Annotated in this window: 91 protein-coding genes and 1 pseudogene (2 of these 92 running past the window's edge); 57 read left to right on the forward strand and 35 right to left on the reverse strand. The window is 38.6% G+C overall.

Annotated features, from left to right (window positions below; translation table 11 throughout):
- On the reverse strand, positions 1–582 hold the beginning of the coding sequence (locus tag GJ691_RS07325) for a dipeptidase (RefSeq protein ID WP_154365356.1). Its footprint begins 714 nt before the window's first position; 582 of the gene's 1296 nt are visible here — the first part of the coding sequence; it begins with the start codon at positions 580–582; its stop codon lies beyond the left edge, outside the window.
- Positions 583–765: 183 nt separating this feature from the next.
- Here GJ691_RS07325 and GJ691_RS07330 point away from each other — a divergent pair, with 183 nt between their 5' ends.
- From GJ691_RS07330 to GJ691_RS07355, 6 genes are all read left to right on the forward strand, one after another.
- Positions 766–2553, forward strand: coding sequence for an ATP-binding protein (locus GJ691_RS07330; RefSeq protein WP_154365358.1), 1788 nt, complete (start codon positions 766–768; stop codon positions 2551–2553).
- Positions 2554–2559: 6 nt separating this feature from the next.
- Positions 2560–2931, forward strand: a complete 372-nt coding sequence (locus tag GJ691_RS07335) for a response regulator (protein WP_154365360.1) — start codon at positions 2560–2562, stop codon at positions 2929–2931.
- 195 nt (positions 2932–3126) lie between these two features.
- On the forward strand, positions 3127–5448 hold the full coding sequence (locus tag GJ691_RS07340; protein ID WP_154365362.1) for a HEAT repeat domain-containing protein: 2322 nt from the start codon (positions 3127–3129) through the stop codon (positions 5446–5448).
- Complete coding sequence (locus tag GJ691_RS07345; protein ID WP_154365364.1) at positions 5441–6871, forward strand: glycosyltransferase family 2 protein; 1431 nt, start codon at positions 5441–5443, stop codon at positions 6869–6871. The genes GJ691_RS07340 and GJ691_RS07345 overlap by 8 nt, the downstream gene beginning before the upstream one ends.
- A gap of 1 nt (position 6872) precedes the next feature.
- The gene (locus GJ691_RS07350; RefSeq protein WP_154365366.1) at positions 6873–9257 is read left to right on the forward strand and encodes an LTA synthase family protein; all 2385 of its coding nucleotides are present in this window, start codon (positions 6873–6875) and stop codon (positions 9255–9257) included.
- Complete coding sequence (locus GJ691_RS07355; protein WP_154365368.1) at positions 9254–10492, forward strand: YaiO family outer membrane beta-barrel protein; 1239 nt, start codon at positions 9254–9256, stop codon at positions 10490–10492. The genes GJ691_RS07350 and GJ691_RS07355 overlap by 4 nt, the downstream gene beginning before the upstream one ends.
- Positions 10493–10997: 505 nt before the next feature.
- Here GJ691_RS07355 and GJ691_RS07360 read toward each other — a convergent pair.
- Positions 10998–11861, reverse strand: a complete 864-nt coding sequence (locus GJ691_RS07360) for a sigma-70 family RNA polymerase sigma factor (protein WP_154365370.1) — start codon at positions 11859–11861, stop codon at positions 10998–11000.
- A 179-nt stretch (positions 11862–12040) separates the two neighbouring features.
- Here GJ691_RS07360 and GJ691_RS07365 point away from each other — a divergent pair, with 179 nt between their 5' ends.
- The 6 genes from GJ691_RS07365 to GJ691_RS07390 all read left to right on the forward strand — a co-directional run bounded on the left by GJ691_RS07365 (position 12041) and on the right by GJ691_RS07390 (position 17673).
- Positions 12041–12550 (forward strand): DUF6155 family protein, encoded by a 510-nt coding sequence (locus tag GJ691_RS07365; RefSeq protein WP_154365372.1) that lies wholly within the window; start codon positions 12041–12043, stop codon positions 12548–12550.
- A 1-nt stretch (position 12551) separates the two neighbouring features.
- Entirely contained in the window at positions 12552–13481 is a 930-nt protein-coding gene (locus tag GJ691_RS07370; RefSeq protein WP_154365374.1) for a 2-hydroxyacid dehydrogenase, read from the forward strand.
- Between the two features lie 285 nt (positions 13482–13766).
- Positions 13767–15278 carry a DEAD/DEAH box helicase gene (locus GJ691_RS07375; protein WP_154365376.1) on the forward strand — a complete coding sequence of 504 codons (1512 nt, stop codon included), beginning with the start codon at positions 13767–13769 and terminating at the stop codon, positions 15276–15278.
- A gap of 174 nt (positions 15279–15452) precedes the next feature.
- Positions 15453–16691, forward strand: a complete 1239-nt coding sequence (locus GJ691_RS07380) for a glycosyltransferase (protein ID WP_154365378.1) — start codon at positions 15453–15455, stop codon at positions 16689–16691.
- 195 nt (positions 16692–16886) lie between these two features.
- Complete coding sequence (locus tag GJ691_RS07385; RefSeq protein ID WP_154365380.1) at positions 16887–17129, forward strand: hypothetical protein; 243 nt, start codon at positions 16887–16889, stop codon at positions 17127–17129.
- 301 nt (positions 17130–17430) lie between these two features.
- Positions 17431–17673, forward strand: coding sequence for a hypothetical protein (locus GJ691_RS07390; protein WP_154365380.1), 243 nt, complete (start codon positions 17431–17433; stop codon positions 17671–17673).
- 183 nt (positions 17674–17856) lie between these two features.
- On the opposite strand, the gene GJ691_RS07395 is transcribed toward GJ691_RS07390, so the two are convergent.
- The 9 genes from GJ691_RS07395 to GJ691_RS07435 form a co-directional block, all read right to left on the reverse strand.
- Positions 17857–18483 carry a Pycsar system effector family protein gene (locus GJ691_RS07395; protein WP_246200139.1) on the reverse strand — a complete coding sequence of 209 codons (627 nt, stop codon included), beginning with the start codon at positions 18481–18483 and terminating at the stop codon, positions 17857–17859.
- 148 nt (positions 18484–18631) lie between these two features.
- Positions 18632–20476: a DUF885 domain-containing protein gene (locus GJ691_RS07400; RefSeq protein ID WP_154365383.1), complete on the reverse strand. Its 1845-nt coding sequence runs from the start codon at positions 20474–20476 to the stop codon at positions 18632–18634.
- Between the two features lie 54 nt (positions 20477–20530).
- A complete protein-coding gene (locus tag GJ691_RS07405; RefSeq protein ID WP_154365385.1) occupies positions 20531–22309 on the reverse strand; it encodes a DUF885 domain-containing protein in 1779 nt (592 codons plus the stop codon).
- Between the two features lie 156 nt (positions 22310–22465).
- Entirely contained in the window at positions 22466–23506 is a 1041-nt protein-coding gene (locus GJ691_RS07410; RefSeq protein WP_154365387.1) for an adenylate/guanylate cyclase domain-containing protein, read from the reverse strand.
- A 4-nt stretch (positions 23507–23510) separates the two neighbouring features.
- On the reverse strand, positions 23511–23885 hold the full coding sequence (locus GJ691_RS07415; RefSeq protein ID WP_154365389.1) for a response regulator: 375 nt from the start codon (positions 23883–23885) through the stop codon (positions 23511–23513).
- An 18-nt stretch (positions 23886–23903) separates the two neighbouring features.
- Positions 23904–27557 carry a sensor histidine kinase gene (locus GJ691_RS07420; RefSeq protein WP_154365391.1) on the reverse strand — a complete coding sequence of 1218 codons (3654 nt, stop codon included), beginning with the start codon at positions 27555–27557 and terminating at the stop codon, positions 23904–23906.
- 18 nt (positions 27558–27575) lie between these two features.
- Positions 27576–29714, reverse strand: a complete 2139-nt coding sequence (locus GJ691_RS19695) for an ATP-binding protein (protein WP_246200140.1) — start codon at positions 29712–29714, stop codon at positions 27576–27578.
- Positions 29707–32724, reverse strand: coding sequence for an ATP-binding protein (locus tag GJ691_RS07430; RefSeq protein ID WP_154365393.1), 3018 nt, complete (start codon positions 32722–32724; stop codon positions 29707–29709). Before GJ691_RS07430 ends, GJ691_RS19695 begins: the two co-directional genes overlap by 8 nt.
- Before the next feature lie 145 nt (positions 32725–32869).
- On the reverse strand, positions 32870–34807 hold the full coding sequence (locus tag GJ691_RS07435) for a S9 family peptidase (protein ID WP_154365395.1): 1938 nt from the start codon (positions 34805–34807) through the stop codon (positions 32870–32872).
- A gap of 296 nt (positions 34808–35103) precedes the next feature.
- Here GJ691_RS07435 and GJ691_RS07440 point away from each other — a divergent pair, with 296 nt between their 5' ends.
- The gene (locus GJ691_RS07440; RefSeq protein WP_154365397.1) at positions 35104–35946 is read left to right on the forward strand and encodes a 1,4-dihydroxy-2-naphthoyl-CoA synthase; all 843 of its coding nucleotides are present in this window, start codon (positions 35104–35106) and stop codon (positions 35944–35946) included.
- A gap of 262 nt (positions 35947–36208) precedes the next feature.
- Here the strand turns inward: GJ691_RS07440 and GJ691_RS07445 are convergent, their stop codons facing one another.
- On the reverse strand, positions 36209–37537 hold the full coding sequence (locus tag GJ691_RS07445; RefSeq protein ID WP_154365399.1) for a serine hydrolase domain-containing protein: 1329 nt from the start codon (positions 37535–37537) through the stop codon (positions 36209–36211).
- Positions 37538–37718: 181 nt separating this feature from the next.
- Here GJ691_RS07445 and GJ691_RS07450 point away from each other — a divergent pair, with 181 nt between their 5' ends.
- The 4 genes from GJ691_RS07450 to GJ691_RS07465 are packed head-to-tail and all read left to right on the forward strand — an operon-like array spanning position 37719 to position 41856.
- A complete protein-coding gene (locus GJ691_RS07450; RefSeq protein WP_154365401.1) occupies positions 37719–39278 on the forward strand; it encodes an FG-GAP repeat domain-containing protein in 1560 nt (519 codons plus the stop codon).
- A 1-nt stretch (position 39279) separates the two neighbouring features.
- Complete coding sequence (locus GJ691_RS07455) at positions 39280–39711, forward strand: 3D domain-containing protein (protein ID WP_154365403.1); 432 nt, start codon at positions 39280–39282, stop codon at positions 39709–39711.
- A gap of 11 nt (positions 39712–39722) precedes the next feature.
- Positions 39723–40385 carry a peptidoglycan recognition protein family protein gene (locus tag GJ691_RS07460; protein WP_154365405.1) on the forward strand — a complete coding sequence of 221 codons (663 nt, stop codon included), beginning with the start codon at positions 39723–39725 and terminating at the stop codon, positions 40383–40385.
- A gap of 1 nt (position 40386) precedes the next feature.
- Positions 40387–41856 carry a M14 family metallopeptidase gene (locus GJ691_RS07465; protein WP_246200141.1) on the forward strand — a complete coding sequence of 490 codons (1470 nt, stop codon included), beginning with the start codon at positions 40387–40389 and terminating at the stop codon, positions 41854–41856.
- Positions 41857–41922: 66 nt separating this feature from the next.
- On the opposite strand, the gene GJ691_RS07470 is transcribed toward GJ691_RS07465, so the two are convergent.
- On the reverse strand, positions 41923–42090 hold the full coding sequence (locus GJ691_RS07470) for a hypothetical protein (RefSeq protein WP_154365407.1): 168 nt from the start codon (positions 42088–42090) through the stop codon (positions 41923–41925).
- 186 nt (positions 42091–42276) lie between these two features.
- Positions 42277–43368 carry a vWA domain-containing protein gene (locus GJ691_RS07475; RefSeq protein ID WP_154365410.1) on the reverse strand — a complete coding sequence of 364 codons (1092 nt, stop codon included), beginning with the start codon at positions 43366–43368 and terminating at the stop codon, positions 42277–42279.
- A gap of 236 nt (positions 43369–43604) precedes the next feature.
- Between GJ691_RS07475 and GJ691_RS07480 the strand changes: the two genes are divergently transcribed.
- From GJ691_RS07480 to GJ691_RS07490, 3 genes are read left to right on the forward strand one after another with little or no spacing between them, the layout of a single operon-like run.
- Positions 43605–44615, forward strand: a complete 1011-nt coding sequence (locus tag GJ691_RS07480) for an XdhC family protein (RefSeq protein WP_154365412.1) — start codon at positions 43605–43607, stop codon at positions 44613–44615.
- Entirely contained in the window at positions 44615–45229 is a 615-nt protein-coding gene (locus GJ691_RS07485; RefSeq protein ID WP_154365414.1) for an NTP transferase domain-containing protein, read from the forward strand. The genes GJ691_RS07480 and GJ691_RS07485 overlap by 1 nt, the downstream gene beginning before the upstream one ends.
- 3 nt (positions 45230–45232) lie before the next feature.
- Positions 45233–46324, forward strand: coding sequence for an amidohydrolase family protein (locus GJ691_RS07490; RefSeq protein ID WP_154365416.1), 1092 nt, complete (start codon positions 45233–45235; stop codon positions 46322–46324).
- Positions 46325–46342: 18 nt separating this feature from the next.
- On the opposite strand, the gene GJ691_RS19480 is transcribed toward GJ691_RS07490, so the two are convergent.
- Together GJ691_RS19480 and GJ691_RS07495 are read right to left on the reverse strand one after the other, a co-directional pair.
- Positions 46343–46489 (reverse strand): hypothetical protein, encoded by a 147-nt coding sequence (locus GJ691_RS19480; protein ID WP_179955059.1) that lies wholly within the window; start codon positions 46487–46489, stop codon positions 46343–46345.
- 217 nt (positions 46490–46706) lie between these two features.
- On the reverse strand, positions 46707–47339 hold the full coding sequence (locus tag GJ691_RS07495; protein WP_154365418.1) for a GntR family transcriptional regulator: 633 nt from the start codon (positions 47337–47339) through the stop codon (positions 46707–46709).
- Between the two features lie 169 nt (positions 47340–47508).
- Between GJ691_RS07495 and GJ691_RS07500 the strand changes: the two genes are divergently transcribed.
- From GJ691_RS07500 to GJ691_RS07530, 7 genes are all read left to right on the forward strand, one after another.
- On the forward strand, positions 47509–49677 hold the full coding sequence (locus GJ691_RS07500; RefSeq protein ID WP_154365420.1) for a DUF5916 domain-containing protein: 2169 nt from the start codon (positions 47509–47511) through the stop codon (positions 49675–49677).
- Positions 49678–49890: 213 nt separating this feature from the next.
- A complete protein-coding gene (locus GJ691_RS07505; protein ID WP_154365422.1) occupies positions 49891–51999 on the forward strand; it encodes an elongation factor G in 2109 nt (702 codons plus the stop codon).
- Positions 52000–53185: 1186 nt separating this feature from the next.
- A complete protein-coding gene (locus GJ691_RS07510) occupies positions 53186–53623 on the forward strand; it encodes a hypothetical protein (protein ID WP_154365424.1) in 438 nt (145 codons plus the stop codon).
- Between the two features lie 11 nt (positions 53624–53634).
- Complete coding sequence (locus GJ691_RS07515; protein ID WP_154365426.1) at positions 53635–54003, forward strand: GerW family sporulation protein; 369 nt, start codon at positions 53635–53637, stop codon at positions 54001–54003.
- Positions 54004–54247: 244 nt separating this feature from the next.
- Positions 54248–54703 (forward strand): cold-shock protein, encoded by a 456-nt coding sequence (locus GJ691_RS07520; RefSeq protein ID WP_154365428.1) that lies wholly within the window; start codon positions 54248–54250, stop codon positions 54701–54703.
- A gap of 225 nt (positions 54704–54928) precedes the next feature.
- Positions 54929–55858, forward strand: a complete 930-nt coding sequence (locus GJ691_RS07525) for a nuclear transport factor 2 family protein (protein ID WP_154365429.1) — start codon at positions 54929–54931, stop codon at positions 55856–55858.
- Between the two features lie 218 nt (positions 55859–56076).
- Positions 56077–56997 (forward strand): EamA family transporter, encoded by a 921-nt coding sequence (locus tag GJ691_RS07530; protein ID WP_154365576.1) that lies wholly within the window; start codon positions 56077–56079, stop codon positions 56995–56997.
- Between the two features lie 26 nt (positions 56998–57023).
- On the opposite strand, the gene GJ691_RS07535 is transcribed toward GJ691_RS07530, so the two are convergent.
- Genes GJ691_RS07535 through GJ691_RS07565 form a run of 7 tightly spaced genes read right to left on the reverse strand, consistent with a single transcriptional unit; the run spans position 57024 to position 63236 of the window.
- Entirely contained in the window at positions 57024–57635 is a 612-nt protein-coding gene (locus GJ691_RS07535; protein WP_179955060.1) for a rhodanese-like domain-containing protein, read from the reverse strand.
- A 12-nt stretch (positions 57636–57647) separates the two neighbouring features.
- A complete protein-coding gene (locus tag GJ691_RS07540) occupies positions 57648–58304 on the reverse strand; it encodes a rhodanese-like domain-containing protein (RefSeq protein WP_154365435.1) in 657 nt (218 codons plus the stop codon).
- Positions 58305–58315: 11 nt separating this feature from the next.
- Positions 58316–58906 (reverse strand): YeeE/YedE thiosulfate transporter family protein, encoded by a 591-nt coding sequence (locus GJ691_RS07545; protein WP_154365437.1) that lies wholly within the window; start codon positions 58904–58906, stop codon positions 58316–58318.
- A 23-nt stretch (positions 58907–58929) separates the two neighbouring features.
- Positions 58930–59460, reverse strand: a complete 531-nt coding sequence (locus tag GJ691_RS07550; protein ID WP_154365439.1) for a YeeE/YedE thiosulfate transporter family protein — start codon at positions 59458–59460, stop codon at positions 58930–58932.
- Positions 59461–59475: 15 nt separating this feature from the next.
- Entirely contained in the window at positions 59476–60417 is a 942-nt protein-coding gene (gene nrfD / locus GJ691_RS07555; protein WP_154365441.1) for an NrfD/PsrC family molybdoenzyme membrane anchor subunit, read from the reverse strand.
- Positions 60418–60426: 9 nt separating this feature from the next.
- A complete protein-coding gene (locus tag GJ691_RS07560; protein WP_154365443.1) occupies positions 60427–60960 on the reverse strand; it encodes a 4Fe-4S dicluster domain-containing protein in 534 nt (177 codons plus the stop codon).
- A complete protein-coding gene (locus tag GJ691_RS07565; RefSeq protein WP_218944426.1) occupies positions 60957–63236 on the reverse strand; it encodes a molybdopterin-containing oxidoreductase family protein in 2280 nt (759 codons plus the stop codon). The genes GJ691_RS07560 and GJ691_RS07565 overlap by 4 nt, the downstream gene beginning before the upstream one ends.
- A 146-nt stretch (positions 63237–63382) precedes the next feature.
- On the opposite strand from GJ691_RS07565, the gene GJ691_RS07570 reads away from it, so the two are divergent.
- The 4 genes and pseudogenes from GJ691_RS07570 (at position 63383) to feoB (ending at position 69321) form a co-directional block, all read left to right on the forward strand.
- Positions 63383–65281: a hypothetical protein gene (locus tag GJ691_RS07570; protein WP_154365445.1), complete on the forward strand. Its 1899-nt coding sequence runs from the start codon at positions 63383–63385 to the stop codon at positions 65279–65281.
- 154 nt (positions 65282–65435) lie between these two features.
- On the forward strand, positions 65436–66110 hold the full coding sequence (locus GJ691_RS07575; protein ID WP_343033469.1) for a metal-dependent transcriptional regulator: 675 nt from the start codon (positions 65436–65438) through the stop codon (positions 66108–66110).
- Positions 66107–67126: a metal-dependent transcriptional regulator gene (locus GJ691_RS07580; protein ID WP_154365447.1), complete on the forward strand. Its 1020-nt coding sequence runs from the start codon at positions 66107–66109 to the stop codon at positions 67124–67126. Before GJ691_RS07575 ends, GJ691_RS07580 begins: the two co-directional genes overlap by 4 nt.
- A 3-nt stretch (positions 67127–67129) precedes the next feature.
- A pseudogene (gene feoB, locus GJ691_RS07585) lies at positions 67130–69321 on the forward strand (ferrous iron transport protein B).
- A gap of 60 nt (positions 69322–69381) precedes the next feature.
- Here feoB and GJ691_RS07590 read toward each other — a convergent pair.
- Entirely contained in the window at positions 69382–71574 is a 2193-nt protein-coding gene (locus GJ691_RS07590; protein ID WP_154365449.1) for an amino acid permease, read from the reverse strand.
- A gap of 86 nt (positions 71575–71660) precedes the next feature.
- Between GJ691_RS07590 and GJ691_RS07595 the strand changes: the two genes are divergently transcribed.
- Complete coding sequence (locus GJ691_RS07595; protein WP_154365451.1) at positions 71661–72899, forward strand: M14 family metallopeptidase; 1239 nt, start codon at positions 71661–71663, stop codon at positions 72897–72899.
- 164 nt (positions 72900–73063) lie between these two features.
- On the opposite strand, the gene GJ691_RS07600 is transcribed toward GJ691_RS07595, so the two are convergent.
- Entirely contained in the window at positions 73064–73654 is a 591-nt protein-coding gene (locus GJ691_RS07600) for a pseudouridine synthase (RefSeq protein ID WP_154365453.1), read from the reverse strand.
- A 237-nt stretch (positions 73655–73891) separates the two neighbouring features.
- Here GJ691_RS07600 and GJ691_RS07605 point away from each other — a divergent pair, with 237 nt between their 5' ends.
- The 5 genes from GJ691_RS07605 (at position 73892) to GJ691_RS07625 (ending at position 78871) form a co-directional block, all read left to right on the forward strand.
- Entirely contained in the window at positions 73892–74935 is a 1044-nt protein-coding gene (locus GJ691_RS07605) for a dipeptide epimerase (RefSeq protein ID WP_154365455.1), read from the forward strand.
- Between the two features lie 3 nt (positions 74936–74938).
- The gene (locus tag GJ691_RS07610) at positions 74939–75976 is read left to right on the forward strand and encodes an N-acetyltransferase DgcN family protein (RefSeq protein ID WP_154365457.1); all 1038 of its coding nucleotides are present in this window, start codon (positions 74939–74941) and stop codon (positions 75974–75976) included.
- Positions 75977–76129: 153 nt separating this feature from the next.
- Positions 76130–77185 carry an adenylate/guanylate cyclase domain-containing protein gene (locus GJ691_RS07615; protein WP_154365459.1) on the forward strand — a complete coding sequence of 352 codons (1056 nt, stop codon included), beginning with the start codon at positions 76130–76132 and terminating at the stop codon, positions 77183–77185.
- A gap of 291 nt (positions 77186–77476) precedes the next feature.
- A complete protein-coding gene (locus GJ691_RS07620; protein WP_154365461.1) occupies positions 77477–78049 on the forward strand; it encodes a DUF4251 domain-containing protein in 573 nt (190 codons plus the stop codon).
- Positions 78050–78181: 132 nt separating this feature from the next.
- Positions 78182–78871: a haloacid dehalogenase type II gene (locus GJ691_RS07625; protein ID WP_154365463.1), complete on the forward strand. Its 690-nt coding sequence runs from the start codon at positions 78182–78184 to the stop codon at positions 78869–78871.
- Between the two features lie 55 nt (positions 78872–78926).
- Here the strand turns inward: GJ691_RS07625 and GJ691_RS07630 are convergent, their stop codons facing one another.
- On the reverse strand, positions 78927–79811 hold the full coding sequence (locus GJ691_RS07630; protein ID WP_154365465.1) for an AraC family transcriptional regulator: 885 nt from the start codon (positions 79809–79811) through the stop codon (positions 78927–78929).
- Positions 79812–79984: 173 nt separating this feature from the next.
- Between GJ691_RS07630 and GJ691_RS07635 the strand changes: the two genes are divergently transcribed.
- Both GJ691_RS07635 and GJ691_RS07640 read left to right on the forward strand, forming a co-directional pair.
- Complete coding sequence (locus GJ691_RS07635) at positions 79985–80659, forward strand: NAD(P)H-dependent oxidoreductase (RefSeq protein WP_154365467.1); 675 nt, start codon at positions 79985–79987, stop codon at positions 80657–80659.
- Positions 80660–80685: 26 nt separating this feature from the next.
- Positions 80686–81693 (forward strand): zinc-binding alcohol dehydrogenase family protein, encoded by a 1008-nt coding sequence (locus GJ691_RS07640; RefSeq protein ID WP_154365469.1) that lies wholly within the window; start codon positions 80686–80688, stop codon positions 81691–81693.
- Positions 81694–81852: 159 nt separating this feature from the next.
- On the opposite strand, the gene GJ691_RS07645 is transcribed toward GJ691_RS07640, so the two are convergent.
- Genes GJ691_RS07645 through GJ691_RS07660 form a run of 4 tightly spaced genes read right to left on the reverse strand, consistent with a single transcriptional unit; the run spans position 81853 to position 85056 of the window.
- Complete coding sequence (locus GJ691_RS07645) at positions 81853–82530, reverse strand: type 1 glutamine amidotransferase domain-containing protein (protein WP_154365471.1); 678 nt, start codon at positions 82528–82530, stop codon at positions 81853–81855.
- A 58-nt stretch (positions 82531–82588) separates the two neighbouring features.
- Positions 82589–83749, reverse strand: a complete 1161-nt coding sequence (locus tag GJ691_RS07650) for an iron-containing alcohol dehydrogenase (RefSeq protein ID WP_154365473.1) — start codon at positions 83747–83749, stop codon at positions 82589–82591.
- Between the two features lie 44 nt (positions 83750–83793).
- Positions 83794–84426: a nitroreductase family protein gene (locus tag GJ691_RS07655; RefSeq protein ID WP_154365475.1), complete on the reverse strand. Its 633-nt coding sequence runs from the start codon at positions 84424–84426 to the stop codon at positions 83794–83796.
- Between the two features lie 48 nt (positions 84427–84474).
- The gene (locus GJ691_RS07660; protein ID WP_154365477.1) at positions 84475–85056 is read right to left on the reverse strand and encodes a TetR/AcrR family transcriptional regulator; all 582 of its coding nucleotides are present in this window, start codon (positions 85054–85056) and stop codon (positions 84475–84477) included.
- Between the two features lie 237 nt (positions 85057–85293).
- Here GJ691_RS07660 and GJ691_RS07665 point away from each other — a divergent pair, with 237 nt between their 5' ends.
- Positions 85294–85644: a pyruvate kinase gene (locus tag GJ691_RS07665; RefSeq protein WP_154365480.1), complete on the forward strand. Its 351-nt coding sequence runs from the start codon at positions 85294–85296 to the stop codon at positions 85642–85644.
- Between the two features lie 220 nt (positions 85645–85864).
- Here the strand turns inward: GJ691_RS07665 and GJ691_RS07670 are convergent, their stop codons facing one another.
- Positions 85865–86086: a heavy metal-binding domain-containing protein gene (locus GJ691_RS07670; protein WP_154365482.1), complete on the reverse strand. Its 222-nt coding sequence runs from the start codon at positions 86084–86086 to the stop codon at positions 85865–85867.
- Between the two features lie 250 nt (positions 86087–86336).
- On the opposite strand from GJ691_RS07670, the gene GJ691_RS07675 reads away from it, so the two are divergent.
- Together GJ691_RS07675 and GJ691_RS07680 are read left to right on the forward strand one after the other, a co-directional pair.
- Complete coding sequence (locus GJ691_RS07675) at positions 86337–91427, forward strand: BspA family leucine-rich repeat surface protein (protein WP_154365483.1); 5091 nt, start codon at positions 86337–86339, stop codon at positions 91425–91427.
- A complete protein-coding gene (locus GJ691_RS07680) occupies positions 91424–92128 on the forward strand; it encodes a hypothetical protein (protein ID WP_154365486.1) in 705 nt (234 codons plus the stop codon). The genes GJ691_RS07675 and GJ691_RS07680 overlap by 4 nt, the downstream gene beginning before the upstream one ends.
- A 53-nt stretch (positions 92129–92181) precedes the next feature.
- On the opposite strand, the gene GJ691_RS07685 is transcribed toward GJ691_RS07680, so the two are convergent.
- Complete coding sequence (locus GJ691_RS07685) at positions 92182–93327, reverse strand: PepSY-associated TM helix domain-containing protein (RefSeq protein ID WP_154365488.1); 1146 nt, start codon at positions 93325–93327, stop codon at positions 92182–92184.
- Between the two features lie 761 nt (positions 93328–94088).
- Between GJ691_RS07685 and GJ691_RS07690 the strand changes: the two genes are divergently transcribed.
- From GJ691_RS07690 to GJ691_RS07730, 9 genes are all read left to right on the forward strand, one after another.
- Positions 94089–95471 carry an MFS transporter gene (locus GJ691_RS07690; RefSeq protein ID WP_154365490.1) on the forward strand — a complete coding sequence of 461 codons (1383 nt, stop codon included), beginning with the start codon at positions 94089–94091 and terminating at the stop codon, positions 95469–95471.
- Positions 95468–97840: a GH36-type glycosyl hydrolase domain-containing protein gene (locus tag GJ691_RS07695; RefSeq protein ID WP_154365492.1), complete on the forward strand. Its 2373-nt coding sequence runs from the start codon at positions 95468–95470 to the stop codon at positions 97838–97840. Before GJ691_RS07690 ends, GJ691_RS07695 begins: the two co-directional genes overlap by 4 nt.
- A 142-nt stretch (positions 97841–97982) precedes the next feature.
- On the forward strand, positions 97983–98579 hold the full coding sequence (locus GJ691_RS07700; protein ID WP_154365494.1) for an NAD(P)H-dependent oxidoreductase: 597 nt from the start codon (positions 97983–97985) through the stop codon (positions 98577–98579).
- Positions 98580–98582: 3 nt separating this feature from the next.
- Positions 98583–100469 (forward strand): monovalent cation:proton antiporter-2 (CPA2) family protein, encoded by a 1887-nt coding sequence (locus tag GJ691_RS07705; protein WP_154365496.1) that lies wholly within the window; start codon positions 98583–98585, stop codon positions 100467–100469.
- A 234-nt stretch (positions 100470–100703) separates the two neighbouring features.
- The gene (locus tag GJ691_RS07710) at positions 100704–101516 is read left to right on the forward strand and encodes a hypothetical protein (protein ID WP_246200142.1); all 813 of its coding nucleotides are present in this window, start codon (positions 100704–100706) and stop codon (positions 101514–101516) included.
- 168 nt (positions 101517–101684) lie between these two features.
- Positions 101685–101984: a hypothetical protein gene (locus GJ691_RS07715; RefSeq protein ID WP_154365499.1), complete on the forward strand. Its 300-nt coding sequence runs from the start codon at positions 101685–101687 to the stop codon at positions 101982–101984.
- 185 nt (positions 101985–102169) lie between these two features.
- Complete coding sequence (locus GJ691_RS07720; RefSeq protein ID WP_154365502.1) at positions 102170–103078, forward strand: helix-turn-helix domain-containing protein; 909 nt, start codon at positions 102170–102172, stop codon at positions 103076–103078.
- Positions 103079–103114: 36 nt separating this feature from the next.
- Positions 103115–104218 carry an MBL fold metallo-hydrolase gene (locus tag GJ691_RS07725; RefSeq protein WP_154365504.1) on the forward strand — a complete coding sequence of 368 codons (1104 nt, stop codon included), beginning with the start codon at positions 103115–103117 and terminating at the stop codon, positions 104216–104218.
- A gap of 238 nt (positions 104219–104456) precedes the next feature.
- Positions 104457–107483, forward strand: coding sequence for a VPS10 domain-containing protein (locus tag GJ691_RS07730; RefSeq protein ID WP_154365506.1), 3027 nt, complete (start codon positions 104457–104459; stop codon positions 107481–107483).
- Between the two features lie 53 nt (positions 107484–107536).
- On the opposite strand, the gene GJ691_RS07735 is transcribed toward GJ691_RS07730, so the two are convergent.
- Positions 107537–108148 carry a DEAD/DEAH box helicase gene (locus tag GJ691_RS07735; protein WP_154365508.1) on the reverse strand — a complete coding sequence of 204 codons (612 nt, stop codon included), beginning with the start codon at positions 108146–108148 and terminating at the stop codon, positions 107537–107539.
- 214 nt (positions 108149–108362) lie between these two features.
- Between GJ691_RS07735 and GJ691_RS07740 the strand changes: the two genes are divergently transcribed.
- The 5 genes from GJ691_RS07740 (at position 108363) to fabD (ending at position 113520) form a co-directional block, all read left to right on the forward strand.
- Positions 108363–108812: a KTSC domain-containing protein gene (locus GJ691_RS07740; RefSeq protein ID WP_154365510.1), complete on the forward strand. Its 450-nt coding sequence runs from the start codon at positions 108363–108365 to the stop codon at positions 108810–108812.
- 116 nt (positions 108813–108928) lie between these two features.
- On the forward strand, positions 108929–110257 hold the full coding sequence (locus GJ691_RS07745; protein WP_154365512.1) for a DEAD/DEAH box helicase: 1329 nt from the start codon (positions 108929–108931) through the stop codon (positions 110255–110257).
- A 5-nt stretch (positions 110258–110262) separates the two neighbouring features.
- Entirely contained in the window at positions 110263–111588 is a 1326-nt protein-coding gene (locus GJ691_RS07750) for a DEAD/DEAH box helicase (protein ID WP_154365514.1), read from the forward strand.
- A gap of 157 nt (positions 111589–111745) precedes the next feature.
- Entirely contained in the window at positions 111746–112366 is a 621-nt protein-coding gene (locus GJ691_RS07755; RefSeq protein WP_154365516.1) for a YqaA family protein, read from the forward strand.
- A 278-nt stretch (positions 112367–112644) separates the two neighbouring features.
- On the forward strand, positions 112645–113520 hold the full coding sequence (gene fabD / locus GJ691_RS07760) for an ACP S-malonyltransferase (RefSeq protein WP_154365518.1): 876 nt from the start codon (positions 112645–112647) through the stop codon (positions 113518–113520).
- A gap of 58 nt (positions 113521–113578) precedes the next feature.
- Here fabD and rlmF read toward each other — a convergent pair whose 3' ends face one another.
- Positions 113579–114466 (reverse strand): 23S rRNA (adenine(1618)-N(6))-methyltransferase RlmF, encoded by an 888-nt coding sequence (gene rlmF / locus GJ691_RS07765; RefSeq protein WP_154365520.1) that lies wholly within the window; start codon positions 114464–114466, stop codon positions 113579–113581.
- A gap of 197 nt (positions 114467–114663) precedes the next feature.
- Between rlmF and GJ691_RS07770 the strand changes: the two genes are divergently transcribed.
- Positions 114664–115092, forward strand: coding sequence for an FKBP-type peptidyl-prolyl cis-trans isomerase (locus GJ691_RS07770; RefSeq protein ID WP_154365522.1), 429 nt, complete (start codon positions 114664–114666; stop codon positions 115090–115092).
- Between the two features lie 116 nt (positions 115093–115208).
- On the opposite strand, the gene GJ691_RS07775 is transcribed toward GJ691_RS07770, so the two are convergent.
- Positions 115209–115343: the end of a right-handed parallel beta-helix repeat-containing protein gene (locus tag GJ691_RS07775; protein ID WP_154365524.1), read on the reverse strand. Its footprint extends 1251 nt past the window's final position; 135 of the gene's 1386 nt are visible here — the last part of the coding sequence; the start codon falls outside the window, past its right edge; its stop codon occupies positions 115209–115211.

Consider the following 115343-nt stretch of genomic DNA (forward strand, 5'->3'; position numbering starts at 1 on the left):
ATTATAAAGCCAAATATCGTCCTCTTCCCCGGTGTTAGAATCACAGAATTGGCTATGCCCATTATGCGACAAGGAGATATATCTGGCCCCTAGGTTATAATATTCTTCAAAACCTGAAAGATCTTCCCCAATGGGATATGCATTTTCTACCCCGATCATGGCCACTTTTTTTCCTGAAGCGACGATTCTGCGCACATCATCCGAAGTAAGGGCCAACTCGATCTCATCCGGGGCAATTTCCTCGCAAAGTCTGTGTATGGCATCGAACTTGGCCATGGCATTTGCTTTGGCCTTGGCATAACCTTCGGCATTCAATGAATCCTGACCTGTATAAACGATAAGCCAAGAAACATCCAAACCACCTTCGACCATCTTGGGAATATTGATCTGGGTCGTTAGCCTTTGTTTATAATTAACCGAATCGGTAAAATTATTGACATTAATATCGTCATGGGTATCAATTGTAATCACCTTTTCATGTATTTCCTTGACCTTGTCAATTCCGCTTATCTCTGCTTTTTTCACTGTCTCAGCGCAATTGAATAATAGAAAAAAAGAAGAGAGGTAAAGTAGTTTTTTCATATGGCAAATTATTTATACCTACAAATAAAGGAATTTGACAACAAAAAAGGGTTATTCGAGAACAAATTATTGCAGATACTTCTGATTATGAAGAGCTTTAAAACGTCTAAGATCTATGTTAAAGACAATAACGTAAGAGTTTATCAACTTAGCACATATCATTAACCCAAATAAACCTACCTTTTGAAGGCAAGAAAATTACTTAACCAACTAGATAATATTGAATCTACACTCAACGAATATTCTTTTGAGGAACTAAATACAAAGAACAGTGCTCTTCTTAAAAAAAGCTTCGATGAATTCAAAGGACGCTTGGAGCAAATGGTTTTCCAAGGGGTCCCTGCTGTTTCACAACAGTGGACGCCCAATTCCAATGAGCAAGATATTTTAGAGGAAAATCCATTGCCTGTTGGTGGTAAAAGCAATGCCACCAAGCTTATTGCCAATGTTAGCCATGAAATTCGTACGCCTTTAAACGGAATTATTGGATTTACGGATTTACTTAAAGAGGAGAAATTGAGCCAAAATCAATTAGAAAAGGTCGAGGCTATTCAAGTTGCTTCAAATTCACTTCTTGAGATAATCAATGAGTTATTGGAATTTACCAAACTTTCAGAAGGACTTGAAACAATAAACCAAGATGATTTTAATTTTGATGGTGTCATCGACAATATATTGTATCTATGCAACACTTTGATTACTAACGACAAAGTAGTACTGAGATCAAAAATTGACCCAAGTATACCCAAAGTGTTGAAAGGAGATGCCGCCAAACTCTCACAAGTTTTATTAAACCTCATTGGGAATGCCATTAAGTTTGTTGAGGAAGGGGAGATTTTACTGGAGATATCCTTGAAAAACCACCGCAATGATACCATTAACCTGGAGTTTGTCGTATCTGATACAGGTATAGGAATATCCGAGGAAAACATTAAACACATATTCGGCTACTTTAGACAGGCAGATAATTATACCGCAGTCAATTATGGGGGTTCTGGCCTAGGTTTGAATATTGTTAAACAAATAATAGAACTCTTGAACGGAAACATTGAAGTTCAAAGTAAGTTAGGCAGAGGAACCGTCTTTAAATTCAATTTACCATTTAAAAAAGGCAATGAATCCTCTATACCTCAAAAGAATCCTGAAATCAATGATCAAATTTCAGTCGATAATCCTATAAAAGGCAAAAAAATCCTGGTTTTTGAGGACAATAGTATGAACCAACGCTTGTTTAAGCAGCGATTAAAGGCATGGGGATGTAAGTCATATGTAACTGATGACGGACCAGCTGGACTAAAATTTCTTGAAGAGCATAGTATTGATCTTATTCTAATGGATCTAAGAATGCCAGGTATGAGTGGTGTTGAGATTACCAAACAGATACGAGAAAGCAAATCTCCCCAAATAAAGAATATTCCAATTATTGTGGTTACAGCTGATATTACTGCCCATGAAAAAGAGGATTGTAGCGCATATGGTATAGATGATTTGATTTTAAAACCATTTAACCCCGAAGAACTCCTTATGAAACTGATTGATAATTGCGGTAGAGGACAGATTTCCGGTAAAGGTACATTAAACGAAGAAGAAATGCATCAAACAGCGTTACCGTCCCCCAAAAGAATAAACCTCAAAACTTTACAGGATGATAGTTTCGGTGAACATGATTTTCTAGAAGAGCTCGTAGGACTTTTTAAACTCAATATAATCGAATTTGTCGGCGCTTATTCAGTTCACTTAAAAAATGAGGATTATGACAGCTTGGCTTTTGCTTCACACAAAATTAAATCTGGATTAAAAATGGTTCAAGCAACCACATTATTGAATATAGTTCTGAGGGTGCAAACGCTAAGCAAGGAAAAAAAGAATCTGGACGAATTGAAAGGCCTATTAGTTTCCTTTACACAGGAATATGATTTAGTTGAAAGGGACATTGACAATGAACTGAAGAAACTTAAGAACGAGAAGTAAGCCCAAATGGATACATATAAACTATTACTGGCAGAGGATGATGAATTATTGGCTTCATTACTTAAATTCCGCCTTCAAAAAGAGGGGTTTCAAGTTAATATAAGTAGCAATGGTAAAGAAGTAAAAGAACATTTGGAAAAGGAGGTCCCAGATTTAATCATTAGTGACATTATGATGCCATATTTTTCTGGACTAGAGCTTGTGGATTATGTTCGTAATGAGCTTAACTCCAAAATTCCCATAATAATAATTTCATCTGCAGGTAATGAAGAGAATGTATTGAAAGCATTTGATTTGGGGGCAAATGATTTTATTTCCAAACCTGTGAGTCCAGCCGAATTGATAATGAGAATAAACAGGGAATTAAGGAAAGTTTAGTAATTGACGTATAGCCTAACATATAGCATATATCCACTGTTAAGTGCCCCAAAGATCCATACGGATCTTTTGTGGGATCTAACAATGCTGTTTGTTGGAATAGGCATTATTTTCTTTGTCTGCATTTTCTTTTACAGAAATAAGATCTCAGCTCGTTCACGAAAAATTTTAGAAAAAAAGAGAGAGCTTTCCCCTATGATAAGCGAGTTTATTTTTTATTCCGAAAATGGTTCCAAGGAAGAAAAAAACACTTATATAGAGCACAAGATCCATATCAGGGAGTTATTGAACGATAATTTTAACCGTGAGGTGCTGGCGAGCACGCTTATGGAACTCAGAAGGGATGTTTCCGGTCAGGCCCTAAAACAGTTAATTGATCTCTATAAAAATTTAGGTTTACATCTAGATGCCTATAAAAAACTCGAAAGTTGGCGTTGGGAGATGGTTTCCAAAGGGATTTTGGAGCTTTCCCATATGCAGGTGACCGAATCATATCAATATATTGTGCGCTTTATCAATGACAAAAGAAGTGTGATACGAAAGCAGGCAGAAATTGCAACAATTACCCTTAAGAATGAAGGGATTTCATACTTCATGGACACCACAAAGTATAAGATATCAGAGTGGCAACAACTTAGTCTTTTAGAGATCTTACGTAACAATAAAGACTTCAAACCACCTCAATTCAAAACATGGCTCACCTCTAAAAACAAACATGTTGTTCTTTTCGCTCTTAGACTTATCAAACACTATAACCAAAATGATGCAAGGGCCTCTCTGATAGAATTATTGAAACATAGAAACGATCAAATCAAATTAGAGGCTATAGAATGTTTAAAGATCTTTAATGTCGTAGAAGCAAAAGACATGTTAAAGAAGGTTTTTTGGCGATGTTCAACTGAAGTCAAAATATCTATTCTTGGTGCCATTAGCTTATTAGGTGATCAGGGAGATATTGTGTTTTTAAGAAAAATTGAAAGAAAAAAACTCGATTTTACCGTAAAAAGCAAAGCGCTGAGCGCAATCAACACTATACTTCCAGAAACTATAATGCCTACTGAAGGCATTGAGAATGTGACCAACAATGAAATGCCGGATGATATAATCGAAAAAAAGGAAATTGAAGAATTCAACGATGAGAACCCAATTGAACATAGGGAAGAAACGTCAAAAGAAATCTTTCAAGAAGAATTGAATATTCCAGATTCAGGTGATGAATCAGAATCTAAAATTCCAAGTAAAAAGGAAGTGCATATAGAAGTGGGTCAAGAAAATCTGGATTTTTTACCGATTGTAGTGTCAGAATCAGAAGAAAATATTTTATACAATGCTATTGGGTCAGATGCAATTAAGGATGAAATAGAACTTAAAAATAAAGAAGAAATCGAGGGATTTGAAAGTTCTATGTTTGACCTATCAGAAACCACCTTGGACTTCTTACCTATAGTGGTGTCCAATGAACCGAAAGAGGAAAAGCAGGAAGACAATACTGACTTTGATATTGTTAATAATGAGATAAACACTACAATAATGGATAGGGAAGAAAAAGAATCTGATAACCCAGAATTTGAATTTACCGTTCAAGACCTAACTTTTTTGCCTATCGTTGTTGAGGAAGAACTTAAGAACATAATTGACAATGATGAAGTCAAATTTCCAAAACCCGAAGAGGAAGTTGAAAATGATTTCAACGAAAAAATAATAGATGAGGGAAAAACCGTTATTGAGGAGATATTGGAAAATAACTTGGCCAATGAACAGTCAATGAATAAGGAGTTAATTGACGAAGAAGACAATGTATTCATTGATTGGCCTATATCACAAGAATTTCAACAAGATAATGTTAACCAGGCTCCAAAGGAAGATATCGAATCAATTTTGTCTTTGATACCTAAACCTTATGAATTCGATAATGAAACGGCAGTATTGATTAGATTGTTGTCCGATATTGAAGAATTGGGTGATCATCGGGAGATTCCCTTCTTACTCGATTTATTATTGGAAGAATCAAGACCACTGATTCAAGAGCGAATCCAAAATGTTGTTTATACCATAGAAAGAAGAATAGACCCTAAAGTCAAATCGGTAAGGCATAGCATTTTTGAAGAGTTGTTCCACTCCTGTGATACAGAATCAAAGTTGATCCTTTTGGATGAAATAGTTGCCGTTGGTGATAATAAGGAAATCTCATTTCTCACTGGATTATTAAAGGACCCCAATATTGAAATAAGTGCAAAAGCAGAATCAACGTTGGCCCAGCTTAAAGAACGGCTTTCTGAAAAGACACTTAAAGAAATGGATGTTGAAACAAATGTTCTTTCGGATTCCCATGAAAATTCTTTGGTCAATGAAGATGATGATCTATTGACTTTTACTGATGAATTCGCTTTAGTTGGCCCTGGAGGTAATGCCATAAAGAATATGTCCCAATCCTTTTTAAATAAGAATCAAGACTTCGGGTTACTATTTCAACTAAGGTCAATACCTAATAGATTACTAGAGAAACTAAATGGATAACGATCTCTTAAATATAATCCTGGATTATATAAACATTGTGTTTTTAACATACACGGTAGTGTTGTTCGCATTGTTTACCGCCATGGGATATTTAGCGTCCAGAAACTCTTTACACTATAAGCATAAAAATAGCTTTGATGATCTTAGCAAAATTGCAGGGTCACCTTTAGAGCCGGCAATTACAATAATTGCTCCTGCATATAATGAGGGATTGACGATTGTTGAAAACGTTAGGTCACTTTTGTCCTTACGCTATTCAAACTATGAGGTCATGGTTGTAAATGATGGCAGTAAGGATGAAACCTTACAAAAAATGATAGATGCTTATAATCTAGAAAAAATAAATCAACCAATCAATCCTGATTGGAAATCAAAACCCGTAAGGGGAATTTATAAATCAAAACAAAGTTCCTTTTCAAAATTAACCGTAGTCGATAAGGAAAATGGCGGTAAATCCGATGCCCTGAACACGGGTATGGCACTGTCAACCAACACTTATGTTGGCTGCATTGATGTGGACTGTCTTTTATTACCAGATGCATTATTACACGTGGCCAAATCATTTTACCAACGGTCAAAAAAGAAGGTGGTTGCGGTGGGTGGTGTAATCAGGGTGGCAAATTCTTGTACGATTACCGGTGGGCAATTAGAAGAGATTAGATTACCGAAAAATTGGCTCGCCAAATTTCAATTATTGGAATACACAAGGTCTTTCATTCTTGGTCGAATGGCATGGGGCCGTATTGATGGACTTTTGATTATTTCCGGGGCATTTGGTTTTTTTGATAGGAAAATCGCAATGGAAGTAGGCGGATACGACACGAATACCGTTGGCGAGGATATGGAGATTGTATTCAAAATGCGTAAATATATGCACGAACGCAAAGTTCCATACACCGTCGAATATATTCCAGATCCGTTATGTTGGACAGAGGTTCCAGAGGATTTAAAAATATTGGTGAATCAAAGGGATAGGTGGAGCCGAGGAAACTTAGAGACCTTGTATAAACATCGCGAAATGTTCTTTAATCCTAGATATGGTAGGTTGGGAATGGTGAGTTTTCCCTATTGGTTTTTTTACGAGTGGTTATCCCCTTTATTGGAATTCTTCGGTTTTTTCTCAATAATTCTATTTATCTATTTAGGAATTTTAAACTTGGATTTTTTCATTGCCATAACAGCGACGGTTTACATGTTTTCGGTCATGTTCTCCTTTTTTGCCATTTTATGGGATGTCTATTCCTATAACGAATACCGAAAAACAAAGGATATTCTGACCCTAATGCTTTGCGCTGTAATAGAACCCTTCTTCTTTCACCCGATAGTCGTTTGGGCCGCAATCAGGGGTAATTACAAAAAACTGTTCAAAATTAAATCAGGTTGGGGATCCCAAGTACGAAAAGGATTTGCCAAAGCTTCATAGAATGCAAGGAAACAACAACATATCATCCAATTTAAAGCGTAAAAAGCTAAAGGATTTCATTCCCTTGGTGATTGCCTTCTTTGGTTGTATGGTATTGCTGTCATTATATCAAAATTTAAGGTTGTATTTTGACGGTGTATTGGATAGTTTCTTGAATAAAAGCTTCTTATTGTTGATAATGCACCATACTGGTTTTGGAGCCCTGATGGCATTTATATTGGCATTTTTGTTCAATTATTTAGAAAATAAAAAAGCCAACTTGGGTTACAATGTCTCCAAAATAGTTTTGGGGATTCTAATTGTTATCGAAGGGGCATTGATCGAGCATTATATTCAGAATTATGAAGTTTTGGACTATAATATGTTCAGATTTGTGGAAATCGTCTGGGAGGGCTATTCTATTTTACCCATAGTGATCGTCTTAGTGGCAACCATATTGTTATTTCTTTGGTTTGGTAAAGTTACCGAGTCATTGTACAATGTGGTGAGCAGAACGTTCCCATTGACGATTATTTTGTTCAGTATGTTCTTGGCCACCCTGAATTCTGAAAAGAAACCGATCAATGAGAATAAAACTCAACATTATCTCGAAAGTGCCGTTAACAATATTTTCGATTTCAACAAATATGAAGGTGACGCTGAATATCCGCTAATTAAGGAAAAGGGAGGCAAAGGAAGATTGGACAACTATTTTAATCTTGCTGAAACAAAACCGAATATAGTGGTATTGATCGTTGACGGACTTGGTTCTGACTTCATTGGAAAAAACGCAAAATACAAAGGTTTCACTCCATTTTTAGAATCTCTTTCGAACCAATCACTCTACTGGAAAAACCATGTCAGTAATACGGGTGAGGGTTTTGCGGCTTTACCTTCAATTATGGGGTCCTTACCCTTTGGTAAAAACGGATTTACAAATCTTGAGAATAAGGTAAACCGCCAAACAATGTTCAGCGTTCTTAAAGAAAATGGATATAGAACCTCATTTAGTTATGGGGGCAACAGCGCATTGAACGGCTTGGATAGATTTTTGGATGAGGAGCGAGTTGATGAAATATTGGACAAAAAAGGATTTGGAGATGGGTATCGATTACAAGACGAGGATGCTGCGGGTATATCATTGGGATATCCGGATACAGAGCTTTTTAGTAAATGGCAATCATTGGATAAATTTACAAGTATGCCAAGGTTGGATGTTTTCATGACCTTAAGTACAAAGAATCCATTTCTTATTCCTGACCAGAAAGAGTATGAGGAAAAAGTTGACCGGATACTCATGGCCTCTAAAATGAATAAAAGAACAAAAAAACTGGTGAATAGGAACAAGGAAGTGTTTGCCAGTTTATTGTATGCCGATCAGGCCATAGAAGATTTTTTAAAAGACTATAGAAGGCAAGCCAATTACAACAACACCGTTTTTATCATTACAGGAAGTCATAATTTGAAAGATTTACCACAGGATGATAATTTGGGAAGATACAAAGTTCCCCTTATGGCTTTTGGGCCATTATTGAAATATCCAAAAAAAATAAATGCCTTAGTGTCCCATGCCGACATAGCCCCATCCCTCATTTCTATGTTAGATGGAAAATATAAAATGAAAGTCCCAAATAAAGTAGCCTGGTTGGGTGATGATCTTATTCATGAAGGGATTTTCAAGAAAACCAAACAAATCCCATTGTTTAGGAATAAGAAAAACGTACATGATTATATTCACGAAAACCTATTTGTTTCAGGTTCAAGAGTGTACCACATCAATAATGATCTAGTATTGGATAAACCAGGAGATAATGCCCCTGTTACCCAAGCAAAGGACAATTTCAGGTATTTTAAGGCGGTAAACAAATATGTAACGGCCAATAATAAAATCCTTCCTCGTTCAGAAGCTTTGTATGCTAAAGGGTCGAAAGAATTTACCAAGGCAGAAATGGTTTGGGTTCAAAGTGTCTTTAATGGCAATGATTTCGACAAGGCCTATAAGACCGCTAGAAATTTGGCAATTGATAATGATTGGGATAGGGCTTTATTGTTGGCAAATTACATTTTAAGTAAAATCCCCAGGCATGCAGATACCGAGGTTTTGATCGGGAGAATACATTCATGGAAGAAAGACTATAAAACTTCAATAGTTCTATTATCAGAAGTAATTAGAAAATACCCTACATATACCGACGCATATTCCGCTTTGCTAGACACCTATTATTGGGCGGATAAAAGTGAACAGGCCGATCAGCTATTCAAAACAATTGAACAAAAAGGTATTTCATCCCGAGAAATTAATGAAAAGATAACTAGGGCCAAAGAACAAATAAGAAAAAATGCTTTGAAAAAAGCAACCGAACATGTTAAAAAGGAAACTAATATCGTAGCCTTAGATATCAAATGAAAATTAAACGAACATATCTAATTTTATTGGGCTGTTTCTTCGGTTTCCTGGGTTTGGCACAAGAAAGGGAATATAAGGGTAACCCCGATGAATCTTTGCTCACAGCTCGGGAATTGGCATTTAATGGTAAACATGCCATTGCCCAAGACACTTTGAACCTTGTTTTAACCAAATATCCGAATTATAATGATGTCAGGAACTTATTGGCAAGTACTTACAGCTGGGATGGTGATTATGATGAAGCAAGAAAACAATTCAACAAAATAACATCTATAGATAAGAAGAACAAAGAAACTTGGATTGCCGCCATCAAGAATGAAATCTATGCCAAAGAGTATTACATAGCATTGGGGTTGGCCAATAAGGCAATACGATATATAAAGGATGATGATCAGTTAACAGCCCTCAGGACTGAAATATTAAAACATACACCTGGATCTATTGAAACCTTTTCAGAAAAACCTGATGAAAATACCGGGAAATCCATTTTAGAAGAAAAAGTATATAAGAACAGTATAGCCATATCAAATAGTTACGATGTTTTTGATAAGGCCTATGATCCAATGATCTATTCTAGTCTAGAATATAAAAGAGCGACAAAAATAGGGAGCATCATACCCCGTATTAATTTCAGTAATCGTTTTCAAACCAATGGAATCCAATATGAATTGGATGCGTATCCAAAATTCTCTAAAAAAATATATGCCTATACCAACTATGCATTCTCAGATGCCCCAACTTTTCCAAATCATAGGGTAGGGGCTGAATTATATGCTAATTTGCCCAAATCCATGGAAATCTCGGCAGGTGTTCGTTATCTAGATTTTAAAACTACGCAAACGAACATTATCACCGGAAGCCTAGGTATGTACCGGGGCAATTATTATATTTCTGCGAGGCCCTACATATCTCTTAATAAAGATAGACCCGTTGGGGTTTCGGGAACGATCCTAGGGCGTAAATATTTAAAAGACGGTGAGAACTACTTCGGTATAATGGCAGGTTATGGATACTCTGCGGATTTAAGACAATTAAGGGATGGTGATGAACTATTGGCAGAGACCATTCTTTATGTAGAATCCCAACAGCTTAATCTAGAATATCAATTTTCAGGTAAAAAACAACCTCATTTATATAAAGCTAATTTAGGATTGACCCGTCAAGAGTTGGCCTATGATTCAGGAAATTTCTATTGGGCTGTTTCTGTCGGTTTTACTTACTACATGAAATTTTAAAGGATTTACCAAAATCATCGATGAACGGCAGGGTATCTTTTTCAGCAAAATTGGTATTCCATCAAAATAGCAATTTTGACAACAGGAATAATTTGTTTCACCACAATTTATTGTAACAAGTGCTCGTTATGAATATGTTTACAGTATAAATTATAAACCAAATCACTCGTATGATGCGAGTTTAACCTTAACCATATGCTATACGATACCTACGGGGAAGAGTATTTGGCCTTCCTACAAGATCTAAACGAAATTTTAAGTTTAAACGAATTAGTTGAATTGGATTATATGTAGTCCCTTTCAAAAACCTTAAAAACCCCACACATTATGGCACATCAAAATGCAGACAACACAGCTTACTTGAATTTTATTGAGAATTTGAACGAAATCTTAATAGACGTGAATATCAATAAGCTAAGCTTTTCGTAAGAAAGCTGATAAAAAACTAAAAAGAGCCATGATTTAATTATCATGGCTCTTTTTTTGTGCTTTGAAAAGTAATTCCCTATCCCAAATACGTCTTTAGCAATTTACTTCTGGAATTGTGTCTTAATTTTCGAATTGCCTTTTCCCTTATCTGGCGTACGCGTTCCCGAGTAAGATCAAAGGTTTGTCCAATTTCTGCCAAGGTCATCGATTGCTGGTCACCTATACCATAATAAAGTTTTACCACATCGGCTTCTCTCGGGGATAAGGTTTCCAGTGCCCTGTTGATTTCCGTATTCAGCGACTGTTGCAACAATATTTTATCGGGCCGTGGCGATTCACCGGAACGCAGTACATCATAAAGGTTAGAATCCTCTCCCTCACGTAGGGGAGCATCCATAGAAACATGCCTACCGGTATTCTTCAATGACTGTTTAACCTCGGTTACGGTCATTTCCAACTCTTTGGCAATTTCCTCTGGGGATGGTGGACGTTCATGCGCTTGTTCCAAATAAGAAAATGTCTTTTTGATTTTATTGATCGAACCGATTTTGTTCAATGGGAGTCTTACCACACGTGACTGCTCGGCCAATGCCTGTAGAATTGATTGTCTGATCCACCAAACCGCGTACGAGATGAACTTGAACCCTCGGGTTTCATCAAAACGCTTAGCGGCCTTAACGAGACCTAAATTGCCCTCATTGATCAAATCGGGCAACTTTAAGCCTTGATTTTGATATTGCTTTGCTACTGAAACTACGAATCGTAAATTGGCCGTCGTCAATTTTTCAAGGGCAACTTGGTCCCCCGTACGTATACGTTGCGCCAATTCTACCTCTTCTTGTGCATTTATCAATTCAATTTTACTGATATCTTGCAAGTATTTATCCAGTGATTTCGATTCTCTATTGGTTACCTGCTTGATAATCTTAAGTTGCCTCATATGTGTAAATCCTGTTTTAAATTGAACATTCCGTAAACATTCATAATACATTAATAATCTGTCTTTTCCAAAGGATATCCAGAATGTTATACATTATTTATGACAAGTTCTTGATTTTACCCTAAAGTCTAGAACATTTTACCGTGGCATAATGTATTTTTGAAACCCAACAGAAAAACATGAGTAAAAGAGCCCTTAAAAAATATTTGGCCGAACTGAAAAAGAAAGAACTCGAAGAGCAGCTAATGGATCTCTATTCCAGGTTCCCGATGGTTAAGGAATACTATGACTTCATCTTTAACCCAAAAGAGGACAAGATGGTACAAGAGGCCAAGGCAAGGATTTCAAACGAGTATTTCCCTTTAAAAAGAAAGAGGCCCAAAGCCAGGCGTTCCGTTGCCCAAAAATATATAAAGCATTTTTTGACCCTTGGCGTTGAACCGCATTTAATAGCGGATCTAATGCTGTATAATTTAGAAGTTGCCCAAACATTCTCAATGGATCGTAACGTTCCCGAGGCATTTTACAAAAGTATGCTCAATTCGTTCAATGAAATGGCCCAATTCATTTCCTTAAATGGATTATTGCCCAATTTTAAGGAACGTATTGTAAAGGTTTATAATTTTACCCAGGAAAACCATTGGAGTTACCAAGAGGGTTTTTCCAGAGGTTTGGATATACTGGATTGATATGGCCATCGTAATCATAAGGAAAGACGACAAGATAAATAGCTGGAAAGAGGCTTTAAACCTTTATGCCCCACAAATTCCGGTTTACGGTTATTTGGAGAAACATCCTAAGGAGGATATAAAAATGGCATTGGTATGGAAGCACCCTATCGGATCCCTCAAGGATTATCCAAACTTGGAATGTATTGCTTCCAGTGGTGCCGGGGTAGATTTTTTGTTCGAAGACGACCAACTTCCACTGCACATCCCCATAACCCGTGTGGTCGATGAATTTCTTGCCAAGGATATGTCCGAACACGTTACTGCCTTAATATTCAGCCAACTAAAAAACCTATACCACTACAAAGTGGATCAATTTAGAAAAATATGGAAACCCATTCCCTACAAACGCATAGCTGATGTAACAATCGGGATTATGGGACTTGGGGCATTGGGAACAGTCCTTGCCAAAGATTTAGTCCGTCTTGGATTTAAAGTACAGGGTTGGTCCGGTTCTGCAAAAGATATAAAGGGTGTTACGACTTTTGCCGGATCATCCATGCAATCCGCATTTCTAAATTCTACCCAGTTTTTGGTTTGTCTATTACCCTTGACCAATGAAACCAGGGGAATCTTAAATGCCGAATTGTTTGAACAATTACCCAAAGGAGCACATATCATCAATGTAGCCCGTGGTGGCCATTTGGTAGACAATGACCTTTTGATAATGTTGGATAAAGGTCATCTTTCCGGGGCTTCCTTAGATGTTTACCACGAAGAGCCTTTACAGTTGGACCATCCTTTTTGGGAGCATCCTAAAATTCATATGACCCCACATTATGCGAGTGTTTCAGATACTGCTTCGGTTGTACCACAGATTGTAGAGAATTATAGAAGGTTGGCCAGTGGGGAAGAACTCCTGAATTTGGTGTCCGAAGATAAAAAGTATTGATTTATCCATACCATGTTTTTTACTTCCGATTAACACCATCGAAATAAAGATTACCTTCCACCGGAAAAAATAATACTGACTAAAGATAGGGCAGTGGAAATAAGCCAGGAAATAAGTTTGACCACAACCCCTTAACTACTACGTATTTACAAGTCATCATTTAGATTTTCAAAGGATTTCTGCTTTTAAATTTCGTACAGGTTTTTATTTCTGCTAATTTTGCAAAATTCGGATTTGCACTAACGTCCAATAGAAAAGAATTGTAAAATACCAGAAAACGACCGTTTGGAAGGACAAAAAAACTTAAAAGAAAAAACACTTTACGATTATCAATTAGATGATCTCAACAAGATATTCACGTATCTCGAAGAATCACCTGATAATGTAAACCTCCTTTATCAATTGCCCACAGGAGGAGGAAAGACCGTGGTTTTTTCCGAAATCGCAAAACGATATATTTCACAGAACAAAAAGAAGGTCGTTGTATTAACGCACCGAATTGAACTTAGTCAGCAAACTTCCCGCATGCTCGGAGGTTTTGGGGTTAAGAACAAAATCATCAACAGCGAGGTCAAAGAATTGCAAGACCAAGATGATTATATGTGCTTCGTTGCAATGGTCGAGACCTTGAACAATCGACTACAGGATGAGAAAATCGAGATCAATAACATTGGTCTTGTAATTATTGATGAGGCACATTACAATTCCTTCAGGAAATTATTCAAATATTTTGAACATGCCGTGATCCTTGGGGTAACGGCAACTCCTTTGAGTTCAAATATTAAACTTCCGATGAAGGATAATTATCAGAAGTTGATCGTAGGGGAATCTATTTCCTCATTGATCAAAAAGAAGTTCTTGGCCAAAGCCAATATGTACAATTACGACGTTAGCCTTCAGGGACTTAAACTCGGAATAAACGGTGATTACACGGTAAAATCTTCTGATGAGCTCTATGGGAACCAAAGTATGTTGGGTAAGTTATTGAATGCATACAATGAGATTTCCAAAGGTAAAAAGACCCTTATTTTCAATAATGGGATCAATACATCAATATATGTATATGAGACCTTTAAAAAAGCCGGACTCCCAATTCGTCATTTGGACAATAAGAATACGGCTTCTGAAAGGCGTGAGATTTTGCAATGGTTTTCAGAAACGCCAGATGCTATTCTAACTTCGGTTAGTATTTTAACCACAGGTTTTGACGAACCTACGGTAGAGACCATAATGCTAAACAGGGCTACGCGATCTTTGACCCTATATTTTCAAATGATCGGGCGTGGCTCACGTGTACTCCCCAATAAAGAAGAATTTACGGTTGTTGACCTTGGGAACAATGTCGCCCGTTTTGGTTTATGGAATGCCCCGATAGATTGGCAAGAAATCTTCCATTTTCCTGATTTTTATTTGGAGAACATTAAGAACGACGAGGAGATCGAAAGGGAATTCGTTTATGAAATGCCTCCTGATCTTCGTGCCCAATTTGCAAATTCGGAAAATATCAGTTTCGATGTAAAGGCCGAATATAAAAGGGTTTTCGCCCAAGGCTTAAAATCCAAGGTTGTTTTGGAAAACAGTATAGAGCAACATGCCCAGATCTGTGTTGAAAATTCAGAGGATGTTTTTGATGCCCGTATATTGGCAAAATCGTTGAAAGAGGAGATTGCCTACCGTGTGCGCCTTTATTCGTACTGCATCATGAACAACACCAAGAATTACAAGGAGTGGTTAGAAGAAGATTATGAACGAAAATTACGTTCAAAAATCTCAAAGATGTTCGCTGAGAAAATGTAGCGCTATTAAACGCTGAATTATATTCTTATTGATTTGTTATTGCAGATCTTTAATGGGATTTTATATGGAATGACCATAGTAGAGCATAATGGCTTCATATTCAATCAGAAATATTTTCAAATAGCGAAAATACTGGGGTAACATTACATAAATACCTTATTTTTGGATTGAACGATGCATAAGAAATCCCTCTTGATCATTGGTTACAATTGGCCGGAGCCTGCAACGACAGCTGCCGGAAACCGGATGATGCAATTAATTCATTTTTTTAAAGAAAGGGATTATACAATCACATTCGCCAGTACGGCCACCAAAGGCGAACACAGTTCACCGTTGCACGAACTTAAAATCCCTGAAGAAAACATTCTTTTAAACGATTCGGGTTTTGATGATTTCGTAAAAAATTTAAATCCGACAATCGTACTTTTTGACCGTTTTCTGACTGAAGAGCAATTCGGATGGCGTGTTGCGGAATTCGCTCCGAATGCCCTTCGAATATTGGACACCGAAGATTTACACTCCCTACGGGTTGTACGACAGGAGCTGTTTAGGAAACAAGTTGTATTTGCGCCGGAAAAATGGTTGGTAAGTGATATTACCAAACGGGAAATAGCCTCGATTTATCGCTGTGATCTTTCCCTGATCATATCTAGCTATGAAATGGAGTTACTATCGACTTTCATAAAGATAGATAAGCAAATGCTGCTGCATCTTCCTTTTCAGTTAGAGAAAACAAATCGTGAACAAACAACTAAATGGCCGTCTTTTTGCGACCGTAAGGATTTCATATGTATAGGCAATGGTAAACATGCTCCCAATGTAGATGCCGTTTTATGGCTGAAAAAGGAAATTTGGCCATTGATAAGAAAACAAATACCATCGGCCAATTTACATATCTATGGGAATTATATGCCCCAACAGGTAAAAGAAATGCATGACCCAAAAACGGGGTTTCTGATTGAAGGTTGGGCCAAATGTGCGCATACGGTAATGAAAACACACCGGGTTAACTTGGCCCCGATACGCTTTGGTGCGGGAATCAAAGGTAAATTAATCGATGCCATGCAATCAGGGACACCCAGTGTTACCACATCTATTGGAGCTGAAGGAATGCATGGTAGTTTACCTTGGAACGGGCATATTGCAGAAAGTGCAAAAGAAATAGCCGATTATGCCATTACATTGTACAGGAATGAGCCTGAATGGTCGTGTGCCCAACAAAATGGATTCACGATTATTGATACGTTCTACAATAAAGCAACCCTCGATAAATCTTTCGAGGAAACTATAGAAGCACTTCAAACCAAATTGGAACAGCATAGAACCTACAATTTTATCGGTGCCATGTTAAGGCATCAATCTATGGCAAGCACCAAGTTTTTATCCAAATGGATCCAAGAAAAGAATAAATAACATCTTTTTGGCGGCTAAAATACCGTTTAAATACCCTTTTTTACGGTAAGCTGTTTTAGAGGTACTTCCCGTTTACCGAGGTAATTTTACACTTCATCCCAATTCGTGTCAAATAACGATAAATAGGGACGTTCAGCGAATTGCAACCCCTCAAAATGCACTTGTTACGGTTATCATTATATAACAAAACAAGTCATGAAAGCAATAGTAACCATCATCTTCATCATCTTCTTCGGAATAACCGCACAAGCCCAAAACAATATAAAAGAGGTACAAGTAGAAACTATTGAAATGACAATCGTTACAACCACGGAAACCAAAAACGAGGTTAAGACCGAAACTACTACTGAAGTTGCCCGTTTATACAAATTCAAAAACTCTAGGGTAAAAAAAGCCCTTTCTTTTACCACAAAAAGGAACAAAGCCAAAATGGCTTAAGGAACTCCCTACCTATTTTGATGGATTTTTAATCTGATATTGTTTCACATAACTTCGATATATTCCATATAAAACATAAAATAAATCAATAATAAGAGAAAACAGGACTTGATTCAAACCTCGAAACACCGTTTAAATACCCTTTTTTTCGGTAAGCTGTTTTAGAGGGGCTTCCCGTTTACCGAGGTAATTTTACACTTCATCCCGATTCTTGTCAAATAACGATAAATAGGGACGTTCAGCGAATTGCAACCCTTTAAAATGCACTTGTTACGGTTATCATTATATAACAAAACAAGTCATGAAAGCAATAGTAACCATCATCTTCATCATCTTCTTCGGAATAACCGCACAAGCCCAAAACAATATAAAAGAGGTACAAGTAGAAACTATTGAAATGACAATCGTTACAACCACGGAAACCAAAAACGAGGTTAAGACCGAAACTACTACTGAAGTTGCCCGTTTATACAAATTCAAAAACTCTAGGGTAAAAAAAGCCCTTTCTTTTACGACAAAAAGGAACAAAGCCAAAATGGCTTAAGAAATTATGTCCCGTTGGTAGTTCATTATCCTGATTTTGTTATACCGAACTTCCCTAAATTTCATATTGTGGGATATTTAGCCAAGTTTTCCAATAAGCCCAGAAACCATTCCCAATTTAAAAAAGGAAGCGAACAATTCTTTACATCCCCTGTTTAAAGGTTAATGGCTGTTAAAATCATGGTTATACAATCCTATGCAATCCAAAATACACTGCTGTTACAAACAATAAGACTAGGCTGATTACCAAAAACCGAATGGATCGTTGTACGTTCCTAAATTTCCAGGCCGCTATTTTGGAATTGATATAAATCTGTTCCCCCAATTGCTCAAAAACCTCTTTTTCATTAATACTGACATCATAAAATTTCTTGGAAAATTCTTTAATGTTTCCAAACTTGTTGATTACATCCCCAAAATAGAATACATTATCATCATAATTACCCTCTAATTTTGGAATAAAACAGCGAACGCTATAAAAAACCGAAATTACGGTTGCTATGAACCATAGGGTTGTAAGGATGTATAATGGGGTAGGGTTGGCATCTGAACGCAATACGGTTTCGGCACTTTGATAAATGAAGTTCAGTATAATACCATAAAAGGATAAAATAAGTCCTGCCTTTAGCTCGGAAGCCTTAATAAGATTGGAAACATAGTTGATGGTACCCCAATAGTGATCCACCAATTCTTCAGCATGTCCTTTAGATTTAAGTTCGTTAAGGAGCCCTTTTTCGAAAGAGGATAACGGATTTTGTCCTTCCTTGGAGTTGGTGTTTTTCTGGTTTCCGGATTTTAAAGGTTTGGTCATAGTTTGTAATTTAAAGACTCCAAAAAAATTATTCTAAAACATTATTTACTGTAAGCGGTTGTGCTATATTCCTCATTTTAATACTCTCAAAGTTTTCACATTTAAAAGCTTCTTTTACCTCTATTCTCATGTATGTTTAGTTTTGATTTTATTGTTTTGTTGTTTGCTTTATAATCCAATTATTCACATTTACTTCCAAAACATCCAAGGGAATGGTCCCACTTCCCAATACCACATCATGAAATGCCCTAATATCAAATTGATCAGTAAGAGCAGTCTCAGCCTTTTTTCTTAATTCTTTTATTTTTAATTCCCCGATTTTATAAGCCAACGCCTGTCCTGGCATTGCAATGTACCTGTCTATTTCTACAGTAATATCACCTATGCTTTTACCCGAATTCATTTTAAAATAGTCTATGGCTTCTTGCCTAGACCAACCGTAAGCGTGGATTCCCGTATCTACGACTAAGCGAATGGCACGCCACATCTCATACGTTAGTTGCCCATATTTGGAATAAGGGTCTTTATAGAAACCCAATTCTGGACCTAAACTTTCCGAATAAAGCCCCCAACCTTCAATAAATGCGGTGAAATTCAGCATAGATCTAAATTCAGGAACGTCTTCAAGCTCTGAAGCTAGCGCTATTTGTAGGTGATGACCGGGAACGGCTTCATGAATACTCAATGCTTCCATTTCCCATTTAGGTCTGGCATTTAAGTTATAGGTGTTTGCATAAAAATAACCAGGTACCCCAGATTGTAAAGAACCTGGGTAGTAATAAGCAGTTGTAGAAGCCTTTTCTGAGTAGGCGGGTACTTGCTTTACACCATAAGGTAATCTAGGTAGCTTGCCAAAGAGTTTAGGTAAAACAGGATCTATGCGCTTACAAATGTCACGGTAGGCTATAAGCAGCTCTTCTGGAGTTTCAAAGAAAAATTGAGGGTCTTCTCTTAAGAAATTATTAAAGGCGGTAAGGTCTCCTTCGAAGCCAATATCCGACTTCAATTTTTCCATTTCTTTTTTAATTCTTGCTACCTCAGATAGTCCCAATGTGTGCACTTCTTTGGCTGTTATATTGGTGGAGGTGTGGTATGTAATAAGTTCATTGTACCAAGCTTCGCCATTGGGTAACTGGTTAAGACCATAACTTTCACGTGCATTGGGCAGGTATTCTTTCTCCATAAAATCAGTAAACTTTATGAAAGCAGGATTTACTTTATTAGCTATAATCTTTAATGCATCATCGGTTATGGACGTTCTTCCTTCTATTGTAATTCCTTCTTTAAGGTTGGCGAAGGGAGCATAGAAAACACTTTCTTCGGGAGTATTCGAGATGATTTGTTTTAATTGTTCGGGTACTTGAATGACCGTATTTCGGGGCATCACGATGCCTTTTTCAATTCCCTCGGTCAAGGTATTTTGAGCCTGTTGCAATAATTTAGGTAGTCCTTCTAATCTGGACAAAATATTTTTCACTCCAGTTGAAGAATTGGTAGGCATCATTTGTATAATTGCAGGAAGATATATGTGAAACCCATCTATTTGATCAATGATTACATACTTTTCAGGAAACTGACTTTCAAGAGAATATTGAATACCTACAGCTCTGTTGAAAATACCTAAGTTTTCGACCTCTTCTTCCGTCAATTCGTTGACATCAAACCACTTTTGAGCTTCATTGAACAATTTTAAATTAGCTAATTTAATTTTAACACCCTCAGTGGAAAGGTCATCCCATACATCATCATATCCTGGCTTGCCTAAGAATGTTGCCATTGCTGGGGATGCCGCTATTTGATTTTTCGCATAAGCTTCAAAAAAAGCTTTTAATCGTTCACCTTCATCTTCAAAATTAGATTTGTTTTTAATAAAGACCAGTTCCTCTTCAACCGACTGAATTGTCCTTTGCTTTACATTCTCTTGCTGATACCCAAAAAAAGGAATCATTAAGGCTATCATAAGTATTATGTTGAAAATTTTTGATTTTTTCATAATTTCTTTCTTTAGTAGTTCAATATCAAACCTGTATATTTTTATTTTCGCTCACTATTTTCTTTCTTTTTCAATCCAAGCTCGAACTTTCTGTTCTAATACGGCTAGCGGCATATTACCAGCATCAAGAATGGTATTGTGAAACGCCTTTATATCAAAGTCATCAGCTAATGCTTTTTCGGCTTCTTTTCTAAGATTCAAAATAGTTAGCTGTCCTAATTTATAGGATAATGCTTGTGCCGGCATCACCATGTATCGCTCAACCTCTGATACAATTTGTGCTTCTGGAAATGCTTCATTTTCCATCGAATACGCAATGGCTTCTTCACGTGTCCACCCTTTATGATGTAGCCCGGTATCTACGACCAAGCGTATAGCTCTGTGCATTTCAGCACTTAACATTCCAAAATATTGATATGGGTCATCGTATAATCCTAATTCTTTTCCTAAGGATTCAGCATACAGACCCCAGCCTTCTATATAAGCACCGGATTCTGTAAATAGCCTAAAAGCAGGAATGCTATCGTTTTCTGCGGCAAGCATTATTTGATAGTGATGACCGGGGATTGCTTCGTGCAAAAACAAGGACTCGTCAGAATATACATTGTAGGAAGTAACATCAGGAATAGGTACATAAAATATGCCAGGTCTTGAACCATCAGGATTACCAGGGTTGTATTGTGCACTTGCCGATTTTTCACGAAAAGCCTCAGTGCGTTTAACCATAAAGGGTGTTTTTGGTTTTTTATCGAACAACTTGGCTAATTGCGGTGCCATACGCTGTTGAATGGAATCAAAACTGCTTAACAATTGTTGTGGGTCTGTATAAGGCATTAAGTCTTTATTGGTACGAACGTGAATAAAAAAATCATCTAGGCTACCTTGGAAGCCCACCTCTTTTTTAACCAATTCCATTTCTGTTCTAATCCGTGCTACTTCAGATTTTCCTAAATCAAATATGGAATCTGCAGAAAGGTTTGTAGAGGTCATGTATTCAATTTGATTTTTATAGAATTCCGAACTTCCGGGTAATGGACCAATACCAGAAGTGGACCGGGCAGCTTTTAAATAATCCGTTTTAAAAAATTCTGCTAATTTTTGATACCTGGGTATAATCTCTTCTATAATCATTTTTTGATACATGGCTTCAATAGCTGATTTTTCAGCTTCTGTAAACCCCTCAGGTATATTTTTTACGGGCCTGTAAAATAAATGTTCTTCAGCCGGTCCTTTTGCCATTGCCTCAAATTGCGGAATTATTTTTTTTACAATGGCTTCTGGCTGCACATATCCTAATGTAATGCCTTCCTTCATGTTCATATGCGCAGTGTCTAACCACACATTGTAATCTTCTAGTCTTTTTATCCAGTTTTCATAATCTGTTACGGTAGCAAAGGGTTGTATACTACTACCCGAAGCCAGTTGCGCTGCATATAGGTTAATAGATTTTAGTTGGTCTATGGGCAAATACTTTGTAAAATTGTGATTGTAACCAAGTTTGTTTGTAGCATACCAAACCAAAATATCATAATTCAATTGGTCCGATTCGTTTAGTTCTGTTCTGTTATACTTCTGAATTTTATCAAGATGTGTTTGATAATGGGCTACTTCTTTAGCTCTATATTCATCTGTTAGGTTATTGGGTAGTGTGTCAAAATACCTATTAATACCATAAAAATTTCCATAGACAGGATTTAACGCCAAACTACCCTCATAATAACTTTCATACACTTCTGAAATAGGGGGTAAGGTTGTTTTCTTTGTTGCTCGTTGTTCATCGGCACAGCTTGTAAATAAAAGTGCTAATATTAGTAGTTGTAAAACATTTTTCATTCTTTTTTATTTTTGGATGGTTTGGTTCTGGTTTACGTTTTCTTGTTGTATTTCATTAGTATGGCTGTTACCTATTTGATGTATCGAACAGCTTACTCTCTCGCTGTTTCTTTTTGTATGTTGGTTTGTTGATGGCTTTTAGTTTAATTTCAATGGCTATTCTATCACATTGTACACCGTAAGGGGTTGTGCTTTGTTCTTCATGTTAATACTACCTAGGTTCTCACATTTAAAAGCCTCTTTAACCTGTTCGTAACAACTTTCACAGATGATAATTTGATTTTCTTTAGCAGCATCTTGTAATCTAGCTGCAGTATTTACGGTATCCCCAATAACGGTGTAATCTAGACGTTTAAGAGTAGCGGAGCCAATATTGCCCGAAATCATTTCCCCACTTTTAATACCGATAGAAACCTTTGGCTGGTATGTTTCTTTGCCTTCCCCTTTAGGTAAGCTGTTCACTTGATTTCTAATGGCCAATGCGGCATCAATGGCACGATCCAAATGATATTCCCCTCTAAAAACGGCCATTACGGCATCGCCTATAAATTTATCTATAAAGCCATTCTGTTCCATAATTTCTTTTACCATGGCATCAAAATAGGTATTGAGCATGGTGACGACTACATCTGGACTTGTGGTTTCACTGATTTTTGTGAATCCACACACATCAACGAACATGACCGTACCTTCAATGCTTTCGTTGGCCATGATCTTGGACTCGTACTCCTGTCCCCCCATAAAATTAAGTACGTTCTCATCCACATACATTTTAAGGATATTATTCTCCTTAATTGCCTGCAACGTTTTTTGAATTTCTTTGGCATGTTTTAAGGTTTTCTCCATAGTCACTGTAAGGTCCTCAAAATTGATGGGCTTGGTGATGAAGTCAAAAGCACCGCGGTTCATGGCCACACGAATATTTTCCATATCACCATAGGCAGATACAATGACCGCTTTGATAAGCGGACTGGATTCATGCAGCTCTGAGAGTAGGGTAAGACCGTCCATCTCTGGCATGTTGATATCGCTCAAAACAATATCCACCCCTGGGTGTTCAGCAAGCTTATCCAACGCATCCTTCCCATTTACGGCAAAGACAAACTCATACTCGTTTTGCCGTATTTGCTTTCTAAATTTTTGTTTGATGAGTATCTCCAAGTCCGTCTCATCATCTACTACCATTATTTTTGCCATAGTCTTATGTTAAGGTTATCAGCTTGTCTTTTAGAAGTGAAAAATCTAAAGGTTTTGTAAGAAAGTCATCTGCACCTAGATTTTTTGCCATTGTTCTATTTTCATCATCTCCATAGGCGGTAATCATCATAACCATTGGAGGCGGTTTCACATAATTTTTTTTGATGGTATCTAACAATTCCAGTCCGCTCATGCCCGGCATATTAATGTCAGATAAAATAAGTACAGCTTCATGTTCCATTGCTTTCATCAATTTTAAGGCTTCTTCCCCCGAGAATGCAAAAACAAACTCTAATTCTTCTTTTCGTATTTCTTTTCTAAAACGCTGTTGAAAAAGTACTTTTACATCTTGTTCGTCATCTACAACTAATATTTTCATAAGGTGGTTTTTTGTGGTTTAATTTATTGGTAATGATATGGTGAAGGTGGTGCCTTCTCCCTGTTTGGTATCAACTGTTAATTCACCGCCATGTACTTTTACAATATCATAGCTTAGTGATAGTCCTAATCCGGTTCCTTCCCCAGAAGGTTTGGTAGTGAAAAAGGGTTGAAATATTTTATCCAATACCTCTTTAGGCACTCCATTGCCATTATCCGATACTTTTATGAGTATCATATTCCCTTTCTTTTCCGTACTTACCGAAACGGTAGGTTCGTAACCTTTAGGGTTTTCTTCTTTTTTCTTTTTTACCACATAAAAGGCATTGGTAATTAGGTTGAGAATAACCCTCCCTATATCTTGCCCAACTATATTTATTTTACCGATAGCATCATCAAAATCGGTATTTAAAGTGGCATTAAAGGATTTATCCTTTGCACGTAAACCATGGTAGGCTAGGCGTAGGTACTCATCTGATAAAGTATTGATATTGGTCAATTCTTTTTGACCGGTACTACTACGGCTATGTTGCAGCATTCCTTTTACGATACCATCGGCGCGCTTGCCATGAAAAATGATTTTATCCTCGTTATCAGAAACATCTTTGGCCAACGCTTTTACTTCGTCATAGTTGCCTTTCTCAATTTCTTCTTCCATTTCTTCTAGAAGTTCTTTATTCACTTCAGAGAAGTTGTTGACGAAGTTTAGCGGATTTTGAATTTCGTGGGCAATACCTGCGGTAAGTTCACCCAAACTGGCCATTTTCTCCGATTGGATCAATTTGGATTGGGTGGACTTTAACTCATCGATTTTTGTTTTAAGCTGAACCGTTCTATGACTAACACGCTCTTCTAAGATTCTATTCTCTTTAGTTAATTTTCTGGCCCTAAAAACAATATATGCCCTTAAAATACTAGCTGCAATTAAACCGAATATTAAGTATGCCCACCAAGTTTGCCACCATGGCGGATTTATTTTGAAAGATAGGCTATCGGGATCGGACCAATCGCCAATGGTATTTCTAACGGCAACTTTAAAGGTGTAATTACCGGGTTTTAAATTATAATAGTTCTTGGTTTTTGTGGCATTTCCAGCATAACTCCAATCTTCATCTTCACCATCTAGAATAAAACGATAGGTTAATTTATCCCTGTTGAATATAGCATCACTACCATAGCTAAAACTAAGGCTGTTCTGGTCATAGGGTAGGGCAAGCCCTGCGGGAATATTATAAGGACGTGTAACAGAATCCCATTTAATACTATTATCAATGGCATAGGATGCCTTTTTGTTATTTGTAGAATCTGAAATATGTTGAGAGCCAAACCCAGGGGTTTCATCTTTTACGAAAATATTATTGATCTTAACCGTACTTATGGTAGTATCAATTTTAAGTTCCGTATTCAACACCATTAGCCTAAATTCACTAGATGAATTAATAACACCTGACCAAAACTGTCCATTTTTTAGAAATCTAGGGGAACCTTGTAAATAGTCGTTATATTTAAAACCGAGTCCACCATTAAAATTATAGAATCCTTTATTTGTTTCTTTTACGGTGGCCTTCTCCATAGCAACCAAACCATTACTACTGCCAGCGTACATCATTCCTCCTTTTTCGGCCAGATCATAAAAATCTGTAGGGTATAGTCCGTTTTCTTTTGTTATTGTGGTAAGTGTATTTTGTTTTAAATCAAGTACGTTAACACCGTTCAAGGTAGCTATCCATAATTCACCTTCATTAGAAAATTTTGCTGTAGATACATTTTCATCGCTAAGACCTTGTTCTTTACTAAGATAACTAACAGTGTTCGTTTTTAAATTTACTTTCGCTAGTCCCTTCGTAGTAGGAATCCAAAGAATTTCTTTGTCATAAGCTATGACGGATCCGCTTCCTGCCTTTAGAATTTCTTCCCCATTTTTAGAGACTGCTTTTTTAACGGTGTTGTTTTCAATATTAAATATGTACAGTCCTGAACTAGAGTAGTTGGCAAAAGTATGTTCGTTTAAAATAGAAACACCTGCACCAAAAATGTTGGAAGAATTGGCATATACGGAAAGTTTATTTTTCTTTTTATCAAGGATGGAAAAGCCGGGCCTTGTACTTAAATAATACATGTCCGGTGATATTTCTTTGATAAAATTGATTGTATTGGGTACACTATGCAGTTGGGAAAAACTGAGGGATTTGACCGTATTTTTATTTAAGTCAATAATATTGATCCCCGCAGCCGTTCCTAGCCATATGTCACCTCTAGAGTCTTCTTCAATTTCCCACACTGCATCGTTGATCAAACCTCGGGAGGTATCAAAGTATTCCATTTTTAAGGTAAACTCATTGGCGATGAGCACCCCTTTATCTGTGGTGGCAATCCAAAGAGACCCATCCTTACGTTTTAAAGGGGTTGGTATCCTAAGAGAGCCTTGCAGAGCAGCGTTTAGGGCAATTGTTTTGGAAGCATCCCTATTTTCACTTAGTAGAAAGGCCTCTGTCGCTCCGAATATCCATAAGTTGCCTTGGGCATCTTCTTCTATTTTATCACCTGTAATGGTATACCCGTTTTCAGAACCTAAAACGCTAACTTTTTGCTTATCTATTGCTAATCTTAGAACACTGGAAGAAGCATTGGAACTACCATTGGGCGTTGGGTAAGGATAACTCAGCCAAATATTGTTATAGGCATCTTCTTTTATATCCCAAACAATAGAGTTAAGTTCAATTTCGGCTATATTGGAAATTGTTCTAAATTCTTTTCTTGAGGGATCCAACACGCTCAAACCATCTTGATAACTGAGCCATAAATTATTTTTGCTGTCCTCAAATATCTTCCAAGGTTTATTGGAGCCTTCATTTATAATCTTTCGTAAACTTTTCATTTCCGCATCCATTACGTAGAATCCTTCAGTAAGGGAGTTCATGTAGATCGTTCCTGTATGATCGCAAAGAATATCGAAAGGTGTAAAAATGTCTGTCTTGGTAATCGTATATGCTATATCGTTCTTAAAATCCAATACCGTTAAAAAATTAGGCCCCGGACTTACCAACCAAAGCTTACCTTGTTGGTCAAAGGTCATTTTATACACTCCTGGGTAATCATATACAAAGGCGTTCTCACCATCATAGTAGGTTAGGGGTGTTGAGTTCATGGATGATCCCATCCAAATGGCCCCATCTTCGGTTTCCAAAAAGGAAGTAATATCATTAGTGGGTAATCCTTCATTGGTAGAAAGTTGTAGTAAGTTTACATGGGTACCGTCCATAATCCCTGGAGGTTTCATTTTAGTGATGGTCGGTTTTTTTATGGGCGCTTTGGTCACTGTAAAGGGTACGGAATCAAACTTTAATTCCCCCGTACGATAACTGTCCCAGTCCAAATCGTATTCCTTCATTGGGGACTTCAGCGGTTTAAACGTGTTTAGTTCAAATGGTTTGCTGGGCAAGGCATCTACGTTTAAATCATATGTGACGGGGGTTGTTAGCGTGTCGTTGGTTATGGTTTCCCATTCAAAAGGTTCTGGTTCCGTAAATTGTAAAGGAATGGTTTCTGGAACCTTAAAATCACCTACAGTAGTTTCCGTTTCAGACTTACTTTGTTTGTGGCAAGAAACCAAAAACAAGCAGCAGAAAAAGCCGATTAAAAGTACAAGTTTACTTAATTCTATATTTTTCATACTGGTTTGGTTGTTGGTTTAGTTCGGTAATTCTATAATAAATGTGGTTCCCTTTTTTTCTGCTGTTTCCACTTTTAGATTTCCATCATGTCCCTTTGTCACAATATCATAACTCATACTTAAGCCTAAGCCGGTACCTTGCCCAGTAGGTTTAGTGGTGAAAAAGGGTTGGAATATTTTCTCTTTAACTTTTTCAGGAATGCCATCACCATTGTCAGAAACACTAATGGTGATATGTTCATCCGTTTTTTTAGTGCTGACAGAAACTATGGGCTTAAAATTAACATCTCTTTGTTTTTTCTCGTTTACGGCATAAAAGGCATTGGTAATTAAATTGAGAATTACCCGCCCCATGTCTTGTGGTACAATATTTACTTTTCCAATGCTCTCGTCAAAATTTGTAATGAGTTCTGCATTAAATGACTTATCCTTTGCCCGCAGACCATGATAAGCCAAGCGCAAATACTCATCTGCAAGGGCATTGATATCAGTTGGTTCTTTTGTGCCGCTGCTGCTTCTAGAATGTTGAAGCATACCTTTTACAATATTGTCCGCACGTTTGCCGTGATGGTTTATTTTTTCTAGATTTTGTTTGATATCCAATGAAATAGCTTTCACTTCTTCAAGATCTCCTTTATCCAATTCCTCATTCATTTCATCAACAAGTTCGTTGCTTACCTCAGAGAAATTATTGACGAAATTTAACGGATTTTGAATTTCATGGGCAATACCAGCAGTTAACTCTCCAAGGCTGGCCATTTTCTCGGATTGGATGAGTTGTGATTGTGTGGCTTTTAATTCTTCTAAAGATTGATTTAACTCTGATGTTCTTTCTTTTACTTTTAATTCTAACTTTTCATTTTGTGAAGTAATTAGCGCACTCTTTTCAGCTTCTACCTTTACAAGTTCCATTGCATTTTGCCGCATATCCTCATTTTTCTCTCTCATGCGATAAGCAACAAATGCCAACATGCCTAAAAAGAGAATGGCTTTACCGATCGTATCACTATAAACCATTATTAACCTTAGACTAAAATCATCGGTTAAATTCGAATACCTATAAATCAAGCCAGTAGCAGTTATGATATAAGATAATGTTAGACTGTATAGCAGTATTCTTACAGATAATTCTCTTTTTTTAGATTTGATTGACAAAAAGACTAAGAAAATAGCAATGAAAAAGTAAAGAGCAAAAGCAGCATAGTATGGAATAAAGATCAATATTATACTAGCCAGAATGAACCACTTTGAATGTTTACCGTAGAAAATTCTGTATCCAAATAAAAAGCAGAACAAGAAAAAATAAATATACAAAATGTCCCGTATGTATAAAAGTATAATCATATACTTAGAGGGCAACGTAAAGAACAAGCTGTCTGCACCGTTGAAAGCGATACAAATATTCAATAGTAACATCAAAGAGGAAAAAATTGCTATCATTAACAGTTCACTGTCCTCCCTGATCAGAAGATATAGAAGCCAAAAAAGTATAAAAAATATGAAAGATCCAATTAAGTCGAACAAAACTTTATATCCCAAAAAGTTCATATAATCAAAATAGTCATTGGTAACTATTCTGGTTGAACCCACTGGAACTACTTTGAATATGTTGCCATAGGTACTATAATCTACATAATGAATGACCAAAGTATGTATGGTATCAGGTTCTAAAAAGATTGGGTTGCGAATGTCAAAATCTTGAATGTGTTCTTTAAATGAGGCTCTATCGTTCCCTTTTTCTCCAAATTGACGGAATAACTTTCCATTTAAATAAATATCCTCTGCAGCATGATCCTCTTTATCTAAATAGAGTGGAAGCTTTGCGAAAGCACTATCAATGGTAAATTGCAATCTGAACCATCCTTCAAATTTGCCAGAACTATCTGCCATATCATTGGTTATCTGAGAGGGGTTTAATCGTTCCCAACCAGCTAAATCAATGTCTATAGATGACGCATCTTGCTTATTTCCTGATTTAAATATCCAACCTTCTTTATTTGTCAACCTTAAACCAAAAATTGAATCTAAATCTGCTTTCGTAAAATGCACGATTGTATCTAGTGCCAATCCATTTTTATCTATAGGGTTTTCGTGCCCACTTGCCGTAAATAGTATACAGAAAAATAGCGTGATGAATAGGAGGGATTGTTTAATCATGTATTCTTAAGTTAATTTTGAAAGTAGTGCCTTCACTTTCTTCAGTTTCCACTTGCAATTCGCCTCCGTGCCCCTTGGTCACAATATCATAGCTCATGCTTAACCCCAGACCAGTACCTTGACCTGTTGGTTTGGTAGTAAAAAAGGGTTGAAATATTTTCTCTTTGACCTTTTCAGGAATACCATCACCATTGTCAGAAACACTAATGCTAATATGGTTTCCTAGGCTTTTGGTACTTACAGAGACTATAGGTTTAAAATCTGTGTCTTTTTGCTTTTTCTCGTTAACGGCATAAAAGGCATTCGTAATTAAATTGAGAATAACCCGCCCCATGTCTTGCGGTATCATGTTTACTTTTCCAATATGCTCGTCAAAATCAGTTATCAGTTCGGCATTAAATGATTTATCCTTTGCCCGCAAACCATGATAGGCCAGACGTAAATACTCATCTGCAAGGGCATTGATATCAGTTGGTTCCTTTTTGCCACTACTACTTCTTGAATGTTGCAGCATACCCTTTACAATATTGTCTGCACGTTTACCGTGATGGTTTATTTTTTCAAGGTTTTGTTTGATGTCCGACGCAATGAACCTTGCTTCCTCCAAATCACCTTTATCCAGTTCCTCGTTCATTTCATCAATAAGTTCATTACTGACTTCACTAAAGTTGTTGACGAAGTTTAACGGATTCTGTATTTCATGGGCAATGCCAGCGGTTAGTTCTCCCAAACTTGCCATCTTTTCTGCTTGGATCAATTGCTTTTGTGTAGTTTGAAGATTGTAAAGTGTATCTTCCAATCTCTTTTTTTCGGTATGTAGGGCAGTGGCCTGTTCTTCTTTTACCTGTAGATCAAGAAATCTAGTATAGGTCTGTTCGAATACCGTGGCAAAACGTTTGAATATGTCATGGGATTTTGGTACTCTTTCATAGGTAATGAACATTACATAACCATATTTGAAATAACATATATGGAATATTTGAAAGGAGGGAAGTAGATGTCCTGCTTTTAGGACACCTTCGATCACTTCCCCAAAAACGGGAAGCGTACGCATAAACGCATAATGTTCTTTAATGAGTTCACCGCCTAGTTCACCAATATGAAAATTTTCCCCGTTTTTTAAAGGTGTATCAAAATCATAACCCACACCAACGTTGGGCAATACGAATGGCTTTTGAATAACGCCCTCACTACTCATAAATGCGGTAGCCCCTTTTTTATCATCTGTCCAAATACAATAGCCCGCACTCCAAGCTGGAATGCCCAGCTCCTGTACTTGTAAAAATAGGTCGTTGGCGGCCTCGGGAAGTTCGTTGCTGTGTTGCATGGCCATTGTACGTGTACGCACTCGCTCTAAAGCGGTTTCTATCTGTGATTCCCGTGCTTGCGCTTCGGCTTTTTGAAGGTCTATGAAACGTGTATAGGTTTGCTCAAAAACCTTTGCAAAACGTTTGAAAATATCATAGGCATCCGGTACCGGTTCCCTGGTGATAAATAACAAATACCCATATTTAAAATAGACGACATGGTCTATTTGATAGGTAGGGAAACCGTTATTGGTTTTCTTTAATTGTTTTAAAACGTCGCCAATTACAGGAAGGGAGCTCATATATTCATAATGGGCCACACATTCATCACCTGAAAATTCTTGAATATATAGTGTTTCCCCGTTTTGACCTCTATCGTAATACTTCTTGAATATCCCGGCCCTTGGAACTGTGTAGGTGTGTAAAATCCCTGCTTCATTACCAAACCATTCGGTAGATTCGTTTTCCCCATAAATATTGAAAGCGCAACCCCAAGTCTTTATACCCAAAGCTCTTACTTGTTGATCCAATAGAAATGATGTTTCCTGCAATTCATCACTATGATGCATGGCCATGGTTCTACTTCGTACTTTTTCCAATGCCAACTCGATCTGGACTTCACGCGCTTGTTTTTCAGATTTTTGAAGATCAAGAAATCTTTGGTGTGCCAAATCAAAGGCTTCCGCAAATTTCACTAAGATTTTTTGGTCCTCCTTTGGAGGGTTTTCAACTACACCGGGTAGGCTATATCCAATTTCCCCATGGGTGGTGCGCGCCATGACAAAAGTGAGTCCCCCTATATGACGAATATCATCATGGGTAGGGGCTTGGGGATCGATCTGTTGAAAATTGCCCAATGTGATCATTTTATCCACATAGTCAATGGCAGCTTCAGCGTCCATGGCATAAATAACTTTGGGATCGGTACTTTTTTCCCATTGGGCCAATAACGGAATATCCCCGTGTAAATGTCTAGGGAGTTCCATTACCATACCAATTCGGGTACCATCACTCGAGGTCATGGCTTTCTCATAGGTTTCTGGCAACCACAACATATGCCAGAAATACTGTGCCTCGTAACCCAATTTGAGAAATTCAGTACGTAAGGTTACCACCACATCCAAAAGGTCCTCAGGGGCGATCATAGCCAAAGCCTTTGCACGAATACGCTCTAAGGCCCCTTCAATTTCAAGCTCCCTGTTTTTTTCTTCGAGTTCAATAGTCCGTCGTTTTATGGCTTCCCTTAACTCTAAGTTCTCCTTGCTTATCTTATCCAAGCCCAGCGTTTCCCCTTTTTGGGCCTTGCTATCGGGTGTGGAGTAGTGTTGGTACACAAAATGCCAACCTTCATTATTCTTCTCTAAAACATTACTGAATCGAAATCGATCATAAAAATTCCAAATTTCCCCATTCGAGAACCATGCATCGAAGATGTGGGTTAAAATTACCAGTTCCCCAAATTGTTCAATAATTTTGGTTTCATTGCGTAACTGGGTCTTTCCTGAAAATTGTTCGGCGGTATTCCTAAAAAAATCAGTGGTGTCCTTTCTGTTCAAAAACTCTTCATTATTGGTAGAACCTATAAAATGAAAGGCATTGTCAAAATAAGAATCATAGGTTTCAATATCCCCATTTAAGTAACTGTAAAGCCATTTGTCATAGACTTCGGTTACCTGTTGTTGGTTATGTTTGGTTGGTTTCATATATGGTTGTTCATTGGTACTAAAATGATGAACGTTGTATGATTTTCATAAAAGTTTCTCTCATAGGGATACAAGGGTGTTTAGGGTTGGATGATCTATAAAATTATGATCGTCGAAACTGCTGTTATCGGTAAAGGGAAAAGCATCACTCTTCCTCTTCAATTTCAATTTTGGGGACTTCCCCCTCAACAGGTAGGTTTTCTTCTTTAAGGTATCGGTCCAAAAACTTCAATATTCGGCTATATGCTTCTATTTGATTTTTCTTTTTTACAAAGCCGTGACCTTCATCCTCGAATAATACATATTCCACAGGAACATTGTTTTTACGTACCCCTGCCACGATCTCATCGGATTCTACTTGTAAAACCCTTGGGTCTTGGGAACCTTGCAATACGATCAATGGTTTTGTTACTTTGTCTGTATGGAACAAAGGTGAAATACGTTTTAAACGAACGGAATCGGCCGAATAGGGATCACCCAATTCCAGATACAGGGCTTCCCTAAACGATTCCCAATACGGAGGGATACTTTTCATGGTTCGCAACCAATTGGTAACACCGAATAAATTAACACCCACATCAAACTCCTCTGGAGTGTATGTTAATGCCGCCATCGTCATGTATCCGCCATATGACCCTCCTAAAATACCAATTTTTTCACCGTCGATTTCAGGCTGTTCCGCTAACCAGTTTTTACCCTCCACACAATCCTGGAGATCTTTTTCCCCATGGTTCCTATCATCCATTTTAAAAAAGGTCTTTCCATAGCCACTACTGCCTCGATTGTTCACGGCCAAAACGGCATAACCATGATTGACCATATACTGCATCAAAGAATTGAAATTTTGACGCGTTTGACCACCTGGACCACCGTGTACCCATACCAAGGCCGGTACTTTATTGGTTTCAGAAGCCTGATGTGGAAGGTAATAAATGGCAGGAATTTCCGTGCCATCAAACGATTTAAATCGAATAACTTCTGCATTTACCAAATCTTCAGCATCAATTTCATCATTCAATACATGGGTCAATTTGTATTGTTCTTTGGTATTTAGGTTGTAGGTATACAAATCTGAAGGTGCATTAGAACCACCTACATACATCCGCATCCATTCTTCGTTATCACTAAAATTGACACTCGTAATACTCTTGTTATCAAAATCCGGCATATCAATAGGCTGCATTGTTTTGGCATCCAATATATCAATGGCATTCTTTCCGTCTTCATTGGTATAAACTACCATGTAATTTCCTTGCGAGGTAAAACCACTTCCCATAATGTCCCAAGACTTCTCAACGACCTTTTTCTTTTCCTTTGACTCCAGATCATAGGACATCAAATACGAAAATTCACCACCATCATCAGTGGTGTAGTAAAAAGTTGAATTATCCACCGAAAAATCCTGGGCGGAATTTGCACTTAGATTTTCATTGATTTTGGTTGTTTCCTTGGTTTTTACATTATAGATAAATAAATCACTGTCATTGGTGTTCATCACCTTTGACAAGGCGATATAATTCTCATCATCTGACATTTCACTATAATCCAACCCGTCATTATTTTGGTAGATCATTTCGGATGTATAGCCATCAATCGATAATTTATATACATCAAAAAACCGAGGGTCTCTTTTATTTGATCCGTAATACAAATGGTTTTTATCCTTTGACCATCCATAAAAACCTGCTTTGGCACCTTCCGCAGGGGTTATGTCCTTGATCGAACCATCTAACTCCCTTACAAAAAGATGATCTATTTCATCTCCATTGCCATCTGCGCTGTAAAGCATCCTATTATCATTTGGAAAGTATGATTCCGCAAAAACGGATGTACTATCCGATGCGGTAATCGCTGTCATTTCGCCCCCTTTAACAGGAATCGTATAGATATTATAAATCCCTGACCGATTACTGGAAACCAATAAATTGTTGTTGTCATAAGAAAAGCTTCCTCCACCTACAGACTCATTGTCCATGAACTGATCAATAGTGTATTGTTTGATTTCCCTTTGGACCATCTGAGGTTCTTCTTTGCAAGAAACCAATAACATTACCATTAATAAACCTAAAATTTTCGTTTTCATAAAAATGCATTTTATTTAAAATTAGAGATAGGAGGTAAGTGAACCAAGTTCGCTTCCTTTTCCAAGCTGTGTTCTACTACTGCAATAGCTAATAAAAAATGGGGGAGTACTCAAATATAAATAATTTAGTCACACTTTTAACATTCATATATCGATTTCCGAAATTTGGTCTCTTTGTCAGAAAGACTGATGGTGAGCATTTTTTGGAAAAAGACGAAGACAACCGTTACCCATAATTTTATCAAATTGTGTTACTTTGCAATTGTTAATTTTGTTGCACATCAAAAACCGATACCATGCAAAAAGCCAGTTGGAAAACCGCTATAGAATTTGAGGACATCACCTATAAAAAAAGTAATGGGGTTGCCCGCATCGCCTTCAACAGGCCTAATGTGCGCAATGCCTTTCGGCCAAAGACAACGAGTGAACTCTACAAGGCATTTTATGACGCTCAGGAAGACACATCTATAGGGGTTGTCCTGCTTTCGGCGGAAGGCCCTTCAACCAAAGACGGGGTTTATTCTTTTTGCAGTGGTGGCGACCAAAAGGCACGTGGCCATAAGGGTTATGTAGGTGAGGACGGTATGCACAGATTGAATATATTGGAAGTACAGCGTTTGATACGTTTTATGCCCAAAGTGGTAATAGCCGTTGTCCCTGGTTGGGCCGTTGGTGGCGGGCATAGTCTACATGTAGTCTGTGACCTGACTTTAGCCAGTAAGGAGCATGCCCTTTTTAAACAGACCGATGCCGATGTTACCAGTTTTGATGGCGGGTATGGTTCTGCTTATTTGGCCAAAATGGTCGGACAGAAAAAAGCTCGTGAGATTTTCTTTTTAGGTCGAAACTATACCGCTCAGGACGCTTATGAAATGGGAATGGTAAATGCTGTGATCCCTCACGAAGAATTGGAAGATACCGCTTATGAATGGGCTCAGGAAATCCTGGAGAAATCACCAACATCCATAAAAATGTTGAAGTTCGCCATGAACTTAACCGATGATGGTATGGTTGGGCAGCAGGTATTTGCCGGGGAAGCAACCCGTTTGGCCTATATGACAGAAGAAGCGAAAGAAGGTCGAAATGCCTTTTTGGAGAAACGGAAGCCAAATTTTGACAAGAATAGCTGGATTCCTTGATTTGAACGGACTGAGGAAGAATGGCTGAGGGATTCAATAAAACTGTTGTAAACTAAAAAGAGTCCCACCGTTTACCGACAAGACCCTTTTACGAGAACACTATATGAAAATGAAAAAAATTATTTACTTGATTATTACAGGGTAAATATAGAACAGCTTTACAGAAAATTCGAATTATTGTTGTGTACCAAGCCAGAAATGTAGTGAACCTTCCCAAAAAGAGTATTTAGCTTTTACAACTTTTCAAAAAACAGTAAGTCATCTAATCTATAGCCTTGATGACTTCACTCAAGAAAGTATTGACATCAAACTCAGGATATTCTGCCAAACCTGTACGCACCACCACCAAATCTTTGGAAGGTATAATGAATACATACTGACCTTGATAACCATTGGCCGAGTAAAGATCTATGGGAACATCGGGGTAATTTCCCTGGGCATTTAGCCAAAAGTGTGCACCATAGGTGCCTTCGGATAGTTTTGTAGGTGTTGTAATATAATCTACCCAAGAAGCATCAAAAAGTTGTTCCCCATTCCAATTTCCCTTGTTCAAGTACAATAGACCGAATTTGGCCCAATCCCTCGTAGTGGCCCATCCATAAGAAGAACCTATATAATTACCTTTCATATCGGTTTCAATGATCATGGAGTGCATTCCTAACTTATCTACCAAGGCCGTATAGGGAAAATCCAAGTACTCCTGTTGGGTTTTGAATCGGTCTCTTAAAATACCTGACAGTAGGTTCGTTGTGCCAGAGGAATAATTCCAGATCTCTGTAGGTTGGGCAATGGCTTCTTTATCTTCTTGTGCAACTGTCATATCTTCATCCAAAAACAGCATTCTTGTCACATCGGATATTTTGGTATAGTCCTCTTCCCAGGCAAGTCCACTTTGCATGCGCAATAGATGGTTCAGGGTAATATTCTTTCTTTCATCATTTTGCCAAGAGGGGATAGGTGCCGGTTGTTGAACATCCAGTTCTCCCTTGTACTCTAAGATTCCATACAAGGTAGCCAAAACACTTTTGGTCATAGACCAACCCAGAATAGGGGTTTCCTTGGTAAAACCTTTTATATATTCCTCTGCAATGATATGGTTTTTATAAGCAACCAGGACGGTTCTGGTTTTTTGTGCTTCAGCATTCCCAAAGGCACCATACACCGCTTTTTTAAGTTGCTTATAATCCACATTTTCAAAAATCGTATCCTTAGGTTCCAAATCCCCATAAGGGAAAGGTAAAAAGGTTTTTTTTATGTCACGATTAGGATGAAAATCAAACGATTCCATTTCGTGATCGTCATCAACAAGTATACAGCCTATTCCGTCATTGCAAATGGCCTTCCGCTCCATAAACCCAAATACCGTAGCTACGGCCCCGTCTTTGATCGTTCCTGTCTTCGCCAATTTTATCATGGGTACATTATGATCGTTCATAGTTACTGATTCCGAACTGCGATGGGCAACAAATTGATTTGAAGCCATGCTCTTAGCGGCAAAACCGGAAATAATATTAAGTTTTGGATAATTTAACCAGGCGACTACGACCAGAATTAAAAGGACTATTGCAAGTAAGCGTTTAACTATTTTCATTGCTTAAATTAGTTATAAAACAAATTTAATATTTCTTTTCTCTTTTGTCCGAACAATATAGCTTTAGCTAAAACATATTTTTTAAATTGCTTGTTATATCCTACAAGAAACATTGGACTTGAATAAAGACCAAGGATAGTCCATACTGACTGAATATTCTTGAAACCATTAAAGAAGCGCTATGATCAACTTGTCCAAAGTCTTTGAGTTTTCGAATTACAAGGGTATTCCATCATATTCAGGACTTATTATTTTTTGTGCTTTATTAATTCAATCATGCGGTCAAACCAAAGAAGAAAAGGGACTTGCCCTTTACGAGACCCGTTGTGCCGTTTGCCATATTGCACCATCAATACAATCCCTACCAAAAACAGTCTGGGAAAAAAGTGTTCTACCCGATATGGGGGCAAGGATGGGTATTCGAAACAGTGGCTATAGCCCGTACAACAGACGGCCGTTCAAAGAACAAGAGGCGATCATGAAATCGGGAATATACACCTTACCCCCAATGATCAGCAATGAAGATTGGCAATTACTGCAAGAATATATTATTCGGCAAGCACCTGATTCTCTCATAATGCCAAAAAAAGAGATTACAAATCAGGCATTAAAGGGTTTTACCCCACGGCCCATAACCTTCGATACGTTGCCTGGGTTAATGTATACCTACCTTAATTACAGAAAAAACATAGGTAAGATTGAGCTTGCTGACATGTCGGGAAGGCTTTTAAATTTTGATTTTAAGGAAGGAAAAGTGTCTTTTATAAATCATTATAAGCGGCCAATTACAAGCTATTTTACATCCGAAGATGTGTCCTATGCCACACTGGTAGGTAAACTGGACCCTTCTGAGATTCCATCGGGCAGTATACTTATCGAAAAAGAAGGGGAATCATTCAAAATACCGGAAATTCTTCATAGACCAGTACATACCGCGGTAAGCGACCTTAACGGAAACGGCAAGGACGAGCTTGTCGTTAGCGAATTCGGATATCTCACCGGTATGCTGAGTTTATTGAAACAGAACGATTCCTTGGCATTCGAAAAACAAGTACTTTCCACACTTCCGGGTGTGATTAAATCCGTTGTTAAGGATATGGATGCAGATGGCAAAAAAGATATTGTGGCGTTATTTTCCCAAGGGGATGAGAATATTACCATTTTCTACCAAGAAGATGATTTAAAATTCAAAATGGACAAAGTGATTCGTTTTAGTCCCATTTACGGGAGTAGTTGGTTTGAATTATTGGATTATGATAATGATGGGGATGATGATATCATTACCGTAAATGGCGATAATGCGGACCTAACTTATATTCCTAAACCTTACCACGGAATGCGGATTTACATTAATGATGGTAACAATAATTTTAAAGAACAATATTTTTATCCAATGAATGGGGCGACCCGCGTGGTGTCCAGGGATTTTGATAAGGACGGGGATATAGACTTTGCGTTATTGTCAACCTTTCCGAACTATGACAATCCAAAAGAATCATCATTTGTATATTTGGAAAACAAGAATTCCACAGCATTCATTTTTGAGGATGCCACTCTTGAAGAAGCCAACTTTGCCCGATGGTTACTAATAGATGCAGGGGATGTTGACGAAGATGGGGATGAGGATATAATACTCAGTTCGTTTTCCTATTCCTTTACTCCCGTTCCTTCTGAAAAATTAAAATTTTGGGAAGAAAAAGGTGTTGATGTATTGATACTTGAAAACAAAACAAATCCGTAGTATGGCCAACAATAGTCTCATTGGTTTGCTTCTAGTTTCTTTTATATGGGGGTGTGAAGAAGAAAAAAAAGAAGACCCTTACATTTGGATGCCTATTGAGGTTACCGCCACCGCCTATAACTCGGTTCAGTCACAAACCAATGAAATGCCCACAGTTACTGCTTGGGGAGATACTTTGGTCCCGGGCTTAAAATCATTGGCCGTTTCGAGGGATTTAATTGCAAAGGGGTTGGATTACGGAACTATGGTACGCATCGATACCTTTCCCGATACTTTTTACATCAACGATAAAATGCATTCGAAATGGAATAACAGAATTGATATTTATATGGGAAACAACATTGATAAAGCCAAAGATTGGGGTAGAAGAAAGGTCATTATCGAATATGCCATTTTAAAAGAAAAACTGGATTCTTTACCCTTGAACGATTAAACCCAAGAATAATGAAAAATATCATCCCTATTTTATTTCTATTAGTTCTTTCAGCATGTTCAACCACTAAGAAAATAGTGGATAAGCCCGTCATTTTCAATGATGAACGTACTGAACTAACTTTAAATTATTTAAAGGAGAGGTATGGATTGGATCAAAAAGAGCCAACGATTGTTCCGAAAATGATCGTTTTGCATTGGACGGCCATTCCTACATTCGAAAAATCATTCGATGCGTTCCATGATTCAAAATTACCGAATTGGCGCCCTGATATAGAAACCGTGAGCGGCCTCAATGTTTCAGCCCATTTTTTGGTTGATCGTGATGGGACTATTTATCGACTTTTAACGGAAACCACTATGGGCAGACACGTAATAGGATTGAACCATTGTGCTATCGGGGTTGAGAATGTAGGTGGAACGTCAGAAACCCCATTGACCAAGGAACAATTGAAATCGAATATTTGGTTGGTAAAATATTTGGCGGAAAAGTATGATATTGCATATGTTATTGGCCATCACGAATATACTTTGTTCGAAGGTCACGAACTATGGTTGGAGAAAGACAAAGGATACCGAACCAAGAAAACCGATCCGGGTGAAGAATTTATGACCAAGGTTAGAAACGCAACAAAAGAGTATAAATTTAAACCGCTACCTAAAAACAGTAATTAAAATGAATATGAAGTTAACCACTTTTTTCCTTTTTCTCTTTTTCATCAATACCGGATTTTCACAAGATTATGATATTACATCAAAACTCTATGGCACCTATGAAAAATACAAGGAAGAGAAACTGGATAAGCGCCGAATAAAACATCATGAGATACAACCTCTGATCGCTAAACATGCCGCCAATCCCTTATTTACCGTAACGAAGGTGGGCGAATCTATTGAAGGTCGCGATTTGAAACTGATCAGTATCGGTACCGGGGATACCAATGTATTTCTTTGGTCCCAAATGCATGGGGATGAACCTACCGCGACACAAGCTATTTTTGATATTTTCATTTTTTTGGCAAGCAATGGGTTTAAGTCTGAAAAACAGGAAATCCTAAGTAATCTCACCCTTCATTTCTTGCCTATGTTGAATCCCGATGGGGCAGAACGGTATCAACGAAGAAACCTTTTGGGGGTAGATATCAATAGGGATGCCTTACGGCTACAATCTCCTGAAAGTAAAACATTAAAAAGAGTGAGGGATAGTTTGGAAGCCGATTTCGGGTTTAACCTGCATGATCAAAGTACATACTACAATGCGGAACGTACTGAAAAGCCCGCGACCATTTCCTATTTGGCACCAGCGTTCAATTATGAAAAAGACATAAACGAAACCCGTGCAAATGCCATGAAAATCATTGTATTCATGAACAATATCATACAAAAATATGCCCCTGGCCAAGTAGGGCGGTATAATGATGATTTTGAACCAAGGGCTTTTGGTGATAACATTCAAAAATGGGGTACCAGTACTATTTTAATTGAGTCGGGCGGATATTCCAATGATGTGGAAAAACAAGAGATAAGGAAGCTTAATTATGTGTCGATCCTTTCCGCTATTTATACGATCGCTGAAGAAAACTACAAAGAAATACCTATTGATGAATACAGTAAAATTCCTGAAAATGATCGTAAACTTTTCGATTTAAAAATAACCAATGCCACATATCACTTATTGGATAAGGCCTATAAATTAGATATCGGGATCAATCGACTTGAGGTCGATAAAAAAGAAAATACAGATTTTTGGTACAGCAGTCGAATCCTTGAACTGGGCGACTTATCAACCTATTATGGCTATAAAACCTTGGATGCGACCGATTATACCATAAAAAAAGGTAAAGTATATCCCAACGAGTTACATAACATGGATGACATCAACCAAATCAATGCAATCGATCTCTTAAAGCAGGGATACACCTATTTGCGCGTGGCCAGGCTTCCTTTGGAAAAACTGGAATCACCTATTCCCATGAACATTATAGGAAGTACCTATAAAGTACCAGAGTTGCAATTGCAGATCGGTATTAACCCTACATTTCTGTTAGAGAAAAACGGAAAACCTGAATATGCCGTTATCAATGGTTTTCTCCTCGACTTGAATACGGGGGAGGGAGTTTTTAATAACGCGATGATCTATAGATAATCCATAAAGCCCCTAATTTGGCATTTAGTGATTTCCGCATCATCTCTAAATAGGGTTTGTGTACCATCAATATCCATAACGTATGGTCATATAAGGGCCATAAGTCAATAAGACCACCAACATTGTGAGTAATGTTGAAACAATTGTGGCGAACAATAGAAGAACAAGGCTTTTATACCCTTTTGATAAATGTCCTGCCGGACTCTCTTGAATAATTTCTTTGATTACATCCATGATTTTCAATCTTAATAGTTAACAGCATCATCATAGTCTTTAGGATGTAGGTATTCAATTAAAATGGGGTTGTTGGTTATAGAACAATCAACTTTGAAAAAACCCTACCTTAATTCGTTTGAAAATTAATGTAAATAAAAAAGCGTCCTGAAAAGGACGCTTTGAATCAAGATTATATAAATGCATTTATTCACAACCTCCAGTGAAACCGTCGGCACTGAATTTGGTTTGTACTGCACCTTGTCGATTGCCATCGGTCAATTGTATTACTAAATTGTTATCTCCACTACCATCTCTTTTTGGGCTGCAATACTCAAAAAGATAAAAGCTATTGGCCCGTTCCGAAATTTTCAAGGAAATATCGTTAAACGTATTTTCCAATTCTTCCGCATTACCTGCAAAAACGCTATACGTCTTGCCGATATCGGATAAAATTTGCGTATCTATCTCGGCACCAAGACCAATGGTAAAGAACGAGATATTAGCACTAACATCGTTTACTTTCTTTAAAGCCGCCTCTTTGGTATATCGGGAAGCTTGATCCGTACCATCAGTGAATACAACCACCGAGGCCGCCCCGATAACCTCATTTTTTATACTCTCTTTCAATAGGTCCTCCGCAATATCGGTCGATTCAATTACCGCTCCATAAAGATCCGTTGATGGATCATTGCTGATATCATCTGTAATGGAATCTATAGCAGCGACCAATTCCTGTTTAGAACTTGTCAAATCATTCAATAGATGTAATCCATCTTCCCCATCAAACCAATAGATGGCCATTTTATAAGATTCCTCAGTTGTTGTAGGCATTACATTATTCACAAAACTTACCGAAGCCGTTTTCAATTCGTCTAAGCTACTGCTCAGGACACTGTTGCTTAAATCCAATACGAGTATCGTATTCGCATTGAATATCTGTGAGTTTGGTGAGATACGTGCGTATGACTCCGAGGATGAAATGGTATTGAAACATTCATCATTACGACCTTGTTCATATATAGTGAATTGATTTGCCGTTAAGCCTGCGACAGGACTCCCATTGGTATCCGAAACTTTGAACAATATAGAAACTTTTCCCGGTAGGGTAGTGTATTGCTCTTGAATGCTTAATATTAAATCGCTTTCTTCAAAATTTAAACAATCATCTACCGGTTCTCCTTTGCCTAGGCCGTCACCGAAATTTATATCCAGATTAACATCATCATCAGCATTACCACATGCAAAGGCCAATAAAAGAAAGGCAAAAATACTAGAATATTTAAAAAGTGATTTCATTTTCGTCATTTTGAGGTTCAACACACAGAACGCTCATTTGGATCATAAATTATGCCACAAAAATAAAACTTTGTTAAATCTTGTTAAAGAAAACCATGTCACGCAAATCCGTTAAATTAGAAGGGATTTAAAATCCTCATCAACATATATAAATCATCTGTTTTTCGATGCCTTTTGTAGAAAATCAGGTACTATCGATTTTTAACCTTAAATTACAGTTGTTTTAAATTTACGGCATGACCCATGAATTCAAAAATATCGTAAAAACCTATATTTCCGCGAAGGAAAAGCAACTTAAAACCGTTTTGGCAACAGTTGTGGACCTTGATGGTTCTTCTTACCGAAGACCCGGCGTTCGAATGCTCATTTTAGAAGATGGGAGGGCCGTTGGTGCAGTAAGTGGCGGATGTGTTGAAAAAGAAGTAATTCGCCAAGCCCAAAGTGTGCTGGAAAACGGTATTCCAAAAATGATGACATATGATGGTCGCTATCGATTGGGTTGTGAAGGCCTCCTATACATTCTCATTGAACCCTTTGAACCAAATGAAGCCTTTTTGTCGGCTTTTGATCGACTCGGCCACAATAGGAATGTATTCACCTTACAATCCTATTACACCAAGACAGAAGGCACTAATATCTCCTATGGATCAATAATGCGTACGGATAATAACGACTTTCCATTTGCTGCCATTTTACGCCCTGTAAAAGGATTGGAGGTATTTTCCCAAAAAATGAAACCATGTTTTAAGCTTTTGATCATTGGTGCCGAACATGACGCGGTACAACTAAGTGGTTATGCCTCATTGACAGGATGGGAAGTGACCATTGTGGCACCTCCTTCAGAACAAAAAAAATTAAAGGATTTTCCTGGGGCACAGGAAATGTTATGTGTAGATGCCGACGATTTGGATATTGACGAAATAGATAACCAAACCGCCGTTCTTGTAATGACCCATAATTATGTAAAGGACCTTAAATTCCTTATACGAATCAAGGAATCCAAACCTGCTTATATCGGTATTTTAGGACCTATGAAACGCCGGGAGAAGTTAATGGGGGAATTGATCGAGAGGTACCCGGAAATCGATGATGCCTTTTTTGACTCTATATACGGTCCGTCAGGTCTTAACATCGGCGCAGAAACCGCACAGGAAATATGTATTGCAATTATGGCTGAAATATTGTCCGTAACCCGCAAGCAAGAACCTATAATGCTCAAAGATAAGTTAAGTGCCATACATTGCTAGTGGGAAAATCAACGAACATAGCCATAGTTATCTTAGCGGCAGGGGAATCTTCCCGTATGCAACAACCCAAGCAATTGTTACCATGGGGAGAGACCTCACTCTTGGGCCATGCAATAGAAACGGCCAAAACCAGCAGTGCACATGAAATATTCGTGGTTTTGGGAGCCAATTCGGAAATGATCTTGCGGCAATCGGATCTAACCCAAATTAATGTTATTTTAAACGTTAACTGGAAAAACGGCATGGGATCTTCGATTTCATGTGCAGTAAAAGAGATAATTCAAAACAAAAAACATTTTGACGGTTTGCTCTTTATGCTTTGCGATCAACCATTTATCGATACAGTCTATCTTAATACGATGATCAGTACTTTCAGTGATGAATGCAATGATATCGTAGCAACGGCCTATGAAAATGGGAACGGGGTGCCTGTGCTATATGATCAAAGGTTTATTCCAGATCTGGAAAAACTTGATGGTATTGTAGGTGCCAAGGAAATATTGTTGAAAAATACCCAAAGTACCACCAACCTAAAGCCAAAAGGAAAAGAAATTGATCTTGACACCTATGAAGATTATCTATATTACTTAAAACAATCTAAAAAATCCGTTTAGTTTATGAGAAAACAGTGCTTTTATATTTTTATGGCTTTAACCTTTACATCATTCCACATCCTTTTTGCCCAAGAAATGCAATTTGAGGAGTATAACCCCAAATCAACCTTGGTAGTACCGAAACATGAGGTAAAAAAAGCCAAATTCCCATTTATCGATGTCCATAGCCACCAGAGGGATATGTCTAAAGAAGCATTGCAATCATTGGTCAAGGATATGGATGCTATGAACGAAGGGGTAATGGTGAATTTAAGTGGTGGTTCAGGGGAACGACTAATGGGCATGTTACAAAGCATCAAGACCAACTATCCCAATCGTTTCGCTGTTTTTGCCAATGTGGATTTTAGTGGGGTGGGGAGCGAGAATTGGTCCGAAAAAGCAGCAAAACAACTTGAAACGGATATAAAAAATGGCGCTAAAGGACTTAAAATATTCAAAAGTCTCGGTTTACGATACAACGATATAAACGGAAAGCGTTTAGCCATAGATGACCCTAGATTAGACCCCATATGGGCCAAATGTGCCGAAATGGGTGTGCCTGTTTTGATCCATGCTGCCGATCCCAAATCATTCTGGGATCCTATGGATGCTGATAATGAACGCTGGCTGGAATTAAAGACCCACCCTCGCAGAAAAAGGTCGAATACCGATCCTGCTCCCTGGGAGCAGATCATTAAAGAACAACATAATGTGTTCAAAAAACACCCAAACACCAATTTTATAAATGCGCATATGGGTTGGCACGCCAATGACTTAACTACACTTGCTAAGCTATTGGATGCCATGCCGAACATGTATGTGGGTATTAGCGCGGTTATTGCCGAATTAGGAAGACAACCCCAAAATGCACACGCATTTTTTCTTGCATATCAAGATCGGATACTATTTGGGAAGGATAGCTGGAAACCAGAGGAATTCCCTACCTATTTCAGGGTTTTGGAAACCAACGATGAATATTTTCCCTACTACAAGAAATATCATGCATTTTGGGCCATGTATGGTTTGAACCTACCAGATGAAGTCTTAAAGAAGTTATATTATAAAAATGCACTGAAACTTATTCCAGGATTGGATACTGAATTGTTCATGGAATAAGAAGACCGTTTAATCTACTTAAGATTCTTTCTGGAGTGTCTCCACTTCGGTCTGTTCTTCATATTCCTGGAAAATACCGCAAGAATAAACTTTTTTGACCAAGGGAGCTTTTTTCTTTATCTTCTTTTTAGATAAAGCTTCAATCTGTGGAGATAAATAGTTCATGGTGTAACTTTTAGTGTTTATACAAAGAACGTAAGAAATGTGATTTTAATATACATTCTTAAGCAGATATAAGATTTATTTAACAAAAATGGATTTTTAAATTAACGAACGTCTGATATTTGAAGCCATATTCCGTTAATACATTTAGTGGATTAAACCATTAATGCTCATCGATAGATAGATATAATGAAGGGATTCTTAATAAAACAATTTCAGTTTAAACTTTGGTGAGCTGTTTTTTAATATAATCCAAAATAAGCATCCAATTCATTTTTAGTACAAGTGCTGCGGTCGGCACATTATCGTCTTCAATGGCCGAAATAATACCATCATGTTGGTTATCGGATTTTGCATAAATGGAATCGTCTGACAAAAATGCCCTTTCATAAAATATGATCCGGGTCTTTAGATCGGTCAAGATCTGTTGGGCCAAGGCATTTTTATAGTGCTGTGTCAGTATTTTATGAAATTCAAGTTTGGCATGGATTCTCGTTAACGTATCCGAAGCATTTTTAAATTTATGCTGTGCTTGTTTCAAGTCCTCGATCGATGCCTCATCGAAGAACGAATTCTCCAAGGCCAACACTTCAAGGTCTGCGACCAATTCATAAAGATCCTTGGCTTCGGCATATTTTAATTCGGCAATAATAAAACCCCGATTGGGAATCGCCTTTATCAGCATAGATTGCTGTAATTGGGTTAGGGCTTCCCGTATGGGAGTTACACTAACATCGAGTTTACGGGCCAATGCCGCCAAATTTATGGTTTTACCCGGCTCTAATTTACCCTGGGTCATTTCACTCAATAAGTGCTCCCGTACCTGATCTCTAAGTATAAGTTTTGAAATCATTGTGCTAAAATAATATTTCGTATACGATTTAACGAAAAAAACGTTCAACTTCGTATTAATTCGCTTGTAAAAGATTAAAAACCAATGGCCTACTTTGACAATATTGAGCCATTATTAGTTTAAAAACAACTATATAATCTTTCAGCAAAAGGTTAAATTAGTACTGATTATGAAATACCTGTACACACTTATTTTTTTCATATTTCTGTGTTCGCATAGTTATGCACAAAAAAAGAATGCATCTTTTCAGTTACATATTAAAAGGGCTACATCACCCATTGTTATAGATGGTATTGCCGATGATCCTACATGGCAAGATACGGATGTTGCAGATGATTTCTTTATGGTATTACCCATGGATGGGCGTAAGGCTACGGAAAAGTCTGAAATTCGAATGGCATATGACGACAAATATATTTATCTGGTGGCCACTTTTTTCAATAGTACCAATGGAGACAATATCGTTGAATCCTTACGGCGCGATTTCAGTTTTGGAAACAATGATAATTTTCTACTCTTTCTAGACCCGTTCAACAACCAGACCACTGGATTCTCCTTTGGTTCAAATGCTGCAGGCGCACAATGGGACGGTACCATGTTCAGTGGTGGCAGTATTGACCTTAATTGGGATACCAAATGGGTATCCAAAGTCGTAAGCGATGAGGACAAATGGGTTTTTGAAATGGCAGTTCCCTTCAAATCCATACGATACAAAGAAGGAGTAAAGGAATGGGGAATAAATTTTAGTCGTTTGGACTTAAAAGCTAGTGAAAAATCTAGCTGGACCCCCATTCCACGGCAGTTCCCAACAGCTTCCTTGGCCTATACCGGGGTTTTGGTATGGGATGTTCCTCCACCTCCACAAAGTACTAACCTATCGTTAATCCCTTATGCGCTTTCAAGTGTAAATAATGATATTGAAGGGGAGACAGCTTTCGATAAAAAAGTAGGGGGTGATGTTAAAATAGGAATAACCTCTTCCTTAAACCTTGACTTAACGGTGAACCCTGATTTTTCACAGGTAGAAGTAGATCGTCAAGTCACGAATCTAGACCGATTTGAACTGTTTTTCCCAGAAAAAAGGCAATTTTTTCTCGAAAACGCGGATCTTTTTGCCAATTTCGGTTATTCCAGTATCCGACCTTTCTTTTCCAGACGAATTGGTTTGGGGGTTCCTATTAGGGCAGGGGCAAGGGTAAGTGGTAACATTAATGAGAAATGGCGTTTGGGCCTAATGGATATGCAAACGGCAGCTGTGGACGAAACGGGGCTACCCAGTCAGAATTTTGGTGTTTTATCCATTCAACGTAAAGTATTTAGCCGGTCGAGTATCGGTATGATGGTGGTGAACAAAGAATCGATCAATTATCCGCAAGAGAACGATTCCCTGACCGCACTATATCCTAAATTCAATCGAAATATAGGTCTTGAGTATAATTTAGCATCTTCCAATAACTTGTGGAACGGTAAAGCCTTCCTTCTAAAGTCTTTTTCGCCCAATAACGAAGGCAACGGTATTACCCAAGCTGCCCATTTAGAGTATACTAGCCGAAAGTGGAACTGGCGCATACAGGAAGAATCAGTAGGCGAAAATTACAGGGCAGAGGTAGGTTATGTACCCAGAAATGGGTATATAAAAATCAACTCCTTCCTCGGGTACCTTTTTTTTCCAAAAAAAGGTAAAATTCTAAGTCATGGACCCATTTTGAATACCAGTTATTACTTCAATGAAAATTTTGAAAGAACGGACAACACCAATTATTTACTTTATTCCTTTGACTTTAGGAATCGGAGTAGTCTCGACTTTTTCATTTCCGATGATTATGTTCAATTATTGTCCCCTTTTGACCCAACGAGATTGGGTATGGATGAATTGCCTATTGGTAGTGAACACCAATGGAATGCCTTCGGATGGATGTATGCCTCTAAACCCCAAAGTCTTTTTACATACACTTTCGATGGGAGGTTAGGTGGGTATTATCAAGATGGGAACAGAACAAGCCTAACATCCTCTTTAGGATACCGATTTCAGCCGTATGTAAGTTTAAGTGCAAATTTAAACTACAATCGAATTAAGATGCCCGCACCTTGGAACACCAATGAATTTTGGCTTATTGGCTCCGAAGTTGATATCACTTTTACCAATAAACTGTTCTTTTCCAATCTTTTTCAATATAATGAACAGTCAAAGAATTTTGATTTGAATTCCCGATTCCAATGGCGCTATAAACCTGCTTCGGATTTATTTATCGTCTATACAAACAATCATTTATTGGCACCATACACGGGCAGAACTTGGTCGCTCACGGTAAAACTCAATTATTGGTTCAACCCTTAAACCATTGACTTATTTAACGTTATCATCTTCTTTTGGGTGTTTTATTTCCTTTTTTTGTAATTTTAGAGAAACCCCCTATAAAATCAACGATTTCGTAAAACTATAACGAAATTTAAAGAATACGATATTTTTTACATATAAAAGCTAACAAAAATCATGTTATTCCAATTACTGGAAGATTAGATTTGTAAGACATCTCAAAATCAATACTCCATGAAGGTATACGACGACAAACACATAAAAAATGTTGTTCTTGTAGGGGCTCATCACTCTGGTAAAACAACACTGGCCGAGACAATGCTTTTTGAAGCGGGATTGATTAACAGAAGAGGTACTATTGAAAACTTGAACACCGTATCCGACTATCACGAAATTGAACATGAAAGGGGAAACTCGGTTTTTGCGACACCCATGCATACCGAATGGCGGCAGTATAAGATAAACATCATGGACACTCCCGGTCTAGATGATTTCATTGGGGAAATCATTTCCTCGATTCGTGTGGCAGATACCATTGTTACGGTCATAAACGGTCAATATGGGGTTGAAGTAGGCACGGAGATCATTTGGAACTATATAGATAAATATCAAAAACCGACTTTATTCGTAATCAACCAAATAGACCATTTAGGTCTTAAATATGAAGAAAGTTACAATAGTCTAAAGAATCTGGTCGGGAATAATCTGGTTAAGATCCAATATCCATTAAAGGTCGATGGTGCCCAATGCATTATCGATGTACTAAAAATGAAAATGTACAAATTTGGCCCTGATGGAGGAAAACCTGAAAAACTTCCCATTCCGGATGACCAAAAAGAAGTGGCTGCCCAACTTCATAATGAACTGGTTGAAAAAGCAGCGGAAAATGATGAGGAATTATTGGAGCTATACTTTGATAAGGGCTCATTGAACGAAGATGAAATGCGCCAAGGGATCAAGGCCGGTATGCTCAACCAAGAAGTTTTCCCTGTATTCTGCACCTCTGGTCTTAATGATATGGGAAGTGGCCGATTAATGGGATTTATTGACAATGTAGCGCCTTCAGCAGCCGATTTAAAACCTGAACAAAGTGTTGAGGGGAATGCGATAGAACCCAAAAAAGAAGCGCCTACCTCCTTGTTCGTTTTCAAGACCATTCACCAACCCAATTTAGGTCAGATTACCTTTTTTAAAGTAAAATCCGGAGAAGTACACCAAAATGACAAGTTGGTAAATTCCAGAAATGGGGAAACGGAAATATTGAACCAGTTGTTCATTATGGATGGTAAAAAACGGGAACCCGTAACTAAATTGACCGTTGGGGATATCGGAGCTACTTTAAAATTAAAATATACTGAAACGAACGACACCCTCCACGTGGCAGGAAACCCTATCACTATAAAACCCATACAATTTCCTGAACCCAGAACACGAAAATCCATTTCTGCGGCAAATAAGAAGGAAGAGGAAAAATTAAGTGAAGCCTTAAAGAAAATACATAGTCAAGATCCAACGGTGGTCGTGTCTTACTCCAAAGAACTGAAGCAGTTGATTTTAGGGTGCCAAGGCGAATTACATTTAGCTACGATAGACTGGGCCTTAAAAAATATTTATGGCATAGAAGCAATTTTTGAACGTCCAAAAATTGCATACCGCGAAACCATACAACGCTCGGCAAATGCCAACTATAGGCATAAAAAACAATCGGGTGGGGCCGGACAGTTTGCCCAAGTACATTTGAAGATCGAACCATGGTACGAGGGAATGCCCGAACCGGAAGGCTTTAACATTAGGGGCAAGGAAGAAGTTGATTTACCCTGGGGAGGAAAACTGGTTTTCTATAATTGTATCGTAGGCGGTGTTATTGACCTTCGATATTTGCCTTCTGTAATGAAAGGCATATTGGAAGTAATGGAGTCGGGACCACTAACAAAATCCTATATCCGTGATGTTAGGGTAATGGTATACGACGGTAAAATGCATTCCGTAGATTCAAATGACATTTCTTTTAAAATAGCAGGGGCCCATGCCTTTAAAGAAGCATTTTTAAATGCCAATCCCAGTCTTTTGGAACCTGTACAAGAGCTAACGGTCAAAGTACCGGAAGAAATGGTAGGTAGTGTAATGACAGACCTACAATCCCGACGTGCCATAATCCAAGGTATAGAAACCAAGGATCAATATCAAATTTTAAAAAGTACCGTGCCGGCAGCAGAGCTGTATGGCTATTCAACGAATTTAAGGTCAATGACCCAAGGTAGGGCAACCTTCAGTGCTGTTTTCTCATCCTTTCAAAACGTACCGACTAACGTACAGAAAGAATTGGTGAAACAGTCAGAATAATAAATTCCTAACCAACCGCAGAGAGGGCGCACTTTTTAAAAGTGTGCCCTCTCGTTTTTTATACCTATGCATAACGCGATGCAAATTATTTGAAATGTCGGTAAGTGGCCCAGCGAACCCTTTTACTGTTCTTGAAATTTGAAAAGTAAGTATGTGTACGGGATTCTGTTGGTGTTTCTAAGGTGATTGTTGTTCTCATGATGTTTTGTTTTTGGGTCCCGAAACAAGTTCAGGACATGATTGATGATGTTTGTTTTTTCGTGGACTACCTATTATAACTTCTGTATTCTGCCCATCGAACTCGCTTACTGTTCTTGAAATTTGAAAAATAAGCGTACTTTCTTGCTTCTGTTGGTGATTTACTCATTGTTGCTTTCATGACTTTGTTTTTTATGACCTGATAATCAGATCCGATTGTTTTTTGATTTGATGATGATTGTACTAGCGGTTATAATTCCTATAACCTGCCCATTGTACCCTTTTTGAATCCTTTAAGGTCGAAAAGAAAGAATTGACCCTGGTTTCCGTTGCTGTTCTTCTGAATGATGCTTTCATGACTTTTGTTTTTTTATGACCTGATGACCAGGTCGGATTGTTTTTTGATTTGATGATGATGATTCTAGCGGTTATAATTCCTATAACCTGCCCATTGAACCCTTTTTGAATCCTTTAAGGTCGAAAAGAATGAATTGACCCTGGTTTCCGTTGCTGTTCTTCTGAATGATGCTCTCATGACTTTTGTTTTTAGTTGTTGTTGTTGTTTTGTATTCTTATATGATATAATCTATCGGTATGCCAACCACTGCCTATATTAAAATATATTCTAGGTCTTACTTGATGTGGATATAATGTTTCCATTTTTATACTTTTTAATTGACTTACACTAAACAGACGAGAAGGTTGTAGTTTTGTTACAGTACTATGTATAAAAAGGTACTATTTTATATAATATTTAACAAAATAGCTTAGGGCAGAGTAAGCCCTAACAGCATCTATTAATTTGTATATCAGTTACTTATATTTGTTTTTTAAAATTATTTGAATAAACTGTTAAAATTAATACCAGTGATTCAAGTCATTGTAGTAGCACATTCATTTTACTTTATTTGCCATAAAACGAATGATGGTATTGCTGATTGTTTGTTTGTTCATATGCACGGTAATAGTATATATACTTTACACAAAAGTGATTATATACGTAAATACGGTCACTCAAGAATTTTATATCCGGGTTGTAGGCCTTTTGAAGGCATCAGTGGAAACCGATGTAGATAAATTGATTCGCGTTCGTATCGAAGCTTGGTTCATGAAGTTCGATGTATTACCATTAGATCATAAAAGAAAATCCAAAATGAAAAAATCAACCCCAAGACCTAAATCAGAAAACAAAAAAAAACTGACCGTGCATAAAATCCTTCAAGTAGTCAGGACTTTCAAGATAAAAGAATTTGTACTCAATATAGATACCGGTAATTGTATTACGAATGCAAAATTGTATCCTTTACTCTCAATCGCTAACCTTTGTAAAGGTCAATTCAATATTAATTTTCAAGGGCAGAACCAACTAATACTCCAAATAGAAAATAGACCAGTACGTATTCTAAAAGCATTTATTAACAATTAAAACCCAATACTATGGAACTACATTTTGAAGAATTATTAGGGCAGATTACAGACTTTATGAAGACCGAAGCCAATACAGAAACGGTTGTAGGGCAACAATTTGAACTTGGCGAATTTAAATGTGTACCTGTTATAAAAGTAGGTATGGGATTTGGATCGGGAGGTGGTGAAGGCACCGAAGCAAAAACTAAAAAAGGCCAAGGAATGGGTGCCGGCGCAGGTGTTGGTATAGAACCGATAGGCTTTTTGGTTACCAAAGATGACCAAATATCATTTTTAGAAGCCGGTAAGACCCATGGTCTGGCAGCCGTTTTTGAAAAAATCCCGGATTTAATCGGAAAAATTGCCGATAATAGGAAAAGGGAAGAGGCCACTGCTTAAAAATTTCAGTTAAGGGAATTCAAGGTTGATATGTTCATAAAGTGCATGTCAACCTTGTTTTGTAAATCTCAACGTCACCCTCATTCCATTTAAAAGCAATATCTTATATTTGCATAAGTTTTTGAATAAGGGATTACTTCTCAATGACGTGATCATAGGTTTTCTTCTAGATTGTTTTTTTCATAGCACGATTTATCTAAGCCCTTTTTCTTAAATTGCAACAAAAAATTTATTGTTTTAAAATATGGCGAAGTCGCAACAGACATTTAACAAAAGTGAAAAAGAAAAGAAGCGTTTAAAAAAACGTGAGGAAAAACAAAAGAAAAAACTAGCTAGAAAAGCTGCTGCCAAAGAAAGTGGTGGTGGTATTCAGTTTGCATATGTTGATTACAATGGTAATCTTACCGATACTCCTCCAGACCCATCACAAAAAATTGAAATAGAGGCAGAGGATATTGTATTGGGAATTCCCAAAAAAGAGGAAAGTGATGAAGAAAAGTTCGACCCTGTAAGAACTGGGAAGGTTTCTTTTTATGATTCGTCCAAAGGGTTCGGTTTTATTATAGACAGTGTTGACCAAGAGAAATACTTTACCCACGTAAGCGGTTTAATCGATGAAATTGCCGAAAATGACAAAGTATCTTTCGAGTTGGAAAAAGGACAACGAGGCATGAATGCCGTAAGGGTAAAGAAGGTTTAGATCTTCTTCCTTAAATATATTGATTTAAAGACCGCAACCTTGTTGCGGTCTTTTTGTTTTTATAAAGGACTACTTTCCTGCGGATAAAAAAACACATAGAGTGGGAAAGGAATACTGTTATCTCGTCCTTTTTAATCAAAATAAACATCATTTAGTTACTTAATTACCACAGAAAATGTGATGCAAAAACTGTAATCACTCCAAACAATCCAATACTGTAGTAAAATGAAAAAAGTAACAATCTTATCCTTTATCCTTTTCATGGCTTACGGATATTCGCAAAAGAAAAAAAACGGGAACATTTATTTAGAACATCCAGCATTGGAAATGGTCGATCAAATGCAACAAGCCTGGATGGCAGGCGATGATGCCAAAGTGGCCAACTTTCTATCCGATGATTTTAAATCTTACTATGGTTCAAATGTAAATAAAGATCGTAAGGGCCAAGATAAAGAAGCCTTTCTTAAGCAAGTAAAATCGCTACCCGAAATGTTGTCCTATGTTTCATTGAAACCAACCGAAGGGGCTTATCCCGATGCCATCGAATATAAAGAAAGTGGTACTTGGGTACAGACATGGGACCATATGAAGGCCATTCATAACAAGACCGGTGTAAAACTGGATATGCCTTTTCATAGACTGTACAAGTTAGATGATGATGGCAAGATCAATACATTGATCAATTATTATGAAAATAGGATGTTCTGGGAGATAGGTGAAAGTCAAACAGACAGGAAAAATGGCACCATATACAACCATCATGATAACATTAACAGCGTTAGAAGGATGATGGGGGCCTTTGAAAATTCCGATTTTGAAACTGCATACAGTTTCTTAGATGAAGATTGTCGTTTTATTTCCTTGGAATTACCTGAAGGGGAAACCATGGATCTTCAACAGATCAAAAAAAGGAATGAAGGTATATGGCAGGCTTATGAGTTCAATAGTATCGATGTTATCGGTTACCCGGATTACCTGGAATACGACCTCGGTGATGCCAAAGTTGTGCAATCTTGGTGGAAGTTCAGATTAACTAGAAAATCTGACGGGAAAAAATTGACATTGCCCGCAATGTACATTCATGACTTTAATGATGAAGGTAAAATAGTGAGCTCAAGTGCTTATTTAAGTACAAAAATTTTAGACTCTAAATAAACGGGGTTTAATTTGGATTAGTGAAAGAAAGAGGGCCAAGGTCCTCTTTTTTAATGATATTATGTTTATGAGCAACATACCTCTTGTTAAAAATGATAGAAGATATAATGTATTCAGCATTTTTTGTTGCAAAAAAAACATCAAAATTAAAATTTCATTATAGATAATTCAAAGTATATGTTTAATATTGGGGCTTAATTGGTTTTTTTAGAATGCTGATGACGAAAGATCAAAATCCATTATTGATTATCCTCGCTTTTTTTTCCATTTACGTCATTTGGGGGTCAACCTATTTATTGAATAAGATTGCCGTAACCGAACTACCGCCCTTTATGTTGGCGGGCATACGTTTTGTCATAGCAGGGGTTCTTATATTCATTATTGCCAAAATAATGGGAAAGAACATAAAAATTAGTTGGCGACAAATAAAAAACACTACCATTGCCGGCTTCTTGTTTTTGACCATTGGGAATGGGGTAGTGGTATGGGCGCTTAAATTCGTGGATAGTGGCTTCGCAGCCTTGGAAATTTCGGCACAACCATTGGTCGTACTTCTACTTATGCGCATTTTTCTAGGAAAGAAAATACAGATGATGTCCATCGTTGGGGTAATTTTCGGATTGATCGGAATTTACTTACTCGTGAGCCAAAAACAAGTTCTCAACCAAGAGAATTCCGTTGTTGGTATGGCCATGATCTTTGCATGTATGCTAAGTTGGGGTTACGGGAGCCTATTTGTAGGTAAAGCCGATTTACCTAGGAATTATTTTGTGAATACCGGATATCAAATGGTTTCCGGGGGTATTATGTTGGTTATTTCCAGTTTCCTTTTTGGAGAAGAATGGTCATCCCCTACAACCTGGAGCAGTCCTGTACAATATTCCGTTATTTTACTAATTGTTTTTGGAAGTATCGTGGCTTTTACTGCATTCAATTATCTACTACAAGTCGTTTCTCCAGAGAAAGTGGCTACCTCAACCTATGTAAACCCCATAATCGCACTTGCCTTGGGTTGGCATTTTTTAGACGAGGATGTAACTTCTCAATCCATTATTGCCGCTGTTATACTGCTTACCGGGGTCTTTTTTATAAACACCAAAAGAAAATTCACGGTCTTTCCTCGTTTTTTTCGTTCTTGATTATACTTTATGAATCGTACAAAGGATCAACAACCTCCTTCTGGTTTACGTTTTTTCTTTTTCTTTATAACGATGACCTTTTTAGTGGTTTCGGGAGCCATATGTTCTAATCCGTTGGAATTTTCTGGATTTCCTTTTTTAAATACATCCATATAATCAGGAATGGGTTGCTTTACATCGTATGGGGTTATTTTAAAATTATTATCTACTAGCTCTGTTTGATTATTAAGGATTTTAATGTTTTCATATCCCAATTGATATAAAATCATCCATGCACTGTTCGCTTCATCCGGATTTTTACCATAAAAAACGATATCCTTTCCGGCATCCTTCAATTCTTCGAATATTGAAATACTGGTTTCTTTCAAGATATCGGCAGTCGGTATATTATAGGCATTGTCTATATGGCTTTTAGAATATTCGAATTTGTCCCTAACATCTATCAACACGGTATTGGTTGGGTCTACTTCCGATATGGGCACCAAATATTCCTGGGTTCCCAATATGGCTAAAGTATCCTTGGCGGACTTTTCATAGACGTTAGTTGGTTTTTTAAAAGTCAGTATACCTATGATTATGACCAAAATGAACAGTACCGTAGAAATTGAGATGCGTTGGGTTTTTTCCAATTCTTTCATATCCATAGATTTTTAACAACCACCTTCTGGTTTTCTTTTTTTCTTTTTCATTACCGGAATTACAACTTTCCTCGCTTCGGGCTCATCGGCTACCGCACTTTCCCCAGTATTGTTCCCCACTCCGAAATACGAGGCAGCGGCCATCCTGAAATTATAGCGTTCAAAAGCCTCATTCGGCATATTCTCAGTAGGCTTCGGTGGATTTAATATAGTGTTGTACCACCCATTGATGCCCCCATTCAAAACATGTAGGTTCTTATAGTTCTTCCTTGTTAATAAAAGCCATGCTTGATCTGCTTTGAAATTGCCATTGGAGAACAATACGATATCATATTGATCCTGGTTTAAATAACCTTCAAAATCCGGTTCCAAAATTTTATCGAAAGGTATGTTCATGGCGCCTTGTAAGGTATAAGCCTCATATTCCTTTGGCGTACGCAGATCAATCAGTAAGATTGAGGGGTCTTTAGTAACGATCTTATCTGCCAAAACATCAGACGTAATATACCGTTCAGGATTCACGACCTTTGCCAAAAGATCTTCTGCCGTTACATGTTCATTCTTTTTGTACTCAGGCAACAAGACCAAGCCCAAAGCGGCAATAAACAATAATGAAGCTAATATGATATACCTTTTAGCAAGGATTTTGGCTAGATTCCTATTGATCATGGTTTTCTTATTTAGTAAAATACTTTCTTAATACGCTTTCTTACGATATCAGAGACGAAAAAGGCAATTAGGGCCATCGCGGTTACCCCCAATATGATCCATTTTGCCGGGATATCAAAATTATCCATTAAGGTAATGTAACCTAAGAAGGAGCCATTATAAAGGTCTTCAAAAACGGTATAAGCCTCTGAGAATATAAAAACACCGATCAATATACCGAATACATAGACCCAAGCATCCAGTTTACCAATGGCAACGGCGCACAAACTGGTTCCGGGGCAAAATCCTCCTGCTACGAAACCAACACCCATAATAGCCCCTCCGACAATCGCGGCCCAAACATAGGTCGGGTGCACGTAAAGCATCCCCATATCTATCCATCCCAGATAATCCATATAATACAATCCGATTACCGAAACCACAGCTGCGGTGAAAAACACTTTTAACACGGCAAAATCATATCCATAAAAAACTCCGGCCAATTTTCGGGATGAGGAAAACCCCGAGGCTTCCAATATGAATCCGAAGGCCAACCCGATCAGTACTGCAATAATAATGTTCCATTCATCTGTTAAAATTCCATTTGGTATCAAGGGTCCCATTTGTTTCCAATTTTATCGTTAATCTAAATCCAATTTTTCCTAAAGAAATAAGCAAAGAGGTAGGCCGTTCCGAAAATCGCCAGCATTGTTATGAATCCTCCTGTTGATAATACTGCCATTCCGCTCAAGGCGGCCCCACTGGTACAACCCCTTGCTATCTGGGCGCCGAGCCCAAAAAGGACTCCACCACCCAAGGCGAAGACCAACCGTCTTCGTGAGGTGATTTTAGGTGAATGTTGTACCCTAAACCCAATTCGTCCGGAAATTGAACCGGAAATAAAGGCTCCTGCCAAAACCCCAAGACTTTCAAAAACCAACCAGGTGTTCATGGGAGACTCCCCATCCTTTACGAATTTGCTGTAATAACCATTATTGATCGTATGCTCATGCGACACCTTATCTACCAGGGTAACGACACTACTTTTCATGGCGCCACTTGCTCCAAGGCCCCTTCCTGTCATATAAAAGGTGAAAATGATCAAAAGGCCCAAAAGGAAACCTCCGAAATAGGGATTCCAATAAACATGTCGATTATCTTTATTTGCTTTATCCATTGTATATTATTTATATTAATATAGATATCTTGTTAATTGTCCTGCCTCGACCATTACAAACCGGAACACAAGTCCTCCGATAAGTATTAAAATAGCCGGCACCACTACAGGAACTTTATATCCTCTCAATTCCATTATCTCTAAAAGGCCAGGTAGCAATAAGCCCAGTATGATCACAAAAACAAAGAACATTACCGTAAACTCACCATTGACCAATAGCTCCATGGCTTCCAACTGTACTTCAGAACCTGCCCAATACCCCATGATCATGTGAACGATGAGGGCCAATTCGATAATAATAAGTCCTACATCGATCTTACTGAAAAGACTTCGTTCACTATGTGATTTGGAAAAGAGTATAATGGTGGCCGCTGCCGTTGATAGTCCGGAAACCAAAAACAAAGGCCCTAATATGGCGTTGTTCCAAAGTGGTCGTGCATTAAACGCCGAAAGTAATATCCCTGTATAGATTCCCAGTATTATCGATAGCGGAATTAAAACATAGGCCATTTTCATTCGGTTCTTGGCCAAGAACAATCGGAATTTTTCCAGAAATGACAACCTTAAATCCATTTTAGGAAAAATATCTTTCCAATAACTAAAAACCCAAAGCATGGATAGGGGAGTAATAAAAAGTAATACCCAAGCACCCCATGACATGGGGGATTCTATTCTTACAGTGGTATATAATTGCCAGAAAAATATTTTATGGGTTAGGTCATAAAACAGGGCCATAAGGCCAAGTACCAAAGCTATTGGGGCCACTATGATAGCATATTTGACCGTAGCCGGTGTTTCGTCCTCCTTTTTCAGAACAGTTGATAGCGCTGCGAAAAACAGGAGTCCGGCCGCCAAGCCCCCTAAAAAAAGATAGACGGAAATGGGCCAGTGCCAAATCTGTAAAGACGGGTCTATATTCGGTATGTTTCTACCACTAGTAAATAGTTCTTCTTCCATTTTTAGAGCTTATATTAAATAATAAACATGGGGTTTTGTACCCGCTTCCGGCGCCAGTGTTTTATGTTTTCTAGCCTTAAGTAATTGAGACACCTCACTATTCGGATTATCCAAATCCCCAAAATACATACATTTTGTAGGGCATACCGATACACACGCCGGTAGTTGTCCTTTTTCCAATCGGTGATGGCAAAATGTACACTTATCCACATAACCATCGGGATGTTGGAACCTTGCATCATAGGGACATGACTCTATACATGCACCACAACCGATACATTCATTTGGGGTTACCAATACGATTCCACCATCGATTATATGGCTTGCACCTGTAGGGCAACAACGTACACAAGGGGCATTTTCACAATGATTACACCTTTCGGATCGTAATTCCAATTCTAAATTGGGATACGTACCTTCTACCCGTTCCGTTATCCAATCCCTACAATAACCGATTGGAACATTGTTTTCTGTTTGACATGCTACTACGCAGTCGCTACAACCTACACACTTTTTAGTGTCTATGACCATGGCATATCTCATACTTCTACGGTTTTAGCAGGGTTCTCGGTTAATATCTTTACAAAATTTCCGCGCATACCTGTACCTCCCATTATGGGATCTATTGCGACTTGACTGATTAATTGGGTATCACTGGCTCCTTTGCCATGTGCGCGTCCTAACTTTTTGTTGTTATGTCCAAAACCATGGACCATGTATACGGAATCCCACCGTATTCTTTCGGTAACACGTACCCTTATGGGAAATGATGACTGAACCCCATCTTGGTTCTCTAGCCAAACATATTGTCCTTTTTTCAGGTTCAATATGCGGGCCACTTTGGGATTGATCCATAAATCATTCTCACTTTTTAAATCGTTCAAATTAGGATTGTTCACCGTTCTACTAAAAGTATGCATGGGAGACCTTCCATAATTTAGGCGATAGTAACCTGGTTCGGGTTCAGGGTGTCTCGTATATTTTGGCATGGGGTCAAATCCTTGGCTTTCCAGAGCTGTTGAGTAAAACTCAATCTTGCCACTATCGGTATAGAATTCATGATCCTGACCTTCATCCAAATACATAGGGCCCGATTCCCGCGGGAATTTTTTAACCCCGATTTTCTCCATTTCCTCTAAAGAGGTACCCATTTGTTTTAATTGCCACGCAATGACCTCCTTAAAATCTTCATATTTAAAAAAGTCTTGCAGCCCTAGTCTTTCCCCTAATTGTTTGGCGATCCACCAAGCGGGTTTGGAGTCGTACTTTGGTTCAACGGCCGGCATACGCAATGCTATGGATGGTTCCCGATTGGTTGCCGATCTTATTCCGTCATAGCGTTCCAAATAGGTACATTCGGGTAATACAACATCGGCATAACCTGTGATTTCCATGGGCATGGTATCTACCACCACCATAAAATCCAATGCTTCGATTGCTTCTTCGAGTAGCTTTTTGTTCGGGATTGAATTGTTCAAATTGGTGCCGGCTACCAACCAAGCCTTAATCGGATATTCATTTTCTTCAGATGGAATGGATGCCTGAATCAATTCATTGGTAATACCCATTTCCGCAAAGGGATATTTTTCCCCGATTTCTTCCCATCCCCATTTTGGAGTAGGATAGGGTGGATGTGGGTATTTAGGTATACTGATTTTTTCTTTAAAATAGAATCCGCCACGACGACCCCAAGAACCCAATAGTCCGTTTAAAATGGCCATCGCCCTCGCCCGTTGGGTATCGTCACCATACCATGTAACATGTCGTCCGGGGTGAATAATCGTTGCTGGGGCCGCTGCCGCCATAATACGGGCTGTTTTTCGTATTTCTTCCGGTTTTATGGTTGTAACGCCATAGGCCCATTCTGGGGTATATTGTTGCACGTGGGCTTTTAATTCATCAAATCCAAATGCATATTTCTCCACATACTCCTTATCATATAAGTTTTCATTGATCAATACGTTCATCCAAGCCAATAACAAAGCAATATCGGTAGAAGGTTTTATCGCCAACCAATGTTGTGATTTACTTGCCGCAGTGGACAAGCGAGGATCAACGGTTATTATCGTGGCACCATTATCAATGGCATCGGACATTTCCTGTACTTGGCTATTGTGCATATTCTCTCCAATATGCGAACCGATCAACACCAAACATTTAGTGTCCCTTATATCTGTAGGTTCGGGAGAACCTACCCATGAACCGAAGGTAAGACCAAAACCTGTTTCCCTAGGTCCACGACATTGCGCATATGCAGGTTCGGCAATACTATCAGAACCATAAGCCTTGAACAAATGTTCAAAATGGGAACCAGGAGATCCATGTTTTAACAACCCAAAACTTTCCGCTCCGTATACTGACTTGATATCCTTCATTTTTGTGGCAATCAAGGTCAAGGCTTCATCCCAACTGGTTTCCACGAATGTTTCTTCCCCATTAACAACCTTACGTACCAATGGCTTCTTCAATCTATCCGTATCCGTATACATACCAACACCACCAGTTCCGCGCGGGCATAACCTACCATTACAGTGGGGGTCTATATCATTACCTATTATTTTATGAATGTTTCCGTCATTATCGGAATGTACCCATCCGGCACATTTCCAAAAGCAAACCTCACAATATGTGGCAGTCTGTTTTAGTTTTTCCAAGGAATTTTCCAAGGCTAAACCTTCTAAATAAGCATTCACGCCCAACGACTCCATCGTGGAAGCGGCAACGGCAACACCACCGAAACCTAAAGCGGAAATTTTAATGAACTTTCTTCTTGAAGTACCCATAAATCTTAAATCAATTACCAGGATGCAATATTGCATGTGTACTGGTGTAAATTTACATGGGAACAAACCACCAATTAATGATAATTGTCATGTTTACAGTAAGTTAAGTGTAACAATTGTTACATAAGGATGCACTTTAACACTAATTAATATTGTATTTTTGGGATTGAAAACCTTGTCTTATGAGGCAAAATTCCTTGAGTACCATAAAGAAAATTGCAATTGCATCCGTAATCGCAATCAGTCTTGTTTCACTGTTGTACATTAAATATCAAGGAGTTGACGAAATTGAAACTGAAACCACGACGGAATATGTGGATATTTCACCGGCCAAAGAGAGTTGCTTACAATGCCATAGCGACTCAAAAGGATTTTCAGATTATCATAATCCACAGTTTATAGGATGTGTCAGTTGTCACCTTGGAAATGGTGCGGAAACGGACAAGATCAAATCACATCAGGGCATGGTACTTATCCCAGGCAATTTAAGCAATGCAACGGAAACCTGTGGTAAATGCCACCCAAGTGAACTTTCCAAGGTGGAAGCCTCATTGATGACAACGAATAGTGGTATCGTTGCGGTTGACAAATATATTTTTGGTGAAGCGGAAACACCAAACGACCATTACCATATTCAAGATATAAAGTCGACACCCTCAGAAAAACACTTGAGGGATTTATGTGCAAATTGCCACTTGGGTGCGGAAAAAACAGAGTTAGGTGAAATTACATCCTTGAGTAGGGGAGGTGGCTGCATTGCATGTCACTTAAACTACTCAGACGAAGCACATAGCGACTTGAACGATTACCTGTTTACAAATAAAAAGAACTTACCTAAAATACACCCTTCAACGGATATATTCGTTAATGATCAACATTGCTTCGGTTGCCATAGTAGATCGAGTAGAATTTCCACAAATTACGAGGGGTGGCAAGAAACCCTGCTGGATGAGGAGGAGATTAAAAACAAGGAGAATTACAGGGTTCTGGAAGATTTAAGGGTCTATGCCAAAAAAGAGGCCGATGTGCACCATACCAACAATATGTTATGTGTTGATTGCCACTCCAGTCATGAAGTTATGGGTACTGGCAAGTTATATACCCATGAAGAACAGGCCGTTACATTGCAGTGTTCCGATTGTCATTATAAAGAAAAACCACTAACTATTCCTTATGACTCTTTAGATAAAGAGTCCCTTTTGGTTTATATGCATAGAAACTATTCCCATGCAGATAAACTGATTCTTATCGCTGAAAAGGATAGGCATCCGTTGGTAAACACCTATGTAGAAGGTGACCAAGCATTTCTTATTGGAAAAAAAGATGGGCAATTGCATGAACTGAAACCACGATCCAATAGCTGCTCCAGGGATAATGCACATAAAGAGCTTGCTTGTGCGACTTGCCATTCCTCTTGGACGAATAAATGCATCGGTTGCCATAATGTATTTGATAAAAACGACCCTAATGGTTTTGACCTATTGGATAAAAAAGAAGTTACCGGCCAATGGGTAGAGCATGTTGCTGAATTTTTGACCTCTTATCCATCGTTGGGGGTAAGGGAATCTAGCGAAGGTAAAAAGTATGAACCAGCCATTCCCGGAATGATAATGACCATAGACAAAGGCAGTTTTGAAAATAACCGGAAGGGGGAAGATGTCGTTTTTCATCGTTTGTACGCACCAAATTCACCCCATACCACTACAAAAGCGGTAAGGGACTGTAAATCTTGCCACTCAAACCCGGAGGCATTGGGTTATGGCAATGGCAAATTAACCTATGACACATCAACAGGATCCGGACAATGGAAATTTTCCCCTGAATATGCTAAAAATCCTAATGACGGTTTACCTGAAGATGCTTGGGTAGGCTTTTTGAATATGAAAAATCAGAATGAAATAAATACGACACGTACAGATTTTAGACCGCTGAGTATTAAGGAACAGAAACAGATGCTTTTGGTCGGGGCGTGTTTGCAATGCCATTCCGATACATCACAGGTGATGCAAGAAAGTATGGATAACTTTCAATTTATACTCAAGAATCTTGACTCCCAGTGTATACTGCCCCATAACCCTTAAGTATTACATAGGCTTTTATTCCTAAAAAAGACATTAACTATTTGTTCGGGTAATTTTAGGACTCAATTTCTACAGTTTAGATTAAATATTTTTTAGCACAAAATTGAATGGTTTTAACCCATTTTTTAGATAAGCCTAAAAATATTTTATATTTTTGCCAAAAATTATAGCCATGTTATCCCAGGCCGAAGAAAACTATTTAAAGGAAATCTATGCATTAGGGGAAGAAACCCACGAATTGTTGAGTACCAACTCCATTGCGAAAAAGATGAAGACAAAGGCATCTTCAGCTACCGATATGCTCCAAAAACTCTCAAATAAGGGATTGGTCGACTATACAAAGTACAAAGGCGCAAGGCTTTCAAGAAAAGGGGAAACCATTGCTATGACCATAGTTAGGAAACATCGGCTATGGGAGACCTTTTTAGTTGAAAAACTCGGTTACAATTGGGATGAGGTACATGACATTGCCGAGCAACTGGAACACATTCAGTCCAAGACCTTAACCAATAGATTAGATGCTTTTTTAGAATACCCGACCCGGGATCCCCATGGGCATCCAATCCCCAACATCAACGGTAAAATAGTCACATCGGAAAGTATTATCCTTGCCGATTTAAACATTAATGAAGAGGGTATTTTGATTGGTGTAAAGGATGCCTCTGACAATTTTTTGAAATACTTGAACAAAATCAATATTACCATTGGTGACAATATCAAGATTCTGGATATAGAACCTTTCGACAATTCGTTCACTATTAGTAGCGACACAAAGCAAATCACTATTTCAGGCAATGTGGCCAAAAACCTTTATATAAAAAACCAATGAACACCTATAACCCCCTTATTGCTCTTTTGATATTTCTTGGTCTGAGTCTTTTGGGCTATCTGTTTTTTAGACCTAACCGCGGTTGGTATTGGTTTATAAAAAATAGTTCACGTGCTACTGATAAAGTTATTGCGGAAGATATTCTAAAGCGTCTATACCATAATGAGAATGCCAGCAATTTCCTGAATATCAACGATGTTGTCCGAACCTTAAAGCAAGATGAGCAAATGGTAGTTGAAAGCATCAATAAAATGACCACACTTGGTTTAGTAAAAATGGAAGGCGACATTGTCAGATTGACGAAATCAGGCAGTGATTATGCCCTGCGAATCATACGGGCCCATAGATTATGGGAACGTTATCTTGCAGAAAAGACCGGATTCAATAAATCTGAATGGCATCAACGGGCAGAACGTAAGGAGCATGAGTTAACTATGGATGATACCAATCTCTTGGCCAACACCTTGGGAAATCCCCAATTTGACCCCCATGGTGATCCAATACCTACCATCTCGGGTAAAATGGCCAAACTAAAAGGGGTTCCGGTATCCGATTTAAAGGTGAATACCATAGGTCGGATCATTCACATCAAGGATAAACCGGATATCATTTATAAACAAATATTGGCAGAAAACATCCATATAGGATCCATCATTCGCATCGTTGAAAAATCATCGGAACGTATCGTTTTCCATTCCGAAGGGGAAGCTTTTAAATTAGCTCCGATCATGGCAGGGAACATAACGGTGTCCGTCCTAGAGAAGGATGTCGCCTTTGAAGAGGACGTTTTACGCCTGAATATCCTAAAGGAAAACGAAATGGCCAAAATCATTGGTATTTCGAAGGAATTAAGGGGAGAGAGTAGAAGACGATTATTGGATCTGGGATTCGTTAAAGGTGCCGAGGTCAGTATTGACCTCTTGAATCCTTTGGGAGAGCCCAAGGCATATTTGATAAAAGGAACAAGTATCGCTTTACGAAACAATCAGGCATCGAAAATATTAATAAAAAAATAGGCCATGGAAGTAAAACCAAAAAGTGCATGCGAAAGCTGTGCCCATTTTAATGAGGCCGGTTTAAAAAAATTGGGGGTAAACACTACCGCTTATGACCATGTTATTGCTTTGGCGGGTAATCCGAATACGGGGAAAAGTACGGTATTCAATGCCCTTACCGGTCTACGTCAACATACGGGTAATTGGCCGGGCAAGACCGTAACCAGGGCAGAAGGTGGCTTTGAATACAATAAGGAAAAATACAAATTAGTGGATTTACCAGGTACCTACTCTTTATTATCTACCTCTGAAGATGAAGAAGTAGCCCGTAATTTCATTCTTTTTGGCAGGCCAACCGTAACGGTGATCGTTGTTGATGCAAGCCGATTGGAAAGAAACCTGAACTTGGTGCTACAAATATTGGAGATTACCGATCGTGCCGTGCTATGTCTAAATCTTATGGATGAGGCCAAACGCAACAAAATAGAGATAGATACCCGTTCCTTGGCAAGGGATTTGGGCATTCCCGTGGTACCCACCAGCGCCAGGTTCAATGAAGGTATACCCGAATTGATCCAAACCATTAGTGAGGTTGCAAGTGGCGCCATCGTCTGCAGGCCCCATCGTATTAAGAACATTCCAAAGAATATTGAAAATGCAGTTGAGGAATTAAGTGAGGAAATAAAAAAGGAATATCCGGACATCCCAAACAGCAGATGGATCGCTTTTCGACTTTTGGAAGGGGACCAACACATTATTGAACTACTCAAATCAGGTGAATTTGAAGAATACATCTCATGAAGCAGAAAAATATAGATAATATCATTGCATTGTCGAACGACCTAAGATGGCAGATCGGGGATGAATTCCACGATAACTTGGCCGAGGGTATTTATGCTGATGCCGCAGAAATCGTAAAAGGGGCCGTTCATAAGGAAAATGGTAATAAAAGACTCCGATTAGATGCGAAGATAGATAAGATCGTTACAAGTAAAGTATGGGGATTCCCATTGATGTTCCTTATTTTGGCCTTCGTTCTCTGGCTGACCATCATAGGTGCAAATTACCCATCGGCCATGTTAGCCGAATTATTGTTGAACACTGTTCACCCTGCTTTAAAAAGCTTTGCATCATCTGTTGGAATGCCCTGGTGGTTAGATGGTTTCTTGATCGATGGTGTTTACTTGGCCGTTGCATGGGTCATTGCGGTAATGTTGCCTCCGATGGCCATATTTTTTCCATTATTCACCCTTTTGGAAGATTTTGGATATTTGCCCCGAATCGCTTTTAATTTGGATCATTTGTTCAAATTATCCGGGGCCCATGGTAAACAGGCCCTAACCATGAGTATGGGTTTCGGCTGTAATGCCGCAGGGGTGGTTGCTACCCGTATTATCGACAGTCCCCGAGAACGGTTGATTGCCATTATCACCAACAATTTTTCACTCTGTAATGGTCGTTGGCCAACACAGATATTGATCGCTACCATTTTTATCGGTGCCGTGGTACCATCCTCTATGTCTGGCATCGCCTCCTTGGGAGCGGTAATAGGTGTAGCCGTGCTTGGTATCTGTTTTATGTTTCTGACCTCGTGGGCTTTGTCAAAAACCGTATTAAAGGGAGAGGTCTCTACCTTTAACCTTGAATTACCACCCTATCGTCCACCGAGATTCTGGAAAACCATTTACACCTCGATCATTGACAGAACATTGATCGTACTTTGGAGGGCTATTGTATTTGCCGCACCTGCCGGTGCCGTGATCTGGCTGATTTCAAATATACATATTGGGGATTTGAGTATTGCCGCATGGATGATCGATTCTTTTGACGGATTTGCTTTCCTTTTTGGATTGAACGGGGTGATTTTGGTCGCATATATCGTAGCGATACCCGCCAATGAGATCGTAATCCCAACCATATTGATGCTGACGGTATTGGTAACCGGTATTTCAGGTGGGGAAGGAGCAGGGGTAATGTTCGAATTGGAATCAGCAAGTGCAACCGGCGATATCCTCAGAGCTGGCGGATGGACGCTATTGACAGCGGTAAACCTAATGTTGTTCAGTTTGTTGCATAATCCCTGCAGTACTACGATTTATACCATTTATAAGGAAACCAAAAGTACCAAGTGGACAGTCATCGCATCAATTTTACCGGTAATCATGGGATTTGTAGTTACTTTCTTAGTGGCTCAAATATGGCGATTGTTCCTGTAAGTATTCTAAATATACAATACTTGATGTTGAAATAATTCGGATTCGATGGTTTGGGATTGGTTATGCCAAAATACTTTCGTGTCCTGAATCCTTTACAAAAAGACAGGAACTTCCTGTTTTTTCACTTAATTCCTGCACGAACCCGAATCGCAAATTGGCTTCCATTCCGAAAATATTCAAATCGGCTGAAGGTGCCGTTTCTACGATTTCCTTAAAGTCCCCAACAAACACATTTGTAAGGGTTTGGGGCAAGCGGGCCAAGTTGATCAAAGTTTCAAGGAATTGCTGGGCATTTTCCCGCTCTGTCTCATTATCGATAACGATGATCAATCTAATATTGGCCCTCCAGTTTTTCTTGAGCTTATAAGCTACAAGGATAGACAAATCCAGATTACCGATATCCCAGCCCAAATCCCAATTATCCTTTCTGTCCCTCACCCAAACATTGATCATATTCCGTTGGCCCAATTGAGCCTTTGGATGGGCCAAATATAAGAGAACGCCAATTTCCAATCGAATACATTCTTTGATCACGGGCCGCAATTCGGTCTCATAATCATCATGTTGTTGTAAATTAAGAAACACAATGTTGGGTTTAAAGAAAGCTCCTTGCAACGCCTGATTGCCGTAATTGACCCCTTGTGCAAAATCATCGCTATGAATAACCGTCCATGAAGAAAAAACCCCTTTGTTCCGAAAAGATTCGGATAAATCGGCCAGCTTATTCCGAAAGCCATCGTCTTCCGAAAAAGGTTCTATCCCCAAAAGTTTAATAGACCCTTTAGGCTTCGCTATATTCCGCAGGAATTGAAAATTCCCCTTAGCGCCACTAATATCCCTAATGGGCACCATCAGATTGGGTTTCCATGCCCTTTGTTGCATGGTTTTCATTCCCCAGGTATGTTTTGCCGCCCATTCCGCAAATGACACGAACAATCCGGATCTTACATCTTCAAAAGGAGTTTCCAAATTCTGTCGTGATAAAAACCAATAAACAACAAAAACGATACTTATTGAAAAAAGGCTTATGGTCGGATTAATAATGAACATCGCCAAAACGGAAGAAGATAACCCCAACCAGGGAATCCATTTATAAACCTTGAAAATAGGTCTATAACTTATGAGACCCAATCGTTGTTCAATGATCACCACAATATTGATCATAGCATAAGTAATCAAGAAGAACAATGTAACCAAAGGGGCTATGGCATTAAGATCACGTAAGAGCATGGTACCGAAAATGACTATTCCCGTAACGATCATTGCATTTCTCGGTTGTCCATTCGCACTTTTACCTGAGAGAAATTCACCATACGGTAACACGCGATGTTCCCCCATAGCAAATAGGATCCTTGAAGAACCAACTAAAGATGCCAATGCCGATGAAAAGGTCGCACCCAATATACCGGCAATAATAAGCGGCCCCACATAGGACTTCTCAACGATTACATTATAATTGGTAATCAATTCTTGTTCCGAGGCGGTACGTGCCAGCCAAAATGCCAAAAGCATATAAATAACGAAACTTACACCTATGGCCCAGAGTGTCCCTTGGGGAATACTCTTTTTAGGGTTCTTGAGCTCTCCCGACATATTGGCCCCTGCCATGATTCCCGTGGCCGCAGGAAAAAATACGGCAAAAACCAACCAAAAGTCACTACCATTGAATCCATTTTCTATAGACCCTTTAAAGGTTCCCCAACGAACTGCTTCTTCCGTAGGTATGTACATAGATCCATGGTAGGCCGCCAAAACTATTGAGAACAATGAGAGAACAATGATGATTATGATGAAAAACTGTGTTTTTATAGCCAAATCCGCACTGATGTACGCAATAGTCAGCAATACAGCGAAAACGATAATATCTATAAGAAAAGCATCATGCGTCGGGAAGATACTCAACCATCCTTCCCTAAAACCAAAAATGTACATGGTTACCGCCAATCCTTGGGAAACATACCTCGGAATTCCCAGACTACCACCAACTTCCAATCCAAGGGCCTGTGAGATGATCGCATATGCGCCACCGGCACCAATTCTGATATTGGTCGTTATCGCCGACATGGACAAGGCGGTACAGAGGGTAATCAGGAATGAAACTATAATTATAAGCCAAGCGCCCAAAAGTCCGGCATTACCGACCACCCATCCAAGGCGTAGGTACATAATAACACCAAGAATGGTCAGTAAGGTCGGGGTAAAAACCCCTCCGAACGTACCAAACTTTTTAGTATTTTTCTCTTGTGGTTCCAAATGTGTTGGCTATCTTGTTTTTATCAACGGGTTTTACTGACAAATTCCGATGATTTACTAAATATAGAATAAATAACCCTATTTCCATGAAATATTTAAGCATCGTCCTATTTGCTGTTATCCTCGCTTCATGTTCTTCCCCAAGACAATACAAAAAACTGAAAAATCATACGTATATCAATCCGGTGGATACTAAGACAAGACCCATCGATTATCAAGAAAGAGGCACGTTCATGTATGGGGAAGTGGGGGTGACCAACGATTTTCCATCCGCACGTTTGAACAAATTCGAGAAGATAAACGATAGTCTGTACGCTGCCACGATAAATCCGGAAAATTCACCGATCAATCCAAGCCCTTGGTATGCCTTTAAAATTTGGTCGAACAAGACAAAGCATATCGATGTTGATTTACAATACGGTGATCACAAACATCGCTATTCCCCTAAAATCAGTAGGGATGGTGAACATTGGAAAATTTTGGATTCCTCCTTTGTTCATTTAGGAATCGATAGTACATCGGCAAAAATAAACCTGAAAATAGATCAGGATACCCTTTGGGTCGCCGCCCAAGAAATACAGGACACCAAACGTGTTGGACAATGGATTGATTCAATCGCACAAAACAGTTTCGTAACGGCTAATGATGTAGGGAAAAGTGCCCAAAACAGACCTTTGTTCCATATGAACATTACGAAGGGCAGCTATGATAAAAAGCCTACCATAATCGTTATAAGCAGGCAACATCCACCTGAGGTTACAGGCTTTTTTGCCATGAAAGCTTTTATTGAAACCATTATCGCCGAGGGTGGAACCAATGGATTTTTGGAAAAATACAGGGTTATGGTGTACCCTTTAATGAATCCAGATGGAGTGGACTTGGGACATTACAGGCACAATACCGGGGGAATAGACCTGAATAGGGACTGGAGTGCTTACAACCAACCGGAAATTGTGCAAATCGCTGGCCACATGGTCAGGGAAACCAAAGCACATAAAAATAATGTACTATTGGGGCTGGACTTTCATAGCACCTTTTATGATGTGTACTATACACCCGATGAATCGGTGAAACGTAAAATACCCGATTTTACAAAAACATGGCTGCAACAGATCAAAACCGACCTGCAGATCGAGGATATTAACGAAAGTCCAGGCAAGGGAACACGGCCAACCTCTAGTGCATGGTTCAACCGACAATTCGGGGCAACTGGCATTACCTATGAAATAGGCGATGACACCCCTAGGGATTTCATTCGACAAAAAGGTGAAGTATCCGCACATGCCATGATGGACTATTTCTTAAATGAGGATTTAGGAAAATAATTCGTTTTTTAAGTAACAAATGAACCTATATCGTTACTTATACGATATAAAAAAATTTATGGATACGTTTAAAACAAATATCGAATATCTTAGAAAGAAATGGTGTCGATTTTATAAATGGGAGAAAAGGCAATTTCGAAAACTGCTTGGAATAAAAGGTTGATCTACATAGCAGTTAAAGTGTCGATTGCTTCAACCTCCCCTTCACTAAGTCCTTTCAAATAAACAGGACCTATTCGAACCCGGACCAGCCGTAACGTTGGAAAACCAACGGCAGCGGTCATCTTTCGTATTTGGCGAAACTTACCTTCAGTTACGGTGATACCGATCCAGGAGTTGGGACGATGCCTGCCAATTCTAATTTTCTTATTGGCATCGGGTAAAAATCGGGGTTCTGCTAGGGGTTTTACTTTACATGGTTTTGTTGTATATCTTTTTCCTTCAAACCCGATTTCGACACCTTTTTGTAACGTTTCCATGGCTTTTGTGGTAATTTCACCATCCAACAGGGCATAATATTCCTTTTCCGTTCCAGAACGGTTGATCGTATCGCTCAATTTTCCATCAGTGGTCATAAGCAATAATCCCTCAGACTTTTCATCCAATCTTCCAATGGGCATAATTCTTTCAGGAAAATCATATAATTCACCCAAAAACCGTTTGGTGCGATGCTGCCGGGCCTCATTGGAGGATATTTGACTGAGCATCCCAAATGGTTTATAAAGTTTAAAATGTTGGTGTTCTTTTATGGGCATCTAATTACAAAAATAGCAAAGGTTGTTATATCGTAACTTTATAAGTTAAATCTTAGGTAATTTATTTGGATAACTGAGGTTTCATATTGTAATTTCAAACTTTATTTCATCAAAAACAGCGGCAAGTCCCTGCTAGGAAAGTAATCTATTAAAAGCCAATACATTGTCCTAAAAAATTTAGAAGGGTACGAATTACCCAGCAGCTGCTGAACAAAATAAAACAACACAATTGAAGAAATGAAACTTATATTCAAAACAATTCACTTAAAAAAAAGATTTCCGCTACGAATTAGTCGTGGATTGGTCACCGGATCGGACAACCTCTTTGTGGGGGTAACCAAGAACGGAGTTACCGGTTGGGGTGAAATGGCACCATCTTCTACCCTTGGAAATGAATCCGCCGAAGAAGGTCAACAGTTACTTGAGCAGTTTTTCAATACCGGAATAGATCAACTATCCATAACTGAAATTTATGAGAAGGGGAGGGAATTCGGTTTACCTATGTGCGTGTTGGCCGCTTTGGATATTGCGATGTGGGACCAACTGGCAAAAACGGCCAAGCTACCTTTATACCGACTATTCGGAATTCCCTTGCCCAAAGTGGCCACTTCGGTGACCATAGGGATAAATCCCCCTGAAGTCGTAAAAGAACGCATTCCATTATTACTTGAAGGAACGGGAGTGCGTTTTTTAAAGGTGAAATTGGGATCTAAAGATGGCATTGAAGCTGATAAAGCCATGTTTTCGCAAGTTAAAGAAAGTACAAAGGATTATAATGTTGGATTACGCGTTGATGCCAATGGTGGTTGGGATGTTGACCAGTCTATTCATATGATGAAGTGGTTGGTCGATCTAGGCACCGATTATGTGGAACAACCTTTGGTTCATGGAAGGGAAGAAGACCTTCCTTTCATTTTCAAAAACAGACCGCTACCTATTTTTGTGGATGAGTCCTGCTATTTTTCATCCGACATTCCCCAATGGGCCGATTCGGTCGATGGGGTAAATTTAAAGTTGATGAAATGCGGTGGTCTAACAGAGGCCCTGAGAATCATTGCCACGGCCAAAGCCTTTGGTCTTAAGACCATGATAGGCTGTATGGGGGAATCCTCGCTATCCATATCGGCAGGAGCGGCCATAACCGGACTTTTGGACCATGTGGATTTGGATTCCCACCTTAATTTGGACCCCGATCCTTTTTCAGGTGCACAAATGATAGATGGGGTGATTATGCCAACAGAACGCTACGGTCATGGAGCTATTTTAAAAGAAGAATTTTAGATTATGATAGGAAAAGAAAAGAAATTGGCCATTTATATGGAAGGTAATTTAGACTCCATTTATGCCAAAATGGGGTATGGGGTTATGCGTTATTCGGAAAACCCGATTGTATGTGTCATCGATTCTGATTATTCGGGTAAAAAAGTGAATGAGGTCATAGACCAACCTTTCGAAATCCCGATTGTTGCCTCAGTAGGGAAAGCCATAGAGATGGGTGCGGAAGTCATGGTTTTAGGACTGGCCCCAACAGGTGGCAAGCTACCCGATACCTGGGTCAACGATGTTGAGAAGGCATTGACATTGGGTATGTCATTGGTAAATGGACTTCATGATCTTCTTGGTGAGCGTTTTGCCCATCTTTTGAATACCGATAAACCCGAACAGGTTATTTGGGATGTACGCAAGCCATTGACCGACTACGCCATTGCTAGGGCAAGGGCAAGTGCTTTGACCAACAAAAGGGTACTTATGGTAGGGACTGATATGGCCGTGGGTAAAATGACCGCAGGCCTGGAAGTCTATAAATGGATTAGGGAACAAGGGATTTCCTCTGATTTTCTTGCTACGGGCCAAATCGGTATAACCGTCACAGGCAAGGGTATTCCTTTAGATGCGATCAAAGTTGATCAAGCTTGTGGTGCTGTTGAACATTTGGTCCTTGAGGCCCAGGACAAGGATATCGTTTTCATTGAAGGACAAGGTTCATTATTGCACCCGGGAAGCACGGCAACCCTGCCCTTAATGCGGGGAAGTTGCCCTACACATCTTATTTTATGTCATAGAGGGGAAATGTCAACCTTACGTGATGTAACCGATATAAAAATCCCTCCCTTTAATGAAGTCATAAAATTGAATGAGGCCGTAGCACATGCCTGTGGCTCCTTTCCAAAGGCAAAAACGGTCGGAATTGCCGTGAACACAAGTAAACTCAATGAAAGTGAGGCACTTCAGGTTATTGAAAAGATAGAGAAAGAAACCGGTTTACCGGTAACCGATGTCGTGCGCTTTGGAGCGGAAAAAATTGGTCGGGCATTATTGTAATTCAAATTAATGGAAGGCACAAAGAAGTAATATAGCTTCATAGCGATTTGATTACTCACTATTTTTTGATCGCATTGATGTTTTTGGTTTGTAGATTAATGAGATGAATACCATTACTTATATGTAACTTAGATATTCTTTTTCGACGTAATTATGAACATAAGAACCAAAAGAAGGTGGAAAATCATTAGAAATTATATGATTAGCTGGACTTTGGCCTTTCTTTTCCTGGCCATAATTCGGGGTGTGGGTACGATCGAATTAGGTTCCATAAATTTTGAATTAAAGGAAGCATTGATTATTTCCTTTACTTTCGGCCCTTTTTTCGGTGCAATATCAGGATATGTCCAAAATATGACTGAAAAACGATACAATCAACGGGTTTCTGTTTATAGATTGATAGGTTTTCGGTTACTCTACGCGGTTTTGTTTCTGTTCTTTTTGGTCTTTATGGCCTATATCATGGTTACCCAACTTTTTGGTGAAGCACAAGGATTTATGGCCTTTGCCTTTGAACCGGGTATTATCCCTATTTACTTCTACATCCTGACCATTGATATCTTTATGCTTATTTTAAGACAGGTCAATTTAATGCTAGGGGAGAATAACCTTTGGAAATTATTGCAGGGTAAATTCTACACCCCTAGGGAAGAGGATCGTATTTTTATGTTTTTGGACCTACAATCATCTACAGAGCATGCCGAAACCCTAGGCCATATTTTATACAGTCAATTAATTCAGGATTGCTTTAATGATTTGGGGGTAGTCGTTGAAAATGAAGCGGAAATTTACCAATATGTAGGTGATGAGGTAATCCTTACGTGGGAGTTGAAAAAAGGGTTGCGCCACCAAAACTGCCTTAATGCTTATTTTAATTTCAAACACAGAATCAACAAAAGGAAGACCCATTACCAAACCAAATATAATTGTTTACCTTTCTTTAAGGCGGGAATGCATTCGGGTAAAATTACGGTTACGGAAGTAGGTAAATACAAAAAAGAGATTGCTTATCACGGGGACACCATCAATACAACCTCACGTATTCAAGGTCAATGCAATGCGCTTCAACAAGAGTTATTGGTGTCCCAACAATTAAAGGACCAATTGAATCCCATTGGATTCGAATTCAATGACTTAGGTAGCATACCGCTAAGGGGAAAGGAAAAAGAAGTGGTCGTTTATGGGGTATTGCAGACTCCCTCAAATTAAAAAGTCCCGACGTTACCGTCAGGACTTTAATAAACCAACCACTAAACTTAATGTAATCTGTAGAATTAAAATTCTTTTTCATAGCAAATTACCTCTCTATTAGTCGTGCTTTTTTCACACACCTTACAAATTATACGATTAAATACCCGCTTAATTTATGATTACCTATCAAAATAGATATTTCCAAAGATCATAAAACGCTATATATAAAAGAATTAACAGATTTTTGAGAATCGATTTACCTAAAATAATGTAATTTAATAGGATAAGATATCTGATAATAAGTAAAAAATGAAACGAAGAAATTTTCATGTGATATTAGGCTTTGTGATAATTTTATTATGCGGCTGTGGTGGTACTAAGAATGCAGAAAAGATCAGCCTCAGAACCCAACAAATTGAGACCCTTAAAAATGTCGTGGATGCTAAATCTTACACGATTGAAGTAAATACGGCATATCCTATGCAAACTTATGCGGTAACCCGAGTTACCAATGCCTTATTGCAAAATACAGGAAATTCAGCTTCACGAATAAATGTCAATGGCAATTTTATAGAAGTAAAGAACGACAGCATAAAAGGGGTATTATCCTATTTTGGGGAAGTAAGGACCGTTAATTCATACAATCCCAGGGATGGTGGAATAAATTTTGAAGGCGTACCTACCACCTATGAAGTTATTGAAAATAAAAAGAAACAAACCTTGAACATAGAGTTCGATATCAAGAATAAGATTGAGCCTTATAATGTTATTATCCAATTATATCCTGATAAAAGCGCAACTGTAATTGTAAACAGTCCGTATCGTACATCTATACGATACGATGGCACCTTAAAACCATCCGAGGTCGAAGAAAATCTTTAGTTCGGGTGATCGTACTTTGTTGCAGTGTATTAGTGCAGTATTAAATATTCCTGCAGTAATTTATTTCAATATTTTTTGTGATACTTTAGCTTAAGATCAGCTCAAACCAAAAACAAAAACGACTTAAACAAAATGACTACACTTACACGCCCCAAAATCCTGTTCTTTGACGTAAACGAATCCCTATTGGATTTAGGTGGTTTAAAAGAAAGCATTGGTAAGGCTCTTGATGGCCGTGAAGATTTAATGTCGTTATGGTTTACGACCATGTTACAGTATTCCCTTGTAATGACAAGCAGTCGTCAATTTACCGATTTTGGAACTATAGGCGCAGCGACCTTGAAAATGGTAGCCGCGAACCACGGCATTCCGGTGTCGGAAGAAAAGGCCAAAAAGGCTTTAAACCCGCTGTTGTCCTTACCCTCACATCCAGAGGTAAAGGAAGCTTTGAATAACCTTAAGGATGCAGGGTATACTTTGGTTTCGTTGACCAACTCTTCAAATGATGGTGTAAAGGCGCAATTCGCAAATGCTGGGTTAACCGGTTATTTCAACGAAATGTTAAGCGTTGAGACTGTTGGGAAATACAAACCGGATAGCACGGTTTATGATTGGGCCGCTAAAAAAGTTGGGGCACAACCCCATGAATGTTTAATGATCGCTGCCCACGGATGGGATATTGCCGGAGCAATTTGGGCTGGTTGGAGAGGGGCTTTCATCGCCAGACCGGGCCAACAATTGTTCCCCCTGGCACCTTTGCCCGAAATCAATGAACCGGACCTTTTGAAAATTTCGGAAAAACTTATCGCCTTGGACAATTAGCCCAATACTCCCTAATTTCAGGAAAAACACCCAATTAAATTCGATACGTAAGGAATTACGCTACACAGGAATTTCTTTTCAAGAGCATATATTCCCCATTTTTCTTGAATTCCCTGATTGAAGTACCAACATAGCGCTTAAAGGTCTTGGACAGGTGACTAACATCGGTAAACCCCAAGTCATCCGCAATTTCGGTTAACGTATAATCAGAATTCAGCAATCTGATTTCCACTAATTTCAATTTTGCTTTGAGTATATATTCCCTCAGTGACATATGCACCTGCTTCCTAAAATACTCACTTACATAAGTGGGGGACATTAGAAAGGTCTTGGCCAAGTTTTCAACCTTTAAAAGTTCAGGCTTATCCAAATGCTCGTTGATATATGCCAATATTCGTGTAATTCGATCATCGGTATTGGCCTTGGGTAAATCAAAATAAGTACTTTTCTTAATGTTTCTGATCAATATCTCAAGAATACTGGTCATAAGGCTAGTAATTAAATTAATGGATTCATCCCCATAATTCCTCGACTCCTGTAAAATCATCCCGATAAGGTTCTCCATATATTGCCTATCCATATCATTTTTTATAATATCACCGGGCAATTGGTTATAGTTGGACAAAATATAGGAAGCTTCTTTAAACCATTCATCCCTATCTATGGTGGATCTACCAACATTCTTAAAAAACGAATCGGTAAACTTTAGAAATACAAACTTAGTAGGCTTTTCTATTGTAAATGAATGGCACTTTAATGGAGGCAAAAGAAAAAAATCATTCTTTGCATAAGTGTATTCATTATAGTTGATGCATTGGGTTCCCTTTCCTTCTTTGATGAAAACCAATTCGAAAAAACTATTCTTAACCGGACGTTGTTTCCAGTCATTTAACTCAATTTCTTGTATATCAAAAGGTTTTTTTGCCTCAACAAACTCCATTTCTATCAATTTAATGGCCAAAATTAAGGTTAAAATCTCTAAAAGTTCTGTTAAATCACATCACAAACCTTTTAATGTACATAAGTAACCTCCATTTATACAATTTATGGGATGAGGGTGCTATTTATATTTGCCCTATAATTAAACAGTAATAAGCATAAATACTTTATTTAATGAATACTCCAAACATTTCAAAAGAAGAAATACTGAACGCATTTCAATTTAGACATGCGACCAAAGAATTTGACCCTACCAAAACCATTTCGGACGAGGATATGAGGTTTATCCTGGAAACCGCACATTTATCCCCAAGCTCATTTGGTTTTGAACCTTGGCATTTCATTGTGGTACAAGACAAGGAATTACGCGAATCGTTAAAGCCGGTGGCTTGGGGAGCCCCTTTAAAATTGGATACGGCGAGCCATTTTGTATTGGGATTGAGCATGAAAGCCCCTATGGTAAAACATGATTCTGATTACATTATGCACATGATGAAAGACGTAAAACAATTGCCCGAAGACGTTATTGAAATGTATTCCAAATTTTATAGGGAATTTCAGGAGCGCGACTTCAATCTCGACAGTGATAAAAAGTTATTCGACTGGGCTTCAAAACAAACCTATATCTCCTTGGGTAATATGATGACCGCTGCCGCCTTAACAGGTATAGATAGTTGCCCCATCGAAGGTTTCCACCAAGAAAAGGCAGAAGCCCTATTGAAAGAGAAATTTGGTGTAGATACAGATAAGTACGGTTTGTCGTTCATGGTAGCTTTCGGTTATAGAAAAGCGAATCCAGAATTCGGAAAATCAAGAAGAAATTTTGAGGATATCGTTACTTGGAAGTAAACACATCCATCTAAAATAGAACTACCATGAAAGCAATAGGATACAAAGAGAATCTTCCGATAGAAGATAGTAAATCGTTACAAGACGTGGAACTGGCCATGCCAAAGGCCACGGGTCACGATATACTGGTCGAGATAAAGGCCATTTCGGTCAATCCGGCCGATTATAAGGTACGTGCCGGAATGCCCGTTGAAGGCGACGACTGGAAAATTATTGGCTGGGATGCTACCGGAACCGTAAAGGAAGTAGGAGAGGACGTTAGCCTATTCAAGGTGGGGGACGAAGTTTGGTATGCTGGCGATTTTACACGGCAAGGAAGCTACGCACAGTTTCAAGTCGTCGATGAGCGCATTGTGGGCAAAAAACCGCTAAGCTTGTCTTATGCAGAAGCTGCGGCACTGCCCCTGACTTCGCTTACGGCTTGGGAAATGTTGTTCGATAGATTGGAAGTGGCCAAAATCGATGCCAACAAATCCATTTTGGTCATTGGTGCAGCGGGCGGTGTGGGCTCCATTTTGGTACAATTGGCCAAAAAGCTGACAAAACTGAACATTATCGCTACCGCTTCACGTGAAGAGACCACGGCCTGGCTACAGGAATTGGGTGCGGATACCGTAATCAACCACAGGAATAAATTAAGTGAAGAGTTTGAAAAATTCTCACTTCCCGCCCCGGAATACGTGGTAAGCTTAAATGCAACGGAGCAACATGTTAACGAAATTGCCAAGCTGATCAAACCCCAAGGCAAATTCGGATTTATAGACGACCCCAAATCATTGAACGTGATGCCTTTTAAAGGGAAGGCGGTTTCTACACATATCGAGTTGATGTTTACACGTGCAATGTTCCAGACAGAGGATATGATCGAGCAGCACCACATTCTCGATAAAGTTTCCGAATTGATTGACAACGGCACTATAAAAACCACTTTGGGAGAAAACTTCGGAACCATAAATGCCGAAAACCTTCGTAAGGCCCACGCGTTTTTGGAAACGGGAAAGGCAAAAGGAAAGATTGTTTTAGAGGGATTTTAACCCTGTTTACAAAAACGATGTTTAATTGGTGTTTGAAGAAAACGCCCCATTTTATGTGACATTTTTACATTTTATCAACACGCGAACAACCTAAAAACACAAGAGCTTGCAAACCTAATTAGGCAAGCAAGCTCTCTTCCCATAAACAACCAAAACTTCCTAATTCAAGGAAGCCAATAATTTTTCAGCAACCAATTCAGATGAAGCCGGATTCTGACCGGTAATCAAGTTACCATCTTGAATGGCATATGGCGCCCAATCATCGGTATTGGAATAAGAAGCTCCGTTTTCAATAAGCATATTTTCAAGTAAGAAGGGAACAACCTCGGACAATCCTACCGCTGATTCTTCTGAATTTGAAAATCCGGTTACTTTTTTCCCTTTTACCAATCGGGTACCATCTGCGTTTTTAACGTCTTTCAGTACCGCTGGGGCATGACATACAAAAGCAATCGGTTTTTCCTGACTATTGAATTTCTCAATCAAGGCAATGGAATTTTTATTTTTGGTCAAATCCCACAATGGTCCATGTCCGCCTGGATAAAAGACAGCATCAAAATCATCTGGATCCATATCGGCCAAAACTTTTGTATTTGCTATTTTATCTTTGGCAACAGCGTCATTATTGAATCTGTCCGTAGCAGCGGTTGCGGCATCAGGAGCGTCGCTACTTGGGTCAATCGGGGCAGCACCACCTTTTGGGGTAGCAATCGTTATATCGGCACCTTTATCCAAAAGTTTGTAATATGGACTTGCGAATTCTTCAACCCAAAAGCCTGTTTTCTTTCCTGTATCCCCTAATTTATCATGGGATGTTAATACGAACAATATTTTCATTTCTTTTTCTTTTTTAATTTTTTTCCCACCTATAATTCCACACGCAGATCGTGTGCTATCAATAAGCCATTTTTACGATTTTTTCAACTTTATCCGGACTTAAGGATTGATGTTCCCCTAGGCCCAACCAACCACGATTTGTAAAGCGTTCCGCTATTTTTTCGGCAGTTCCTTCATAATCCTTGGTATAATCAGAAAGTTTGGTGTCAATTCCCAATTCCTTGAAAAAGCCTTCCGTTTTTTCAATAGCGGCATAAGCCTTATCATCGATACTACCTTCGGAAATGTTCCATACCCTCTCGGCGTATTGTGCCAATTTTTCCTTTTTGTCCTCAAAATTGAATTTGTAATGGCTTGGTGCAATCACGGCCAACGTACGAGCATGGTCAATACCGAACAAAGCGGTAAGCTCATGTCCCATGGCATGTATGGCCCAATCTGTGGGTACTCCTTTCTGAATCAATCCGTTTAAGGCCATTGTACAACTCCACATAAAGTTCGCAGCGGCATTATAATCTGCGGGATCCTTTAGGACTTTAGGCGCTACCTCAATCAAAGTTTGTAAAATGCTTTCGGCAAAACGATCCTGTAACAAAGCGCCAACAGGGTAGGTCATATATTGCTCCAACACGTGCGTGAAAGCATCGGTAATACCATTTACCAATTGCCGTTCGGGAATGGAAGTGATGACTTTTGGGTCTAAAATGGAAAATTCCGGAAACAATCCTGGTCCGCCCATAGCCAATTTCTCTTTAGTCTCGGCTCGGGTAATCACCGCTCCTGAATTCATTTCCGAACCAGTTGCGGGCAAGGTCAATACCGTTCCAAAAGGCATCCCTTTTGCAGTTCTGATATTCTTGGTCAAAATTTCCCAAGGAGTATCCCCATCATAAACCGCGGCAGCGGAGAGAAACTTGGTGCCATCAATTACAGATCCACCACCCACTGCCAAAAGGTAATTGATATTCTCCTCTTTAATCACCTTTAGTGCTTGCATTAAAACGGCATATTCCGGATTCGCCGGTATTCCTCCGAACTCAACGGTATCTATTTTAGCTAAAGCCGTTTTGACTTGGTCGTAAATACCGTTTTTCTTAATACTACCACCTCCGTAGAGCATTAAAACTTTGGCATTTGCAGGAATTTCTTCCTTAAGTTTTTCAATCGTATCCTTGCCAAAAATTATTTTGGTAGGGTTTTTAAAATCAAAATTATTCATATTCTTTTTCTTTTTTTCTGATTATATATTTGGCGACAAATTGACTAATCAATAACGGTAACCAAATCTTCGGTAGGTTTTCTCACTTTTACAAGATTCACCAACCAATCCTTGTCTTCTTCCCTATACCCTAATGGTAACAGGACTGCACTACGTAATCCTTTTTCACGTAGTCCTAGGATTTCATCAACCGCATTGGGGTCGAAGCCTTCGATTGGGGTGGCATCAACACCTTCAAAAGCTGCTGCGGCAATAGCTTGGGAAAAAGCGATATATGCTTGTTTTGCTGCATGGTTGAAATTTTCTTCCGCATCTTTTTGAGGATAAGAGCTTAAAAGCATCTGACGATAATTTTCCCATCCCTCATTTTTGAATCCACGAATTTCATTCGTTAAATCGAACATATAATTAATGCGTTCCTCGGTGTAAGTATCCCAAGCCGCAAACACCAAAAGGTGTGAACAGTCGGTAATAACGGACTGGTTCCAAGCGACGGGTTTAATTTTTTCCTTAATTTCTTGATTGGTAACAACAAAAATCTCAAAAGGTTGCAAACCACTTGAAGTAGGGGCCAACCGAGCCGCTTCTAGAATGCGGTCTACCTTTTCTTGTGGTACTTTTTTACCGTTCATCGCTTTAGCGGCGTATCTCCAATTCAATTTATCTAATAATTCCATTCTTTAGTTTATTTATCGGGTTTATTCTATTTTTATAAGTTATCTGTATCAGTCTAATTTAATACTGTCCCAAGCTGCCCTATAGGCTTCTTCTAAATCCATTTTATCTATGGCGCAAGCACCACGTTGTTGCATAATCATTAAAAATGACAATGGGTTTATGGCGTATGCATAGAGTAGATAGTCCGAAATGGGCTTTATTATTCCCTCTTTTTTTCCACGATCCCATAATTCAAGTAGGGGCTGTAAATGTTTTATTCCCTCCTTACGGCTAGGTTCATCGATCATTGGTGTATTATCACATTGCGCCAAGAAAAGGGCTTCTTCACATTGTTTCAACTTAAAATCGGCGATACGTTTCCATATTATTTCAAACCCTGTGCTTACGGACATTTCTTCCGAATAGGTCGCAAAGGCATAATCGGTAAAAGCACTTTTGACTTCCAAATAGGCTTTGTTCACCAAATCCTGTTTGTTTTCAAAATATAAATAGATCGTAGCAGGGGAGACCTTCGCCATTTTTGCGATTTTGGACATGGGCGTTGCATGGAACCCATTGTTGTTCACCAAATTAATGGTTGCCCTGATCAAGGCATTACGTTTGTCTATGCTTTTTTGAAGTTTAGCCATCTTTTTGATTTACCCTACAAATGTATAAAAAATGAACGTTCATTCTTTTTTTTAACAAAGATTTACAAATCCTTCTAATTAAAACATTTTAAAAAAGTAAATATGTTCTTTACTCAATTGAATATTAACCCTTTATCAAATTTTACATAAAAATTCAATGGACATTGTTCATAAATTGATGACGGAAAGCTTAAACCAAAAGGACCAAACCTATTACTTTTGCGGCCTTTAATAATCATGGAGAAACTCAAGATAGGTGACAAACTATATAATACCAGACAGGACGGATTTTCCGATTTTGTCCGTTATACCTTTTCTGAAGTTGTAGCACTTACAAAGACCTTGGCTGTGTTAAGAAATGGGGTAAAACTCATTAATCAGCCCAAAGAATCATATATAACAGAGGATGTTGGTTATTCAGTTAACCGTAAGAAAGGGGTGCATTGGCACTTGGTCTCCATTGAAGCAATACGAAATGCCCAGGTGGAAAATGAAAAAATAGCAGCCCATGATTGGTTCGAAAACAAAGAATTTTCACTAGAAGAAAAGGTATGGGTCTACAAGCATTTCAAGAAAAGAAACTCCTAGAATTGGTTTAAACCCTATCGGAATTATTACTGGCCTTTGTTTTAATTAATTGATAGAAAACTAGAAAACTTTCAAAGCTGAAAATGGGTATGTATTTTGGGTGTTTCAATTATATAATGAATGATTTCCATTACGTTTATATAATCAATTATCACATTCACTTTTCACCTTCACAGAAGTAATTCCCGTTCTTATGAACTTTTCCGGTCATAGGGTCACCTTACTTCAATTCCTGTAAGTCCATTTTACAAACCGGACAGGTTCCTGGTTCATCGAATGTTTTACCATCCTCACAATCCATCGGACATTGATAGGCCGTCGAAGCATGAAGTTCTTCATGGGTTTCTGACTTAGGTTCGGCTTTTTTGTCCTTGCACGAGGTAAGTACCATCATGGTGAATGCCATTAATATAAGTGATAAGGCGGTTGACTTGATTTTCATGGTATTTGTTTTTTAGGATATGTGTTCATAAGTGGAACATCTTTTGTATTGGTCCCAAATATATTAAAATATAAACTAGATATAATTCAATCTAATTAAAGAAGAAAAACATATATCACGAAGGGAAAATGAATCGGCAAGCATAAACCTTATCCGATGTTTTACCTTTTGTAGGAAAAATCAAAACTTAAAACGAAAAGTATGTGATAATTAATATTTTAACAATATTTTAGTAAGATTATCTATCCAAATGAAAAAAATCTACTTTATAACTCTTTTAAGCTTTCTGCATTTTACAGTATCCGCCCAAACAGAGTTTATTACAACTTGGAAAACGGACAATCCAGGAATCTCAGCAGACAATGAAATATCGATACCTACCTATCCCGGTGAAATTTATGATTACACTATAGATTGGGGCGATGGAACATTCAATGACGGAGTTACAGGAAATATCACCCATACTTACCCCAATCCTGGCACGTATACCGTTTCGATTTCTGGAGATTTTCCTAGAATATTTTTTAATGACAATGGCTTTGAATTTAACCCCAGTGGTGATATTTTGAAAATAATTGCCGTAAATCAATGGGGAGCAATACAATGGTCATCTATGCAAAGTTCATTTTCTGGTTGTTCTAATTTAGACGTTCTTGCAAATGATGTTCCTGATCTTTCACAGGTGACTTCCACTAACCATATGTTCACAAATTGTAGTTCTCTGATAGGTACAACGACTTTTAATGAATGGAACACCAATAATCTAACCAATATGGACGGTATGTTCAGTCAATGTACCCTTTTTAATCAACCTATAGGGAATTGGAATGTTTCCAATGTAAATCAGATGGGTACCATGTTCTTAGGGGCATCTTCCTTTAATCAAGATATCGGGAATTGGGACGTAGCAAATGTTTTGAATATGTGGGCTTTGTTTGATGGTGCTATATCCTTTAACCAAGATATTGGTGATTGGAATGTTGAAAATGTCACTATTATGGGGTGGATGTTCAATGGGGCAAAATCATTTAATCAAGACATTGGTGATTGGAATGTAGCGAACGTTACAAATATGAATTTGATGTTCAATAATGCAACAAAATTCAATCAAAACATTGGTAATTGGAACGTTGGGAATGTTAGTGATATGAGTGGTATGTTTTCCAATGCTTCTGAGTTTAATCAACCTATTGAAGCATGGGATGTAGCAAAGGTTGTCAGTATGCGGTCAATGTTTTCCAATGCAACCTCCTTTAATCAATACATTGGTAATTGGAATGTTGGTCAAGTAACCAATATGTCCAATATGTTTTATTACAATTATGCTTTTGCGCAGGATATTGGTAATTGGGATGTAAGTAATGTCACGGACATGGCTTCTATGTTTAATGGTACAATTTCATTTAACAAAAACATTGGTAATTGGGATGTAAGTAAGGTTACTGATATGTCTAAAATGTTCCAATACGCATATGCCTTCAACCAAAATGTAAGCAATTGGGATGTTAGCAAAGTAACCTTGATGGATAATATGTTCCGCCGAGCAGATTCCTTTAAACAAGACGTTTCTTCATGGAACATTGGCAATGTCACCAGTATGGACAATATGTTTTTGGATATTGGAATGTCAAAAGCTACTTATGACAATATCTTAGCTACTTGGTCATCATTACCACAAATTCAGGATGGCGTAGTTTTTAATGCAGGAAACAGTGAATATTGCGCTGGCAAGTCGGCCAAGGAAGATTTGATCAACAATCATGGTTGGACTATAACAGATGGTGGAGAAATTTGCTTTTTGCCAAATCAATTTGTAACTAAATGGAAAACAGATAATCTTGGTACTTCTGCAGATAATCAAATTACCATTCCAACATTCCCAGGAGAAGCTTATGACTATACGGTTGATTGGGGTGATGGGAATGTCGACAGCAATGTTACGGGGGATATGACCCATACTTATACAGAACAGGGTACTTATTATGTTTCCATTAGTGGAATGTTTCCAAGGATATTTTTTAACGAAACTGGGGATAAAGATAAAATACTCACCATTAACCAATGGGGCAATATTCAATGGACTTCAATGGATTCCGCCTTTGCCCATTGCTCTAATCTGTCGGTAGCGGCCAATGATATTCCAGACCTATCCAATGTCACAAGTTTAAGACGAATGTTTTACTATTGTATTTATGCTTTTGATATTTCAGGCAGTCGTGAATTCCCCAATTTTAATGGTATTGAAAACTTCAATGATTGGGATGTAAGTACCATAACGGATATGTCAAATATGTTCGATAAATCTTCTTTTTATCAAGATATTTCTCAATGGAATGTAAGCAGTGTCAATAATATGTCTTATATGTTTTTTAGCAGTCCTTTTAATTTTGATATCAGCACTTGGGATGTAAGTAATGTTACTAATATGGAAGGAATGTTTGGAGCTGGAGGATTTAAACAAGATGTTACGGGATGGGATGTCAGCAGTGTTACCGATATGGACTTTATGTTCTACGCTACTTCATTTGATCAAGATATTTCTTCTTGGGATGTTAGCAATGTGACATCTATGCGGCATATGCTAAGCCAATGTAGTTTTAATCAAGACTTATCCACTTGGGACGTTAGTAACGTGAACGACATGTCCAATATATTTGATGACAACGATCTTTCTCGGGAAAATTATGATAAAATATTGATAGCTTGGAGCCAATTACCAACCTTAAAATTTGGAACCACATTAGGAGCAAAAGATGTTCAATATTGCTCTGGAAAGGATGCTCGGCAATTTTTAATTGATAATTATAATTGGAATATCGTGGACCAAGGTGAAAATTGTGAAGAGCATCGGCCCTTTGTTTCCACATGGAAAACGGATAATCCAGGTCCCTCAGAAGATAATCAGATAACCATACCAACCAATCCTATAGAAGTTTATAATTACAATGTTGACTGGGGTGATGGCACTAATGATATGGGTATAACAGCGAATATTACACATACCTATGATGAACCCGGTATCTATCAAGTCTCTATTTCTGGAAGATTTCCCCATATGTACTTCAACAATGGAGGCCCAAGCAATTATCCTTATCAACAACCAACTAAGGTTTCTGATATTAAAAAAATCATATCAATCGATCAGTGGGGTACCATTCGATGGAATTCAATGACTTATGCCTTTGCTGGGTGTTCAAACATGGATGTTGTGGCAACGGACATTCCAGATTTTTCTAAGGACATACACTTATCCTATATGTTTTATGGGTGTGCATCCCTTAAAGGAAATAATACAATGGCACAATGGGATTTGAGTCAAACCACCATGTCGGCTCTTGGTATGTTTGCTGGTGCTACTCTTTTTAACCAGCCCATAGGGGACTGGGATGTTAGTAATATTCGATATCTTGATAGGATGTTCGAAAATGCAACTTCGTTCAACCAAAATTTGGAAAATTGGGACATAGGAAGTGTGGAAAATATGGATGCCATGTTCGATGGTTCCGGAATTTCCTTACTAAATTACGATAGGATGTTAAATGCATGGAGCTCTCTGCCAACCTTGGTAAACAATGTTAAGCTGGGAGCAGCAAACACTAACTACTGTAACAGTGCAGGGGCGAGGCAAGAACTTATAGATTCTTATGGATGGGAAATTACAGATGCTGGTAATGATTGTTCATCCACTTATTTTATCACCAAATGGAAAACAGATAACCCTGGAAGTTCAGATGATAACCAGATTTCGATTCCAACATTTCCCGGAGAAACCTATAATTATTCTGTTGAATGGGGCGATGGGACTATGGAAACCAATATAACAGGGGATATTACACATACATATGCTGAGCCAGGCACCTATCAAGTTTCAATAACAGGTATGTTTCCCCGCATATATTTTGATGGGGAATTAGATTCGGATGATGAAGGTTTTATCATTGTAGGTCACGATGATAATGATAAGTTATTGAGTGTAGATCAATGGGGAACAAATATTTGGTCTTCAATGGAAAAGGCATTTTTTGGATGTGAAAATTTAATCATTAAGGCAATAGATGTCCCTAATCTTTTAGAGGTAGAAAATATGTCCAATATGTTCAACTATTGTAAATCAATTACAAACAACCCTTCAATGAAGTTTTGGGACGTTAGCAATGTCACTAATATGTCCAATCTCTTTGCAGAAGCAAGGTCATTTAACCAAGATATTTCTGATTGGAATATGGCTAGTGTCACTTCAATTGCCGGCATGTTTAATCAGGCGGTTTCCTTTGATCAGAACCTTGGAACATGGGACGTAAGTAATATAACAACAATGGACAATCTTTTATATGGTACGGGACTGTCTTCAGATAATTATGATAAAACCCTTATAGGGTGGAACAATCTACCAGCATTACAAAAGGACATTATTGTCAATGCGGGTTATAGCCAGTTCTGTGAAGCAACCGAAGCACGTCAAAATATAATTGACACCTATGGTTGGGTTATATCTGATGCGGGGGAAGTTCCTTTATGTAATCAGGATAACGATTTAGATGGTGTTATGGACCATCTAGATGCTTGTTTGGATACCCAGCCAGGGGCACTCGTGAATGCCAATGGTTGTGATAGTATTCCGTATGATGCTATATTGATTAATGTACTGACCCCTAGTTGCGTAGGAAGCTCCAATGGCGGCATCGAAATTACGATGAATGCTTCAGGATATTCATTGGACATTACCATTGAGGGTCAAGGTATTTCAAATCAATATAATGATGTAGATTCTGATATTGGATTAAAATTAAATAATTTGGCGGTTGGTATGTATACTATAAATGTCTCAATTCCAGATATCCTATATGAACAGAGTTATGGTGTAACCGTAAATGCCTTGAATGCCGTCACAGGAAAAAGGTATTCGCTTGATTCCAAATCAGGAAGTGTTTCTTATTCTGTTACTGGGAGTAAAACCTATGAAGTAATCGTTAATGACTCCAAAACCTACTACACATTTGATCATTCTGGCGAGCAAATCATTTCAATGGAAAACTTAAGTGGTCAAAATGAAATTATTATTTATGGAGAAAACGATTGTCAAGGTAAAATCTCTGACAGTTTTTATATAGGAAATACTATTCAAGTGTTCCCGACAATAACATCCACAAAAGTGGATCTTTTAACCAATGGCGATGAGTTAAAAGCTAGTATTTACAGCCTTGATGGTCGTTTAATAAAAGATTTTTATTATCAGCAACCTCATGAAAGTATCGATATGTCTTCATTAGAATCAGGTATTTACATCCTGCGATTATCTTTGGGAGCACAAGTAGAAACCGTAAAGATTATTAAACAATGAAAAATATAAAAACCTTTATAGGCCAATTACTTTTAATATATACTGTTGTGTTATTTTCATGCTGCAGTGGTGAAGGTGGCTCTGAAGAACCTCCCTTAATACAAAAGAATCCGCCTTCTAAAGCTGTAGCCGTACTACCTTCAAATGGTGAGCCTTGTTCTGATTACGAAGAAGTTATTGACGATGACTCAAAAGTGCTAATTTCGTTTAAATGGAATGCCGCAGAATTAGCACAGAGTTACACTCTCGTAATTTTGGAAGGTGCTTCAGAAGTATTCAGAAATACATTGAATACTCTGGAAACTAAAGTAACATTAGAGAAGGGACGAACATATTCATGGGGCGTGATATCATCCAATGAAGACGGTGAGACCATTGGAGACACTTTTTCGTTTACAACCCCAGGCAGACAAATTGGAAATTTTGCCCCATATACTGCAGAGATATCCATATCCTTTGATGTACAAAATTCTGAAATGCGGGTATCGTGGATTGGCAAAGATGAGGATGAAGATACACTTCGATATGATATTAAAATATTGGAAAATGAAACGGTTTTGTCAGAATTTTCAAATTTGGAAGCTTCTTCAATAGATCCTATTGTTTATACCCCATCTACGTCATATAGGATTGAAGTCACCTCAAAAGACAACAGTGATAATTATTCTGTTTCAATTCTCAATGTTGTTTCCCCAGACTAAAATATACGTTGTAGATTTTTAAATAGAGTAGGGGCCACATCAAATTTACCTAGTTAAACCAAGGGATTACCTAACTTTCTTTTTCTTTTTTGCTTCAATTTATTCCACCATATAAGGGTTCCGGTAATGGGCAAACTCGTCCCGATCAAACAAGCCAAAAAGTAGAGTGTTTTTGAAAACATACCTAAAACCTCCCCGGTATGTATGGGCCGTATTAAAGAGGCTATTTTAACATTCATGGGTTTATCTTGGAAAACATCTACGAATAATATTTCCCCACCTGTATCCATATATAATCGATCGGCGGTTACCGGCGACCAATTGTTATTGTTATATTTTCTAAAACTGTAGTAATTGTTCTTTTTGTTCGGCAAGGAAACTGACAATTCCCCCTCATAATCCAACTTTTCATTTGCCAAAGCTATGGCTTGATCAATGGTTATATTTTCACTTTTTGACAATGCCCCTGTTTCGATCTTTGGTCCGGATCTATCAAAAATAGGAGCGCCCATGAGATTACCCAAACCCTCCCTATACCCATCAAAAGACCAGCATAGTCCCGTTATGCACATAATGACCAAAAAAACACATGAATAGAATCCCAAAGTATTGTGAATATCATGGCTGATACGTTTCCAGTTAGCACTGGTTTTAATGGTAAATCCTCTTTTGAACTGTTTCCACTTAAATTTTCTGGGAAACCAAAGTACAATCCCGGAGATTGATAAAACTAAGAATATTATGGTCGCAACACCCACAATAGGTCTTCCCACGGGTATATCCAACAACAACCATCGATGTAATCTGAACATAGACATCAGAAATACATCTGCACCGGACTTTTTAATCGTATGCATATTTGCCGTAAATGGATCTACCATTATTTGCGAGCCCCTGCGTTCCTTAGGGTCTTTCTTTACGGTAAAGACATATGGTTCCGTTTCAATATCAGGCAAAGTTACCCCAGTAACGAAACCTTGATCGGATTCCTCTAATAACTTGGACAAATTCTCTACTGAATGTTTTGCCGTACCTACCTCAACATGGACTTCTTCGGCAAAGAAATCTTTTATTTCATGTTCAAAGGCCAATATGGTACCGCTAAGACAGACCAAAAACAATATAATTCCGCTTCCAAGGCCCAACCATAAATGAATATCGTTGATAAATTTTCTGATACTAAACTTTTTGTTTTTCATATTTATAAATATAAAAACCACAAAACATACAATCCATAAGGTTGTACTTTTGTGGTTCAACTTAAACTAACACATTAAAACTCATAGGTTACTAAGGCCGCAAGGTTCCTAGGGTCCGTTTGGTTTATATAAGAATTCCTACAGGCATTGTGCCCTATTTCATTAAATAAGTTATTAACCAAGAACCTTGGACCCCAATGATCGTTATGCGTATTGGCCAGTTGTGCATAGGCTATTGGTTCATTATCCGTATTTTTTAGATATCCTTCAATCCGGGACTGGGCAAATGATAACTGGATTGCCAATAAAAAAAACAGACATAACTTATTGCACATAATTTTTATTTAGATTGGTTAAAAATAGAAACACAAATTTAAATATCGGATTTGAAATAGCAAATTTATTTAGATTGAATTTAAATAATATTTCTAAATAACTGTTTTTCAAGGTTTTAAAGAAGTTTTTCTTTATTTATAAAAATATCTATTGGATGCAACACATTATTATTAAGCTGTTTATAATGTAAAACTGTTTGTTTTAATGACGTTCAAATAAAGGTGTTCTTTTAATGATTGTTCATTGTTTCAAAAAAAACAGAGCACTTAGAATTCATTGAAACTTTAAAAAATGAGTTGAAAAAATCCGCATAAATCCTTATTCCAAGTGATGATTCCTTTTATATTCTATCAGTTTTTGTTTTTTTCATGACATCTATACTAGATTTTACTTCATATCTTAATCCCTTGAAACAAACCGACCAAATGTTAGAAAACGAGAAAATTGATCAAGAAGGGATTTTGGATCCAATTAAACTGAAGGAAAAAATAGGATACGGACTGGGGGATTTAGGCTTCAATTTCTATTGGGCCAATATTTCGGCATTTCTATTGATCTTTTATACGGATGTTTTTGGAATTTCAGCAGCAGCAGCGGGTACCATGATGTTGGTCACAAAGATTGTGGATGCTTTTACCGATCCCATTATGGGGGCCATCGCCGATCGCACAAAAACACGTTTTGGTAAATTTAGACCCTACCTATTATGGGGTGGACTTCCCATGGCCGCTGCAGGGGTAATCACTTATACCACACCCGATTTGGCCGAAGGGGGCAAAGTCATTTGGGCCTATGGCACCTATACGCTAATGATGATGATGTACACTGTTCTAAGTGTGCCTTATTCCGCTCTTTCAGGAGTAATTACCGGTAGGAGCCAAGATCGCACGGAGCTCATCAGTTTTCGATTTATCGCCGCTTTTACAGGCACCACCTTAGTCAACTTCTTTACTTTGGATTTGGTGGAATTCCTAGGAAACGGAAACGAAACCTTAGGATGGCAATTGACCATGGGGGTTTACGGGATTCTTGCAGCAATGCTGTTCGCCATCGTTTTTTATACTACCAAGGAAAGGATTTCACCTCCCGCCCAACAAAGAACAAATGCCTTTAGCGACTTAAAGGATTTAACAAAAAACAGGCCATGGTTAGTCCTATTCAGTATCGCTTTGATCATTATGATTACCATCACCATGCGAGCAGGCGCATCTATTTATTACATCAAATATTATGTGAACCGGCCTGACCTGATAAAATACTTCCTTACTGCATATGGACTGGCATTGGCTGCCGGGGCGGCAATAACCCCCTTATTGACAAGGTTTATTGACAAGAAGAACTTACTTATCCTATTAATGACAATGACCGGGATATTATCGATCCTTTTCTATTTCATTCCCAGTGATGCCATTTGGTTAATGTTCACCGTACATATTCTCATAGGTCTTGCCTTAGGCCCAAAATCGCCCTTGGCATTTTCGATGTATGCCGATACGGCCGATTATACCGAATGGAAAACCGGACGAAGGGCCACTGCAATGACATTTTCCGCAGCAATATTTTCCCAAAAATTGGGAGGGGCCTTAGCTTCTTTTGCTATCGGAGCTGTATTGGCTACCATGGGTTATGTGGCCAATGAAGCCCAATCAGATGCCTCACAAACGGGTATTATACTTACGATTAGCGTTATGCCCGGAATTGTAGCGTTATTGGCAGCATTTGTTATGCGATATTATACCCTGGACAATGCCATGCTCAAAAAAGTGCAAAGTGATTTAAAAGAACGAAAGATTGCCGAAAAACAATGATACGATCTGTTGAAAATGGAGCCCGATTAGAACTCGATACCGCTGTAAAAATACCCAATGCATCAGCATTTTTATGGAACAAGAAAATGATGGTTCATATGAATTGCCGTGGATATGCAGTTGCACAGTTCATGCAGCCCGAACCTGCAAAATATGCACATGCGCCCAATCTGGAGGCCAAAACCTTTATGCAACCGGAACAACCTTATTATACACATCATCCCGGGCGGTTTTTTTATGTTAAGGATGAAGAGACCGATCGTTTGTTTTCGGCTCCCTATGCTCCGGCCAAAACCCCTTTGGATAGTTTTGTTTTTTCCGCTGGAAAAAGTGATATCCTTTGGAAAATAGAGCATGACGGACTCTTTATTGAAATGTGTTTAAGCCTTCCTACCAATGAAGCTTTGGAACAATGGAGCTTTACCGTTAAAAACAATTCTCCCAAAACCCGAAAAATAAGTATGTATCCCTATTTTCCTGTGGGTTACATGTCATGGATGAACCAATCAGGACAATACGATGCTAACTTAAATGCCATAATATGTTCTTCGATTACACCGTATCAAAAGTATAGGGAATACGATAAAATCAAAACTTTGAAAGACAAGACTTTTCTTTTAGCGGATACTATCCCTACTTCTTGGGAAGTGAACCAAGCTGCTTTTGAAGGAGATGGCGGATTGCATTATCCTACTGGAATCACAGGGATAGAGCTTCTCAAAGGCGATGCACTTTATGAAACCCCGGCATGTGTTTTTCAATACCGGGAAGAATTACAGCCCGGTCAGGAAAAGACGTATAGATTCCTTTTTGGTCCGGCCAAAGATGAAACGGAAATTTCGGATATAAAAAATAGATACTTTATTGAAAGGATTGAAGATAAGGTTACCGGATTTGAAAAAACCAAAAGGGAATATGATGATTATATAGCAAAGGGAAAGGGATGTTTACAAATCAAAACCCCGGATGCGGCCTTGGATAATTTCGTAAACAACTGGCTCCCACGACAAATTTATTACCATGGGGAAACGAATCGCTTAAGCACCGATCCCCAAACCCGTAACTATCTACAGGATAATATGGGCACAGGTTACATTCAAAAAGAAGTGGCAAGACAGGCCTATATCAAAGCTTTATGTCAACAAGAGGAAAGTGGTGCCATGCCCGATGGTATATTGATTCATGAAGACGCCGTTCTAAAATACATTAACCAAGTACCCCATACAGACCATTGTGTCTGGTTGCCCATTTGCTTAAAAGCTTATTTGGATGAAACCAATGATTATGGACTATTACAAGAAATAATTCCTTATAAGGGTAATAGAAAATCAGCAACGGTATCGGAACACATTAATCTGGCTATGCTATGGTTATATAAAACTAGGGACAAAAGAGGCCTGAGTTATATTGAACAAGGGGATTGGTGCGACCCCATGAACATGGTCGGGCCAAAAGGAATAGGTGTTTCGGGCTGGTTGACCATGGCAAGTAGTTACGCCTTTAAAACATGGGCGCAAATATGCATCAATAACAATACAGAGGATATCGCCAAGGATTTTTTAATAAAGGCAGAAGAACTCAACTCTTCCATCAATGAACATTTATGGGATGGTGATCGGTATGCAAGGGGAATTACCGATGACAATGTGGTTTTTGGGGTAAAGAAAGATCCGGAAGGACGTATTTTCCTGAACACCCAAAGTTGGGCCTTACTATCGGGAAGTGCCAACGTTGATAAAAGTAAAAAGATCATCGACACGGTAAAAAATGAATTGGAAAGTCCTTATGGCGTGGAGATGCTGGCTCCATCATTCACAAAAATGCGCGAAGATATTGGCCGTGTTACCCAAAAATTTCCAGGTTCCGCTGAAAATGGCGCGGTTTACAACCATGCTGCGGCATTTTATATTTTTGGCCTTTATGAAGTCGGTTATACAGAAAAAGCCTTTGAAATACTTCGAAGAATGATTCCTGGCCCCGATGAAAAAGACCTTATCCAAAGAGGACAGCTACCCGTATTCGTCCCAAATTATTATCGAGGGGCCTATAGACAATTTCCACGTACGGCGGGTAGATCTAGTCAATTGTTCAATACAGGAGCAGCGCCATGGTTATACCGTTGTCTCATCGACGGACTTTTTGGTCTTAGAGGTGATGTTGACGGACTCCATATAAACCCACGATTACCCAAGGAATGGAATAGGGCAGAGGCCATTCGTGAATTCCGGGGAGCTACTTTTAAAGTGAACATACAACGAGAATCAGGTATTTCAAAAACAAGGGTAACAGTTGATGATTCATTATTACAAGAGCAAGTAATCAAAGACATTCAACCAAGGATCTATAGAGTCGACATTCGTATTCCTTAGGTTAGCACTATTAATGATGTGGTCTTGTCGGTTGCTATTGTGACCAAACAATTTAACATCCATTCTTATTTATTTTGTATACTTCCATACGATTATCATGATGTTGGTTTTATGCTAGCCAATTTTCAATTAAGTTCGCAAAATGAAAAAAATACTGATACTTTTCTCACATCCTAAGTTCGAAAGTTCCAGGGCCAATGCCGTTCTAATCGACCATATCAAGGATAAAGAGGGGGTAACCTTTCATGATCTCTATGAACAATACCCAGATTTTCATATTGATGTACCGGCAGAAAAAGCATTATTGCAACAGCACGATGTAATTATATGGCACCATCCTTTGTATTGGTATAGTTGCCCGCCTTTAATGAAACAGTGGATAGATATGGTTTTGGAATTCAACTGGGCCTATGGCCCCAAGGGGAAGGCCCTACATTCCAAAATATGCCTTAACGTGATTACGGCTGGTGGTACTCGTGATCTATATTGCTCAGACGGGACCAATAGTTTTTCCGTAAATGAATTTTTAAGACCTTTTGAACAAACCGCGAATTTATGCGGCATGACATTTTATCCTCCATTCGCCGTCATGGGAACCCACAGACTACCAGATGACTCCTTAAAGAAGCATGCTGTGCAATATAGTGCCTTGATCGATTTATTACAACAGGATATAAACCTGGGTGAGATTAAAGGTTGTTCTTTTCTAAACGATATCCCCCATTTAAAAACCGAATAACAAATGACAGGAAGTATACTTTTTCAGGCCATAGTTTTTTTAGCGGGTGCGATTATTTGTGTATCCATTGCAAAACGTTTGGGTTTAAGTTCGGTTCTGGGGTACCTGTTGGCAGGCGTTATGATCGGTCCGTTTGTACTAGGGTATATTGGGGAGGATGGTCAGGATATCCTGCATTTTGCAGAATTCGGGGTTGTGGTAATGTTGTTTTTGATAGGACTCGAAATTGAACCGAAAAACTTCTGGAAGATGCGAAAAACCATTCTTGGTATGGGAGGTATTCAGGTTGCGGGTACCATGTTGCTATCGTACGTGTTCTTTGTTTTTTTGGGATTTGAATGGAAGGTATCCTTGGTTATTTCAATGGCCGTTGCTTTATCATCCACTGCCATTGCATTACAGACCACCAAGGAAAAAGGCTTAATGGATACTACATTTGGCACCTCTTCCTTTTCAATCTTGCTTTTTCAGGATATCATTGTAATCTTTATGTTAGGTGCTATTCCCTTATTATCAAATAATAAGAACGGAACAGTTTCGGAAAACCAGACCGATCACGCGAGTTTAATAGACACATTGCCTTTGGGATTGCAAACATTGGCCATTATCTTATCTGTAGTACTTATAATTGTCGCTGGTAAATATTTGATCGTACCCATGTTAAGAAAAGTTGCCAATACGGGTGTTCGTGAGCTATTGATCGCAGCTGCTTTCTTAATTGTATTCGGTATTTCATTTCTAATGGAATATGTTGGATTAAGTCCTGCTCTTGGAGCTTTTTTAGGAGGAGTAGTGCTTTCTAACAGTGAATTTAAACACGAATTGGAAAGTACATTGGAACCCTTTAAAAATTTGCTCTTGGGGTTGTTCTTTATGGCCGTAGGAGCATCTATTAATTTCCTCGTCATTGCGGAAAGCCCCTTGACCATCGGGGGAATATTGATTGCAATCGTTATAATCAAAGCTATTGTCTTATTTGTGACGGGACATATTTTCAAATTAAAATTGGACCAAAAGATTTTGCTGACCTTCAGTTTGGCCCAAATCGGTGAATTTGCCTTTGTATTACTGTCATTCGCCTTTAATCTGAATATCCTTGATCAGGAACAAATGGATATGATGTTGGTCATAACTGCCCTGACCATGACCTTAACCCCAATCATAGGGATAATCAATGAACGTATCATTCTTCCGAAAGTTGGCACCAAAGAATCGATCAAAAGACCTATGGACCATATCGCGAAATCCCATAAAATAATCCTCGTGGGTTTTGGACATTTTGGAAACACCGTAGGTCGTTTTTTACGATCTCATGGCGTAGAGGCCACGATTTTGGACCAAGACTCCAACCGTGTCGATTTTTTACGTAAAATGGGTTTCGAGGTTTACTATGGTGATGCCACCCGTATAGATCTGTTGGAAGCGGCAGGTATAGCCGATGCAAAAATACTGATCTGTGCCATAGACAATCCAAACGTGACCAAACAGGTGACCAAGCTCGTAAAATCAAAATACCCACATGTAGAATTAATGATAAGGGCCAAAAACCGTTACGATGCCTATGAACTACTGAACATGGGTATAGAGAACATTTATAGGGAATCATTGGAAACCTCCCTGACATTGGCCAAGGATGTTTTGAGTAAAATGGGCTTTAGAAAATATACCCTGAACAGGCAGGTACAAAAATTCATTAAGTACGATGAAGATATCTTAAGGCGCTTGGCTACGGAGCCAAAAGACGACAAAAACTATATTTTTAAGGCTAGACAGGAATTGGAGCAACAAGAAAAGTTCCTGAATGAGGATTTTGAAAGGGGTATCGTTGAGTACGACAAGCATTGGGATAGCGAAGCTATAAGACAAACGTTAATGAAAAACCAAGACTAATTGATCTTGCTGTAATTTTCCGTCCTTTATTACTTAATACAGTGTATAACCAATTTGTTTCTAAATTCTTAAAAACGGAAAAATGGCAATTATAGCTCTGTATATTCCTGACTTATCCTTCTTATAAAACATAGTTTGCGCTTCATCGAAAAACAATATTGAAATAAAATATCAAGGATAATAAAAGGTTATTGATTATATAAATATGATAATCGAAAACCTAAATTTTCGCTGATGAAAAACCGAACTAAATACAATCTCATACTACTTATGCTCCTTTTCGGTACCGTAATTTCATGTGTAAACAATGAAGGATCCGATGATTTGGATATTTTGGACCCAACGGAAGAAAATACCTCTAGTGAAGAAGATGGGGATATTATTGAAGCTGAGGGTTCTGGTAATGAGCAGACCAACACAACAGGTTGCTCCAAAGAGAATAGTGTATACAACGAAGCTGATGGAATCGTTAGCATTGAATTCGAAAGTGCCCAATTCGATGATAATTGGGAGCTAAAATCCGAAGGGAACAATTATACCGGAGAAGGTTATATGGTCTGGACAGGTGACCAATTTTTGGGCAACCCGGGTAATGGTTTGGCCACTTTCAAAATTAACATAACGACCCCTGGAACGTATAGGTTTGAATGGCGTTCATCGGTTACCATTGGTGATTTAGGTACTGAACATAACGACACCTGGTTGCGTTTTGCTGATGCTGATGATTATTATGGGGAGAAAGACGAAAGTCGTGTCTACCCAAGTGGAACAGGCAAAACCCCGAACCCCAATGGATCCTCGAAAGATGGCTGGTTTAAAATCTACCGAAGCGGTAATGACCTTGACTTTAAATGGAGTACTTCGACGAGCGACAATGATGCCCACAAGATTTATGTGACATTCAATTCGGCAAAAACCTATACTATGGAAGTTTCTGCTCGATCTTCTGGACACGCCATTGATAAGTTCGTTCTTTTCAAAGATCCATGGACCTTAAATGAAGCAACCTCCGATAACAATACCATGAGTTCGATAACTTGTGACTAGTTTCTTAAGAACATGCGTAGGTAAAATTAATGGTGAAGTAAAGAACCATCCGATTTATCGATCAATTATTAGTGTTCGACGAGACCTACCCTATATTCGTATATATTCTTTTAAAGTACTTTTTGATAAGGTTAATTTTGGCAAAAGAAATTTTACTAAATAAAAAGAATGAAAAAAGTACTCTTATCATTGGTCTTTGTAGCTGCTTTTACAAGCTGCAATAGTGTAAAAAACATGAATACATCCAACGTTGCAGACGCTGCGACACTATTAAGTTCATTAAGTTCTAACTCCACCGTACAACAGGTGGCCAGTCTGTTTACTTTATTGGATACCAACAAAAGCGAAGCTATCGAGTCATCGGAAGCTATCGGGTCAGTTGCCGAAAACTTCAATGTTCTGGACAAGGATAATAATTCAAGTCTTAACCTTACCGAATTGGAAGGTATACTTTCCTTATTAAATTAATAAAACGGTTTTATTGAAAAAAGGGCATATTCAATTGAATATGCCCTTTTTTAGTGCTATAAATTAACCTTTTCAGTAATATGTATACATGAATCCTTGAAATGTATACGTGAGCATCAAATCATCGCAGTACTTTTACCCCCTAAAGATTTTTTTCGATTTAGGAAAGGTTTATATTTAAAAGCATGACAACTTTCATTACCATAGATTCAATCACCAAGGTCCACAAGCTCCTGGGATTAAAACCACCTAAGCACCCTTTGGTGTCTGTTATTTCGGTTGAGGACATGCAACATCATATGGATTTGGGCAATGCACGCATTTCGTTGGATTTATTCGTTATCAGCTTAAAGGAAGGTGTACAATGTAATTTCGGTTACGGAAGAAACTCCTATGATTTTACCAATGGCACAATAGTTTTCTCGAAACCAGGGCAAGTCTTAACCCCTCAAAGTGCTACAGTTTCCGAAAATCCCACCGGTTGGATGCTTTTTTTTCACCCAGATATAATCCGTAAGTCAGGATTAGGTAAGAACATTGATAACTATTCATTCTTTTCCTATGAAGTTTTTGAAGCGCTTCATCTTTCTGAAGAAGAAAAAATGACCGTAACAGAACTTATATCCAAGATTGAGAAAGAATACCAGCAGCAAATAGATAAGCATAGTCAAAAGTTGATCATCTCCAATATTGAACTATTGTTGGATTATTGCCTTCGGTATTATGATAGGCAGTTTTATGTGCGCACCAATTTAAACCAAGATCATGTAACCAAATTCGAGGCTTTCCTAAGAACATATTTCCAATCGGACAAACCTTCAGAATTAGGTATTCCAACCGTAAAATATTGTGGGGAACAACTTCATATGTCCTCTAATTATTTAAGTGACCTACTTAAGAAAGAAACTGGGAAAAGTGCAAAGGACCATATCGATACCTTCGTTGTTAACAAGGCCAAGAACAAGCTTATGGGCAGCACGGCTTCAATCAGCGAAATTGCCTTTGACCTTGGTTTCGATTATCCGCAACATTTCAGTACGTTATTCAAAAAGAAGACCGGCATTAGTCCGGCCAAATACCGAACCCTCAACTAAAAAATATTGAAACGATTCCTAAAATACATTAAACGAATGATATTAGCCATATTTCTCCTGGCGGCCTTTTTGATAGGCGCCTACTTTTTATTCAACGCCTATTACCCATCGTTTGGTGGTGACGTATCGAATGAACGACAAACCCAATATGCCTCCTCGACCCAATTCGAAGATGGGAAATTCGTAAACATCAACCGTGTAAATATGGATATGGGGTTTACACAAACCATGTCCATGCTCAAGAAATTCTTTTTCGAAAAAGTTGAAAACGGAAGACCCAAGAACGACATAACCGTTCAGAAAATAGATTCTTCGAACATAGCCGATTATGCGAGTCCGACCCGCTTTGTATGGTTTGGACATTCCTCTTTTTTAATACAGATGAACCATAAAAACATCTTATTAGATCCAATGTTCGGTGACGTTCCCGCACCTCACCCTTTATTGGGAGGTAAGCGTTTTAGTTCCGAATTGCCCATAGAGATCCAAAAACTTCCTAAGATCCATGCCGTTTTGATTTCCCATGACCATTATGACCATTTGGATTACGAATCCATTTCCTTATTAAAGAATAAGGTAGGAACATTTTACACTCCCCTTGGTGTTGGTGTGCATTTAGAAGCTTGGGGTGTTACTAAAGAACATATCGTTGAGCTCGACTGGTGGCAAGAGACGACATTTGACGATCTGCAGTTTGTCTGTACACCAGCGAGACATTTTTCGGGCCGAAAATTATCGAACAGGCAGAGTACATTATGGTCATCATGGGTAATCAGCTCCCAAACAGAAAACATATTTTTCAGTGGTGACAGTGGTTATGACGACCATTTCAAGGAAATCGGGAAAAAATATGGCCCTTTTGATTTTGCTATGATGGAATGCGGGCAATACAACAAAATGTGGCCAGATATACATATGTTCCCGGAAGAAACGGCACAAGCGGGATTGGATTTAAAAGCGAGTAAGATTATGCCCATTCATTGGGGAGCTTTTAAATTGGCTTTACACTCATGGACAGATCCTGTTGAACGGGTTACAAAAAGAGCGACTGAGTTGAATTTACCGATAATAACACCAAAAATAGGAGAGGCTTTTTTATTAAAACAAGAGAAAATCGAAAACCAGGATTGGTGGCAATAATTTCCCAAAAGCCAAAAGATCTCTAAAAATTCAAAACCCTGTTTTCCCTTTGAAAACAGGGTTTTTTATGTATGAACAAATCCACAACAAAAGAATTGTACAACCAACACCAAAACGATTCAACTAAACCTTAATTATATTCAAGAAAAATAGGGAAATGATAAAAATTCTTCAACTCTTGTGGGTTTCACTTGGTCTTTTAGTAATTTTAGGCAAGACCAATCTATATAAAGCCTAAATGAAAACACATTTACTACCGATTATCACCTTATTTTCCTTATTCATCACAACAAGTATTTTCGCTCAAGATTTTTCAGTCTTTCAGTATAGGACCGTTGGTCCGGAAAGGGGAGGTCGTGTAACGACCGTTACGGGAACCCCTTTGTTACCGGGTACGTTTTATTTGGGTGCTTCGGGAGGTGGCGTATGGAAATCCGATGATTATGGTACAACTTGGAACAATGTCTCCGATGGTTTTTTCGATACACCATCTATAGGGGCCATAGAAGTAGCCGCCAATGACCCGAATATCGTTTATGTGGGAACCGGTTCAGACGGACTTCGAAGTAATGTAATAAGTGGTAAAGGAATGTACAAATCCATAGATGCCGGAAAAACATGGAAACATATAGGTTTGTCCAATGTTGGGCAAATAGGTGCCGTAGAAATAGACCCAACCAACCATAATATCGTTTGGGTAGCCGCAATTGGGAATGCATTTAAACCCAATAAGGAACGGGGTATTTACAAGACCATGGACGGGGGCAAAAACTGGGAAAAGGTTTTATTCATTTCCGAACAGGTAGGCTTCGCGGATTTGGAGTTATTACCGGGCAATCCGAATATCGTGTATGCCGCCGCATGGAAAGCGGAACGTAAACCATGGACCATCATTTCCGGTGGTACCTCGAAAGAAGGGGGAATTTACAAATCCGTCAATGGGGGTAAAGATTGGTTTAAATTGAAGGAAGGACTACCGAAAGACTTGATTGGAAAGATAGATTTGGCCGTATCCCCTTCAGATTCCAGCATTTTATATGCGGTAATAGAGGCTCCGGATAAAGAAGGTGGTGTGTATAAATCCATAGACCAAGGAAAGACTTTTGTACAAACCTCTAGTAATAAGGGTTTGGTCAACCGCCCTTTTTACTATACCAATATAGAAGTGGACCCAACAAATCCCGATATCGTTTATTCTAATGCCAATCCATTATTAAAATCGGTCGACGGTGGTAAAACATGGAAGCGCATGAGTGTACCCCACGGTGACAATCATGATATATGGCTTAACCCTAATAATCCCGAATTACTTATACAAGCCAATGACGGAGGAGCCAATGTTTCCCACAATGGGGGAAAAACGTGGTCTACCCAATTCAACCAACCTACTTCGGAATTGTATCAGGTAGAGGTAGATGACCAATACCCCTATTGGTTGTATGCTGGACAACAAGACAACATGACCACTATTGCCGTTCCTAGTTTTCCGCCTTATGCCATACAGGATGCCGGTCGTGGTTTCATTATCAACACCGGGGGTTGTGAAACAGGTCCGGCAGTACCAAAACCGGGAAACCACAATATCGTTTATGCCAATTGCAAAGGTAGGTTCGGGGTTTTCAACAAGCTTACAGGTACCGAAAAAGCCTATTATGTAGGAGCTTCGAATATTTACGGACATAACCCCAAAGATTTAAAATATCGTTTTCAGCGGGTATCCCCAGTTCATGTTTCCCCCCATAATCCGGATGTAGTGTACCATGGATCCCAATACCTGCACAAGACCGATTCTGATGGTTATAGTTGGGAAACCATTTCCCCTGACCTTACCGCCTTTGAAGCGGATAAACAGGTGATCTCGGGAAGTCCCATTACACGTGATATCACAGGGGAAGAATATTATAGCACCTTATATTCCATTCAAGAATCGAAATTGGTCGAAGGATTGATTTGGACTGGGTCCAATGACGGGGTTGTCTCAGTGACCAAAGATGGAGGAAAGACTTGGACAAACGTAACGCCGAACAAACTTCCAAAAGGAGGAAGGGTAGAGTCGGTTGCACCTTCACAATTTAACCCTGCAAAAGCTTATATCGCCGTAGACCGGCATTTATTGGGAGACCCAAAACCTTATTTTTACAAAACCACTGATTATGGTGAAAGTTGGGAACTGCTGAGTGTAGATGGCAATGGTATCCCTGCCGATTACACCAGTCGTGTATTACGTGAAGACCCTGTTCGTGAGGGTTTGCTTTACGCAGGTACAGAATATGGAATGTTCGTTTCCCTTGATGATGGTAAATCATGGAAATCCTTTCAACAAAACCTTCCGGTAACACCGATTACGGATATCAAAATATTTCGGGGGGATTTGGTTTTGAGCACCATGGGAAGGGGATTCTGGATTTTGGATAATATCACCAGCCTACGTCAACCAAAAATCGAAGAACTCACCAATGAACCTATTTTGTTTAAACCAGATACCACGATTAGGTACCGATTTCCGATGATGCGGAACATTAAGTTCCCGAAATATCCCAGAACAGCGGTATATATCGATTATTATGTGCCAGAGGGAAGCCAAGGAGGTATTACCCTTGAGATACAAGATACCAAAGGGAATCCAGTTACGGCAATTGTAAGCGATAGCACAATGGTAGACAGTAAGTTGGAGGAAGAGAACATGAACCTAAGTCGTACCTTGCGTTATGTAGATACCAAGTTAAATGGTAATCCGGGACTGCACCGTTTTGCTTGGAACCTAAAACAAAAGGGAGCGTGGGATAAGGATGCCAAAAAAAGCTATAAAAATGGACCCATGGTCGCACCGGGAACCTACAAGGCACAATTGACCGTTAATGGAAAATCGGTTATGCAGGAGTTTGAGATTACGATGGATCCCAGAATCATTGCCCAAGGCATATCCGAAAGCGATATCCAGGAACAATTGACCATGCAGAACCAAGTGATCAATTTACTCTCCGATGCTCGAAAACTTGAGGCCGACCTTGAAGAACAGGTCAAGGATTTAGAAGGAAAAAAAGGGAAGAAAGCTACTAGCCGATTGGAAGGCTTACAAAGCATCCTTAAAAAATTAAAGAACGATGAAGGTGCTTATCCCCAACAGATGTTGGTTTCCCAAATTTCATATTTGTATTATATGATAGGGCAAGCCGATCAACTTCCCGGTAAGGATGCACAAGACCGTTATAAAGAATTGACCACTGCTTTTAATGCCATAAAACAGGAGGTTGCTGCATTCTAGAATTTGTTCCGGATACGAACTTTAAAAAGATTGACTGGAGGTTTCCTACTCGGCTATAGTTGTATTATTTTGGAATACTCCATAAAATAGGACTCAAAGCGTTTCAATTTTGGGTGCAGTTTTTCCGAATAGAGCACGTACTGGCATTTTTGAATACTCTGTGTAATGGAAATAATCGCACTTGTATCTGACTTTTGAATCAGGAAATCAGCATCATCAATACTGAATATCTTTAATTGTGAAGTGCTCACCCCATTCAATAAAAACAGCTTGTTCATGGTTTTCGGTGTGGAAATAAGAATATCAACCCCCTCGAAAATTTCTGATTTCTGTATATCGATATGCAGTTCTTCGTACCCTACATAAACGCGTAGCGAATTGTATTTGGTATATAGCAAAAATGCCTGGTATATTTCCATTGCCCTTTCTTTGTTCTCAACAAGAACTACTGCTCTGGGTGCTTTCCCCACAGCCTCACATTTTAATTTTTGCAAGGTCGTTAGGATAAGGGTCGTTGTCTTGCCCGCATCTTTTGGTGCCGTGCAAAAGACATTGGAACCACTTTTAATTACAGGAATACTTTTTTTCTGAAAAGGGGTCGGCTCAGAAATATTCATGCGTTCCAAGCTCTCAAGTAAATTGGCATGTAATTTTTTAAAAGGCATACGCTTATAGAAGATGACGGTTTATAATAGGATTCATTTTCAAAGGAACAAATATACCACCTAGAAACGGAAAGGGACATTGTTCATAAAATAGTTGTTTTTATACATAATGGTCGATTCTTGTATCAAGGTCATTCTGACCATCCAAAAAAACAAGTTAATAACGCTAAGTGGTTCAGAATAAAGGTGTAGTTTCGCGCCTCGTAAAAAAACTATGAAACGTATAAACCAATATAAGAAGCTGTTCGGTGTTGAAAAGGATATCGACCTAAAGACATTAAAGTCCACATACCGTAATTTGGTCAAGGAATGGCACCCCGATAAGTTTCAAGAAGGTGATGCCAAAAGGGAAGAGGCCGAAGTGAACAGTCGTACTATTATTGACGGTTATCATTTCTTGGTGAGTATCGCCCCGGAAACCCTGGCAGCGAACTTAGATGCCTATACCGAAACCATTACAAATTCAGGAATTGCCGATTTCGTTCATAACGGATTGGTGTTGGAGATCACTTTTTTGGACGGAACGACTTACGAATATTTTGGGGTAACCAAACCCATTTATATAAAGATGGTAAATGCCAACAAATTGAATCGTTTCGCAAAGCGTACAATCTATCCTAAATACACGTACAGAAAATCAAAGCGTACGCTTCAAGAAGCTTAAATGATTCTTATTGATAAGCTAAGCCTTTAGGTATTCATCAACCTAATAAAAAGAATTAATGCACCAGTTTAGGCTTTTGCCCATTTGGTGTCGTTATCTTTGCCTAAATCCATTTTATGTCAAAACAATTCTCCGCTTTAGGAATCAAGGAACAACTTCTAGAAAGTCTGATCGATTTAAAGATTTCCGTTCCAACGGATATTCAAAAAAAGACCATTCCAATACTTCTAAACCAAAAAGACGATGTAGTCGCTTTGGCAAAAACCGGAACCGGTAAAACGGCAGCTTTCGGCCTACCTCTGTTACAATTGATAAATCCTGAAAACGCCGATGTACAGGCAGTAATATTGTCCCCAACACGGGAATTGGGACAACAGATATATGCAAATCTAGTTTCGTATGCAGCTCATTGCCCAGGGATTTCGATAGCTTCAGTTTGTGGCGGCATACCCATAAAGCCCCAAATAGATCGTCTAAAAGAAGCTACGCATATTATTGTGGCCACCCCGGGCCGATTGATAGATCTGATACAGCGAGAAGCAGTAAGCATCAAAAAAATAAAGTATCTAGTTTTGGATGAGGCCGATGAAATGGTCACAGCCTTAAAGTCGGATTTGGATAAGCTCGGCCCTGAAATGCCGAAATCCAGAAGAACACTATTGTTTACGGCAACCATGCCAGGAACCGTGAAGCAATTGGTACAAAACTATATGTCCAAAAACGTGGTGCACTTAGAAGCCGATATGGCACAGATGGGCCACCAAGGCATAGACCATGAATATATTGTGGTAGAGCCTATTGAAAAATTAGAGGTTTTACTTCATTTTCTTAATAGCAAAGAAGGACAAAGGGGAATTATTTTCTGTAAGACCAAAGCGGCCGTGAATAAATTGGCAAAGAAATTGGCCATTAATAAATTCTCGTCCGGTGCTATCCACGGTAGTCTTACCCAAGGAATCCGTGATCGGATCATGGGACAGTTCAGGGAAGGATATATCGATATTCTCGTGGCCACCGATTTAGCTGCCCGTGGCATTGATGTTAAGGAAGTCTCCTATGTCGTCAATTACCATTTACCCGATACTTATGAAGCCTATGTACACAGAAGTGGCAGAACGGCAAGGGCAGGGGCGAAGGGACTCTCCTTAAGTATCATACAAGTAGACGAGCTTGCCGATATTCCCGAGTTTGAAAAAGAGTTGGGATTGGTTTTCACTGAAATGAAGAAGGAAAGTGAAGCGGATAAGGAAGAAATCAATTTGTTGCTTTGGGCCAAGAGAATATTCAAGACAAAAACCAACCGTACCGTATCCGATGACACCAAAGAAAAAATAAAGACCATTTTCCATCATTTGACCAAAGAGGAATTGATTGAAAAAGTTTTGGCCGATCATTTAATAAAGGGTACCACCCATGCTAAAACAGAGGCTTTCCAAAAGAAGTAAGATCTATGGCCAATACAATACGTAATCAACAGGATATTTTAGATAAGTTAAGGATTTCCGCATTGAATCCGATGCAGGAGGAAGCACTGGATGTGATTCAGCAATCAGACAATATCGTTTTACTTTCCCCCACGGGAACTGGTAAAACCCTTGCCTTTCTATTGCCTTTGATCAAGACACTAAATCCGGAATGTTCCGAAGTTCAGGCATTGGTACTCGTACCTTCACGGGAGTTGGCCATTCAGATTGAGCAAGTTGTCCGTGATATGGGGTCGGGCTTTAAGGTAAATGCCGTATATGGAGGCCGATCAATCTCCAAGGACAAAATAGAACTGAAACATACGCCGGCTATTTTAATCGGTACACCTGGTAGGATCGCAGATCATTTCAGAAGTGATCGTTTTCCAAAAACGGAAATCAAAACCTTGGTTTTGGATGAGTTCGACAAATCGTTGGAAACCGGTTTTGAAGGAGAAATGAGTGAAATAATACCACAATTACCCAATCTTAGGAAACGTATTTTAACTTCGGCCACACAGGGTGTTGAAATTCCACCTTTTGTGCAATTGGATTCACCAACTATCATTAATTACCTAAAAGACAAGAAAACCTCCCGACTGACCATAAAAAAAGTGATTGCAAAAGAAAAGGATAAATTACAGACTTTGGCAGATTTGTTACACCATATAGGCAATGAACCGGGAATCATTTTTTGCAACTTTAAGGATAGTATTGAACGTGTAAGCACGTTTTTGAACAACGAACGAATCAACCATACCTGTTTTTCCGGGGGAATGGAACAGCGCGATAGGGAACGCTCGTTGATCAAGTTCAGAAACGGTACTTGCCAAGTGTTGGTCGCGACCGATTTGGCGGCTAGGGGAATCGATATTCCGGAAATGAAATTTATTATTCATTATGAGCTTCCTAGGGCAGTGGAGGAGTTTACCCACCGTAATGGGCGCACGGCCCGAGTAAACGAAAAAGGAACCGCATATGTTTTGCAAGGGAAGAAAGAATTTGTTCCCGAGTTTATTAGGGATTTAGAAACTATGGATATTTCAAACAAAGCTCCCCGTAAACCCCTATCCAATTCCCAATCTTGGGAAACCCTCTTTATTTCAGGTGGTAGAAAAGATAAAATCTCAAAAGGTAATATTGCCGGACTTTTCTTTAAACAAGGCGGGATCAAGAAAGACCAATTGGGTGTAATTGAATTAAAACAGGACTGTGCCTTTGTCTCTGTTCCTTTACCAATCGCCAATCAATTGGTGCACAAACTGAACAATTCCCGATTAAAAAATAAAAAAGTGCGTGTTACGGTGTTATAATATTCTAAAACCATCACTTTTAACAACACCTTGGTATTGTTTTATCCTGTGAATCTTATTTTTGCGAAAATTTATAAGGAAGTATTGTATTGATTTTACAACTGGGAACCGTGTATCATATACATCTTTTTCAAATTGAATACTATTAAAAGTAATTATGGATAAAAGTCCTAAACTAAGTGCTAAAAAATCTAGAATAAGGTTGTTACACCAATACTATTCCTATACTGGTTTTTACGCATTTGTAAAATCCAGTTTAGGCAAGGTAGTTGTACCCATATCATTATTTATCATAGGGTTATGGCTTGTTCATTTATATGTGATCGATTTTCATGATCTTTTTACTTCGATTACGACTACTTATAGCCCTATAGTGATCTTAAGTGTTTTCCTTGCTACGGAATCACTTTTGGGACTCGTACCCCCTGAAATTTTCATTGCATGGGCAGGTAAGACCGATACACCTATTTTCTATTTGTCCGTACTGGCATTTTTATCCTATCTAGGTGGTATAATTTCCTTTTTTATGGGAAAGGCGGTTTCGAAAATCCCATCGATGAAGGCCTATTTTGAAGTGAAAATGGCCAAACATATGAAGATGATCCGAAAATGGGGTGGATTCTTGATCATTGTCGGGGCCCTGCTACCCATTCCTTTTGCCATGACAAGTATTGCGGCCGGACTCATACATTACAGATTCAGGAATTACCTACTATTCGGTTTATTACGTTTTGTACGTTTCTACCTCTATGCGTTGGTAATTTTCAATATTTTTTAAGGATACATTTCTTTAGGTTCGATAGATTACATGGTTTTTTCGAAAAACACTAAAGGAAAGAAGGTTAATATCCAGAATATCAAGCCATAAAATCCCTTTAAAAAACTTAGGAAATAGCATTTCAACTATTTTTAGTGCTTCGCATGGTACATCTTAATAAAAATCAACTAAAATTCTTTAGTATAGTATAAAAATGAAGTACCTACGAAAGTACTTGATTTTCAACACCATTATTAACGTAAATTAATGGTTCAAAAACTTAACACTACATTATAACTATGCATGCATACCTATTCCCTGGTCAAGGCACCCAATTTCCTGGTATGGGAAAAGAGTTATATGCCAAATCAGATCTAGCGAGAGACTATTTTGAAAAAGCCAATGACATTCTAGGTTTTTCGATCACCGATGTTATGTTCAAAGGTTCGGCAGAAGATTTGAAACAGACACAGTTTTCACAACCCGCCATTTTTTTACATTCCTATATTCTGACCAAAACCCTTGGAAACGCTTTTAAACCGGATATGGTTGCCGGACATTCATTAGGCGAGATCACTGCTTTGGCTGCAGTTGGCTCCTTGGATTTTGAATCGGCCCTGAAATTGATATCCAAACGGGCCGCTCTTATGCAAAAAGTGTGTGATGATGAAAATACAGGTATGGCAGTAGTGGTCGGGCTTTACGATGTAATCGTTAAGGATATCTGTAACCATGTTGATGGTATCGTAGTACCTGCCAATTACAATGCTCTTAAACAGGTAGTCATTTCAGGGGAAAAGAAAGCTTTGAAAGAAGCCTGTGATAAGCTCCGCCCTGCGGCTCTCGCAATCATAGATTTACCGGTTAGTGGGGCTTTTCACTCCCCATTTATGGAGCCCATAGTCGAGGGTTTTAGTTTGGCGGTAAATGAAACGGGGTTCAAAACACCCAATTGCCCAATTTATCAGAATATTGCCGGGAGACCTTGTGGCGAAATTGAAAAAATCAAGAAAAACCTGATCGATCAATTAACACATCCGGTAATGTGGCGGCATACAATGCTCCATATGGAAGAGGATGGGGCTACTGAATTCACAGAGATCGGTCCAGGGAATTTTTTAAGGGGACTCGTACGTCAGATCCATAAAAATTTAAAAATAAATGGGATTTCGTAAGTAGCAAAAACACTTTTCAAACCATATAAAATATAACCTTTTGGGGACTGCCTATGTCTTATTCGGTTTCCGAATCAAACCACCACAGAATAATCCGACTTTTCTTATTCCCTTGATCCATAGGTACAATATGGTAATCCGCTTTTGCCTTTTTTAGTTGCTTTTCAATTTTTGGAAGATTGTCAGTCTTGGCGACCAGACTTGTGAACACCCTAACTTGGTCTTTGAACAAAACACTCTCCTTAATCAGTCTTTTAATGAAAAGTGCTTCCCCGCCATTACACCAAAGTTCATTCGCTTGTCCCTCGAAATTAAGTTTAAGTTCATCGGTGTTACTGGTTCCTTCCAAATTATTAAGTTTTCTGCGTGAACCTCTTTGGGCTTCTTCTTTTGTACTATGGAATGGTGGATTGCAAACCGTAAAATCGAATTGTTCCCCGGATTGGATAATTCCCTTAAATAGAAAACTCTTATTCGTTTGGTGACGTACCTGAACACGGTCCTCTAAGGTTTTGGTGGCTTGTATGTTCGCCTTTACGATTCCTATGGCTTTGGCATCACATTCAGAACCTATCATGGACCATTTAAAATATTGGGCTCCCAGAATACAATAGATTCCGTTCGCCCCTGTGCCAATATCCAGTCCACGAAATTCGGCATCTACATCCATTCCTAATTTTTCCGAAACAAAATCACGTATATACAAGAGATAATCCAATCGTCCGGGAATAGGGGGAATGAGGTAGCCTTGGGGCAAATGGTAATCCGTTACATTGAAATCTGCAAGTAATATCGCTTTATTCAATGCATATACCGCTTTGGAAGACCCAAAATCAATGGTTGCTTCCCCAGCCGGATTCAAAACCAAGTAGTTCTTCAAATCGGCATAGTGGGCTGCCAGTCTATTAAGATCATACCTCTTACAATATGGATTTTCTGCATGCATAACGGTAAAGGTATGGGATTTTAAAAATTCAATCCCAATAGTAAAGTCGAAATGATCTGTTAAACCATTAAATCTTCAAATTACCTGTAAAACCTTATGTTTTTTAAGATTTTCCGTTAATTATTCTTTGAGCCGATTTAAAGCCCTTAACTTTGCGGCCAATAAAAAAATAAGTTAAATAACTGAAATTTAAGTACATGAGTAAAGTAAAGGCTAACGATACGGTCAAAGTTCACTACACGGGAAAATTAAGCAACGGTCAAGTTTTTGATAGTTCGGAAGGCAGAGACCCATTAGAGATAACCTTGGGCCAAGGTGCTTTGATACCAGGTTTTGAAAAAGGCCTTATCGACATGGAAGTCAATGAGAACAAAACCATTAACATACCCAAAGAAGAGGCTTATGGAGAGGTTCAAGAAGAACTTTTTCAACGCGTAAATAAAGAAGAATTGCCAGAAGGTATGACCCCTGAAGTAGGTATGGGCCTTGTAGCAAAAAGCCCTGATGGTACAGAGCAACAATTAAGGGTTGCTGAGGTTAACGAAGCCGATATTGTTATTGATGCCAATCACCCATTGGCCGGTCATGATTTAATTTTTGACCTACAATTGGTTGAAATAAAATAAATCAGTTTCCAAAATAAATATTCTCAATAAAAAAGGGGAGGCCAAAAGCCTCCCCTTTTTTATATATATCTTTTACGGATTATCCCCTTTTGTCAATTGAATGGTGAAAATACGACCTACCAACCGTCTAACACGCATTGCATAGTATATGGTTCGGTTTCCGACAAGGGCAATTCCTCTAGTTGATCGCCTAAATAATTGCCACCGGCGAATCCTGTGGTATTTTTAAAACGATACGACCAACAGTATCT

The sequence above is a fragment of the Maribacter luteus genome (assembly GCF_009674825.1).
GTDB classification, from domain to species: domain Bacteria; phylum Bacteroidota; class Bacteroidia; order Flavobacteriales; family Flavobacteriaceae; genus Maribacter_A; species Maribacter_A luteus.

Coding starts and splice junctions, on each gene's coding strand:
- GJ691_RS07335 (WP_154365360.1), top strand. CDS start 2,560: ATGGATACATATAAACTATTACTGGCAGAGGATGATGAATTATTGGCT.
- GJ691_RS07340 (WP_154365362.1), top strand. CDS start 3,127: ATGATAAGCGAGTTTATTTTTTATTCCGAAAATGGTTCCAAGGAAGAA.
- GJ691_RS07345 (WP_154365364.1), top strand. CDS start 5,441: ATGGATAACGATCTCTTAAATATAATCCTGGATTATATAAACATTGTG.
- GJ691_RS07350 (WP_154365366.1), top strand. CDS start 6,873: ATGCAAGGAAACAACAACATATCATCCAATTTAAAGCGTAAAAAGCTA.
- GJ691_RS07355 (WP_154365368.1), top strand. CDS start 9,254: ATGAAAATTAAACGAACATATCTAATTTTATTGGGCTGTTTCTTCGGT.
- GJ691_RS07360 (WP_154365370.1), bottom strand. CDS start 11,861: ATGAGGCAACTTAAGATTATCAAGCAGGTAACCAATAGAGAATCGAAA.
- GJ691_RS07365 (WP_154365372.1), top strand. CDS start 12,041: ATGAGTAAAAGAGCCCTTAAAAAATATTTGGCCGAACTGAAAAAGAAA.
- GJ691_RS07370 (WP_154365374.1), top strand. CDS start 12,552: ATGGCCATCGTAATCATAAGGAAAGACGACAAGATAAATAGCTGGAAA.
- GJ691_RS07380 (WP_154365378.1), top strand. CDS start 15,453: ATGCATAAGAAATCCCTCTTGATCATTGGTTACAATTGGCCGGAGCCT.
- GJ691_RS07385 (WP_154365380.1), top strand. CDS start 16,887: ATGAAAGCAATAGTAACCATCATCTTCATCATCTTCTTCGGAATAACC.
- GJ691_RS07390 (WP_154365380.1), top strand. CDS start 17,431: ATGAAAGCAATAGTAACCATCATCTTCATCATCTTCTTCGGAATAACC.
- GJ691_RS07395 (WP_246200139.1), bottom strand. CDS start 18,483: ATGACCAAACCTTTAAAATCCGGAAACCAGAAAAACACCAACTCCAAG.
- GJ691_RS07400 (WP_154365383.1), bottom strand. CDS start 20,476: ATGAAAAAATCAAAAATTTTCAACATAATACTTATGATAGCCTTAATG.
- GJ691_RS07405 (WP_154365385.1), bottom strand. CDS start 22,309: ATGAAAAATGTTTTACAACTACTAATATTAGCACTTTTATTTACAAGC.
- GJ691_RS07410 (WP_154365387.1), bottom strand. CDS start 23,506: ATGGCAAAAATAATGGTAGTAGATGATGAGACGGACTTGGAGATACTC.
- GJ691_RS07415 (WP_154365389.1), bottom strand. CDS start 23,885: ATGAAAATATTAGTTGTAGATGACGAACAAGATGTAAAAGTACTTTTT.
- GJ691_RS07420 (WP_154365391.1), bottom strand. CDS start 27,557: ATGAAAAATATAGAATTAAGTAAACTTGTACTTTTAATCGGCTTTTTC.
- GJ691_RS19695 (WP_246200140.1), bottom strand. CDS start 29,714: ATGATTAAACAATCCCTCCTATTCATCACGCTATTTTTCTGTATACTA.
- GJ691_RS07430 (WP_154365393.1), bottom strand. CDS start 32,724: ATGAAACCAACCAAACATAACCAACAACAGGTAACCGAAGTCTATGAC.
- GJ691_RS07435 (WP_154365395.1), bottom strand. CDS start 34,807: ATGAAAACGAAAATTTTAGGTTTATTAATGGTAATGTTATTGGTTTCT.
- GJ691_RS07440 (WP_154365397.1), top strand. CDS start 35,104: ATGCAAAAAGCCAGTTGGAAAACCGCTATAGAATTTGAGGACATCACC.
- GJ691_RS07445 (WP_154365399.1), bottom strand. CDS start 37,537: ATGAAAATAGTTAAACGCTTACTTGCAATAGTCCTTTTAATTCTGGTC.
- GJ691_RS07450 (WP_154365401.1), top strand. CDS start 37,719: ATGATCAACTTGTCCAAAGTCTTTGAGTTTTCGAATTACAAGGGTATT.
- GJ691_RS07455 (WP_154365403.1), top strand. CDS start 39,280: ATGGCCAACAATAGTCTCATTGGTTTGCTTCTAGTTTCTTTTATATGG.
- GJ691_RS07460 (WP_154365405.1), top strand. CDS start 39,723: ATGAAAAATATCATCCCTATTTTATTTCTATTAGTTCTTTCAGCATGT.
- GJ691_RS07465 (WP_246200141.1), top strand. CDS start 40,387: ATGAATATGAAGTTAACCACTTTTTTCCTTTTTCTCTTTTTCATCAAT.
- GJ691_RS07470 (WP_154365407.1), bottom strand. CDS start 42,090: ATGGATGTAATCAAAGAAATTATTCAAGAGAGTCCGGCAGGACATTTA.
- GJ691_RS07475 (WP_154365410.1), bottom strand. CDS start 43,368: ATGAAATCACTTTTTAAATATTCTAGTATTTTTGCCTTTCTTTTATTG.
- GJ691_RS07480 (WP_154365412.1), top strand. CDS start 43,605: ATGACCCATGAATTCAAAAATATCGTAAAAACCTATATTTCCGCGAAG.
- GJ691_RS07490 (WP_154365416.1), top strand. CDS start 45,233: ATGAGAAAACAGTGCTTTTATATTTTTATGGCTTTAACCTTTACATCA.
- GJ691_RS19480 (WP_179955059.1), bottom strand. CDS start 46,489: ATGAACTATTTATCTCCACAGATTGAAGCTTTATCTAAAAAGAAGATA.
- GJ691_RS07495 (WP_154365418.1), bottom strand. CDS start 47,339: ATGATTTCAAAACTTATACTTAGAGATCAGGTACGGGAGCACTTATTG.
- GJ691_RS07500 (WP_154365420.1), top strand. CDS start 47,509: ATGAAATACCTGTACACACTTATTTTTTTCATATTTCTGTGTTCGCAT.
- GJ691_RS07505 (WP_154365422.1), top strand. CDS start 49,891: ATGAAGGTATACGACGACAAACACATAAAAAATGTTGTTCTTGTAGGG.
- GJ691_RS07515 (WP_154365426.1), top strand. CDS start 53,635: ATGGAACTACATTTTGAAGAATTATTAGGGCAGATTACAGACTTTATG.
- GJ691_RS07520 (WP_154365428.1), top strand. CDS start 54,248: ATGGCGAAGTCGCAACAGACATTTAACAAAAGTGAAAAAGAAAAGAAG.
- GJ691_RS07525 (WP_154365429.1), top strand. CDS start 54,929: ATGAAAAAAGTAACAATCTTATCCTTTATCCTTTTCATGGCTTACGGA.
- GJ691_RS07530 (WP_154365576.1), top strand. CDS start 56,077: ATGACGAAAGATCAAAATCCATTATTGATTATCCTCGCTTTTTTTTCC.
- GJ691_RS07535 (WP_179955060.1), bottom strand. CDS start 57,635: ATGAAAGAATTGGAAAAAACCCAACGCATCTCAATTTCTACGGTACTG.
- GJ691_RS07540 (WP_154365435.1), bottom strand. CDS start 58,304: ATGATCAATAGGAATCTAGCCAAAATCCTTGCTAAAAGGTATATCATA.
- GJ691_RS07545 (WP_154365437.1), bottom strand. CDS start 58,906: ATGGGACCCTTGATACCAAATGGAATTTTAACAGATGAATGGAACATT.
- GJ691_RS07550 (WP_154365439.1), bottom strand. CDS start 59,460: ATGGATAAAGCAAATAAAGATAATCGACATGTTTATTGGAATCCCTAT.
- nrfD (WP_154365441.1), bottom strand. CDS start 60,417: ATGGAAGAAGAACTATTTACTAGTGGTAGAAACATACCGAATATAGAC.
- GJ691_RS07560 (WP_154365443.1), bottom strand. CDS start 60,960: ATGAGATATGCCATGGTCATAGACACTAAAAAGTGTGTAGGTTGTAGC.
- GJ691_RS07565 (WP_218944426.1), bottom strand. CDS start 63,236: ATGCAATATTGCATCCTGGTAATTGATTTAAGATTTATGGGTACTTCA.
- GJ691_RS07570 (WP_154365445.1), top strand. CDS start 63,383: ATGAGGCAAAATTCCTTGAGTACCATAAAGAAAATTGCAATTGCATCC.
- GJ691_RS07580 (WP_154365447.1), top strand. CDS start 66,107: ATGAACACCTATAACCCCCTTATTGCTCTTTTGATATTTCTTGGTCTG.
- GJ691_RS07595 (WP_154365451.1), top strand. CDS start 71,661: ATGAAATATTTAAGCATCGTCCTATTTGCTGTTATCCTCGCTTCATGT.
- GJ691_RS07600 (WP_154365453.1), bottom strand. CDS start 73,654: ATGCCCATAAAAGAACACCAACATTTTAAACTTTATAAACCATTTGGG.
- GJ691_RS07605 (WP_154365455.1), top strand. CDS start 73,892: ATGAAACTTATATTCAAAACAATTCACTTAAAAAAAAGATTTCCGCTA.
- GJ691_RS07610 (WP_154365457.1), top strand. CDS start 74,939: ATGATAGGAAAAGAAAAGAAATTGGCCATTTATATGGAAGGTAATTTA.
- GJ691_RS07615 (WP_154365459.1), top strand. CDS start 76,130: ATGAACATAAGAACCAAAAGAAGGTGGAAAATCATTAGAAATTATATG.
- GJ691_RS07620 (WP_154365461.1), top strand. CDS start 77,477: ATGAAACGAAGAAATTTTCATGTGATATTAGGCTTTGTGATAATTTTA.
- GJ691_RS07625 (WP_154365463.1), top strand. CDS start 78,182: ATGACTACACTTACACGCCCCAAAATCCTGTTCTTTGACGTAAACGAA.
- GJ691_RS07630 (WP_154365465.1), bottom strand. CDS start 79,811: ATGGAGTTTGTTGAGGCAAAAAAACCTTTTGATATACAAGAAATTGAG.
- GJ691_RS07635 (WP_154365467.1), top strand. CDS start 79,985: ATGAATACTCCAAACATTTCAAAAGAAGAAATACTGAACGCATTTCAA.
- GJ691_RS07640 (WP_154365469.1), top strand. CDS start 80,686: ATGAAAGCAATAGGATACAAAGAGAATCTTCCGATAGAAGATAGTAAA.
- GJ691_RS07645 (WP_154365471.1), bottom strand. CDS start 82,530: ATGAAAATATTGTTCGTATTAACATCCCATGATAAATTAGGGGATACA.
- GJ691_RS07650 (WP_154365473.1), bottom strand. CDS start 83,749: ATGAATAATTTTGATTTTAAAAACCCTACCAAAATAATTTTTGGCAAG.
- GJ691_RS07655 (WP_154365475.1), bottom strand. CDS start 84,426: ATGGAATTATTAGATAAATTGAATTGGAGATACGCCGCTAAAGCGATG.
- GJ691_RS07660 (WP_154365477.1), bottom strand. CDS start 85,056: ATGGCTAAACTTCAAAAAAGCATAGACAAACGTAATGCCTTGATCAGG.
- GJ691_RS07665 (WP_154365480.1), top strand. CDS start 85,294: ATGGAGAAACTCAAGATAGGTGACAAACTATATAATACCAGACAGGAC.
- GJ691_RS07670 (WP_154365482.1), bottom strand. CDS start 86,086: ATGAAAATCAAGTCAACCGCCTTATCACTTATATTAATGGCATTCACC.
- GJ691_RS07675 (WP_154365483.1), top strand. CDS start 86,337: ATGAAAAAAATCTACTTTATAACTCTTTTAAGCTTTCTGCATTTTACA.
- GJ691_RS07680 (WP_154365486.1), top strand. CDS start 91,424: ATGAAAAATATAAAAACCTTTATAGGCCAATTACTTTTAATATATACT.
- GJ691_RS07685 (WP_154365488.1), bottom strand. CDS start 93,327: ATGAAAAACAAAAAGTTTAGTATCAGAAAATTTATCAACGATATTCAT.
- GJ691_RS07690 (WP_154365490.1), top strand. CDS start 94,089: ATGTTAGAAAACGAGAAAATTGATCAAGAAGGGATTTTGGATCCAATT.
- GJ691_RS07695 (WP_154365492.1), top strand. CDS start 95,468: ATGATACGATCTGTTGAAAATGGAGCCCGATTAGAACTCGATACCGCT.
- GJ691_RS07700 (WP_154365494.1), top strand. CDS start 97,983: ATGAAAAAAATACTGATACTTTTCTCACATCCTAAGTTCGAAAGTTCC.
- GJ691_RS07705 (WP_154365496.1), top strand. CDS start 98,583: ATGACAGGAAGTATACTTTTTCAGGCCATAGTTTTTTTAGCGGGTGCG.
- GJ691_RS07710 (WP_246200142.1), top strand. CDS start 100,704: ATGAAAAACCGAACTAAATACAATCTCATACTACTTATGCTCCTTTTC.
- GJ691_RS07715 (WP_154365499.1), top strand. CDS start 101,685: ATGAAAAAAGTACTCTTATCATTGGTCTTTGTAGCTGCTTTTACAAGC.
- GJ691_RS07720 (WP_154365502.1), top strand. CDS start 102,170: ATGACAACTTTCATTACCATAGATTCAATCACCAAGGTCCACAAGCTC.
- GJ691_RS07725 (WP_154365504.1), top strand. CDS start 103,115: ATGATATTAGCCATATTTCTCCTGGCGGCCTTTTTGATAGGCGCCTAC.
- GJ691_RS07730 (WP_154365506.1), top strand. CDS start 104,457: ATGAAAACACATTTACTACCGATTATCACCTTATTTTCCTTATTCATC.
- GJ691_RS07735 (WP_154365508.1), bottom strand. CDS start 108,148: ATGCCTTTTAAAAAATTACATGCCAATTTACTTGAGAGCTTGGAACGC.
- GJ691_RS07740 (WP_154365510.1), top strand. CDS start 108,363: ATGAAACGTATAAACCAATATAAGAAGCTGTTCGGTGTTGAAAAGGAT.
- GJ691_RS07745 (WP_154365512.1), top strand. CDS start 108,929: ATGTCAAAACAATTCTCCGCTTTAGGAATCAAGGAACAACTTCTAGAA.
- GJ691_RS07750 (WP_154365514.1), top strand. CDS start 110,263: ATGGCCAATACAATACGTAATCAACAGGATATTTTAGATAAGTTAAGG.
- GJ691_RS07755 (WP_154365516.1), top strand. CDS start 111,746: ATGGATAAAAGTCCTAAACTAAGTGCTAAAAAATCTAGAATAAGGTTG.
- fabD (WP_154365518.1), top strand. CDS start 112,645: ATGCATGCATACCTATTCCCTGGTCAAGGCACCCAATTTCCTGGTATG.
- rlmF (WP_154365520.1), bottom strand. CDS start 114,466: ATGCATGCAGAAAATCCATATTGTAAGAGGTATGATCTTAATAGACTG.
- GJ691_RS07770 (WP_154365522.1), top strand. CDS start 114,664: ATGAGTAAAGTAAAGGCTAACGATACGGTCAAAGTTCACTACACGGGA.